General features: G+C 70.7%; 105 protein-coding genes, 1 tRNA gene and 5 pseudogenes (2 of these 111 cut by a window edge). 53 read left to right on the top strand and 58 right to left on the bottom strand.

The window, feature by feature from the left end; translation table 11 throughout:
* On the top strand, window positions 1-238 hold the 3' portion of the coding sequence (locus ACWDAG_RS16350) for an SCO2400 family protein (RefSeq protein ID WP_450696246.1). The gene continues 608 nt to the left of window position 1, outside the view; 238 of the gene's 846 nt are visible here — the last part of the coding sequence; its start codon lies off the left edge, out of view; it ends in the stop codon at window positions 236-238.
* Window positions 239-327: 89 nt separating this feature from the next.
* Here the strand turns inward: ACWDAG_RS16350 and ACWDAG_RS16345 are convergent, their stop codons facing one another.
* Together ACWDAG_RS16345 and ACWDAG_RS16340 are read right to left on the bottom strand one after the other, a co-directional pair.
* Window positions 328-993: a DUF4328 domain-containing protein gene (locus ACWDAG_RS16345; RefSeq protein WP_450696245.1), complete on the bottom strand. Its 666-nt coding sequence runs from the start codon at window positions 991-993 to the stop codon at window positions 328-330.
* Between the two features lie 61 nt (window positions 994-1,054).
* Window positions 1,055-1,741, bottom strand: a complete 687-nt coding sequence (locus ACWDAG_RS16340) for a TetR/AcrR family transcriptional regulator (RefSeq protein WP_450696244.1) — start codon at window positions 1,739-1,741, stop codon at window positions 1,055-1,057.
* Between the two features lie 146 nt (window positions 1,742-1,887).
* On the opposite strand from ACWDAG_RS16340, the gene ACWDAG_RS16335 reads away from it, so the two are divergent.
* The 3 genes from ACWDAG_RS16335 (at window position 1,888) to ACWDAG_RS16325 (ending at window position 5,211) form a co-directional block, all read left to right on the top strand.
* On the top strand, window positions 1,888-2,733 hold the full coding sequence (locus ACWDAG_RS16335; protein ID WP_450696243.1) for a patatin-like phospholipase family protein: 846 nt from the start codon (window positions 1,888-1,890) through the stop codon (window positions 2,731-2,733).
* Window positions 2,734-2,779: 46 nt separating this feature from the next.
* Complete coding sequence (locus ACWDAG_RS16330) at window positions 2,780-3,961, top strand: cytochrome P450 family protein (RefSeq protein ID WP_450696242.1); 1,182 nt, start codon at window positions 2,780-2,782, stop codon at window positions 3,959-3,961.
* 170 nt (window positions 3,962-4,131) lie between these two features.
* Window positions 4,132-5,211: an acyltransferase family protein gene (locus tag ACWDAG_RS16325; protein ID WP_450696241.1), complete on the top strand. Its 1,080-nt coding sequence runs from the start codon at window positions 4,132-4,134 to the stop codon at window positions 5,209-5,211.
* A 9-nt stretch (window positions 5,212-5,220) separates the two neighbouring features.
* Here ACWDAG_RS16325 and ACWDAG_RS16320 read toward each other — a convergent pair whose 3' ends face one another.
* Window positions 5,221-5,895 carry a hypothetical protein gene (locus ACWDAG_RS16320; protein ID WP_450696240.1) on the bottom strand — a complete coding sequence of 225 codons (675 nt, stop codon included), beginning with the start codon at window positions 5,893-5,895 and terminating at the stop codon, window positions 5,221-5,223.
* A 119-nt stretch (window positions 5,896-6,014) separates the two neighbouring features.
* On the opposite strand from ACWDAG_RS16320, the gene ACWDAG_RS16315 reads away from it, so the two are divergent.
* Window positions 6,015-6,389 (top strand): hypothetical protein, encoded by a 375-nt coding sequence (locus tag ACWDAG_RS16315; RefSeq protein ID WP_450696239.1) that lies wholly within the window; start codon window positions 6,015-6,017, stop codon window positions 6,387-6,389.
* A gap of 42 nt (window positions 6,390-6,431) precedes the next feature.
* Here ACWDAG_RS16315 and ACWDAG_RS16310 read toward each other — a convergent pair whose 3' ends face one another.
* The 3 genes from ACWDAG_RS16310 to ACWDAG_RS16300 form a co-directional block, all read right to left on the bottom strand.
* Window positions 6,432-8,387: a YncE family protein gene (locus ACWDAG_RS16310; RefSeq protein WP_450696238.1), complete on the bottom strand. Its 1,956-nt coding sequence runs from the start codon at window positions 8,385-8,387 to the stop codon at window positions 6,432-6,434.
* A 189-nt stretch (window positions 8,388-8,576) separates the two neighbouring features.
* Window positions 8,577-8,981, bottom strand: a complete 405-nt coding sequence (locus ACWDAG_RS16305; RefSeq protein WP_450696237.1) for a luciferase domain-containing protein — start codon at window positions 8,979-8,981, stop codon at window positions 8,577-8,579.
* A 71-nt stretch (window positions 8,982-9,052) separates the two neighbouring features.
* On the bottom strand, window positions 9,053-9,595 hold the full coding sequence (locus ACWDAG_RS16300; protein ID WP_450696236.1) for a GrpB family protein: 543 nt from the start codon (window positions 9,593-9,595) through the stop codon (window positions 9,053-9,055).
* A gap of 82 nt (window positions 9,596-9,677) precedes the next feature.
* Here ACWDAG_RS16300 and ACWDAG_RS16295 point away from each other — a divergent pair, with 82 nt between their 5' ends.
* The gene (locus ACWDAG_RS16295; protein ID WP_450696235.1) at window positions 9,678-10,046 is read left to right on the top strand and encodes a DUF6479 family protein; all 369 of its coding nucleotides are present in this window, start codon (window positions 9,678-9,680) and stop codon (window positions 10,044-10,046) included.
* A 12-nt stretch (window positions 10,047-10,058) separates the two neighbouring features.
* On the opposite strand, the gene ACWDAG_RS16290 is transcribed toward ACWDAG_RS16295, so the two are convergent.
* On the bottom strand, window positions 10,059-10,742 hold the full coding sequence (locus ACWDAG_RS16290; protein ID WP_450696234.1) for a DUF6445 family protein: 684 nt from the start codon (window positions 10,740-10,742) through the stop codon (window positions 10,059-10,061).
* 244 nt (window positions 10,743-10,986) lie between these two features.
* Between ACWDAG_RS16290 and ACWDAG_RS16285 the strand changes: the two genes are divergently transcribed.
* Complete coding sequence (locus ACWDAG_RS16285; protein WP_450696233.1) at window positions 10,987-11,721, top strand: DUF4142 domain-containing protein; 735 nt, start codon at window positions 10,987-10,989, stop codon at window positions 11,719-11,721.
* Window positions 11,722-11,973: 252 nt separating this feature from the next.
* Entirely contained in the window at window positions 11,974-12,879 is a 906-nt protein-coding gene (locus tag ACWDAG_RS16280) for an LAETG motif-containing sortase-dependent surface protein (RefSeq protein WP_450696232.1), read from the top strand.
* A 108-nt stretch (window positions 12,880-12,987) separates the two neighbouring features.
* Here the strand turns inward: ACWDAG_RS16280 and ACWDAG_RS16275 are convergent.
* Window positions 12,988-13,164, bottom strand: a pseudogene (locus ACWDAG_RS16275) (transcriptional regulator); the annotation flags it as partial.
* Window positions 13,165-13,166: 2 nt separating this feature from the next.
* On the opposite strand from ACWDAG_RS16275, the pseudogene ACWDAG_RS16270 reads away from it, so the two are divergent.
* Both ACWDAG_RS16270 and ACWDAG_RS16265 read left to right on the top strand, forming a co-directional pair.
* Window positions 13,167-13,340, top strand: a pseudogene (locus tag ACWDAG_RS16270) (HoxN/HupN/NixA family nickel/cobalt transporter); the annotation flags it as partial.
* A 67-nt stretch (window positions 13,341-13,407) separates the two neighbouring features.
* Window positions 13,408-13,665, top strand: coding sequence for a hypothetical protein (locus ACWDAG_RS16265; protein ID WP_450696231.1), 258 nt, complete (start codon window positions 13,408-13,410; stop codon window positions 13,663-13,665).
* Window positions 13,666-13,675: 10 nt separating this feature from the next.
* On the opposite strand, the gene ACWDAG_RS16260 is transcribed toward ACWDAG_RS16265, so the two are convergent.
* Complete coding sequence (locus tag ACWDAG_RS16260; RefSeq protein ID WP_450696230.1) at window positions 13,676-14,641, bottom strand: nucleoside hydrolase; 966 nt, start codon at window positions 14,639-14,641, stop codon at window positions 13,676-13,678.
* Between the two features lie 44 nt (window positions 14,642-14,685).
* Window positions 14,686-15,906, bottom strand: coding sequence for a threonine--tRNA ligase (gene thrS, locus ACWDAG_RS16255; RefSeq protein ID WP_450696229.1), 1,221 nt, complete (start codon window positions 15,904-15,906; stop codon window positions 14,686-14,688).
* A 289-nt stretch (window positions 15,907-16,195) separates the two neighbouring features.
* On the opposite strand from thrS, the gene ACWDAG_RS16250 reads away from it, so the two are divergent.
* A complete protein-coding gene (locus tag ACWDAG_RS16250) occupies window positions 16,196-16,999 on the top strand; it encodes a hypothetical protein (RefSeq protein WP_450696228.1) in 804 nt (267 codons plus the stop codon).
* A gap of 21 nt (window positions 17,000-17,020) precedes the next feature.
* On the opposite strand, the gene ACWDAG_RS16245 is transcribed toward ACWDAG_RS16250, so the two are convergent.
* From ACWDAG_RS16245 to ACWDAG_RS16235, 3 genes are all read right to left on the bottom strand, one after another.
* Window positions 17,021-17,299 (bottom strand): ribosomal protein L7/L12, encoded by a 279-nt coding sequence (locus tag ACWDAG_RS16245; protein ID WP_450696227.1) that lies wholly within the window; start codon window positions 17,297-17,299, stop codon window positions 17,021-17,023.
* A gap of 58 nt (window positions 17,300-17,357) precedes the next feature.
* A complete protein-coding gene (locus ACWDAG_RS16240) occupies window positions 17,358-18,071 on the bottom strand; it encodes a GAF and ANTAR domain-containing protein (RefSeq protein WP_450696226.1) in 714 nt (237 codons plus the stop codon).
* Window positions 18,072-18,173: 102 nt separating this feature from the next.
* Complete coding sequence (locus tag ACWDAG_RS16235) at window positions 18,174-19,520, bottom strand: tetratricopeptide repeat protein (protein ID WP_450696225.1); 1,347 nt, start codon at window positions 19,518-19,520, stop codon at window positions 18,174-18,176.
* A gap of 108 nt (window positions 19,521-19,628) precedes the next feature.
* Between ACWDAG_RS16235 and ACWDAG_RS16230 the strand changes: the two genes are divergently transcribed.
* Window positions 19,629-19,781, top strand: a complete 153-nt coding sequence (locus ACWDAG_RS16230; RefSeq protein WP_450696224.1) for a hypothetical protein — start codon at window positions 19,629-19,631, stop codon at window positions 19,779-19,781.
* 3 nt (window positions 19,782-19,784) lie between these two features.
* Here ACWDAG_RS16230 and ACWDAG_RS16225 read toward each other — a convergent pair whose 3' ends face one another.
* Entirely contained in the window at window positions 19,785-20,444 is a 660-nt protein-coding gene (locus tag ACWDAG_RS16225) for a hypothetical protein (RefSeq protein WP_450696223.1), read from the bottom strand.
* 127 nt (window positions 20,445-20,571) lie between these two features.
* Window positions 20,572-24,333 carry an nSTAND1 domain-containing NTPase gene (locus ACWDAG_RS16220; RefSeq protein WP_450696222.1) on the bottom strand — a complete coding sequence of 1,254 codons (3,762 nt, stop codon included), beginning with the start codon at window positions 24,331-24,333 and terminating at the stop codon, window positions 20,572-20,574.
* 196 nt (window positions 24,334-24,529) lie between these two features.
* Here ACWDAG_RS16220 and ACWDAG_RS16215 point away from each other — a divergent pair, with 196 nt between their 5' ends.
* The 4 genes from ACWDAG_RS16215 to ACWDAG_RS16200 all read left to right on the top strand — a co-directional run bounded on the left by ACWDAG_RS16215 (window position 24,530) and on the right by ACWDAG_RS16200 (window position 27,353).
* Complete coding sequence (locus tag ACWDAG_RS16215) at window positions 24,530-24,748, top strand: hypothetical protein (protein WP_450696221.1); 219 nt, start codon at window positions 24,530-24,532, stop codon at window positions 24,746-24,748.
* An 85-nt stretch (window positions 24,749-24,833) separates the two neighbouring features.
* Entirely contained in the window at window positions 24,834-25,610 is a 777-nt protein-coding gene (locus ACWDAG_RS16210) for an NPP1 family protein (protein WP_450696220.1), read from the top strand.
* 240 nt (window positions 25,611-25,850) lie between these two features.
* A complete protein-coding gene (locus tag ACWDAG_RS16205; protein ID WP_450696219.1) occupies window positions 25,851-27,086 on the top strand; it encodes an amidohydrolase in 1,236 nt (411 codons plus the stop codon).
* A gap of 42 nt (window positions 27,087-27,128) precedes the next feature.
* Window positions 27,129-27,353: a hypothetical protein gene (locus tag ACWDAG_RS16200; protein ID WP_351473306.1), complete on the top strand. Its 225-nt coding sequence runs from the start codon at window positions 27,129-27,131 to the stop codon at window positions 27,351-27,353.
* A 7-nt stretch (window positions 27,354-27,360) separates the two neighbouring features.
* Here the strand turns inward: ACWDAG_RS16200 and ACWDAG_RS16195 are convergent, their stop codons facing one another.
* The 4 genes from ACWDAG_RS16195 to ACWDAG_RS16180 form a co-directional block, all read right to left on the bottom strand.
* A complete protein-coding gene (locus tag ACWDAG_RS16195; protein ID WP_450696218.1) occupies window positions 27,361-28,527 on the bottom strand; it encodes a hypothetical protein in 1,167 nt (388 codons plus the stop codon).
* A 69-nt stretch (window positions 28,528-28,596) separates the two neighbouring features.
* Window positions 28,597-29,337: a hypothetical protein gene (locus ACWDAG_RS16190; protein ID WP_450696217.1), complete on the bottom strand. Its 741-nt coding sequence runs from the start codon at window positions 29,335-29,337 to the stop codon at window positions 28,597-28,599.
* A 28-nt stretch (window positions 29,338-29,365) separates the two neighbouring features.
* On the bottom strand, window positions 29,366-30,322 hold the full coding sequence (locus ACWDAG_RS16185) for a WXG100 family type VII secretion target (RefSeq protein WP_450696216.1): 957 nt from the start codon (window positions 30,320-30,322) through the stop codon (window positions 29,366-29,368).
* Window positions 30,319-30,633, bottom strand: coding sequence for a hypothetical protein (locus tag ACWDAG_RS16180; protein ID WP_450696215.1), 315 nt, complete (start codon window positions 30,631-30,633; stop codon window positions 30,319-30,321). The genes ACWDAG_RS16185 and ACWDAG_RS16180 overlap by 4 nt, the downstream gene beginning before the upstream one ends.
* Before the next feature lie 237 nt (window positions 30,634-30,870).
* Here ACWDAG_RS16180 and ACWDAG_RS16175 point away from each other — a divergent pair, with 237 nt between their 5' ends.
* Together ACWDAG_RS16175 and ACWDAG_RS16170 are read left to right on the top strand one after the other, a co-directional pair.
* Window positions 30,871-31,341 (top strand): hypothetical protein, encoded by a 471-nt coding sequence (locus tag ACWDAG_RS16175; protein WP_450696214.1) that lies wholly within the window; start codon window positions 30,871-30,873, stop codon window positions 31,339-31,341.
* An 87-nt stretch (window positions 31,342-31,428) separates the two neighbouring features.
* Window positions 31,429-32,382 (top strand): hypothetical protein, encoded by a 954-nt coding sequence (locus ACWDAG_RS16170; protein WP_450696213.1) that lies wholly within the window; start codon window positions 31,429-31,431, stop codon window positions 32,380-32,382.
* On the opposite strand, the gene ACWDAG_RS16165 is transcribed toward ACWDAG_RS16170, so the two are convergent.
* Complete coding sequence (locus ACWDAG_RS16165; RefSeq protein WP_450696212.1) at window positions 32,365-33,702, bottom strand: aminotransferase-like domain-containing protein; 1,338 nt, start codon at window positions 33,700-33,702, stop codon at window positions 32,365-32,367. The genes ACWDAG_RS16170 and ACWDAG_RS16165 overlap by 18 nt on opposite strands.
* A 91-nt stretch (window positions 33,703-33,793) precedes the next feature.
* Here ACWDAG_RS16165 and ACWDAG_RS16160 point away from each other — a divergent pair, with 91 nt between their 5' ends.
* Genes ACWDAG_RS16160 through ACWDAG_RS16150 form a run of 3 tightly spaced genes read left to right on the top strand, consistent with a single transcriptional unit; the run spans window position 33,794 to window position 37,537 of the window.
* Window positions 33,794-34,540, top strand: coding sequence for an alpha/beta fold hydrolase (locus ACWDAG_RS16160; RefSeq protein WP_450696211.1), 747 nt, complete (start codon window positions 33,794-33,796; stop codon window positions 34,538-34,540).
* A gap of 35 nt (window positions 34,541-34,575) precedes the next feature.
* Complete coding sequence (locus ACWDAG_RS16155) at window positions 34,576-35,574, top strand: endonuclease/exonuclease/phosphatase family protein (RefSeq protein ID WP_450696210.1); 999 nt, start codon at window positions 34,576-34,578, stop codon at window positions 35,572-35,574.
* A gap of 28 nt (window positions 35,575-35,602) precedes the next feature.
* Entirely contained in the window at window positions 35,603-37,537 is a 1,935-nt protein-coding gene (locus ACWDAG_RS16150; RefSeq protein WP_450696209.1) for an FUSC family protein, read from the top strand.
* Between the two features lie 71 nt (window positions 37,538-37,608).
* On the opposite strand, the gene snpA is transcribed toward ACWDAG_RS16150, so the two are convergent.
* Window positions 37,609-38,346, bottom strand: coding sequence for a snapalysin (gene snpA / locus ACWDAG_RS16145; RefSeq protein ID WP_450696208.1), 738 nt, complete (start codon window positions 38,344-38,346; stop codon window positions 37,609-37,611).
* A gap of 184 nt (window positions 38,347-38,530) precedes the next feature.
* Here snpA and ACWDAG_RS16140 point away from each other — a divergent pair, with 184 nt between their 5' ends.
* The 6 genes from ACWDAG_RS16140 (at window position 38,531) to ACWDAG_RS16115 (ending at window position 45,905) form a co-directional block, all read left to right on the top strand.
* Window positions 38,531-39,463: a LysR substrate-binding domain-containing protein gene (locus ACWDAG_RS16140; protein ID WP_450696207.1), complete on the top strand. Its 933-nt coding sequence runs from the start codon at window positions 38,531-38,533 to the stop codon at window positions 39,461-39,463.
* Window positions 39,464-39,580: 117 nt separating this feature from the next.
* Window positions 39,581-41,257 (top strand): VWA domain-containing protein, encoded by a 1,677-nt coding sequence (locus tag ACWDAG_RS16135; protein WP_450696206.1) that lies wholly within the window; start codon window positions 39,581-39,583, stop codon window positions 41,255-41,257.
* Between the two features lie 151 nt (window positions 41,258-41,408).
* A complete protein-coding gene (metG, locus tag ACWDAG_RS16130) occupies window positions 41,409-43,124 on the top strand; it encodes a methionine--tRNA ligase (protein ID WP_450696205.1) in 1,716 nt (571 codons plus the stop codon).
* Window positions 43,125-43,252: 128 nt separating this feature from the next.
* Complete coding sequence (locus ACWDAG_RS16125; protein WP_450696204.1) at window positions 43,253-44,704, top strand: AAA family ATPase; 1,452 nt, start codon at window positions 43,253-43,255, stop codon at window positions 44,702-44,704.
* 284 nt (window positions 44,705-44,988) lie between these two features.
* Window positions 44,989-45,243, top strand: coding sequence for a hypothetical protein (locus ACWDAG_RS16120; protein WP_450696203.1), 255 nt, complete (start codon window positions 44,989-44,991; stop codon window positions 45,241-45,243).
* Between the two features lie 185 nt (window positions 45,244-45,428).
* On the top strand, window positions 45,429-45,905 hold the full coding sequence (locus ACWDAG_RS16115; RefSeq protein WP_450696202.1) for a hypothetical protein: 477 nt from the start codon (window positions 45,429-45,431) through the stop codon (window positions 45,903-45,905).
* A 304-nt stretch (window positions 45,906-46,209) separates the two neighbouring features.
* Here ACWDAG_RS16115 and aspS read toward each other — a convergent pair whose 3' ends face one another.
* Window positions 46,210-47,973, bottom strand: a complete 1,764-nt coding sequence (gene aspS, locus ACWDAG_RS16110; RefSeq protein ID WP_450696201.1) for an aspartate--tRNA ligase — start codon at window positions 47,971-47,973, stop codon at window positions 46,210-46,212.
* 157 nt (window positions 47,974-48,130) lie between these two features.
* Here aspS and ACWDAG_RS16105 point away from each other — a divergent pair, with 157 nt between their 5' ends.
* Complete coding sequence (locus tag ACWDAG_RS16105; RefSeq protein WP_450696200.1) at window positions 48,131-50,287, top strand: SpoIIE family protein phosphatase; 2,157 nt, start codon at window positions 48,131-48,133, stop codon at window positions 50,285-50,287.
* On the opposite strand, the gene ACWDAG_RS16100 is transcribed toward ACWDAG_RS16105, so the two are convergent.
* The 3 genes from ACWDAG_RS16100 to ACWDAG_RS16090 form a co-directional block, all read right to left on the bottom strand.
* On the bottom strand, window positions 50,260-51,306 hold the full coding sequence (locus tag ACWDAG_RS16100) for an AI-2E family transporter (protein ID WP_450696199.1): 1,047 nt from the start codon (window positions 51,304-51,306) through the stop codon (window positions 50,260-50,262). The genes ACWDAG_RS16105 and ACWDAG_RS16100 overlap by 28 nt on opposite strands.
* A gap of 87 nt (window positions 51,307-51,393) precedes the next feature.
* Entirely contained in the window at window positions 51,394-52,365 is a 972-nt protein-coding gene (locus ACWDAG_RS16095; protein WP_450696198.1) for a pirin family protein, read from the bottom strand.
* A gap of 105 nt (window positions 52,366-52,470) precedes the next feature.
* Window positions 52,471-52,938: an SseB family protein gene (locus ACWDAG_RS16090; protein ID WP_450696197.1), complete on the bottom strand. Its 468-nt coding sequence runs from the start codon at window positions 52,936-52,938 to the stop codon at window positions 52,471-52,473.
* A 148-nt stretch (window positions 52,939-53,086) separates the two neighbouring features.
* Between ACWDAG_RS16090 and ACWDAG_RS16085 the strand changes: the two genes are divergently transcribed.
* From ACWDAG_RS16085 to ACWDAG_RS16075, 3 genes are all read left to right on the top strand, one after another.
* A complete protein-coding gene (locus ACWDAG_RS16085) occupies window positions 53,087-54,913 on the top strand; it encodes an acyl-CoA dehydrogenase (RefSeq protein WP_450696196.1) in 1,827 nt (608 codons plus the stop codon).
* Window positions 54,914-55,012: 99 nt separating this feature from the next.
* Complete coding sequence (locus ACWDAG_RS16080) at window positions 55,013-56,311, top strand: M18 family aminopeptidase (RefSeq protein ID WP_450696195.1); 1,299 nt, start codon at window positions 55,013-55,015, stop codon at window positions 56,309-56,311.
* Window positions 56,312-56,449: 138 nt separating this feature from the next.
* The gene (locus ACWDAG_RS16075; protein ID WP_450696194.1) at window positions 56,450-56,701 is read left to right on the top strand and encodes a DUF6458 family protein; all 252 of its coding nucleotides are present in this window, start codon (window positions 56,450-56,452) and stop codon (window positions 56,699-56,701) included.
* A 79-nt stretch (window positions 56,702-56,780) separates the two neighbouring features.
* Here the strand turns inward: ACWDAG_RS16075 and ACWDAG_RS16070 are convergent, their stop codons facing one another.
* Window positions 56,781-57,638, bottom strand: coding sequence for a calcium-binding protein (locus tag ACWDAG_RS16070; protein ID WP_450696193.1), 858 nt, complete (start codon window positions 57,636-57,638; stop codon window positions 56,781-56,783).
* 147 nt (window positions 57,639-57,785) lie between these two features.
* A pseudogene (locus ACWDAG_RS16065) lies at window positions 57,786-57,932 on the bottom strand (cupin domain-containing protein); the annotation flags it as partial.
* A gap of 1 nt (window position 57,933) precedes the next feature.
* On the opposite strand from ACWDAG_RS16065, the pseudogene ACWDAG_RS16060 reads away from it, so the two are divergent.
* Both ACWDAG_RS16060 and ACWDAG_RS16055 read left to right on the top strand, forming a co-directional pair.
* Window positions 57,934-58,401, top strand: a pseudogene (locus ACWDAG_RS16060) (helix-turn-helix domain-containing protein); the annotation flags it as partial.
* Window positions 58,398-58,892: an LURP-one-related/scramblase family protein gene (locus ACWDAG_RS16055; protein ID WP_450696192.1), complete on the top strand. Its 495-nt coding sequence runs from the start codon at window positions 58,398-58,400 to the stop codon at window positions 58,890-58,892. The pseudogene ACWDAG_RS16060 and the gene ACWDAG_RS16055, both read left to right, overlap by 4 nt.
* 70 nt (window positions 58,893-58,962) lie before the next feature.
* On the opposite strand, the gene ACWDAG_RS16050 is transcribed toward ACWDAG_RS16055, so the two are convergent.
* Complete coding sequence (locus ACWDAG_RS16050; RefSeq protein ID WP_450696191.1) at window positions 58,963-59,757, bottom strand: carbon-nitrogen family hydrolase; 795 nt, start codon at window positions 59,755-59,757, stop codon at window positions 58,963-58,965.
* Between the two features lie 179 nt (window positions 59,758-59,936).
* Between ACWDAG_RS16050 and ACWDAG_RS16045 the strand changes: the two genes are divergently transcribed.
* Entirely contained in the window at window positions 59,937-60,761 is an 825-nt protein-coding gene (locus ACWDAG_RS16045; RefSeq protein WP_450696190.1) for a maleylpyruvate isomerase family mycothiol-dependent enzyme, read from the top strand.
* A 9-nt stretch (window positions 60,762-60,770) separates the two neighbouring features.
* On the opposite strand, the gene ACWDAG_RS16040 is transcribed toward ACWDAG_RS16045, so the two are convergent.
* The 3 genes from ACWDAG_RS16040 to ACWDAG_RS16030 form a co-directional block, all read right to left on the bottom strand.
* Entirely contained in the window at window positions 60,771-61,523 is a 753-nt protein-coding gene (locus tag ACWDAG_RS16040; RefSeq protein WP_450696189.1) for a hypothetical protein, read from the bottom strand.
* Window positions 61,524-61,709: 186 nt separating this feature from the next.
* Entirely contained in the window at window positions 61,710-63,017 is a 1,308-nt protein-coding gene (locus ACWDAG_RS16035; protein WP_450696188.1) for an MFS transporter, read from the bottom strand.
* Window positions 63,014-63,676, bottom strand: a complete 663-nt coding sequence (locus ACWDAG_RS16030; RefSeq protein WP_450696187.1) for a GntR family transcriptional regulator — start codon at window positions 63,674-63,676, stop codon at window positions 63,014-63,016. Before ACWDAG_RS16030 ends, ACWDAG_RS16035 begins: the two co-directional genes overlap by 4 nt.
* Before the next feature lie 198 nt (window positions 63,677-63,874).
* On the opposite strand from ACWDAG_RS16030, the gene ACWDAG_RS16025 reads away from it, so the two are divergent.
* Together ACWDAG_RS16025 and ACWDAG_RS16020 are read left to right on the top strand one after the other, a co-directional pair.
* The gene (locus ACWDAG_RS16025) at window positions 63,875-64,777 is read left to right on the top strand and encodes a D-alanyl-D-alanine carboxypeptidase family protein (RefSeq protein WP_450696186.1); all 903 of its coding nucleotides are present in this window, start codon (window positions 63,875-63,877) and stop codon (window positions 64,775-64,777) included.
* 86 nt (window positions 64,778-64,863) lie between these two features.
* On the top strand, window positions 64,864-65,517 hold the full coding sequence (locus tag ACWDAG_RS16020) for a class I SAM-dependent methyltransferase (protein WP_450696185.1): 654 nt from the start codon (window positions 64,864-64,866) through the stop codon (window positions 65,515-65,517).
* A gap of 86 nt (window positions 65,518-65,603) precedes the next feature.
* On the opposite strand, the gene ACWDAG_RS16015 is transcribed toward ACWDAG_RS16020, so the two are convergent.
* The 4 genes from ACWDAG_RS16015 to ACWDAG_RS16000 all read right to left on the bottom strand — a co-directional run bounded on the left by ACWDAG_RS16015 (window position 65,604) and on the right by ACWDAG_RS16000 (window position 71,096).
* Complete coding sequence (locus ACWDAG_RS16015) at window positions 65,604-67,010, bottom strand: dihydrolipoamide acetyltransferase family protein (RefSeq protein ID WP_450696184.1); 1,407 nt, start codon at window positions 67,008-67,010, stop codon at window positions 65,604-65,606.
* Window positions 67,011-67,020: 10 nt separating this feature from the next.
* Complete coding sequence (locus tag ACWDAG_RS16010; protein WP_450696183.1) at window positions 67,021-68,013, bottom strand: alpha-ketoacid dehydrogenase subunit beta; 993 nt, start codon at window positions 68,011-68,013, stop codon at window positions 67,021-67,023.
* Between the two features lies 1 nt (window position 68,014).
* The gene (gene pdhA, locus ACWDAG_RS16005) at window positions 68,015-69,193 is read right to left on the bottom strand and encodes a pyruvate dehydrogenase (acetyl-transferring) E1 component subunit alpha (protein ID WP_450696182.1); all 1,179 of its coding nucleotides are present in this window, start codon (window positions 69,191-69,193) and stop codon (window positions 68,015-68,017) included.
* 328 nt (window positions 69,194-69,521) lie between these two features.
* Window positions 69,522-71,096: a protein kinase domain-containing protein gene (locus tag ACWDAG_RS16000; RefSeq protein ID WP_450696181.1), complete on the bottom strand. Its 1,575-nt coding sequence runs from the start codon at window positions 71,094-71,096 to the stop codon at window positions 69,522-69,524.
* A gap of 334 nt (window positions 71,097-71,430) precedes the next feature.
* Here ACWDAG_RS16000 and ACWDAG_RS15995 point away from each other — a divergent pair, with 334 nt between their 5' ends.
* Window positions 71,431-73,071, top strand: a complete 1,641-nt coding sequence (locus tag ACWDAG_RS15995) for a protein kinase domain-containing protein (RefSeq protein ID WP_450696180.1) — start codon at window positions 71,431-71,433, stop codon at window positions 73,069-73,071.
* 91 nt (window positions 73,072-73,162) lie between these two features.
* Here the strand turns inward: ACWDAG_RS15995 and ACWDAG_RS15990 are convergent, their stop codons facing one another.
* Window positions 73,163-73,699: a bacterial proteasome activator family protein gene (locus tag ACWDAG_RS15990; RefSeq protein WP_450696179.1), complete on the bottom strand. Its 537-nt coding sequence runs from the start codon at window positions 73,697-73,699 to the stop codon at window positions 73,163-73,165.
* 110 nt (window positions 73,700-73,809) lie between these two features.
* Window positions 73,810-74,205, bottom strand: a pseudogene (locus ACWDAG_RS15985) (PadR family transcriptional regulator); the annotation flags it as partial.
* Window positions 74,206-74,733: 528 nt separating this feature from the next.
* Between ACWDAG_RS15985 and ACWDAG_RS15980 the strand changes: the two are divergent.
* Window positions 74,734-74,886 (top strand): hypothetical protein, encoded by a 153-nt coding sequence (locus tag ACWDAG_RS15980; RefSeq protein ID WP_450696178.1) that lies wholly within the window; start codon window positions 74,734-74,736, stop codon window positions 74,884-74,886.
* A 12-nt stretch (window positions 74,887-74,898) separates the two neighbouring features.
* Here ACWDAG_RS15980 and ACWDAG_RS15975 read toward each other — a convergent pair whose 3' ends face one another.
* The 7 genes from ACWDAG_RS15975 to pdhA (ACWDAG_RS15945) all read right to left on the bottom strand — a co-directional run bounded on the left by ACWDAG_RS15975 (window position 74,899) and on the right by pdhA (ACWDAG_RS15945) (window position 82,861).
* Window positions 74,899-75,879, bottom strand: coding sequence for an NAD(P)H-quinone oxidoreductase (locus ACWDAG_RS15975; RefSeq protein ID WP_450696177.1), 981 nt, complete (start codon window positions 75,877-75,879; stop codon window positions 74,899-74,901).
* Window positions 75,880-75,921: 42 nt separating this feature from the next.
* Window positions 75,922-77,019: a potassium channel family protein gene (locus ACWDAG_RS15970; RefSeq protein ID WP_450696176.1), complete on the bottom strand. Its 1,098-nt coding sequence runs from the start codon at window positions 77,017-77,019 to the stop codon at window positions 75,922-75,924.
* The gene (locus tag ACWDAG_RS15965) at window positions 77,016-78,398 is read right to left on the bottom strand and encodes a molybdopterin molybdotransferase MoeA (protein WP_450696175.1); all 1,383 of its coding nucleotides are present in this window, start codon (window positions 78,396-78,398) and stop codon (window positions 77,016-77,018) included. The genes ACWDAG_RS15970 and ACWDAG_RS15965 overlap by 4 nt, the downstream gene beginning before the upstream one ends.
* A complete protein-coding gene (locus ACWDAG_RS15960) occupies window positions 78,395-79,345 on the bottom strand; it encodes an NTP transferase domain-containing protein (RefSeq protein ID WP_450696174.1) in 951 nt (316 codons plus the stop codon). The genes ACWDAG_RS15965 and ACWDAG_RS15960 overlap by 4 nt, the downstream gene beginning before the upstream one ends.
* 74 nt (window positions 79,346-79,419) lie before the next feature.
* Window positions 79,420-80,724 (bottom strand): dihydrolipoamide acetyltransferase family protein, encoded by a 1,305-nt coding sequence (locus tag ACWDAG_RS15955; RefSeq protein WP_450696173.1) that lies wholly within the window; start codon window positions 80,722-80,724, stop codon window positions 79,420-79,422.
* On the bottom strand, window positions 80,724-81,728 hold the full coding sequence (locus tag ACWDAG_RS15950; RefSeq protein ID WP_450696172.1) for an alpha-ketoacid dehydrogenase subunit beta: 1,005 nt from the start codon (window positions 81,726-81,728) through the stop codon (window positions 80,724-80,726). Before ACWDAG_RS15950 ends, ACWDAG_RS15955 begins: the two co-directional genes overlap by 1 nt.
* On the bottom strand, window positions 81,728-82,861 hold the full coding sequence (gene pdhA / locus ACWDAG_RS15945) for a pyruvate dehydrogenase (acetyl-transferring) E1 component subunit alpha (RefSeq protein WP_450696171.1): 1,134 nt from the start codon (window positions 82,859-82,861) through the stop codon (window positions 81,728-81,730). The genes ACWDAG_RS15950 and pdhA (ACWDAG_RS15945) overlap by 1 nt, the downstream gene beginning before the upstream one ends.
* 189 nt (window positions 82,862-83,050) lie before the next feature.
* Here pdhA (ACWDAG_RS15945) and ACWDAG_RS15940 point away from each other — a divergent pair, with 189 nt between their 5' ends.
* Complete coding sequence (locus tag ACWDAG_RS15940) at window positions 83,051-83,536, top strand: Lrp/AsnC family transcriptional regulator (RefSeq protein WP_099930135.1); 486 nt, start codon at window positions 83,051-83,053, stop codon at window positions 83,534-83,536.
* 52 nt (window positions 83,537-83,588) lie between these two features.
* Here the strand turns inward: ACWDAG_RS15940 and ACWDAG_RS15935 are convergent, their stop codons facing one another.
* Both ACWDAG_RS15935 and ACWDAG_RS15930 read right to left on the bottom strand, forming a co-directional pair.
* Window positions 83,589-84,179 (bottom strand): TetR/AcrR family transcriptional regulator, encoded by a 591-nt coding sequence (locus tag ACWDAG_RS15935; protein ID WP_450696170.1) that lies wholly within the window; start codon window positions 84,177-84,179, stop codon window positions 83,589-83,591.
* Entirely contained in the window at window positions 84,176-85,693 is a 1,518-nt protein-coding gene (locus ACWDAG_RS15930; RefSeq protein WP_450696169.1) for a 3-hydroxyacyl-CoA dehydrogenase, read from the bottom strand. The genes ACWDAG_RS15935 and ACWDAG_RS15930 overlap by 4 nt, the downstream gene beginning before the upstream one ends.
* 159 nt (window positions 85,694-85,852) lie before the next feature.
* Here ACWDAG_RS15930 and paaN point away from each other — a divergent pair, with 159 nt between their 5' ends.
* Window positions 85,853-87,544 (top strand): phenylacetic acid degradation protein PaaN, encoded by a 1,692-nt coding sequence (gene paaN, locus ACWDAG_RS15925; RefSeq protein ID WP_450696168.1) that lies wholly within the window; start codon window positions 85,853-85,855, stop codon window positions 87,542-87,544.
* Here paaN and ACWDAG_RS15920 read toward each other — a convergent pair.
* From ACWDAG_RS15920 to ACWDAG_RS15910, 3 genes are all read right to left on the bottom strand, one after another.
* Window positions 87,541-88,305, bottom strand: a complete 765-nt coding sequence (locus ACWDAG_RS15920) for a TrmH family RNA methyltransferase (protein WP_450696167.1) — start codon at window positions 88,303-88,305, stop codon at window positions 87,541-87,543. The two genes, paaN and ACWDAG_RS15920, sit on opposite strands and share 4 nt — an antisense overlap.
* A gap of 67 nt (window positions 88,306-88,372) precedes the next feature.
* Window positions 88,373-89,587: an HTTM domain-containing protein gene (locus ACWDAG_RS15915; protein WP_450696166.1), complete on the bottom strand. Its 1,215-nt coding sequence runs from the start codon at window positions 89,585-89,587 to the stop codon at window positions 88,373-88,375.
* Window positions 89,584-90,477 carry a DUF5819 family protein gene (locus ACWDAG_RS15910; protein ID WP_450696165.1) on the bottom strand — a complete coding sequence of 298 codons (894 nt, stop codon included), beginning with the start codon at window positions 90,475-90,477 and terminating at the stop codon, window positions 89,584-89,586. Before ACWDAG_RS15910 ends, ACWDAG_RS15915 begins: the two co-directional genes overlap by 4 nt.
* A 305-nt stretch (window positions 90,478-90,782) precedes the next feature.
* Between ACWDAG_RS15910 and paaA the strand changes: the two genes are divergently transcribed.
* From paaA to ACWDAG_RS15880, 6 genes are all read left to right on the top strand, one after another.
* A complete protein-coding gene (gene paaA, locus ACWDAG_RS15905; RefSeq protein WP_450696164.1) occupies window positions 90,783-91,805 on the top strand; it encodes a 1,2-phenylacetyl-CoA epoxidase subunit PaaA in 1,023 nt (340 codons plus the stop codon).
* Entirely contained in the window at window positions 91,802-92,089 is a 288-nt protein-coding gene (gene paaB / locus ACWDAG_RS15900; RefSeq protein WP_057606276.1) for a 1,2-phenylacetyl-CoA epoxidase subunit PaaB, read from the top strand. The genes paaA and paaB overlap by 4 nt, the downstream gene beginning before the upstream one ends.
* Complete coding sequence (gene paaC / locus ACWDAG_RS15895) at window positions 92,086-92,805, top strand: 1,2-phenylacetyl-CoA epoxidase subunit PaaC (RefSeq protein WP_450696163.1); 720 nt, start codon at window positions 92,086-92,088, stop codon at window positions 92,803-92,805. Before paaB ends, paaC begins: the two co-directional genes overlap by 4 nt.
* Complete coding sequence (paaD, locus tag ACWDAG_RS15890; RefSeq protein ID WP_450696332.1) at window positions 92,802-93,317, top strand: 1,2-phenylacetyl-CoA epoxidase subunit PaaD; 516 nt, start codon at window positions 92,802-92,804, stop codon at window positions 93,315-93,317. Before paaC ends, paaD begins: the two co-directional genes overlap by 4 nt.
* A complete protein-coding gene (locus tag ACWDAG_RS15885) occupies window positions 93,317-94,378 on the top strand; it encodes a 2Fe-2S iron-sulfur cluster-binding protein (protein ID WP_450696162.1) in 1,062 nt (353 codons plus the stop codon). The genes paaD and ACWDAG_RS15885 overlap by 1 nt, the downstream gene beginning before the upstream one ends.
* A gap of 104 nt (window positions 94,379-94,482) precedes the next feature.
* Window positions 94,483-95,616: an acyl-CoA dehydrogenase family protein gene (locus tag ACWDAG_RS15880; RefSeq protein ID WP_450696161.1), complete on the top strand. Its 1,134-nt coding sequence runs from the start codon at window positions 94,483-94,485 to the stop codon at window positions 95,614-95,616.
* A gap of 19 nt (window positions 95,617-95,635) precedes the next feature.
* Here the strand turns inward: ACWDAG_RS15880 and ACWDAG_RS15875 are convergent, their stop codons facing one another.
* The 4 genes from ACWDAG_RS15875 to ACWDAG_RS15860 form a co-directional block, all read right to left on the bottom strand.
* The gene (locus tag ACWDAG_RS15875) at window positions 95,636-95,965 is read right to left on the bottom strand and encodes a rhodanese-like domain-containing protein (RefSeq protein WP_450696331.1); all 330 of its coding nucleotides are present in this window, start codon (window positions 95,963-95,965) and stop codon (window positions 95,636-95,638) included.
* A 74-nt stretch (window positions 95,966-96,039) separates the two neighbouring features.
* The gene (locus tag ACWDAG_RS15870; protein WP_450696160.1) at window positions 96,040-96,891 is read right to left on the bottom strand and encodes a J domain-containing protein; all 852 of its coding nucleotides are present in this window, start codon (window positions 96,889-96,891) and stop codon (window positions 96,040-96,042) included.
* A 146-nt stretch (window positions 96,892-97,037) separates the two neighbouring features.
* Window positions 97,038-98,423 (bottom strand): DUF2252 domain-containing protein, encoded by a 1,386-nt coding sequence (locus tag ACWDAG_RS15865; RefSeq protein WP_450696330.1) that lies wholly within the window; start codon window positions 98,421-98,423, stop codon window positions 97,038-97,040.
* A 252-nt stretch (window positions 98,424-98,675) separates the two neighbouring features.
* Window positions 98,676-98,762 (bottom strand) — tRNA-Leu (locus ACWDAG_RS15860).
* Window positions 98,763-99,314: 552 nt separating this feature from the next.
* Here ACWDAG_RS15860 and ACWDAG_RS15855 point away from each other — a divergent pair.
* From ACWDAG_RS15855 to ACWDAG_RS15825, 7 genes are all read left to right on the top strand, one after another.
* Entirely contained in the window at window positions 99,315-100,178 is an 864-nt protein-coding gene (locus ACWDAG_RS15855) for an FhaA domain-containing protein (RefSeq protein ID WP_450696159.1), read from the top strand.
* 10 nt (window positions 100,179-100,188) lie between these two features.
* Entirely contained in the window at window positions 100,189-100,704 is a 516-nt protein-coding gene (locus ACWDAG_RS15850; RefSeq protein ID WP_450696158.1) for an FHA domain-containing protein FhaB/FipA, read from the top strand.
* A gap of 90 nt (window positions 100,705-100,794) precedes the next feature.
* Window positions 100,795-102,345 (top strand): Stp1/IreP family PP2C-type Ser/Thr phosphatase, encoded by a 1,551-nt coding sequence (locus ACWDAG_RS15845; RefSeq protein ID WP_450696329.1) that lies wholly within the window; start codon window positions 100,795-100,797, stop codon window positions 102,343-102,345.
* Between the two features lie 27 nt (window positions 102,346-102,372).
* Complete coding sequence (locus ACWDAG_RS15840) at window positions 102,373-103,815, top strand: FtsW/RodA/SpoVE family cell cycle protein (protein ID WP_450696157.1); 1,443 nt, start codon at window positions 102,373-102,375, stop codon at window positions 103,813-103,815.
* Entirely contained in the window at window positions 103,812-105,302 is a 1,491-nt protein-coding gene (locus ACWDAG_RS15835; protein WP_450696156.1) for a penicillin-binding transpeptidase domain-containing protein, read from the top strand. Before ACWDAG_RS15840 ends, ACWDAG_RS15835 begins: the two co-directional genes overlap by 4 nt.
* A gap of 168 nt (window positions 105,303-105,470) precedes the next feature.
* Entirely contained in the window at window positions 105,471-107,453 is a 1,983-nt protein-coding gene (pknB, locus tag ACWDAG_RS15830) for a Stk1 family PASTA domain-containing Ser/Thr kinase (RefSeq protein WP_450696155.1), read from the top strand.
* Between the two features lie 405 nt (window positions 107,454-107,858).
* Window positions 107,859-108,401 (top strand): restriction endonuclease, encoded by a 543-nt coding sequence (locus ACWDAG_RS15825; protein WP_450696154.1) that lies wholly within the window; start codon window positions 107,859-107,861, stop codon window positions 108,399-108,401.
* A gap of 57 nt (window positions 108,402-108,458) precedes the next feature.
* Here ACWDAG_RS15825 and ACWDAG_RS15820 read toward each other — a convergent pair whose 3' ends face one another.
* The 5 genes in view from ACWDAG_RS15820 to ACWDAG_RS15800 are tightly spaced (at most 17 nt apart) and all read right to left on the bottom strand, a layout consistent with a single transcriptional unit that may run on beyond the window.
* Window positions 108,459-109,217, bottom strand: a complete 759-nt coding sequence (locus ACWDAG_RS15820; protein WP_450696153.1) for a class E sortase — start codon at window positions 109,215-109,217, stop codon at window positions 108,459-108,461.
* Window positions 109,218-109,223: 6 nt separating this feature from the next.
* Complete coding sequence (locus tag ACWDAG_RS15815; RefSeq protein ID WP_450696152.1) at window positions 109,224-110,444, bottom strand: class E sortase; 1,221 nt, start codon at window positions 110,442-110,444, stop codon at window positions 109,224-109,226.
* Window positions 110,441-111,079, bottom strand: a complete 639-nt coding sequence (locus ACWDAG_RS15810) for an aminodeoxychorismate/anthranilate synthase component II (protein WP_030939022.1) — start codon at window positions 111,077-111,079, stop codon at window positions 110,441-110,443. Before ACWDAG_RS15810 ends, ACWDAG_RS15815 begins: the two co-directional genes overlap by 4 nt.
* Window positions 111,076-111,273 (bottom strand): hypothetical protein, encoded by a 198-nt coding sequence (locus ACWDAG_RS15805; RefSeq protein WP_390669280.1) that lies wholly within the window; start codon window positions 111,271-111,273, stop codon window positions 111,076-111,078. Before ACWDAG_RS15805 ends, ACWDAG_RS15810 begins: the two co-directional genes overlap by 4 nt.
* 17 nt (window positions 111,274-111,290) lie before the next feature.
* Window positions 111,291-111,563: the final stretch of a class E sortase gene (locus ACWDAG_RS15800; RefSeq protein ID WP_450696151.1), read on the bottom strand. It continues 420 nt past the right edge of the window; 273 of the gene's 693 nt are visible here — the last part of the coding sequence; its start codon lies off the right edge, out of view — the gene reads right to left on this strand; it ends in the stop codon at window positions 111,291-111,293.

Below are 111,563 nucleotides of genomic sequence, written 5' to 3'. Positions count from 1 at the left end.
GGCCACCGTGAACACCCCCTCGGTCGACACGCCACCCGTCACCGGCGGCAAGACGACGACCCAGACCCCCTCCGCGACGCCCACGGGCAGCACGGGTTCGGGAACGTCGAGCAACTCCGGCTCCTCCGGAACGTCGGGGTCCTCCACCAGCTCCTCGGGTACGTCCCAGTCGGACAACTCGTCTTCGGCGACCTCACCGTCGGGGATCTGCGTCCTCGGCCTGCTGTGCGTCAGCTGACCTGACCTTCGCTCCACCACCTCGACCCTGGCCCTGACCGGCCAGGGTCGACTGGCTTCAACCGGCTTTCAACCGGCTTTGTTCTCAGGTCAGTTCATTCGCCGCTCTTGTACGGCAGTGACGGCGCGGACGAGGAACACGGCGGCCACGGCCGCGCCGACGACCGCCGCGTCGGACGCCAGGAGCTGCCACACGTCCGTGTAGGCGCGGGCGATGACCTCGTCGGTGGAGTCCTCGTACATGAGGCCGACTCCGCTGAGCATGCCGATCAGCCACAGGCCCCACCACACGTTCAGGGAGATGGGCAGCCGCTCACCGGGGGCGCTGGACCGGTAGGCGTCCGCGATGATGCCGCGGGGGAACCACAGGTTGACGACGGGCACCACCCAGCCGAGGTACACCCACAGCCCGGAGTAGCGCGGCCTGGTCCCGGACAGCTCGCGCCCGTTGTCCCGGACACGGCCCATCCACACGATGAACGCGATCGCGCAGATCGCCGCCGCGAAGCCCGACGCCGTGCTGACGAGATGGTACGAGTCCTCCAGCGAGGTCAGCGGACGGTGCACCCCGTCGCCCTGGTCCGGCGGCCCGGAGGCGGGCTCCCCCGCCGCAGCGAGTCGGATCTGCCACACGGCCCGCGCCGTCCAGCCGAGGCCGGCGAGAGCCAGGGCGGCACTGGCGACGAGGCCTGCCGCACGGACCGGCTGCAGAGCGGGGGCGGGGTCAACTGTGGGGGGTGCTATGTGGTCGTTCACCGGGGCATCCTCGCCGACGGGGGACGACGACCGCTACATCGACATGCCGGGCGGCGGTGCTTCACTCGTCCCGCACTTGCCGCGCGGGCGCACGGTGCGGCCCCAATTCCCGTAGCACGTCGGCGAGCTGGGAGGACGTGAGGGCGGCGTCCGGGAGGGACTCCGGCGCCGGGCGCAGGCTGTCGAGGAGCAGGGCCAGGGGGCGGCGCCAGGTGTCCGGTGCGGTCGCGGCGGTCAGGGCCGGGACGGCGCGCCCCAGCGCGGCCAGCACGAACAGGACGTCCTCCGTGGTGACATCCGCGCGGATCGCACCCTCCTCACGCCCGCGCGCCAGCAGCAGTTCCAGCGTCTCCCGGTTGTGTGCGTGCACGTCGTCCAGTGCCTCGATGCCCTGGACGTGGGTGGTCATGAGGTCGTTGGTGCCGCGGTCGGCGGCCAGGGTGCGGAAGACGGCCTGGAGGTAGGTGCCGAGACCGGTCCAGGCGTCGGGGGCCGTTCGGGCCAGCTCGCCCGCGGCGACCGTGTCGCCGAGCTGGTCGCGGAAGACGGCATCGATGAGAACGGCCCGAGTGGGGAAGTGCCGGTAGAGCGTCGCATTGCCGACCCCCGCCCGGCGGGCGATCACATCCAGCGGCGCCTGCAGCCCCTGCTCGGTGAACACCTCGTGGGCCGCCTCCACCAGGAGTTCCCGGTTGCGCCGCGCGTCACGCCGCCGCGGGGCGGCTGCGTCGCCTGCGCCGATGGCCATCCTCATCCTCCGGTGAGTACCGGGGAGTGCTCCCCGGTACTCATGCTATCGTCGAACCAAGAAACGGGGAGTACTCCCCACTTCAAGGAGCGGTCCCGCTCCACGGGGGAGGGCGGGACCGCTCAGCACTGCCCGAGGGGGACGTTGTGAGCGCAAGCGGCACGGCACTGGTACTCGGCGGCGGAGGTCCCGTCGGCGCCGCGTGGATGACGGGGGTGCTCGCCGGCCTCACGGACGCGGGCATCGACCTCGACCGGGCCGACGTGGTGATCGGCACCTCGGCCGGCGCGATCCACGGCTCCCGGCTGCTCTGGGGTCAGCCCCCGCGCGAGCTGTACGAGCGCCAGCTGTCCGGCGCCGACCGCATCGACCTCGACGTCACCGCCGCCCAGACGCTCCGCTTCCTCTGGGCCGCCCTGGGCTCCCGGGACCCCGAGCGCTCGATACGGCGCCTGGGCCGCGCCGCCCTCGCCGCCCGCACCCCACCTGCGGCCGACGTACTCCATGCCGTACGGGAGTGGCTGTGCGGAGCGACGGACTGGCCCGTGCGGGAGTTGCGGATCACCGCGGTCGACGCGGAGAGCGGGGATGTGGCGGCGTTCGACGCGGACGCGAAGGTGGGGCTCGTCGACGCGGTGGCCGCCAGTTGTGCCGTCCCGCTGGTCCTGCCGCCCGTCGCACTGGTCGGCCGCCACTGGATCGACGGCGGCACCCGCTCCACGGCCAACCTCCAACTGGCCCGCGGATACCGTCGGGTGCTCGCCGTCGTGCCGATCCCGGGCGCGGTCGGCCCCCACCCGAGCGCACGACAGCAGGCAGCCGAACTCACCGCCGACGGAGCCGCCGTATCGCTCCTGTGCCCGGACCGCGACGCGCGCCGGGCAATGGGCCGGAACATGACGGCGAACGCGCGCGTCCCGGACGCGGCCCGCGCGGGACATGCCCAGGCGACGGCGCTGGCGGAGTCGGTGGCGGAGGTGTGGCGGTCGTGACCGGCACGCAGGAGAGGCATCACCTCCCCGCAGGAAGGAGAACGTCATGACCGCCCCCACCCTGCAGCAACTGGCCCCTGCCGGGCACGACTTGGCGACCGATCCGTATCCCGTCTACGCAACCCTCCGCGCCAAGGGCCCCGTACACCGTGTCCTGGTCCCGGGCAGCGGGGAGTGCTGGCTGGTCGTGACGCGGGACGCGGCCCGCGCGGCGCTCACCGACCCGCGTCTCCGCAACGACATCCGGCACTCCTCCTCCTGGCGCACCGACGGCGGCCACGCCCTCGGCCGCAACATGCTCCAGAGCGACCCGCCCGAGCACACCCGTCTGCGCGGACTGGTGGCGGGGCACTTCACCCCCGGCCGGATCGCCGCGCTACGGCCGGAGATCGAGACGATTGCAGCCGAGCTGCTCGCGGCACTGCCCCAGCAGGGAACTGCCGACCTGGTGAGCCAGTACGCCCTGCCGCTGCCCGTCACAGTGATCTGCGACCTGCTGGGCGTCCCGGCAGCCGACCGTGCCGTCTTCCACACCTGGTCGAACGAACTGGTCATGCCGACGTCCCCGGAGGCGGCGGCCACAGCGAGCGCCGAACTGACCGCCTGCCTCACCGACCTGACCGCCCGGAAAGCCGCCGCCCCGGACGACACCCTGCTGAGCGACCTCGCCGCCGCCGAGTCCGGCCTCGGCACCGAGGAGCTCCTCGGCATGGCCTTCCTGCTCCTGGTCGCGGGCCACGAGACGACGGTCGACCTGATCTCGGGGACGGTGCACGCCCTGCTCACCCATCCGGACCAACTCGCGCTGCTGCACTCGGACCCGTCCCTGACCCCCGCCGCCGTGGAGGAGTCGCTGCGCTACAACTCCCCCGTCCACGCAACGGCATTCCGCTTCGCGGCCGAGCCCCTGGACCTCGCGGGCACCCGCGTCGCCGTCGGCGACGCCGTCCAGATCTCCCTCGCAGCAGCCTCCCGCGACCCACTCCACTTCCCCGCCCCCGACCACTTCGACATCACCCGCCGGCCGCAGGGCCACCTGGGCTTCGGCCACGGCCTGCACCACTGCCTCGGCGCCCCACTGGCCCGAGCGGAGGCTGCCATCGCCCTGCGGCTGCTCGTACGGGAGCGCCGGGAGATGGCCTTCGCCACCTCCCCGGCGCAACAGGAGTGGCGGAGCGGCACGCTGCTGCGAGGGCTGGCCGGGCTGCCGGTTTCCTTCGGCCGTTGACGAGCGGGAAGCCGGGCTGAACCTCCTGCCTCCGTGCAACGTACGAGTCACTGTGTGGAGCCATCCCAGGCCCACGAAAAGATCGCGGCGCCGGAAGGAAGGGCCGAACAATTTTATTGGCATCGATCCGTCCCGACAGCAGGAATGCTCATGTGGACGGTACGGGGGAAGTGAACGCAGTCAGTCATGTACCGGGGCTCGACGGGCTTCGTGGGCTGGCCGCGCTGTACGTGGTTCTTTTTCACTGCTGGTTGCTTGCCTTTCCGGGGTTTCCCAGGAATTCGGGTCCGTCCTGGCTGGGCTGGCTGATGTACGGGCGGCTCGCCGTCGTCTTCTTTCTCGTACTGTCCGGGTTCTCACTGGCTCTCTCCCCCGCACGCAACGGCTGGCAGCAAGGGGGAGTTTCCCGGTTTCTGCGGCGGCGTGCCTGGCGGATCCTTCCGCCGTACTGGGCGGCGCTGGTGCTGAGCGTGGCAGTTGCCCACTTTGTGGTGCAGGCCTCCCATCATGGGCCGCCGAATTTCAGGACAGTCGCCGTGTACGGGCTGGTGCTCCAGGACGTGTTCACGGCCCGTACGCCGAACGGCGCGTTCTGGTCGATCGCCGTGGAGGCGGAGCTCTATCTGCTCTTCCCGGTGCTGCTCTTCGTCCGGCGGCGGTTGGGGGCGGCAGTCCTGGTCAGCGGTGTGACACTGCTGGTGGTCGCACGTGGTGTGCTCGCGGGAAATGCCTCCCCGGTGGAAGGTGACAACTGGCTGGCTCCGAATCTCGCGCCCGTGTTCGTCGCCGGTCTGGTCGGCGCGGGAGTCGTTGTCGCGAGGGAGAAGGTCCGGCGGCTGCCCTGGCATTGGCTTGCCGCCCTTGCGATCGTTCCGGTCATGGCGCTCATCGTCGTCAGGGGATCGGCCTGGACGGTGCATCACTACTTCTGGGTGGATCTCGCCGTCGCCCCCGCCATGGCGATGTTCCTCGCGGCGATCGCCACCGGGCGCCCGGCCTTTCTGCTGCGAATCCTTGCCACCCGGCCCATGCGCAGCCTCGGCGACTTCTCGTACAGCCTCTATCTCATCCATCTGCCGATCGTGATGATTGTTGTGCGGAAGATTGCCCCTGATCACGTGTCGGCGGGACTGCCCACCTTCTGCTTCACGGTGGCTCTGGCGCTTCCGGCTTCGGTTCTGTCGGCATGGGTGTTCGCGGAGATCTTTGAGCTGCCCTTCAAGCGGAAACGGAACCCGCGGCCCGAGTGACCTCATCGCTCACTCGTCCTCCGGCGGCTCCCCTTCCAGGAGGCGTTCCGCGATGTCGTCGGCCCAGACCTGTGCCCAACGGCGGAGTTCCGCGATCGCGCCCGCGTCGAGCCCGTAGGCGGCGAACTCGCTGTCGTCCATCAGGTCGGCGCCGGACAGACGCGCCTGCAGGTCGGTGAGGTCGAAGGTGTCCCGGGCGTGGCGGCGGCCGAGTTCTTCGAGTTCGGGGTGGGTCCAGCGGTCCGCGGCGGCTCGTACGTCGATGAGGTCTTGGGGGAGGCCACGGTCGGCCAGGGCCCAGACCCTGGTGCCGACGACGTCGTCGAGGGAGAGGGCCGGGCCGTACTCGGTCTGCACAGGCGGCCGCCACATGACCTCCTTGAGGACGTCCACCTCGCACTCGTCGCCACTGTCCGGGTCGGTGACGATCAGCTGTGCGGAGAGGGGATCCGTCTCCAACACCCTCACCTGCCAACCCCGTTCCTCCAGCCCCGTCCGTACGGCGGCACCGATCCGCGCCATGCTCTCGGGGTTCTCGGTGGCGACGTCGAGGTCCTGGCTGAGGTGCTCGACCAGGCCGTGCGCCTGCGCGGCGCAGTCGCCCGTGAGGACGAGCGGGTAGGCACTGCCCACGGCAAGCACGTCGGTCAGGATGCGACGCTGCAGGTCGGTCAGTGCGGCCATGTCCGGATTATTGCTCGTGGGAGCCGAGCTCAGGCGCGATCAACAGCAGGACCGGGCTGCGTGTTGTCGCTAGGGTGATCTTCATGCGATGGGGGGATCGACCGGTATGGGTCCGGTGCGTGGCGGGGGTGTACGTCCTCGGCTTCCTGGAAGGAACGGGAGCGCACGCGTACTTCCTCGCGACGGGCGGGCTGGACACCTACGGCTACGCGCCGATACCCGTCCAGCTGCTCTTCCACGCACTGTTGCTGCTGGACCCGCTCGTCGCCGTGCTGATCGTCCGGGCCCGCCCGAGTGGGCCGCTGCTCGCTGCCGCGGTCATGGTCCTGGATCTGGCCGGCAACTGGGACGGCGCGTGGCATGCCGTTCTGGCGGATCCGGTGGCTTTTTTGCGTCCCGTCGGGCTGTTGCCCATGACCGTGTTCGGCATTTTCGTCGTGTTCACCGCGCTTCCGCTGCGGCAGGGACTGGCGAACGCCCAAAGCGCCGGGTGATGGCGTTCGCCACCGGCCCGGCGCTTCTCATCCTGCCGTCGGCTAGTTGGTGAAGTACAGGTACTTCCAGTCGCTGTAGGTGTTCGAGTTGACGTTGTCGCCCGACGAGTTGTTGATGTACGCCGCGCGGACGCGGGCCTTGATGCCGGACTCGCCCGGGGCGCCCAGGCTCACCGCGGACTTGCCGTTCGAGCCGAGGGCGAAGTACTCGGGGCTGCCCTCGGTCGCGTACCACTTGCCGTTGTAGTAGACCTCGAGCTCGAGGCGCTGCTTGCGGCCCGGGTAGTACGTCATCGTCGTCGTGACGATCGGCGAGGTGCTCTTGTGGAACCAGTAGTACGTGTGCGAGCCGATCGCGGCCTTCTTGTAGTTCTTGGTGACGGCCGTGGAGACCCTCACCTTCGCGTAGCCCGTGGACTTGACCGTCCTGGGTGCGTAACGGGCGTCGCCCTTGAAGACCGCCGTGACGTCGGTGTCACGGGTCATGTCGACGATCGCGGAGATGTTGCCGCTGGAGTCGACCGTGCCGGTCTTCAGCAGCTTGTTGGGCTTGTCACCGCCGTAGGGGTTGGCCCAGATCTCGACCGTGCGGTTCTTGTACGTCGTACCGAGGTGCGCGGTGAACTTCACGTCGGCGCCGTACGAGTACACCTTGCCGTTGTTGTTCAGGCTCAGCGTGGTCGCGGTGCGGGAGACCGTGACCTTGTCGCTCGCGGTGACCGCCGAGTGGTCGGCGTCGCCCGCGTACGTCGCCTTGTAGGTGACGGTGCCACCGGCCGGCGGGGTGTCGTTGAAGGAGTACGTGCCGTCCGCCTTGACCGTGACGGCGGGCAGCGCCTTGCCGTTCGGGGAGTCCAGGTCGGTACGGGTGACCTTCAGCTGCGCACCGGCCGGCAGCGCGACCGACGCAGAGAGCTTGCCGGTGACGGTGAGCTGCCTGGCGCGGGTCGCCGTCGAGGGGGCGTTGAGCGTGAGGGTCGGGTTGTTCAGCGTCGGGTCGCCGAGGACCTTCAGGTTGTAGCCGCTCCCGGTGTCCGTGCCCACCAGCGCGAAGACCTTGGTGAGGTCCGGGGCCCAGGTGAGGGCGGCCGCGTGGGACGTGCCGAGGTCGTACGAGTGCAGCGGCAGCGTGGCGTTCGGCTGGTACGTGACGACCTTGCTGCCGTTGACCTGGGCGATCAGGCCGTTGGAGGCCACGTCGGCGAGCTGGCCGTCCGGGTAGGAGCCGGCCGCCTTGAACTTGCCGTCCGCGTAGGCGTCCCGGTCCTTGCCGTTGACCAGGACCTGCGTGCCGCCGGGGACCAGGTCGATGTCCCCGATGCCGTTGTTCAGCGTGTAGTCGCCGTTGTGGTACGCGACCAGTGCGGGCTTGCCGCTCGACACGTCGAGGACGGCCATCGAGTCCGTGGACAGGCCGGTCTCGCCGACCGCGAGGATGCCCGGCTGGCTCGGGTCGGTGTCCAGCAGGCCCTGGCCCCAGATGCTGCCCCCGCTCGGGAACTGCGTCAGCGTCACCGGGTCGGTGCCGCTCGCCGGGTCCACCGTCGGGTCGACCGAGCCGAGGTTGCCGTCCCACTGGTCGCCGTACGTGAACCACAGCTTGCCGCCGCTGACGGCGACGTGGCGCGGGCCGTAGTTGGTGGAGACCGTGTAGCGCTTCTTGACGTCGAGGGTGGCCGCGTCGATGGCCCAGATCTCGTGGATCTGCGGAGCTGCCGCGTAGACCGTGGCCCCGTCGTCCGACACCGCGAGGTCGCTGACGCCGGTCACTCCGCCCACCGAACCGAGGACGGCACCGGAGTAGTCCGTGACCGCGACGGTCCCCGCGGAGCTGTCGCCGACGAACACCCGCTTCAAGGGGCCGTCCGCGACGATGCCGCCGAGCGAGGTGACATGGGCCGTCGCCGCCGAGGCGGTGCCCGCCGCGACGACGCTCAGCGCCGCCGAGCTGAAGACGACCGCAAGCGCTGTCGCGGTCGAGATGCTGCGCGTACGCACAGTGTTGTAACCCCCACAAGAAAACCCGGTGTGTGACCGGGGAGATGAGTGCGCCGCGCAGCACCCGGACATGACCGCACTACGGCGGTGACGCGCGGGGCGCGGCTGCTGGGAGCAGCGTATGGCATGGCTGTGACAATTGTGGAGGGGGTTTCCGGTGTGCGGACTTCCGGTGCAGATCCCCTGCTCTCAGCCTTCTCCGGCGTCGGCCTCGTCGGCCTCGTCACGCGCCAGCACCGTCACCCGGTGGAAGTTGCACACGGCCGGCGCCGGCTGTCCCGGGTGGGCGGAGTGGGCCTTGAGGGCGACGCTGACCAGGCTGAGCAGCAGGTCGACGTCGGCCTCGCAGTCGAGATGGACGGTGACCCAGCGGGAGCCCGGCACCAGGCGGATGGCGGTCGACTCCGCGAAGTCGTAGTGGAGCCGCTGGATGGCGCGGGTGGTGAGGTGCAGATCCACGTCCCGGTCGGAGTGGAAGTGCACGATCTCGTCGCGTACGGAACGCAGTGCCCGGCCCGTGCCGCAGCCGGCCTCGCACGGGCTGAGGTCCGGCCACGCGGCCAGCTGGTCCATGGCTCTCTGGGCCGGTGTCATGCGCCCATGGTGCGGCGCTCACCACGCGGACACCAGGGCTTGAGCGATCCGTAACCCGCAGGAGACCTGGCTCACTTCGCCCCCTTCTCCCACACCGGCTCCGGCGGCAGGCCGCGTTCCGCGCGTGCCCGGTCGGTCAGCTCCTGCACGAGCGCGGTCTTCGTACGCGAGTAGTCACGGTCCGGGGTGCCGGCTGCCACGAGGGCCCGTTTGAGTGCGGCGTAGCGGGCCGCCTCCTCGGGGTGGGCGCGCAGGTAGTCCCGCAGGATGCGCTGGTTGCGGGTGAGCCAGCTGTCCTGCGTCACCACGTGCAGGATGTGGCTGCGGAGGCCGACCTCGGCGCGGACGTACAGGAGCCGGTCGGTCATCCCGTTGTCGTGCGGGCGGAAGCCGAGCGCGGCGAGCGCGGGCTCGTGCGGGCCGACGTCGGCGAGGGCCGGTACGGCAGCCATGAGATCGATGACGGGTTTGGCCGCCAGGCCCGGGACGGCGGTGGAGCCGATGTGCTCCAGCGCGACGAACAGCCCGGGGGCCGCCGCGCGCAGGGCGGCCGCCGCGGCGGCCGCCCTGCGGGGCCAGCCGGGGTCGTAGTCGACCACGCGCACGACGTGCATCTACCCGCACCCTCGAAAGGGGCCGTGACCTGCGGAGATACCGAACACTCCGCAATCGCTCCGTTTCGGCGATAATTGGGGCATGAGTACTGCGACGTTTGTTGTTGCGGCCACGTCGAGTGAGGTACTCAACGTGATCGCCGCCTTTGTCGGTGGCCTGATCATCGCTGGTGCACTGATCTGGGCCGTGCAGTTCGGCATGAGGGTCCGGGACCGCGAACTGCCGCGGCCCAACCCGGACGAACAGCCCCACCTCCCCGACGGCGGTCCCGTCCGGGAGACGCGCGAGGTGCGGGAACCCGACGAGGTGCCGCACGCGGAGGGCAAGGAACGGCTCATGCCCTACGAGCTCCATCCATCCGGAACGAAGACAGGGAAGGACCAGCACCGCCGGCGCTGGCTGCCCGGCTCCAGTGGCTCCTTCGGAGGCGGCGGCCTGGGACGCCTCTGACGTCCCTGGGGCTCACGCCATCCAGAAGAACACCGCCGTCATGCGCTTCTCCTCCAGCGTGCTGCCGGAGTAGCCCGTCGCGCTGTGCACCAGGTTGGCGTTGTAGAGGAGCAGGCGGTTGTACTTGTGCGGGACCCGCACGTCCTCCTCGAAGTGGTCCCCCGGGACGAACCGCGTGCCGAGGGCCTCGACGAGGTTGTTGTGCGGGGCCTGCACGATGTTGCCGCCGAGCCGGCCGCCGGGCATGGACTGGCGGTAGAAGGCGGTCCCGCAGTCCTTGCCGACGCCGGGGTTGAGGTACAGCACCGCCGCGTAGCGGCACAGCGCACGGGAGTCGGTGTGCGGGCGCGGCTCGCTCTCGCCCTCGCCGACGACCTGGATGCAGTTGTGGTTGAGGGTGCCGCCGCCGGGGGCCTCCTGCACCCACAGTTCCTTCGCGCCGGTCGCCTTCTTCACCAGGCGTTCCACGCGGGCGAGTTCGGCGGGTTCCAGGCCCGGCATGGTGCGCAGGCCCGGCCAGGTCTCCGAGGTGTACGGGTATCCCTTGACCCAGTCGTCCTTGGCGAGACAGCGCTCCCGTACGGCGTCCACGTCGGGCAGGACGTCGTCGATGACCCAGTAGTCGCGGCCCTTGGTGGGCTTGCGGTAGGGGAGGACGGGAAGGGCTGTCGGGGCTTTCCGGGGCTGTGGGGGCATGGGGCGAATTTAGGTCCGGTCTTTGCCTGGTCTCTCCCGTGGAATGGTCAACATTCCGTCAACCGGCCGGGGCATACCGGCCGTTACCTGCCTCACACCCGCCGGTTTTTACCAAACCAAAAGGTTCCGCACCGGAACCTCATCCGTACTCCCCTCCGTCGACCCCCCGCCGTCCGCCGGCGGGACCCCCGACCGGACAGGAGGCACGGTGCGCTTTTCGCGGAATGCGACGGGAACTCTCTTCGTGGGCGGGGCTCTGAGCTTGACCCTGGCCGCGCTCGCCTATCCCGCGATGCTCGGAGTCAACACCGTGTCGAGCTCGGGGGACCGCGTCATCGCGCAGACCCAGTGGGGGCCGCTGACGGAGTCCGACCGCGACTTCGTGGTCAAGGTGCGCGCGGCCGGGCTGTGGGAGTACCCCGTGGGCCAGATGGGCCTGAAGAAGGGGCAGAGCAAGGCGGTGATCACCGCGAGCAAGCACCTCATCGACGGACACGCCGCGCTGGACGCCAGCTGCCGCAAGATCAGCACGATGCTGAACATCACGATCCCCAACGTGGCCAGCCCCCAGCAGGTCGGCTTCGTCAACACGCTCGCCGCGGACCAGGGCAAGCAGTTCGACACGGACTTCGCCAACATCCTGCGCGTGACGCACGGTTCGATCTTCAACACGATCGCGAAGATCCGCTCGACCACCAAGAACACCGTGGTGCGGACCCTGGCCGACCAGGCCAACGCGACGGTCCTGGACCACATCACGGTCATGGAGCAGACCGGGCTGGTCAACTTCGACCAGGTCCTCTTCCAGCAGACGACCCCGCCGAAGCTGCCCGCCAGTGACCTGACCCCGCCACCCCCGGCCGCGGGCCAGCCGGAGGTCGTCCTCACCCCGCCGGTGGACAGCACCACCCAGCCGCCGATCCTGCCGGGCGAGTCGTCGACCGGCCAGAACGCCGCGCCGAGCCCGACCGTGAGGTGAGATCCGGGCGGCTCCGCGATAGTGGAGCCGCCCGCTCCGTCTGTGGCGAAATTGTAATAGACGATTGAACTACCCGTCGGTTACCGCTGGTTGACAGCGTTCCGCCAACAGATCCACGATGTGATCGCACTGGGGCTCATGTGACCAATGGGCCCGGTGTTCCTCAGACCATTCACCCCCGGTGCGGCCGGGCGCGGCTTGCCGCCCTGCGCCGCCGCGCCGGGGGCTGCACACGCCAAGATGGGGATCCGCATGTCCACAGCCAGCCGTGTCACCGCGCGCCGCCTCCTGGTAGCGGGCGCCGCCTCGCTCGCCCTGTGCGCCGCCACCGTCGCCACGGCCTCCGGCGCCTGGGCCACCGGCACGCCCGGCGGTGACGGCTGGAAGCACGCCGACGGCTACCGGCCGGGCACCGGTGCCGGCACCAAGACGGAGACGGACCGCTGCCAGTTCTCGCTGGACGGCACCGGCTTCTACGACTCGGTCAAGGTCGACGACCAGACCCTGAAGCCCACCGACGACGGCAAGGTCCACATCAAGGTCCGTACCGCGGGCGACGCCACGACCTGCACGGCCTCCCTGGCCTCCTACCTCGCCCACGGCCCGTCCTTCGCCACCTCCGGCGAGCAGGTCTTCGTCGACTTCGACTCGGTGACGGTCAAGCAGGGCCAGACCGACTCCCTCGACATCGCGGTGCCGGACGCGGGCTGCTTCGCGCAGCTCGACCTCTACCGGGGCGCCGTGAAGTTCGACGGCAAGCTGGACGCGAAGGACGGCTTCGAGCACGGCGATCTGCCCAAGGGCCCCGACCACCCGGTCATCAAGGACAAGCTGATCGCGTCCTGGAACGGCGGCACGAAGGACTGCACGAGCACCGAGTCGCAGCCGCCGTCCACCCCGCCCGCCTCGACCCCGCCCGCCGAGGAGAGCCCCACCCCGACCCCGAGCGCCTCCGAGTCGACGCCGAGCGGGACCGACACCCCGGTCGCCTCCGCGTCGACCACCGTCCCCGCGGCCACCCCGAACGGCGGCGGTGGCCTCGCGCAGACGGGCGGTGGCAGCGACTCCGGGATCATCGCCGGCGGCGCCGCGGCACTCCTGGCCGCCGGCGGGGCGATCGTCGTCGTGACCAGGCGCCGCCGTACGGCCCGCCACTGATCCGCCCCCGCCGGACGGACCGGCGGACACCCCGATAGCCACCCCCCATACGAACGCCCCGGAGACCCCCGCTCCGGGGCGTTCGTGCTGCCGTATCCGGGCCTCCGCTCAACTCCCGCCCGCGGCGCAGTGCTTGAGCAGCAGCCGTACCTCGTCGTCGACCACCCGGTAGCGCACCACGCGCCCTTCCTTCTCGCCCGCCACCACACCGGCCGCCCTGAGCAGGCGCAGGGCCTGCGAGACGGCTGGGTCGTTCATGCCGCTCGCGATCGTCAGGTCGGACACGGTCCATCGCCGTCGCCTTCTTCATCGCCACGATGGAACTCTTCGGCCTCGACCTGGCCAACGTCGGCTACATCATCGTCGGTCTGTTCGTGGTCGTGTGGGTGGCGGCGGTGGGGTACTGGAAGGCGGCGCGGGTGGAGCAGCGGTGGGCGGCGCCGGGCGCTGAGGCGGACTGAGGACCGTCTCCTGGATCAGATCGGCCAGGCGTAGTGTCCTGTGCAGGACAACCAGGTGGGGGGTTTCATGGGATACGGCTCATTGTTCTTGTTCAGCCTGGGCCTGGTCGTCACCGTTTCGGTGTGCGTGGGCTCCTTGGGCATGTGTGCCTTCATCCGCAACCGTGTGCCGGGCCGACCGCTGCGCCGCATCGTGCGCAACCCCCGGCTGTGGGGGCTGGGCCTCCTGTTGCAGGTCGCGAGCCTGCTCACCTACTCCTGGACCCTCCTGGTCGTGGGCCTGACCTGCACCGTCTGCGGCCACGCCCTGAAGCCGACCGGGTAGACGACAGGCCCTAACGCTCGACCGTCTCCAGGTACAGCTTCACGAACCGGTCCACGTCGACGTCCAACGCGACGTCCACGAGCGGCTGTTCGCGTGCGCCCTCGTGGATCTCGGACTCTCCGGGGCGGGGGCGGCGGTCGACGATCGTCTGGCCGCGGGTCGGGCCGGGGGCGAGGGAGACCTCGACCGGGAGCAGGCGGGTGGTGATGCCCGCCGGGTCGACGACCGTGCAGACCGCGCCCGCGTCGCCGAGGCCGCCGGCCTCCTCCGCCTCGGGGGCCTCGCCCGGGTGGGCCGGCCGGTGGGCGAGGAGTTCGCCGGCCAGCCGGGTGCCGGGCTCGGTGCTCGCGCGCAGCCGGTGCACATCGGCGCCGGGGACGACGACCTGCGTGAAGACGTCCAGGCCGTACATCGTGATCGGCACCCCGGCGGTGAGCAGGACGGCGGCCGCCTCCGGGTCGTGCCACACGTTGAACTCGGCGACCGCCGTGGCGTTCCCGGTGGCGACCGCGCCGCCCATGAACACGATCCGCTCGATGTTGCGGGTGACTTCGGGGTGGGTGCGCAGCAGCAGGGCGATGTTGGTCAGGGGCGCGGTGGGGACGAGGGTGACCGGGCGCGGCGAGGCGAGGATCTCGCGGCGCAGCAGGGTGACCGCGTCCACGTCGGCGGGGGTGCGGGCGGGCTCGGGCAGGCCGAGGTCGCCCATGCCGTCGGAGCCGTGCACATGCCGCGCCGAGCGCGCCGGCTCGATCAGCGGGCGCTCGGCTCCGCGGCCCACGGGGATGTCGCGGGCGCCGGCCTGCTCCAGCACCGTGAGGGTGTTGCGGACGACGCCGTCCACGTCCGTGTTCCCGGCGACGCAGGTGACCGCGCGCAGGTCGATCCCCGGGTGGCGTACGGCGAACAGCAGGGCCAGGGCGTCGTCGACACCCGTGTCGCAGTCGATGATCACCGGGATGGGCTGACCGGTCACGGCCGGGCTCCTCTCACTGCGCGCCATGGGCTACGACAGTGACCTTACGCAGCCGCCCACAGTTCGGCGCCGCGGGTGTCGACGCACACCCCGATCCGCTCCAGCAGCCGTGCCACCGGTACGGCCCCCGGACGCCGTCCGTCCCGCAGCCGCAGGGCCGCCAGGTCGCCCTCGGCCTCCCGTTCGCCGATCACCGCCTGGTACGGCACCAGGCGCGCCGCCCGGATGCGGGCGCCGAGGCTGCCCTGTTCGGGCCCGGCGAACTCGGCGCGCAGCCCGCGGGCCCGGGCCCGCCGTACGACATCGTGCGCCTGCTCCTCCTGGGCCTGGGAGACCGGCAGCACGACGAGCTGGACGGGGGCGGCCCAGGCCGGGAAGGCCCCGCCGTGCTCCTCGATCATCTGGGCCACCGCGCGCTCCACGCTGCCGATGATGCTGCGGTGGACCATGACCGGCCGGTGTTTCGCGCCGTCGGCGCCGATGTAGTGCAGATCGAAGCGTTCGGGCTGGTGGAAGTCGATCTGGACGGTGGAGAGGGTGGCCTCGCGGCCTGCGGAGTCGACGACCTGGACGTCGATCTTGGGCCCGTAGAACGCGGCCTCGCCCTGAGCCGCCTCGTACTCGACACCGGCGCCCGCCAGGACCTCCTCCAGCAGCCCGGTGGCCCTCTTCCAGAGCGCCGGGTCGGCGACGTACTTGCCGCCCTCCCCCGGCAGGGACAGCCGGTGGCGGGACGCGCGGATGCCGAGGTCGGCGTAGGCGCGGCCGATCAGTTCCAGCGCGTCGCGGGCCTCGTCCACCGCCTGCTCCAGGGTGCAGAAGATATGGGCGTCGTTGAGCTGGATGGACCGTACGCGGGTCAGCCCGCCGAGCACGCCGGACAGCTCGGAGCGGTACATGCCGCCCAACTCGGCGACACGGAGCGGCAGTTCGCGGTAACTGTGCGAGCGGGACCGGTAGATGAGCGCGTGATGGGGGCAGAGGCTCGGTCGCATGACGACCTGTTCGCCGCCCAGCTCCATCGGCGGGAACATGTCGTCGCTGTAGTGGGACCAGTGCCCCGAGATCTCGTACAGCTCGCGCTTGCCGAGGACGGGCGAGTACACGTGCCGGTAGCCGGCCGCGCGTTCCACCTCGCGGATGTACTCCTCCAGGGCGTGCCGCACGATCGCGCCGTCGGGCAGCCAGTACGGCAGCCCCGCGCCCATCAGCGGGTCGGTGTCGAACAGCTCCAGCTCGCGGCCGAGCCGACGGTGGTCGTACATGGTCTCTCTCCTCGCGGTACGGGGCGAGCGACCCACGACGAAGCCCCGGGGCACTCGCCCCGGGGCTTTTGACATCCAGTCCATGGATCAGCGCGCCGGGACACTCTCCGGCGTCGTCGTGAGGAACGACTGGGCGCGCTGCATGGCAGGACGGTAACGCGGGAGCGGGGACGGGGCGACGGGTTTTCTGCGCGGGACGTAACCCGGACGGCCCGGCACGCTCGTGTGGTGTCGTGTCCGGTGGTCCCCTGGAGACGTAACCGATCTTGAGGTGGCCTGGAGGCGTCCGATGACCCGCATCCCGTCCCGTGTCCTCGTCGCCGCCGCGATGTCCGCGGGGGCGTTGGTCGGCGTGAGTGCGTGCGGCCTCATCGTGGGCGTGGGTCCGGAGCCGGATGCGGGGGCGAAGAAGCAGTCGCCCACGGCCTCGCACAGTGCCGCGCACAGCGCGAAGCCGTCCGCCCCCGCCGCACCTGTGCCCCTCACCGAGGCACAGGCTCAGGCCGCGCTGCTGACCCAGGCGGATCTGGGCGCGCCGTGGGCGGCCACGCAGGGGGTCGCGACCTGGCGGGACGGGGTGCTCAAGGCCCACGCCGACGTGCCCGAATGCCGCAAGCTCCTCGACGCGCTGTACACGGACGACCTGTTCGGTGCGGACGCCACCGGCACCCGGGCCGTGACCGGGCTCGACGACGCCATGGACCAGACGCAGCTGCGCTATCAGGTGCTGTCGCCGCCGCCCGCCGACGTGAGCCGGACGCTGACCTGGATGAGGACCCTGCCGAAGACCTGCGCCAGGTTCACGGCGGTGACCGGGCGCGGGGCCGTCCAGAACGTCCGGGTCGACGAGGCCGTACTGCCGGTGGTCGGAGACGACCGGCAGGGGCTGCGGGTCACGGTCACCGGCGCGACGGCAACCGGGGAACAGACCCTGCTCACCCTCGACGTCGCCGTGGTCCGCGTCGGCGACGACACGATCGCCCTCTCCCACGGCGGGACGGGCGACGTGTCCGCCGACACCACGAAGGCCTTCGTACAGGTGGGCGCGCAGCGGCTGGCCGACATCAGGAAGCAGTCGCGGCTCCGCGTCTGACCGACAACCGAGGTCCAGTCCCTAACCGAGCTTCTCCACGGCCTCCTTGGCCTCTTTCAGGCCCGCCCCCGTCGCCTCCCGGTACACCTTGATCGCCTGGATCTTCTTGCCGTCCCGCAGGAGTGCGTTCACCTCGTCCGACCACGGTTCGGGCTCGGTGAGCCCCAGGTGGCCGAGGATCAGGTCGAGTTTGTGCTCGACGCGGGCAACTCGTCTGTCCGCCCGGGAGATCCGGTTCTCGATGCTGCCGATACCGAAGAGCACCAGCAGGATGAGCAGGGAGATACCCAGTATGTCCATGCCGTGATCATAGGGACCGGGGATCCCGGGTCGCCCGGTCGCCCAGTCGTTCGATCCCTCAGTCGCCCTCCAGTCTCTGCCGGTTCGAGACAACGTCGTGCGCCACTTCCAGGGCGGTGCGGCCCTGCGCGAAGGCGCGGGCGCGCAGCCGGGCCGACGCCTCGTCGGCGTCGATGCCGAGCTGTGCCATGACCATGCCGATGGCCTGGTAGACCTCGTCGTGTTCGGTGGCCAGACCGCCCAGCCAGGCCTCCTCGCCGCCGCTGCCGGTCTCCTCCCGCGGCAGGGTGGTCAGGGCCAGCGTCATGACGGCGGCCACGAGCTGCGCACGGCGCAGTTCGTCCTCGGTCAGTACGCCCGGGGTGTCGCGGTAGAGGTCGAGCGTGCCCACGGTCAGGCCGTCGTCGCTGCCCAGCGGCATCGAGTACATGGCCTGGACGCCGACGGCCATGGCCTGGCGGGCGAACAGCGGCCAGCGGCGCATGTCCCGGCCGGCCCTCAGGTCGCAGGCGAGCACCGGGGTGCCGGTCTGGTAGGCGTACAGCCACGGGCCGTCACCGAGCGTGGCCTGGACCTCCGCGAGATACGAGGCCATCGAGTTGCTCGCGGCCAGCCGGATGGACATTCCGCTGCTGCGCAGCGACACGCTCGCACCGACGACCGGCAGCAGCTTCTCCGCCGCCGCGCACAACCGGGCCGGAGTCTCCCCGGGTGTGGCATCTCGCACCACCTCGGCGATCACATCGATGGCCCTTACTGCGTCCACGGCCATCGCCTCCTCCGATCGCAGTAGGGGGCCTGCATCTGGGGGCGCTGCCCGACTACCCGTGCCGTCAGGGGTGAAACGCCGTCCGGATGCCGACCCCGGGACCGGTCACAGAGGAGGCTGTGCGGGTGCGGGACCGAGGGTGGTGGTGCCGGGGGCCGTGCGGTGGCCGAGGCCCGTCCGGTAGGCGTCCAGGGCCGCCTCCACCCGGCCCGTGCGGCGCAGCAGATCTCCGAGCAGCCGGCACAGGTCGGCCAGGTCACCGGCCGCCCCCGCCCGCTCCAGCATGCTCAGGGCGCGGACGTAGTGCTCCTCGGCGGCCTCCGTGTCACCGGCGTCCTCGGCGATGATGCCGAGCAGCCGGTGGGCCGCGGCGGAGTGCAGGGCACCGCGCTCGGGGCCGAGAGCGTCGCTGAGCACGTCGTGCAGGAGGGCAGCGGCCTCGTCGGACTTGCCGCGCCGGTGCAGTACGTCGGCGAGCTCGACGGCGACCTGACTGCTGTAGAGGGCGGCGCGCCCCGCGGAGAGCATGTCGAGGGCCTGCCTCAACTCGCCCTCGGCGCGGTCGAGTTCGCCATTCTGGGCGTACACGTAGCCGCGCATCCAGTGGCAGTTGGCGAGTTCGGTGCGGATCTGGAGGGTGCGGTACAGCTCGGCGGCCTTCGCGAGGGAGGCGTCGGCCTCGGCGATGCGGCCCTCGGCGAGCAGGGTGCGGGCCACCGAGCGGTGCATCCGCGCGACGAGCGCGGGATCCCCGGACTGCGGGGCGAGGGCGAGCGCGAACTCGGCGGCCTGGGCGGCGCGGGCCTGGGCGCCCATGTCCATGTAGGGGCCGATGACACTGGCGTAGAGGAGGAGCAGCGCATCCGGGTCGTGCAGTCCGCTGCGGTTCAGCTCGTCCAGGGCGGACTCCAGCAGGTAGACGGCGTAGCGGAGTTCACCGGCCAGGTAGTGGGAGACCGCGCGACCGCGCAGGGCGGGGACGCGGGCGGGCAGCGGTACGTCGGTGAGTGCGTGCTCGGAGCGCTCGAAGTACTGCCGGGCGGCCGTCAGCTCTCCGGTGTCCAGGGCGCACTCGCCCAGTCCCAGCAGGGCGACCGCCTGGACGTCGACGAGCTCGTGGCTCTCGGCCTCGGCGAGCAGCGCGGTGTACTGCTCCGCCGCCTGCTCGGCCTCGCCGCCCGCGAGTGTGCGCTGCGCCTCGGTCAGTCTGAGGCGCAGATCGGTGGCGAGGCGGGCCGGACGCCCGGTGACCAGCTCGTCGTAGGCGATCCCGAGGCGCTCGGCGATGTGCCGTAACGCCTCCTCGGAGGGGCGGACCCGGCCGGCCTCCAGGGTGGAGATGTAGGCGGGGGTGTAGGCGGGCTCCGCCAACTGCCGTTGGGTGAGCCCGCGTTCGGACCGCAACTGCTGGACTCTGCGACCGATGGTCACCGGATCGTCACGGTCCGACACGACAACTCCCCCTGAACCTCTTGCCGTTGGCCCCTGCCGACCCCTACGTTAAACGGCGTCTTAAGCGCGTTTAATACAACACTGTTGAGACGCTGTTGAGAGGTTGCCGTGCTACGACACATCTCCGAGCGTTACGCCCGCGGCTTCGCCGCGGCCGTCGTCGCCGTGGCCGCCCTGGTCCTGGCGGCCAACGCGGGCCCGGCCAGGGCGGCCGACACGGGGCCGGCCGGCCAGGTGCAGCAGGTTCACCACGGGGGCTAGTGGTCAGCAGTTCCAGGTCGCCCAGTACCAGTTGCCCTTCAGCTCGCCGTTAGAGAGGAAGACCGGGGTCTGGATGTCGATGCCCGGGAGGCCGCCGTTGTTGCCGTAGTACCAGTAGTAGTGGCCGTGGTTGCGCTTGCCGTAGTGGACCTCCAGCCAGCCCTGGGAGTGGTGGACGTACGGCGCGAACCACCAGGCGCCCCGCTGGCCGGCCGGGATGGTCGAGGTGTGGGTCTCGGTCGAGGTGTGGGCACTGCCCACCTTCCAGGTCTCCGACCACGAATCGCTGGCCTTCATCCCGGCCTCGAACGTGTCGCTGAAGCCGGCGGACACCTCCACGGACGTCGACTGCTCGAAGGCGTACTCGGTGCTCGTGGTGTTGCTGTCGGTACGGGTGAGGGTCACGGGCTGGTTGCTGGCGCAGTTGCTGATCACGTTGGAGGCCTGGCGCCGCTTGCCGAGTTCGGTCCAGGCGCCCTGCTCGTGGTATTGGCACAGATCGGCGTTGCCGTTGTTGCAGTCCCAGATCACGTCCGGCGCGTCGTCACCCCAGCCAGGGGTGGTGTTGGCGCTGGCCGTCCCCGAGGCGAAGGGGATCATCAGGAGGGCGAGGGCGGGGGCCAGGGCGGCCAGCTTTCCGCGGCCGGGCTTCTTGAGCTTCATGTGGGGTTTCTCCCGTCGAGGCTGTGTGGGGTGCAGCGACGAGATGATGGTGGGAGCCACGGAATTGTTCAGGCACCCCTGTCATCAGGGCAATCAATCCAATCAATCGCCACTCGATCACCAGGTGTCACTCCCCGCACACCCTCCGGTACGCCACCTGCGGCAGGTACGTCCGCCACTGCGCCCGGGTCAGGCCGCCCCCTCCGGCCCGTGCGCACACCGTCTGCACCGCCCGCGCCGGATCGATGGAGTACCGCTGCAGCGGTACGTGCGCACTGCCCGCGTACACCGTGCCGCCGTCGGCGCTGAAGGCGACGGTGTCGATCTGCTCACCGGACGTCGTCAGGGGGGAGCCCAGCGGCTGCTGCGTGGCGATGTCCCACAGCTGGAGGCTGCCCGCCTCGCCGCCGACCGCGAGGGTGGTGCGGTCGGGGCTGATCGCAAGGGCGGTGACCGCCTCGGAGGTGTCGCCGAAGGCCGCGTCGCCGATGTTCTCGGGGAGGGTGGCGAAGACGCTGGGCAGGAGCCCCGACCGCTGTCGCACTGTGCGGTCCCACAGCGCCACCCGGCCCGCCTGGTCGCCCGCGGCCAGCAGCGAGCCGTCCGCGGCGAAGGCGAGTGCGCCGATGCCCTCGCCCTGGACCAGGTTCCGGCCCGTGACGCGCCCCTCGGGCAGGGTGGCGACCCGGTTGTCACCGGCCAGGACGCTGCCGTCGCCGTTGACTGCGAGGTGGGGGCTGGACAAGGACTTCACCACGGCCGTCCGGTGGTGGTGCACCAGGTCCCAGATCTCGTCGGTGCAGGTGCCGACGCCGGGTGTGCGGGCGGCGTAGAGCGTGCGGGCGTCCCGGCCCAGGGCGATGGTCACCACCGCTCCGGCCGATGCCCCGGTCGCGAGGTCGAGCGTCGTACGGACCCGGCGCCCGGTGAGGTCCCAGAGCGTGAGGCGCTGCGTGGAGACCTCGCTGCCGGGGGCCGCGACGGAGTACGCCAGCGTCCTGCTGTCGGGGGAGAAGGCCAGCAGGGAGAACGTGTACTCCGGGACCACCGGGGAGGAGGGGTCGCGGGAGACGGGGACGGGTGGGGCGGGCAGGGTGCGCAGCAGCCGGCCGTCGGCGGTGTCGCGGAGCCGGACGGTGTAGTGGTCGCCGGTGCGTTCGGCGGTGGCCAGGGTGCGGCCGTCGGGGCTGAGCTGCACGTTGTCCTGCGGGGTGTCCTGCCAGTCGGTGGTGACGGCGGCCGGGATCCACAGCGAGTGCACCGTGCCGCCCTCCAGATAGCGCAGCACGGACTGCTTGTCGTCCCAGGCCAGAGTGCCGTACAGGTGCTGGTTGTTCAGGAAGTGCCGGAAGAGCGGGGCGTCGGTCTCCGGCCGCCACACCCTGACCTCCCGGGTGTCCACGGTCGCCAGGAGCCTGCCGTCCTTGCTGAAGGAGAGGGCCTTCACACCGGTGTCCGCGAGGTCGGCCAGCCGTTTCCCGGACTTCAGGTCCCAGACGCGGACCCCCGCCGAGGTCACCGCGGCGAGCCTCTCGCTTCGCTCGCCGCCGCCCAGGACCAGGTCCGACCGGTCCTCGCCGCAGGCTCCGCTCTCCTTCTCCCAGTGCCCGTGCACGATGCGCCCGCTGATCAGGTCCCGTACCTGCGGTGCCCTGCCGTCGACGGCGCAGACCGCGAGCAGCCGGCCGTCGGGGCTCACCGCGACCACGTTCGCGTTCTCCCTCCGCGTCCGGTACGGCAGGCTGCCGTCCGCGGCCGAGCGCACCTGGACCGTGGAGTCGTCCATGTCGGTCGCGACGTAGTTGCTGCCGCTGAAGTCGACGATGGTGTGCGCCGCCAGCCGGTCGGCGCGCCATCGCCGGGCGGCTGTGTCCCACAGCCGTACTGCGTTGTCCTGGGCGACCGCCAGCAGCCGTCCGTCGGGGCTCGCCGACTGCACGGTGCCGCCCGCGGGCAGCCGTCCGGAGGCGATGCGCCGGTGGTGTGCCACGTCCCAGGTGCGCCAGGTGCGGCCGTCGACGCTGAGCAGCGTACGGCCGGAATCCGTCAGGTGGCGCGACACCCCGTCGCCCGTCGCCGGGTCGCTGAAGGTGTCCGCCTCCGGCTGTCCGAGCGCGCCCAGCAGCGCCCCGCGGGTCTCCGGCAGGCGGGCCATGCGCCAGGCGGCGACGCCGAGCAGCTGGGCGGTGCGCGGGTCGGTCGTCCGCAGACCGTCCGACACGGAGGCGATCCGGCGGGCCGTGTCCTCGATGCTCCGGCGCTCGTTGTCCCGGCTCTGTGTCCACGCGGACAGGCCGGCGACCAGGGCGATGACGAGGACGGCCGAGAGTACGCCGACCGCGGTGCGGGCCCGGCGCGTGGAGCGGGCGGCGGCCCGGCGCTCCGCGTCACGGGCCGCGAACGCGGCGATCAGGAAGTCCCGCTCCGTCGCGGTCAGCGACGGCTCCTGCGCGGGATCCGGGAAGTGCTCCTCGGCCCGGTCGAGTCGGCTGCCCCGGTACAGGGCGCCGGGGTCGCGGTCGTGCTCCAGCCAGGTGCGGGCGTCCTCGGTCAGCGCCCGGTGCCTCAGCAGCCGCTCGCGGTCCTGCTCGATCCAGCACTGCAGCCGCGGCCAGCAGGTGATCAGTGCCTCATGGGCGAGATGGACGCCCTCCTCGTCGGCGGTCAGCAGCCGCGCCCGGGCCAGCCGCTCCACCACCACCGGGATGTCGGGATCGGCCCACTCGTCCAGTTCGGCGAGGGTGAGGGGGCGACGGGTGTCGGCGGTGCCGCGGCCCGGCTCGATCATGCGCAGCAGCAGAAGGCGGGCGGCGCCCTGCTGCGGTGCGGTGAGCTGCCCGTACACCTCCTCGGCGCTCGCCGCGATCGCACCGCGCACCCCGCCGGCCGCCTCGTACGCGGCCAGGGTCAGCATCCGGCCCTTGCGCCGGCGCCAGGTCTCCAGCAGGGCGTGCGAGAGCATCGGCAGGCCGCCGGGCTGGTCGAGGACCTCCTCGACGATCTTCGCGGTCAGTTCCCGCTCCACCAGGTGCCCGACCGCCTGCGCCGGTCTGACCACCGCGTCCCGAAGCTCGTCGGCGGTCATCGGGCCGACCAGGAGTCCGGCGCCGGACAGGGCGTCCGCCAGGTCGCGGTGCTCGGCGCAGCGGGCGTAGAAGTCGGCCCGTACGGCGATGAGGACCTTCAGCCGGCGGTCCGGGTCGCGGGCGGCGAGCAGCAGGTCGAGGAAGCGGGCGCGCTCGGCGCGGTCCCGGCAGAGGGTGAAGACCTCCTCGAACTGGTCCACCACCACCCAGCTCTCCGGGTCGCCCTCGGCGGGCGTGAGCAGATGGCCGTAGGTCTGCGCGGGCCGGTCCCCGGGAGTGAGGACGCGCAGCACCGCAGGCCGGCCGCGATCCGCGATCTCGTCCCTGAGCCGCGGTATCAGACCGGCCCTGAGCAGCGACGACTTGCCACTGCCCGAAGCCCCGAACAGCACCGCGAACCGGTGGTCGCACACCAGCCGGTTCAGCTCGTCGACCAGCCGGTCCCGGCCGAAGAAGAGCTGCCGGTCGTCCGGCTCGAACCGGGTCAGACCGCGGTACGGCGGCGGCACCTCCACGTCCTCCTCGCGCGCCGTCCCCGCCGCCTCGGCCTCGGCCGCCCTCCAGTGGGCCTCCCACTGAGCGGGATCCGCCCCGCACGCGCAGGCGTACCCGCGGACGACGGCGAGCGAGGGCAAGCGCTCTCCGGCCGCGGCCTGGGACAGCGTTGTCGCGGAGAACCCGGCGGTCAGGGCCATCGCCCGGTACGAGGGACTGCCGGCGGTCCTGCGCAGCTCACGGAGTTGATGCGCGAGGCGCTGTACGGGACCGGCCTCGGGATCCAAGGGCCTTTCGGGTCGCCCCACGGCACGCTCCCTCTCTGTACCACTGGCGGTTTCGTAAGGCTTTCATACGCGTTCGGAGGGACGACAACCTAACGTCCTGACAAATAACGCGGAACCGGTTCACCGCAATTGATTGCTGTGACAAAAGCGACGTGCCAATCAACGTTCCGGTTGCGAACCTCGGTCGTGACTTCACCACCGAGGAGAACAGCACCCCGTGTACGCCAGCGTCCTTCGCCATCTCGGCCTGTCGGCGTTCGTCTCGTCCGCCCTGGTGGCAGTGATCGCAGTGCCCGCGCTGTCGTCCCCGCCCGCCGCCACACCCGTTGTGCGGCTTCGCCCCGAACGTGCCGTTCCGTCGGCAAACACTCTCTGCCCGCCGGTGATCCGTTCGGTGAAAATCCGCTCCGAGTTTGACGGAAAGCCCTTCCACTGAACTCTCAACCTGCACCAGTCTTCGTCCCGCACCCGGATGTCATGTCCGGAACGAGTCACGCGTGGACCGTCGACTGGAGCCCCCCATGTCCCCAGCAGTCAGCAGCACCAGGCCCCACCGCCTCGCCAGGGCCGCCGCCATCGCGGGCAGCGCCGCCGTTCTCGCCCTCGCCCTGCCGGGCAGCGCCTTGGCCGGCGTACTGCAGAACCTGCCCGAGAACGCGACCTCGTTCGAGAAGAACTTCGAGCCGGTCTACGACTACGACACGGACAGCTGCTACCCGGCCGCCGCGATCGACCCGAGCGGCAACCTCAACGGCGGTCTGAAGCCGACCGGCCCGATCACGGGCGAGTGCCGCTCCGGCCACCTCGGCCACGCCAACACCTACTCGCGGTCCAAGTGCAACAACGGCTGGTGCGGGATCATCTACGCCAGCTACTTCGAGAAGGACGAAGCCTCCCCGGGCATAGGTCACCGCCACGACTGGGAGTGCATGGTCGTCTGGGTCCAGGACGGAGCGTCCACCCCGGCGTACCTGTCGGCCTCCCGGCACGGCGGCTTCAGCACCCACCCGATCGCCGACGTCCCCATGGACGGCCAGCGCGTCGAGGCCGTCTACCACAAGGACGGCGCGTCCACCCATGCCTTCCGCTTCGCCAAGTGGGGCGAGACAGCGGAGAACGACACCGGTGCCTGGCACCAGGAGAACCTGCTCAGCTGGTCCAGCCTGGGCTCCGCTCTGCGCGACAAGCTGAACGGCTCCGACTGGGGCAGCGCGAACTTCCCGCTCCAGGACTCGAAGTTCGCCGACCACCTGAACAATGCCAAGCCGAGCGGCATCGCCTTCGACCCGTACGCCTGACCGGCGGGCGGCGGGCCCGCGGAACTGATCGTCGCGGAACCGATCGCCGCGGAGTTGATTGCCCCCATGAACAGGGGTGCCGATCAACTCCCCGCCTGCCAGGCTCTTCAGCGGGGCCCCCCAGCCGCGGCCGCCGATGCACACTCCCCCCTGCGCGTCGGCGGCCGCCTCGCGTGCGCGGCCCCGAGCGATGTGGGGCGCCCCGTCCCGTCGGAGCCCCGCGCCGCCTACGCTGCCCCCATGCCGTCTGCCGCCGCCCGCACCGCGCTGGACCTCACCGCCGACCTCCCGGTCTCCGACCTGGAGGACTTCCACCGGGACCTGCACCGCCACCCCGAGCTGTCGCTCCAGGAGCACCGCACGGCCGCCAAGCTGGCCGAGCGGCTCACCAAGGCGGGCTACGAGACCGCCGAGGGCATCGGCGGCACCGGAGTCGCGGGCGTCCTGCGCAACGGCGAGGGCCCGACGGTCCTTCTGCGCGCCGACATGGACGCGCTGCCGGTGCACGAGGAGACGGGCCTGCCGTACGCCTCCGCCACTCCCGGCGTGATGCACGCCTGCGGCCACGACCTGCATGTGACCTGGCTGGCGGGCGCGGCCGCGGCGCTGGCCGCCGGACGCGACACCTGGTCCGGCACCCTGCTGGTGGTGGGCCAGCCCGCCGAGGAGACCGGCGAGGGCGCGCAGGGGATGATCGCCGACGGACTGTACGAGCGCTTCCCGCGCCCGGACGTACTCCTGGGCCAGCACGCGGCGCCCGGCCCCGTCGGCTTCTACGCCCACTCACCCGGCCTGATCATGTCGGCGTCGACGGACATCGACATCGTCCTCCACGGCCGCGGCGGCCACGGCTCCCGCCCCGAGACGACCGTCGACCCCGTCGTCACGGCCGCCTACCTCGTCACCCGTCTCCAGGCGGTCGTCTCCCGGGAGATCGCCGCCCGTGAGTCCGCCGTGCTGACCGTCGGCCGGATCGAGGCGGGCACCCGGCACAACATCATCCCGTCCGAGGCGCGCATCGCCCTCAACCTGCGCACCCAGTCCGACGAGGTGCGCGAGCGGATGATCACCGCCATCCGGCGCATCGCGGCCGGCGAGGCCCTTGCCGCCGGCTGCCCACGCGAGCCGGAGCTCACCGTGGGCGCGACCTTCCCGGTGACCACGAACGACCCCGACACCGACCGCCGGATCGCCGCCGTGCACGAGGAGGTGCTCGGCGCCGGGACGGTGCTGGACTTCGGCCCGGTGATGGGCAGCGAGGACTTCCCGCACCTGGCGCAGGGCGGGATCCCGTACTCCTACTGGTTCGTCACGACCACCCCGGCCGACGTGTGGGACGCGGCGCCCGGCACCGACCTGATGGAGAAGTTCCTGGCGGTGCCGAGCAACCACAGCCCGCACTTCGCACCGGATCCGTCGACGATCGTGCCGGGCGTACGGACGCTCGTGTCGGGCGCGCTCGCGTATCTCACATAGCTCGCCCGCCTCATGTGGTGATCGCGCTCCTACACTCACCGCGTGAACAACTACAAGTGCACCTATTGCGGCACCATCGGCCTGATGGACGGCTTCATCGAGGACGAGGGCCAGGGCACGCACGGTTACGCGCGCTGGATCGAGGGCGCCTTGGAGCGGGGGCCCTTCGGGGGTGCCAGGCGGATGGGCCGGCCCCGGCGGCAGATCGAGGCGTACCGCTGCCCCAAGTGCGGGCACCTGGAGCTGTTCGCCACCGCCGAGGTGTAGGGCCCGGTCAGCCCTGGGTCTGCAACTGCCGCAGCTGGCGCTGCACATGGTCCAGCGCACCCCGCCTGCGCCCCGGCACCCGCGAGCGCAACCCGGCGAGCGCCGCCCCGAGTTCCCGCGCCGCCGCCGCATCCCGGACCTGCCCCCACTGGTGGTGCGCCCGGTCCACGGCCGCCTCCACGGCCGGCGCGTCCGCAGCCTGCCCCGCCGCCAGCCGCGCCGCCGCCACCCCCAGCCAGGTCCGGCAGCTGCGCACCGGATCCTCGGCGAACATCGCCAGATCCGCCCGCACTTCGGCCCAGTGCAGGGCCTCTTCGGACCCCGGCCCGTGCGCACGTACGGCGACTTGCTCGTGGTGCGCGGCGAGAGCATCGGCGTCGGGGTGACGGCCGGACCGGACGGCGGCGGAGATGGCGGAGTGGGGATCAACGTCACTGCTCTGCTGCCGACCGGCGTCCTTCAGCCCGTCCGGCGTTTGAGGACGAGGCCGTTCAGGCCGATACGGGGGTCTGGGGGCGAAGCCCCCAGGTACGGGACCACCCACGCCGGGCGCGCCCAGCACCAGGTCCGCGTACCCCTCCGCACCGAGCCGGGCCAACGCCTGCTGATGCAACTGCTCCACCGGCGGCCGCAGCCCACTGCGCAGAATCGTCGCCACGGCCTTCATGTACGTCGGCACGCCCACCGCCCGACGGGACGGCGGTGGCGGCGCGACACGGCCGTAAACAGCGTTGTTGCGCCCGCAGTCGAGCGGATTGCCCCGCAACCACTCCCAGGCCTCGGCATCCGCATGCAGATCCAGGAAGAGCGTGGTGGAACCGAACGCCCGCAGCCGCAGTTCCTCCCGTATCCAGTGCCACGGCAGCCCGGTGTAGCGCACCGTCGCGGGTGTCGTACGGGCCAGCGCCAGGTGCGGCAGCCGCTGGCGGCGGTCGAGCTGGAGCTGCCCGGTGACGAAGACGGTGAGCGGCCCCGGAGCCCCCGCGGCGGCCCGCAACCGGGTGAGCACGGCCTGCGGTTCCAGTGGGTCGGCGAGTTCGACGACGTTCGCCGTGTCCGTGCCGGCCAGGACGGCGGGCGGGACGGCCGCGAGGACGGGGAGCACGGACGCCGCGTCCACCAGGCACCCCTTGCCCGCCGGGGATGCGGCGAGCAACAGCACGGTTCCGGGCATCGGTCCCTCCCCATCCCCCGTCGATCACTTACGGCAGCACCGTAACCGCTGCGGGTGCAAAGGTGGGTGTCAGGACCGAAAACCGGGCGCCGGGCTGCCCGCCGCGAGGGACTGCCGTACGTCGCCGACCCGGTCCCGGCTGCCGATCGCGAGCGCGACCCAGGAGCCGTCCGGGAAGGCGACGTCCACGCGGTTGCGGTGGCGGGCGGGATGCGGCTCGCTGCGCAGGGCGAGCACCTGCCGCGGATACTCCGCGAGGAGCTCCGGGGTCTCGCGTTCCGGCGAGCGGGGAGAGCTGAGCAGCAGCACTCTGCGGTCGGTGAACGTCAGCAGGAAGTTGTCGTTCTCGTAGAGCCCGCGTCCGTCGGCCGCCCGCACGGCGATCACGAAGCGGCCCGCGTCACTCTGCCAGCCGCCCTGCCACACCCGGCCGCGTACCAGCCGCCGGATGCCGAAGCCCCGCCACATCCACTCCAGCAGCTTGTCGGCCAGGGCCTCCACCGGGGCCATCAGCACGGCACCCGCCGCGGCAAACCAGTAGAAGGGAAGCAGCAGCACCCCCAGGCCCTGGAAGCTCCGGTCCTGCGTCCCGCGCTGCGGCGCACGAGGCGGACGCGGCGGTCGATGGCGGCGCGGAACCCGCTCCGGCGCCAGCGGATCCAGCCGGGCCGGGAAGGCACGGAGCAATTGCTCACCGCCCGCGAGGCACCGGGCGGCGTACTCCTGACGGCGTGCGTCGTCCTCCTGACCACGTGCGTCCCGCTTCGTCATCCGCCGGGGCGGGCCATTCGGCTGGGCATGCTGTGACACGGCTGGCTTCTCCCTACCGACCCGGCGCTCAGCCGAAGTCCTCTTCGATGCTGCGCTTGTTCACCCGGTAGGGCTGGTCGTCGGCGAGCTGCTGGTCCCGCTCCCAGGCCTCCTTCACGGTGTCGCTGTGGAGCGCCTCCTTGACGGGCTCCGCCGGGTCTCCGGTGAGCCCGGGGACCTGCCCGAAGGCGGGCTTGAAGACATGCTCCTTGAGCTGCTTCATCCCTTCGTGGTGCGCGGCCCAGACAAGGCCCTTGTGCGTCCCCTCACCACCCATGCCGCGCCAGCCGGCCATCTTGCGGACACCCTTGGCGGCCTTGCGCACGTCCTTGAAGGTCTTCTCCCCCTTCTTCATGTCCTTCACGGCGTCCATCAGCTCCCGCAGGGCTTTGCCCAGCTTGGAGGAGACCTGTTCCACCCGCTCCACGTAGACGGTGACCTCGGCGTCCACCGCCAGCGCGTCCACGGCCGTGGCGAGTCCGGCCGTCAGCAGGTCGATGACGAGTCCCGCGGCCACCGTCATGGCGATCATCTCGATCGCCTCGCGGATGATGGCGACGACGGTGTCCTCGGCGAGCTTGCACTCCTTCGCGGCACTGTTGAGGATCTCCGCGGTCCGGCCCATGTCCTCGGCGGTCCCGTCGATGGCGTCGACGAACTCGCCCATGCCGCGGCCGAAGGCCTCCGAAGCCTCCCCCTCCCAGTGCTCGGGGAGCTTCGCGGCGCCCATGCGCAGGGTGTCGGCCAGCGACTGGAGCGCCTTCGCCTGGCCGTGCCAGCTCTGCGCCGCTTCATGCAGCTGCGTCGGCATGCCGGTGACCTTCTCCAGCTCGTCGAGCATGCCGGTCGCCTCCAGGACACCCCGGACGAGGTCGTCGATGCCGGCGTCCAGGCCGTGTTCCTGGCTGGGCCCCACGTCCTCCAGCGGCGGGAGCGGAGCGGGTTCCTTCTTCGTCCAGGCGTAGGCGGCTGCGGTGTCGCTCATGCGCCGATGCCGTCCATCCCCTGGCCCAGGTCGTACTCGTTGCTCAGGTACTGACCGCCGACATCCCGAAGCCCCTGGGCCACGTCCGCCAGGACGGAGACGAGGTCCTGCACGTTGTGCTCGGCGGCGGCCGCGTGTTCCAGATAGGCGGAATGCAGCTCGTCGGAGTCCGGGAGCTTGCCGAACGCACCGCCCGGCACGGTGATGTGGGCGAGCGCGGACGCCACCCGTGGCAGGTCGTCGAGGTGTTGCTCGGCCTGTGCCGCGTACTTGAGCAGCATGTCCGGGTCGACGTGGAAGCCGTCCCCCATGAGTCCCCCATCGTTTGCAAGCGCGTGCGTTGCTTCCCGGAGTCTAGGAACGCCCGGTAGCGGCCCCGCCAAGCCGTGGAAAAGGGAAATCCAATCCCGGTCAAGATCACGTAAAGATGTCCCTCGCCCCCTCTTCGCGCGCACCGCACCCGTAACTGCCCCCGCCCACCGACTTGCCAGGCCCTGCCTCCAGGTGTGCTCTGGTAGGCAGGGGCGAGGAGAGAGAGGAGTGCTCTCATGGCTCAAGCGGCACCCACGTCCGGCGGCGGCATGATGGGCAAGGTCAGGCTGAACCGCGCGGCCCGGCCCACTCGCACACCCGACCTGTTCGACGAGCGCGTCCACACTGTGGCGCGGTACGGGATCCCCGTCGTCCTCGGACTCGTCTACGGCTTCTGGTGCGCCGCCAACCGGCGCGGCGGCGGCGAGATCACCGGCTGGAACATCCTGTTCGGCTTCGTCACGGCGGCCGTGTTCATCGTGCTGTGCATCGCCGTCGCGACGTTCGCACCGCTGCTCAAGCGTGAACTGCACTCACTGGTGAAGTCCGGCTTCGCGGGCGCCGCGGTCGGCTTCCTCTACAGCCAGACCGGAGAGTCGGTCTACCGCTCGGTGGCGCTGGGCGTGGTCGTCACGGCGGGCATCTTCCTGGTGTTCTTCTACCGCTACTACACGCGGGAGGACGCCGTCGGCAACCGCATCCGCTGACCGGCACGAGGGTGCGGCACCCCCGGACGCAACCCGTTCGGAGGCGCCCCGCTCGCGCACCCGGCCTCCGGGCCGTTGCCTGGAGAGGTGGCCCCCAAGCGACCCGAGCGCCTGCGGCACGCCCTGTCGGCGGCACTGATCGCCCTCGCGTGTCTGCTGGCGCCGTGCGGCACGCTCGCTGCCTGGGCGGCGTACGACCTGGCCGACACGAGCCGCTATGTCACGGCGATGGCGCCGCTGGCCGGGGACCCCGCCGTGCGGAACGCGGTCGCGGACACCGTCGGCGACGGGATCATGCAGCAGGTCGACGACCGGGGGGACGTACGGCCGCTGCGGGGCACCGTGCGCCCCTTCGTGCACGACGCGGTGCACTCCTTCACCGGTACCGAGGCCTTCCGGCTGGCCTGGGACTCCGGGAACCGGGCGGTCCACGACGCGGTACTGCGCGCCCTGCACGACGAGAGCGAGCGCGACGTCACCGTCGACCTCGCCCCCGTCACCGCCCAGGTCAAGCGTCAACTTGCCGTGGACCACGTCCCGTTCGCGAACCGCATCCCGGTCGAGCACACCGAGGTCTCGGTGCTCCCGGCCCAGGAACTGGACCGCCTCCGGAAGGGATTCCACGTGCTGGAAGTCGCCGGTTTCTGGCTGCCGGTGGCGGCCGTCGTCTTCGCCGTGACCGGGATCGCCGTAGCCGCCTGCCGCCGCCGCGCGGTCACCGCCACCGCCCTCGGCACGGCCCTCGGCGGCGCACTCCTCGCCCTCGCCGTCATGATCGGCCGCCACCTCACCCTCGCCGACCTCCCCGACGAGACCCAGCAACCGGCCGCGGCCGCCGTCTACGACGCCCTGACGGCCACCCTCCGCGAGGCGTGCTGGCTGCTGGTCATCCTGGGCCTGACGGTCGCCCTGGCTGCTTGGCTCATGGGCCGCTTCCGGAGCAGCTCGACCGCGCCCCAAAGGGACGCGCCCCATAGGGGCGCGGGGAACTGCGCGACAAGCCACAACGAACCCGCAGACGACCTACAACGGAGCCCTTAGCGCCACGCCGGCAAGCACCCCCAGAGCCCGCTCCAGATCAGGCAATGCAGCCGAAGCGAGACCAAGCCGGACGGCATCCGGGGTCCGCTTGGGGTCCACCACGAAGGCAGTCCCCGGCGTAACGGCGATCCCGTGCGCCGCCGCGGCGGCCGCAAAGGTATCCGCGCGCCACGGCGCAGCCAACTCCCACCAGGCAAAATAGCCCAGCGGAGCGCCCCGCACCCGAAACCCGCCCAGGTACTCGGCAACCAGCCGCTGCCGCCGCGCCGCATCCTCCCGCTTGGCCGCCACCAGCCGCTCCACCGTCCCGTCCCCGATCCACCGCACCCCCGCCTCCAGCGCGAACCGCCCTGCGCTCCACCCCCCGGACCGCACAGCCGCCGCCACCGCCTCCACACGATGCTCCGGTACGACGAGAAAGCCCGCCGTGAGCCCGGGCGCGACCCGCTTGGAGAGGCCGTCGACGACATGCGTGAGGTGGGGGGCGTGCGCGGCGAGAGGGTCGGCGGCCTCGGCCGGGTCGGCGAGGAAGGACCAGATGCGGTCCTCCACAACGGGGATGTCCAAGTCGGTGACGACTTCGGCGAGTTGGCGCCGTCGCGCCTCACCCGTCGTCACCGATGTGGGGTTGTGCAGGGCCGGCTGGACGTACAGCGCCGACAGGGGAGCGGCCCGGTGGGCGGCCGCGACCGACTCCGGACGCAGCCCGCCCTCGTCGGTGTCCAGCGGGACCAGCCGGACGCCCAGCCTGCCCGCGATCTCCTTGACCAGCGGATACGTCAGCTCCTCGACCCCCACGCGGCCGCCCGGCCGGACGAGGGAGGCGAGGGCCGCGGCGATGGCCTGGCGGGCGTTGCCGGTGAAGAGCAGCCGGTCGGGGGCCGGACGCCAGCCGGGGGTGGCGAGCAGGGCCGCCACCGCCTCGCGGGCCTGCCCGGTCCCGGCGGCGGGAGCAGGGCGCAGTGCCTCGGCGAGGACGTCGGGGCGCAGCATCGGCGCGAGAGCGGGGGCCAGCAGCTCCGACTGGCCGGGCGCGGAGGGGTAGTTGAGCTCCATGTTCACCGGGGCCGCGGTCGCCGGTTCGGTGAGCGCACGCCCGGCAGGTCCGGTCCGGGCGGCCCGTACGAAGGTGCCGCGGCCGACCTCGCCGACGACCAGCCCCCGCCGCACCAGCTCGCCGTACGCCCGCTCCGCCGTCGAGGCCGCGATCCCGTACCGCCTGGCGAACTTCCGCTGCGGAGGCAGCCGTTCGCCCGGCCGGAGCCGTCCGGCGGTGATGTCGTCGGCTATGCGGTCGGCTATCCGCCGGTACGCGTCCACGAGGTCCCCCTGTTTGCTGTCACTGACGGCATTGCACCGAGGGCAAAGATCCTATTGCACCGAGTAGTTGGACCGACCTAGGGTCGAGGTCATGCCGATCCCGCTGGTCCTCGTCCACGGCCACCCCTTCGACCACACCATGTGGAACCCGCAGCTGGAGGCGTTCTCCGACTCCCGCCGGGTGATCGCCCCCGACCTGCGCGGCTACGGCACCTCCCCTTCGGCTCCGGAGGTCACGCGCTTCGAGCAGTTCGCGCAGGACCTCGCCGCACTGCTGGACGGGCTGGGGGTGGAGTCGTGCGTGCTCGCCGGGCTCTCCATGGGCGGCCAGATCGTGATGGACTTCCACCGGCAGTTCCCCGCCCGCGTCCGCGGCCTGGTCCTCGCCGACACCTTCCCGGCCCCGGAGACACCGGAGGGCGTCGAGGTGCGGCACGCCATGGCGGACCGCCTGCTGCGGGAGGGCATGCGCGGGTACGCCGAGGAGGTGCTGGAGAAGATGGTCGCGCCGTACGCCTCCGCCGAGGTCAAGGCGCATGTCCACCGCATGATGACGGCCACCCGTCCCGAGTCCGCCGCGGCGGCCCTGCGCGCCCGCGCCGCCCGCCCCGACTACCGCGAGCTGCTCACCACCGTCACGGTCCCGGCCCTGGTGGTCGTGGGCGCCGACGACACCTACACCCCGGTCGCGGACGCCGAGGCGATGCACGCGGCGCTTCCCGACTCGACCCTCCACGTCATCGAGGGCACGGCCCACATGCCGAACCTGGAGCGGCCGAAGGAGTTCAACGGGGCGCTGGAGAGTTTCCTGGCGCGCATCGACTCCGCCGGGGGATGATTCGGGCATCCCACTCGTGAGCGGAGGGCCCGGACTTGGACACTGCGGCTGCCGAGTGGACCGCTGCCAGCGAGGACGAGCCGGTACGGCGGGGTGGGCGGCGTTTCGCGGCCTGGTGCGCGGGGCTGCTGCTGGCCGCGGTGAGCGTCGTCGTCGGCTGCCGGGCCGCCGACAGCGACGGCTTCACCCCGGTCCCCCAGGTCCTCGCCTTCCTGCCCTGGCTGCTCGCCCCCACCGGACTGGCCCTTCTCCTCGCGCTGCTCGGCCGCTGGCGACTGGGGATGGCGTGGGCGCTCGTCGTACTCGGGCTGCTGGCGTGGTTCATCGAGCCGTACGGGAAGACGGACGAGCCCGGCGGCGCCCCCGTCGCCGAGTTCAAGGTGCTGACCTCGAACGTCGAGTTCGGGCGCGGGACGGGCTCCCTGGTCCCCGAGATCCGGCGCCACAGGCCGGACATCGTGTTCGTGGAGGAGTGCGAGTACACCTGCCAGGCCCGGCTGAAGCGGGACTTCGGCGCCGACTACCCGTACCGGCAGGCTGTGCCGGCCGGGGGCTCCGAGGGCTCGATCATCCTCAGCCGCTTCCCGCTCAAGGGCACGGAGGGCGTGACCGGCACCATGGGCATGCCCGGTGCCGTCGCCGAGGTGCGCGGGCATCCCGTACGGCTTCAGCTGGCGCACCCCATGCCGCCGCTGCCCGGACAGCTCGGCCTCTGGCGCCGGGAGCTCGGGCGGCTGCGGGACGCTGCCGCCGCCGCGCGTACACCCATGATCCTGGCCGGTGACTTCAACGCCTCCCAGGACCACGCCGCCTTCCGCCGCATCCTGGACACCGGTATGCAGGACGCCGCCCGCCTCGCGGGCCACGCCCGCACCCCCAGCTGGCCCGCCCGCACGGCCCCGACCATCGGCGCCCAGATCGACCACATCCTCCTCTCCCCGGACCTCTCCGCGACCAGCGCCCACTTCCTCGACCTGACCGACACCGACCACCGCGCCCTGCTCGCGGATCTCACGCTTCACCAGCACGGATAAGGCCGGAGCGGGTGCTCATAATGGGCCCATGTCCCGAGAGTTCCGCGCCGGCCTCACCCCTCCCGACTGGCTGGTAAGGAACCTCCGGCCCCAGCAGGCCCCGGTGAACTGGGCGGCCGTGGCCCGCGCGGCGGTCGCGATGGCGCTCCCGCTGGCGGTCGGTCTCGCGGCCGGCCGGCCCGCCTACGGTGCGCTGGCCTCCATGGGCGCCCTCTCCGGTGTCATCGGCGACACCGCGGACGCGTACCGCATGCGGATCCTCAACATCGCGATCCCCCAGCTCTTCGGTGCGATCGGGGTGACCCTGGGCTCGCTGGTGTTCGGACACGGCTGGGTCGCGGTCGCCGCGGTCACCGGCATCGCGCTGGTCTCCGGGATGATCTCGACGATCGGGGCGGTCGCCTCCGTCTCGGGGCTGCTGCTGCTCCTCAACTCCGTGGTGGGCGCGGGGCTGCCCATGCCGGGCGACTGGTGGCTGGCGCCGGCCCTGATGTCCGGCGGCGGCCTCCTCGTCCTCCTCCTCGCACTGCTCGCCTGGCCACTGCGGTCCGGGGTGCCGGAGCGGGCGGCGGTCGCGGACACGTACCGGACGGTGGCCGCGCTGATGGCGGCCTGCGGCACTCACGAGTACGACGCCGCACGCCACACCGTCACCCAGTCCCTGAACCAGTCCTACGACCTGGTCCTCGCCCGCCGCACCCGCCACCACGGCCGCAGCCCCGAACTCACCCGCCTGCTGGCCCAGTTGAACGCCATCACCCCGGTCGTGGAGGCCGCCCCCGCCGTCCGGCAGAGCGGTACGCCCCTGCCGCCCGAGGTCCCCGAGGCCGTACGCCATCTCGCGCAGGCCGTGGAGACCGGCTACACGGGACCGATAGGGCTGAAGCTCCCCGCGCCGACGTCGGAGACCGCCCGCGCCGTCGACCACGCCCTGCGGCACGCCGCCGAGGTCGTCACCGCGCCGGACATCGACCCCCGGGGCATCGACGACCGCCTCGGCCGCCCGGCGACCCTGTCGATCCGCGCGGCCCGCGCCGCCCGCAACGTCACCCTCTCCGCCAACTCCTGGCGCTACGGACTGCGCCTCGCACTCTGCATCGGCATCGCGCAGGCCCTGGTGTCGATCGTCCCGGTGCCCCGCTCGTACTGGGTCGCCCTCACCATCACCTTCGTACTCAAGCCCGACTTCGGCTCGGTGTTCTCACGGGCGCTGCTGCGGGCCCTGGGCACGGTCGCGGGACTGGTGATCGCGGCGGCGGTGCTGGCGGCGGTACCGCGCGGATGGTGGGACGTGGTGGCGATGCTGGTACTCGCCCCGCTGATCCCGGCGCTGACGCCCCGCGGCTACGGCTACCAGACGGCAGCGATCACGCCCGTGATCCTGCTCCTCTCCGACATCCTGAACCATCAGGGCACGGCCCTGCTCCTGCCCCGCCTGGTCGACTCCCTCATCGGCTGCGGCATCGCGCTCGTCGCCGGCTATCTGCTGTGGCCGGAGAGCTGGCACACCCGCGTCGGCGACCGGCTCGCGGACGCGGTCGCGAACACCGCGCAGTACGTCGAGTCGGCCTTCGGCGACGGCACCGAACCGGCCGCCCGCGCCCGTATGCGACGCCGCCTCTACCGCGATCTGTCCGTCATCCGTACGGAGTTCCAGCGCGCCCTGACCGAACCGCCGCCGACCGGCCGCCGGGCCGCAGCCTGGTGGCCGCTGGTCGTCGCGGTGGAGCGCATCGTGGACGCCACCACGGCCGCGGCCGTGCGGGTGCGGCACGGGGCGGCCACGCCGGCCGCCGCCGAGGTCCGTCAAGTCGCCATGCAATTGGGGGAGTTGGCGGAGGGTCTGCGGGACACCGAGGTCCTGTACCCGGTCCGTACGGATCTCACCGGGCCGGCGGACAGTGTCCTGGAGCCGCTGCGGCAGGAGGTGGCGGCGGCGCGGGCGATCGCGTCACCGCACTGAGCCCACCCGGAACACAGGTGGGTGCGGCCGCCCTGTGCAGGAGGGCGGCCGCACCGTGTGGGGAGTGGCGACTAACGCGTGCTCTTGTGCAGGGACTTGCCGCTCAGGGACTTGTCGCTGAGGGTTTTGTCGCTGAGGGCCTTGTCCAGCGCGGCCCGGAACCCGTTGGCCCACAGCTGGTCGACCTTGGCGCGCTCATTGGCGTCCGGATCGGAGTTCGTGCAGGACGGACCGGGGCCGCCGCCCGACATCAGCTCACTGCACGGACCCTCGTAGTGGTCGGGCAGCCCGAGGACGTGCCCGGTCTCATGGGCGGTCACGCGCGTCGAGTCGTACTCCTTGTTCTGCGCGTAGTCGAGGAAGACATAGCCGCCTCCGTGACCGTCGGTCGAGGCGTACGAGCCGCGGGAGTCGTTGCCCTCGCGGTAGCTGAAGTCGGCGCCCGAGGACCCCGCCTGGAGCTTCACGTTCGACACCGCACCGTTCCAGATCTGGGCGCTGCGGGCTATCTCGGCACTGAACGTGGGCGCCGCGGAGGCGTCGTAGGTGACCGTGACGGCAGCCGCGCTGTTCGGGTGGGCGGCCCGCTTCTCGGCGACGGACTTGAGGACGGCCTGGAAGAACGCCTTGTCGGCCTTGGCCTCGGCGGACGAGCCGGTGTAGCCGGAGTAGCCCGTGTACGGGGCGGAAGCCGGGGCCGCGGCGGCCGGAACCGTCGTACCCAGGCCGAAGACCGCGAGGCTGAGGCCGACGGCGGCCACCGCCCGGGTGGATATGGGCATGACAGACGCAGAGGTGCGCTTGCGCATCGATGACTCCTAGGTGGGGGGTGAGTCGTCGAAGCTGAGTTTCGGCCCCTGTGGAACGGCTGTGATGATGGCAACCGGCGATAGCGCGCCGCTATCACCACGCACCAAGTCCCCCAATTCATCAATATCGGGAGTGATTTGTGAGGCTGGTGAAACCTTGGGTTCCGCTTTACGCTCCGAGGGCATGGAGCTAGAGGTGAGACACCTCCGCGCGCTGTGCGCGATAGCCGACACCGGCAGTCTGCACCGCGCCGCCCGCCAACTGGGCGTCGCCCAGCCGTCGTTGAGCACCCAACTGCGCCGTATCGAGCAGGAGCTCGGCGGCACGCTGTTCGTCCGCGCCCGCACCGGCTGCCGGCCCACCCCACTGGGCAGCCTGGTGCTCAGCCGCGCCCGTCCCCTGGTGGCCGAAATGCGCTCCTTGGTCAGCGAGGCAAGAGCGGCAGCCACCGGCGGCACCGAACTCCGCGTCGGCTCCACCGCCAGCAAGGCCCTGGCAGGCTGGCTCCGCCGCCTGCGCGCCCACGGCCAGGAACCGACCCTGCACATGAACGTCTCCCCCAACGCCCTTCTCCGCATGGTCGCCGACGGCCAACTGGACGTCGCCTTCGTGCACGAGGTCGAGGGCAGCCCGCTGCGCATCCCCGAGGGCCTGCGCCTGCGCACCCTGGTCGAACGCGAACCCCAGTTCGTGTACGTGTCGGCCGACCACCCGGCAACCGCGCACCCCGTGGTCGACGTCCGCGAACTGGCCGCCGACCGCTGGATGATCGACCCCACGGTGGACGGCGAATGGGACGCGGTCCAGCGCATGTTCCGCACGGCGGGCATCAACCCGCACGTCCTGCACGGCGACTACCACACGGCCGCCGCCCTGGTCGCAACCGGCGAGGTCGTCACCGTCTGCCAGCCGACCGCCCTCTCCCGCCCCGACATGGCGGTACGCCGCCTCCACGGCGACCCCCTGGGCGTACGCCTCCTGCTGGCGGCCCGCACGGAAACCGACCTGGACGGCGCCCTGCCCACACTGGAGGAGGCGTACTGGGAGTCGGCTCGGCAGGCGCCTGCTTATCGGGAGTGGCTGGAACACGAGGCGTCCCCGTTGACGCGTGGTTGACACGAGTGGCCGTACTGTCCCTTGCCCCTGCCCAAGATCGCTATCTGGGGCCGCTAACCTTACGTGTCCGTCCTGGCCAGGGATTGACGGGATCAACTCACGCGAAGGGTTGCGCACATGGGCATTCTCACTCTCCTGCGGAACGCGTTCGGCAGGTCACGCAAGGGGCGTGACGCCGAAGCAGAGGGTGCGGACCTCACCCCTTCGCACACTGCGGAACCAACGGTCCCGGCACCGTCCCCGGAGCCCCAGCCGACGGCATCTGCGCAGGTCCCGGAACCGCGCTCGTCGTCCACGGAGGACCAGGACGAGCACGAACTGGTCTCGGCGGCCTTCGACAACGTCACGGTTCCGAGGCCTTCGGAGCCACTGGACCAGGTGACCGCGGAGCCGACGGTCGACGAGCCCTCCGAGCCGACGGCCCAGACGCAGCCCGAGCCCGACCCCGAGGAGCAGCCGGAACCGGCCACCGAGGCCGCCCCGGAGCCGGCCCTGGCCGCCGAGGTCGAGGCTGAGGAGCCGGAGCAGACCGCTGAGCCGCTGGCGGAGCCCGAGCCGGGGGCGGAGGTCGTTCCCGAGCCGGTCGCAGAGCCCGAGCCGGAGGCGGAGGTGGTTCCCGAGCCGGTCGCGGAGCCCGAGCCGGAGGCGGAGGTCGTTCCCGAGCCGGTCGCAGAGCCGGAGCTGGAGCAGACCCCTGAGCCGGTGGCCGCCGAGGAGCCGGAGCCCACCGCGGCACCGGAGGAGACCGCGGCGCCGGTGGCGGAGGCCGAGCCCGAGCCGGAGCCGGAGCCGGAGACCGAACCCGTGGCGGAGATCGCCCCCGAGCCGGAGCCCGAGCCGGTCGCCGCAGCTGAGGAGCCCGTGGCGGAGGCCGAGGCCGACGAGCCGGAGCAGGCCCCCGTGGCCGAAGGCGAAGCCGAGGCCGAGCCGGAGCAGGCCCCCGAGCCTGTGGCCCCCGCGGCTCAGGCGGACGAGCCCGCGGCCGCCGACGGCGAGGAAGCCCCACAGGGGCCACCCGCAGCCGACGACGAAAGCAGCACGGGCGGTGCGGGTGGGAACACCGAGGCCGAAGGCGAAGCCGAGGCCGAGCCGGAGCAGACCCCCGTGGCCGAGGCGGAGCCCGTGGCCGAGCCCGTGGCCGAGGCCGAGCCCGTCGCCGCCGTGCCGGAGGCCGACGCCCCCGCCGCCGCCCTGGCGAAGGCCGGCCTGACAACCGCCCGCGCCAAGGTCTACCTGGTCCTCGACCGCTCCGCGAGCATGCGCCCGTACTACAAGGACGGCTCCGCCCAGGCCCTGGCCGACCAGACCCTCGCCCTCGCCGAGCACCTGGACCCCGCCGGCAGCGAGAAGACCTCCGTCCACGTCGTCTTCTTCTCCACGGAGGTCGACGGCACCACCGACCTCACCCCGGCCTCCCCCGAGACCGCCATCGACGACGCACACGCCGGCCTCGGCCGCATGGGCCGTACCAGCTACCACGCCGCCGTGGAAGCGGTCCTCGCCCACTACGACGCCAACAACCCCGACGCGAAGACCCCCGCCCTGGTGATCTTCCAGACGGACGGCGCCCCGGATGCGAAGACCCCCGCCACCCAGGCCCTCACCGAGGCCGCGAAGACCCACCCCTCGGTGTTCTTCTCCTTCGTCGCGTTCGGCGACCACGACAACAAGGCCTTCGACTACCTCCGCAAACTGAAGACCGGCAACACGGCCTTCTTCCACGCGGGCCCCACCCCCCTGGAGCTCACGGACGCGGAGCTCTACGACGGCGTACTGATCGACTGGCGCCCGTAGCCCGTAGACCCCGCCGAAAGAACGAAAGATCACCCGGGCCGCCCCTTCCCACCCCATAAAACGGGAAGCGGGCGGCCCACCCATGTCGGCTACGATTTCAAGGTTCGCAAAGAACCAAGAACCCCGAATTCCGACCTGGGAGCAGCCCCCGATGGCTCGACACCTCATCACCAGCGCCCTTCCGTACATCAACGGAATCAAGCACCTGGGCAACATGGTGGGGTCCATGCTCCCGGCGGACGTGTACTCCCGGTACCTCCGCCAGCGCGGCCACGACGTCCTCTACATCTGCGCCACCGACGAGCACGGCACCCCCGCCGAGCTCGCCGCCAAGGAGCAGGGCATCCCGGTCGCGGACTTCTGCGCGCAGGCGCACGACGCCCAGAAAGCGGTCTACGACGGCTTCGCGCTGGCCTTCGACTACTTCGGCCGCAGCTCCTCCCCGCAGAACGTCGAGATCACCCAGCACTTCGCCCGCCGCCTCAACGAGAACGGCTTCATCGAGGAGCGGGCGATCCGCCAGGTCTACAGCCCCGCCGACGGCCGCTTCCTCCCGGACCGCTATGTCGAGGGCACCTGCCCCCACTGCGGCTACGACAAGGCCCGCGGCGACCAGTGCGAGAACTGCACCCGCGTCCTCGACCCGACCGACCTGATCAACCCGCGCTCGGCGATCTCCGGCTCCACGGACCTGGAGGTCCGCGAGACCAAGCACCTCTTCCTCCTCCAGTCCAAGCTGGAGAACGAGGTGCGCGAGTGGGTGGCCCGCCACGACAAGGACTGGCCGCAGCTGGCCTCCTCCATCGCCCACAAGTGGCTGACCGAGGGCCTGCACGACCGCGCGATCACCCGCGACCTGGACTGGGGCGTCCCGGTCCCGGCCGACACCTGGCCGGAGCTGGCGGCCGAGGGCAAGGTCTTCTACGTCTGGTTCGACGCCCCGATCGAGTACATCGGCGCGACGAAGGAGTGGTCGGACCTCGACCCGGAGAACCGCGACTGGAAGTCGTGGTGGTACGACGTCGACAACGACGTCCGCTACACGGAGTTCATGGCCAAGGACAACGTCCCCTTCCACACCGTCATGTTCCCGGCCACCGAACTCGGCGTCCGCGAGCCCTGGAAGAAGGTCGACTACGTCAAGGCCTTCAACTGGCTGACGTACTACGGCGGGAAGTTCTCCACGTCCCAGAAGCGGGGCGTCTTCACCGACCAGGCCCTGGACATCCTGCCGGCGGACTACTGGCGCTACTTCCTGATCGCCAACGCCCCCGAGTCGGACGACTCGTCCTTCACCTGGGAGCACTTCACTGCGACGGTCAACAAGGACCTGGCCGACACCCTCGGCAACTTCGTCAACCGGGTGCTGTCGTTCTCCAAGAAGCGCTTCGGCGAGGACGTCCCCGCGGGCGGCGTGCCGGGTGAGGCGGAGACCAGGCTGGGCGAGCAGATCGCCGAGCTCCTCGCCGAGTACGAGGGTCACCTGGAGACCCTCCAGTTCCGCAAGGCCGCGGCAGCACTCCGCGCCCTGTGGTCCGCGGGCAACTCCTACCTGGAGGAGAAGGCCCCCTGGCTGGAGATCAAGACGGACAAGGACGGCGCGGCCCTCACCCTGCGCACGGCGATGAACCTGATCCACCTCTACGCGGTGGTCTCGGAGCCCTTCATCCCGACGACGTCGGCCGCCATGCGCCAGGCCTTCGACCTCCCCGCCGACACCGCAACCTGGGTCTCCCCGGCCGAGGCGAAGTCCCTCACCGCGGTCCCCGCCGGCACCCCCTTCACCGTCCCGCCGGTCCTGTTCGCCAAGCTGACGGACGAGGACCTGGAGACGTACAAGGAGCGCTTCGGCGGCGAGCCCGCGTAACAACAGAAGACCAGAAGGGCCCGGGACCGAACGGTTCCGGGCCCTTTTCGTCGCGCGACCGAGCAGCCCCGAGGTAAGGTAGAACAGATCTACATAGAAGGAAACTACATAAACTCGGAGACCCGGCGATGCCCTCTAGCTTCGTAGGCCGCGAGACCGAGCTGGCCCTCCTCCGTAAGCGCCTCGATCGCGTCACTGCCGACGGCACCGGTGCCTCGGTCGCCATGAGAGGACGGCGACAGGTGGGGAAGTCGCGGCTCGTGCAGGAGTTCTGCGACCGCTCGGGCCGGCCATACGTCTTCTACACAGCGATCAAAGGGGCATCGCCCTTGGAAGGCATCGCGGACTTCATGGTGGAGCTGCGTGAGTCCTCGCTCCCCGCCGACCCGGAACTCGTGCCCGGGACGGCACCCACCACCTGGCCCGACGCCTTCCGTACCCTCGCCGCACTGCTACCCGACACTCCCAGCATCGTCGTACTCGACGAACTCCCCTGGCTCGCCGAACAGGACCCCGTGTTCGACGGCGCGCTGCAGACCGCCTGGGACCGGTTGCTGTCCAGCCGTCCGGTACTGCTGCTCCTGCTCGGCAGCGACCTGCACATGATGGAACGGTTCACGGCGTACGACCGCCCCTTCTACGGACGTGCCGACAACTTCGTCCTGGAGCCGCTGAATCCGGCGGAGACAGGCAACGCTCTGGGGCTGCACGCGGCCGACGCCATCGACGCACACCTCGTCTCCGGTGGCCTGCCGGGGATTCTGCGTACCTGGCCGCGCGGCACCCCTGCGCTGGACTTCATCAGATCCGAGTGCGCCGACCCGGCCTCGCCTCTGTTCGGCGTGCCGGAGGCGACCCTGCTGGCCGAGTTCCCGGCACCGGACCAGGCTCGCCGAGTCCTGGAGGCGGTCGGCAGCGGCGATCGTACGCACGCCAACATCGCGGCGACAGCCGGGAGCCAGAGCGGGGCGCTGCCCTCCGGGATACTCTCCCCCCTGCTGCGCCGCCTCACCGACGAGAAGCGCGTCCTCGCCTCGGAGCCCCCCCTCTCGACCAAGCCCGGCAAACCCGCCCTCTACCGCGTCGCCGACAGCAACCTGCGCCTCTACCTCGCCGCCCTGCGCTCCGCACACGAGTTGTCCCGACGTGGCCGCCCCGAGGCCGCGTACCGGGTTGTCGAGCGTCGCTGGGCCGCCTGGCGTGGCCGGGCGGTCGAACCCCTGATCCGCCAAGCCCTGGAACTGGCCGCCGCCTCAGGCGACTTCCCCTGGCTCGACACGGACGTCGTCGGCGGCTGGTGGAACCGCCGGTTCGCACCCGAGATCGACCTCGTCGGTGCCGACCGCGCCCCGGTGGCCGGAACCGTCTTCTTCGCGGGCTCCGTGAAGTGGCTCGCCTCCCCCTTCGACCAGCGCGACCTGGCCGCCCTGGTAGAGGGCGCCGCCGAGATCCCCGGCTTCTCCTCGAACGTGGCAAACCTGGCCGTCGTATCCCTGTCCGGTACGACGGCCGCGGTGGTGTCCGAAGGAGTCGGACTGGTGTGGGGGCCACAGGATGTGGTCTCCGCATGGCAGCCGTGACACCTGCCGGCCCGCCAGGGTTGGTGAAACCGCAGCGGGGCAAAGGTGAGTTACCTATGCTGCTGAGTCGGACGGGTGGGGGGCGATGTCGGCACCGGGAGAGGCCAGGCAGGAAACGGCCGCGGTTCGCAATGAGTTCGCGCTGGAGCGGTACCGGTACATCCTGCAGCAGATCAATGCGGTGAACGAGAACGCGCACCGCTTCCTCACCCTTTACCAGACCCTCGCCACGGCACTGGTCAGCGCGGCCCTGCTCCTCTTCGTCGGCTACAAGAAGTGGGACCTTGCACCGGCACACCGCGCGCGGCGGAGTGATCGGGCTACTCGTCCTCGACCACACCACGTTGACTTGGCAGAAGATGTGGTGGCGTATGTCGGGAAGCATTCCCGGATACTTCATGCGCGCGTTGTGCCAGGCCTGGGAGTGCAGCATCCAGTCCCTGCTGGAACCGGTCGCACAACGCAAGTGGTCGGACTCGCTCCACCTGGACGACGAGCGCGTCGGTCCCGTCTCCGGCTACCTGCTGAACCGCCCCTGAACGACCGCAGGATCGTCCGCACCAAGGGTGCAGGAAAGCGGATAGCCGAAGGAGGGCACCGTAGATCACCGGTCCGTTCCGTTCTATGGAGATCGGTCGCCATCTCGTGAATCTTCGGCGAGGCCAATGGTGTTCTCATCGGCGACTGGGGGATATTGCCGCGCCGCATACGTAGGGTGTGCGCCATGGCAGTCCCCGAGGTCATACCGATCTCCTACGAACCGCACGGCCGGGCCGAGGCCATCGGCCGCTACGCGGACGGCCAGTTCCTGGGAACGGTCACGTACGCCTTTCCGCGCGGGTACCGTCCCGACGACGGCTGGGAAAACGAAAAACGCCTCTTCGCAGTGCTCCACACCTTCGACGCCGAGGGCGAGTACCGCGACTCGGAGATCTGGTGTGCCGGCACCTGGGCCGAGCAGCAGCGCAATCCGCACGGCGACGACTCGGTCCTGACCCGCGCCCGTGTCCACCTGGCAAAACTGCTGCGCAGTCTGCCCCGGCGCTCCTACACGGACATCGCGATACGTCCCTTCCAACTCACAGCGGACGGCGTGCTGTTCGGCCTGGTGACCGGCCAGGACGAGGAGGGCGGCTGGGCCGAGCTCTACCCGGACCGCCTGTTCTTCGCCTCGCCCTGGGACGGCTCGTACGACACCTAGGCATCAGGAGAGCGTTCCGGCGCCCGTCGTCGCCAGCCCCGTCAGCAGGTTCCTCGCCTCATACTCGAGGCCCGCGGTCAGCGTCGGCTTCCAGTTTCACCGTCGTCTTCATCTTCTTCTACGAGGCGGCGTTGTACGCGGCGACGGGGTCGGTGGTCACGGCCATACCACCGGCCGCGAGGACCGTACGGCGGGCCGACTCCCGTATTTCTTACCTGCCTTGGGGTTCCTGAGTGCCTGTGCTCAAGCGAAAGGGCTCGAAACCGACGCCGGTTTCGAGCCCTTCGCATCCGCCTGTGGCTTACTACTTCGGCTGCGGCTTGCGCACCGACAGGTGCAGCTCCTTCAGCCGCGCCTCCTCCAGCTCCGTCGGCGCGCCCATCATCAGGTCCTGGGCGTTGCCGTTGAGCGGGAAGGCGATGGTCTCGCGGATGTTCGGCTCGTCGGCCAGCAGCATGACGATGCGGTCGACGCCGGGGGCGATGCCGCCGTGCGGCGGGGCGCCGAAGCGGAAGGCGCGCAGCATGCCCGCGAACTTCTCCTCGACGGTCTCGCGGTCGTAGCCCGCGATCTCGAAGGCCTTGAGCATGATCTCCGGCTCGTGGTTCCGGATCGCGCCGGAGGACAGCTCGACGCCGTTGCAGACGATGTCGTACTGCCAGCCGAGGATGTCCAGCGGGTCCTGGGTCTGAAGGGCCTCCAGGCCGCCCTGCGGCATGGAGAACGGGTTGTGCGAGAAGTCGATCGCGCCGGTGTCCTCGTCCTTCTCGTACATCGGGAAGTCGACGATCCAGCAGAACCGGAAGACGCCCTCCTCGAAGTGCCCGGCGCGCTTGGCGGCCTCGACCCGCACCGCGCCCATGATCTTCGAGACCTCGTCGAACTCGCCCGCGCCGAAGAACACCGCGTGCCCGGCGGCCAGCGACAGACGCTTGGTCAGCTCGGCGACGTTCTCCTCGGTGAGGAACTTCGCGATCGGGCCGGACAGCGAACCGTCCTCGGCCACACGGACCCAGGCCAGGCCCTTCGCGCCCTGCGAGACCGCGAAGTCACCGAGCTGGTCGAAGAACTTCCGCGGCTGCGCGGAGACGTCCGGCACCGGCAGCGCACGCACGTGCTTGCCGGCGAAGGCCTTGAACTCGGAGCCCTCGAAGATGTCGGTGATGTCGACGAGCTCCAGCTGGGCCCGCAGGTCCGGCTTGTCGGAGCCGTACTTCAGCATCGCCTCGCGGAACGGGATCCGCGGGAAGGGGGAGGTGACGTGGCGGCCGCCGCCGAACTCCTCGAACAGCTCGGTCATGAGCTGCTCGATGGGGCGGAAGACGTCCTCCTGCTCGACGAAGCTCATCTCGACGTCGAGCTGGTAGAACTCGCCCGGCGAGCGGTCCGCACGCGCGTCCTCGTCACGGAAGCAGGGCGCGATCTGGAAGTAGCGGTCGAAGCCGGAGATCATCAGCAGCTGCTTGAACTGCTGCGGGGCCTGCGGCAGGGCGTAGAACTTGCCCGGGTTGAGGCGCGAGGGGACCACGAAGTCCCGGGCGCCCTCGGGGGAGGTCGCCGACAGGATCGGCGTCGCCATCTCGTTGAAGCCCAGCGCCGTCATCTTGTGGCGGATCGCCGAGATGACCGACGTACGCAGCAGGATGTTGCGGTGCATGCGCTCGCGGCGCAGGTCCAGGAAGCGGTACTCCAGGCGCCGCTCCTCGTTGACCCCGTCCTCGGTGTTGATCGTGAAGGGGAGCGGGGCGGCCGCGCCGAGCAGCTCGACCTCGCCGACCTCGACCTCGATCTCACCGGTCGGCAGGTCCGGGTTGACGTTCTCGGTGCCCCGGGAGACGACCTTGCCGTCGACGCGGACCGTCGACTCCTTGGTCAGCTTGTCGAGGGCCTCGTAGGCCGGGGTGCCGGGACGGGCGACGAGCTGCGTGATGCCGTAGTGATCGCGCAGATCGATGAAGAGGATGCCGCCCAGGTCGCGCCGATTGTGCAGCCAGCCACTCAGCCGGACGTCGGTGCCGACGTCAGAGGAGCGGAGCTCGCCGCAGGTGTGGGACCTGTACCGATGCATCGTCGTTCATCCAGTCTTCGCGGATCGGGGTCTGTGTCACTCAGGGTGTTTCACGTGAAACAACCCCCAGGGTACCGGGCACCCCAAGATCGGCTCCCCACCATTAAGAGTGGGCAATCGGTGGCACTCCTCGATCACCTCTCCATAAAGTGGGGCAATGCGCACTGGTGAGCCTCTGCCCGCCGTGGGGGAGGTTCTCGCCGCCCTCGCGACCGGCCTGTGGCACTGGGACACCGCCACCGAACTCGTCACGGTCGACGCCGAGGCGGCTCGGCTGCTGGGGCTGCCCGCCGAGCAGACCACCCTCACCGAGGCCAAGGCCCGGGCCCGGCTCCACCCGGTCGACTGGAACGAGATCATCGCCGTCGTCGGGCTCGCCGTCGCCGAGGGCACGCTGGCCGAGGTGCGGATCCGGATCATGGACGAGCACGGCCGGGTGATCCGTGTGGTCCGCTCCCGCTCCAAGCCGTCCTTCGACCCCGAGAAGAAGTCCTTCCAGCTGATCGGCACGCTTCAGGAGGTCACCGAGCCGACCCCGGGCACACCGGCCGGGCGCAGCGCCGTCACGGGCGACTGGCGGCGCTCCCGGGAGGCCTTCCTGCTGGACGCGGGCCGGGCGCTGGCCGAGGCGCGGTCCACGGAGGAGGTGCTGCGGGTCGCGGCGGGTCTGTCGATGCCGGGGTTCACCCCGGACGGGCTCGCGGTGTTCGGGGTATCGGGCGATCGCCTGACGATCATCGGCCACCACGGGCACCAGCCCGGCGACGACGGCCCCTTCTCGCACATGTCCCTGGACACGGACTACCCGGCCGCCGAGGTGGCCCGCACCGGCCGTGCCGTCTACCTCTCCACCCCCGAGCAGTACAAGTCGCGCTACCCGGCCGCCTGGCCGCTCGCCGCCTCCTTCAACCGCCACTCCTGGGCGTTCCTGCCGCTGACCGTGGCGGGTCGCACCATGGGCGCCTGGATGGCGGCCTTCGCCTACCCGGTGACCTTCAATCCGGACGAGCGGTCCGTGCTGACGACGGTGGCCCGCATGCTGGCCCAGGCGCTGTCCCGGGCAGGCACCGCCGAGACCGAGCGCGCGCTGACCGACGGCCTGCAGCGCTCGATGCTGCCGACCCTCGGCCCGCAGATACCGGGCATGAGCGTCGCCGCCCGCTATGTCCCCACCGGCGGCGGCCTCCAGGTCGGCGGCGACTGGTACGACATGATCCCGCTGCCCGGGGGTCCCCCCTCCGGGGGAGGCCGGATCGCCCTGGTCATCGGTGACGTCCAGGGCCATGACGTGCGGGCGGCCGGCCTGATGGGCCAGCTCCGTATCGCCCTGCGCGCGTACGCCTCCGAGGGCCACCGCCCCGACGCGGTGCTCTCCCGCGCCTCCCGCTTCCTGCACGGCCTGTCGGACGGCGCCACCCGGCCCGGCGCCACCCAGGAGGACGCCCTCGCGGACCTGCGCTTCGCGACCTGTCTGTACGTCGAGGTCGACCCGACGACCGGCACCCTCGACATCGCCCGCGCCGGGCACCCGGACCCGGCGATCCGGATGGCGGACGGGACGGTGCTGGCCCGTCCGACGGCGGGCGGTCTGCCGCTCGGCATCGACCCGGACGCCGACTACCCGACCACCCGGATCATCCTCGAACCCGGCGAGACCATGCTGATCTGCACGGACGGTCTGATCGAGACCGGCGGCCACGACCTGGACAGCGGCTGGCAGCGGATCCGCACGATCCTGGAGGAGCACAAGGGCGACCTGGAGGAGCTGGCCGACGCCCTGGTCCAGGGGGTGCACGGCCCCTCCTCCCACCACACCACCGGCCCCCTCGCGGACCGGCGCGAGGACGACATAGCCGTACTGCTGCTGTCCCGTCCGGAGGGCTGCGGCGAGACGGTGCTCGTGCCGCCGAAGGTCCGCCGCACCATGCTGTCCGTCGCGCAGGCGGAACCGGAGCGGGTGGCGGTGGCCCGTCAGCACCTGCGTGAGCTGCTGCACGACTGGCCCTCGGCGGACCAGGTCGACTCGGCGGTGCTGCTGGTCTCCGAGATGCTCACCAACGTCCTCGTGCACACCGACGCCGACGCACTGCTGCTGGCGGAGGTGCGGGGCGAGCCCGGCGGCCGCCGGATGCGTATCGGGGTCACGGACACCAGCGACGCCCTGCCGCACAAGCGCCGCCCCGGCGAACTGGCCTCCTCGGGGCGCGGGTTGATGCTCATCGAGCTGCTCGCGGACGCATGGGGCGTGGACCCGCAGGGCGAGGGCAAGAGCATCTGGTTCGAGCTCTACGAGTCCGACGGCTCGGGTACCTGATACCGCGCCCGCAGTTCGTGTACGACGCCGAAGACGGCGGCGGTGAGCGGCACCGCGAGCAGCATCCCGAGCACCCCGGCGACGGAGGCCCCCGCCGTGATCGCCACCATGACCACGGCCGGGTGCATCTGCACGGTCCGGCTCTGGATCATCGGCGTGAGCACATGCCCCTCCAGCACCTGCACGGCGAGGACGACCCCGAGCACCCACAGCGCGATCACGAACCCACGGTCGGCGAGCGCGACCAGCACGGCGACCGCACCGGAGATGAAGGCGCCGAGGTAGGGGATGAAGGCCCCGACGAAGACGAGCGCGCCGAGCCCGACGGCACCGGGCACATCCAGCACCAGCAGCCCCAGGGTGATGCAGACGGCGTCGATGAGCGCGATGACGCTGGTGCCGCGCATGAAGCCCTCGACGGCCTCGTAGGCCCGGCGGGCCATGGCTTCGAGCGTGTCGCCGCTCTCGCCGGGAGCGATGCCCCGGATCAGGTCGGCGGCCTTGTGCGAGTCCCGCAGGAAGAAGAAGACGAGGAACAGCGCCAGGACGGCCATGGCGATGGTCTCGCCGACGACGCTGACCCCGCTGATGACATTGGAGGCGGCCGTTCCGCCGAACTTGGTGAGGAGATCCTTGGCGTTCGTGGCGAGGTCGTCCAGGGAGGTCCCCGCGGCCCCGAAGTGATCGGCGACGCCCTGGCCCGCGTCCTTCAGTGACGCGACGATCTGGTCACCGGTGTCGATGAGCGCGGCGACGACGATGTACACGGCCCCGCCGACCACGGCCACGACCGCGACACAGGTGAGCCCGGCGGCGACGGAGCGGTTGACCTTGGCCTTGACGAGCCGCCGGTGCAGCGGCCCGAGCAGGGCCGTCCCGAGCAGGGCGAGCAGCACCGGCGTCACGGCCGTACGGAACTGCGAGCACAGCAGGACCCCGACGTACACGACCCCGGCGACCAGCAGGATCACGGCGCACCAGGCGGCGAGCCGCCGGACGGGATCGGGGAGAAGCTGCACCCGTCCAGCGGATCACGCCCGCCCGCGCCGTGTCCTGCGCGGACGACCCACCCGAGTGAGACCCGGGCGGCCCGTCCGCGCGCGGTCCTACAGGCCGCCCTCGGTCATCCCGTGCACGGCCGGGATGGTGCCCAGCCGGCCCTTCTGGAAGTCCTCGAAGGCCTGCTGGAGCTCCTCGCGGGTGTTCATGACGAAGGGACCGTAGTGGGCCATGGGCTCACGGATCGGCTGCCCGCCCAGGAGCACGACCTCCAGGTCCGGGGTGTGCGAGTCCTGCTTCTCGTCCGCCCGGACGGTCAGCGCGGAGCCCGCGCCGAACACGGCGGTCTGGCCCAGCTCGATCGGCCGGCGCTCGGCACCGACCGCGCCCCGGCCCGCGAGGACGTACGCGAGACCGTTGAAGTCCTCGCGCCACGGCAGGGTGATCTCCGCACCCGGCGCCAGCGTCGCATGGATCATCGTGATCGGCGTGTGCGTGATGCCGGGGCCCTGGTGGCCGTCGAGCTCACCGGCGATGACACGCAGGAGCGCGCCGCCGTCCGGGGTCGTCAGCAGCTGAACGTTTCCGCCGCGGATGTCCTGGTACCGCGGGGCCATCATCTTGTCCTTGGCCGGGAGGTTCACCCACAGCTGCAGCCCGTGGAAGAGGCCGCCGGACATGACGAGGGACTCCGGCGGCGCCTCGATGTGCAGCAGGCCGGAGCCCGCGGTCATCCACTGGGTGTCGCCGTTGGTGATGGTGCCGCCACCGCCCTGCGAGTCCTGGTGGTCGAAGATCCCGTCGATGATGTAAGTGACGGTCTCGAAGCCGCGGTGCGGGTGCCAGGGGGTGCCCTTGGGCTCGCCCGGCGCGTACTCCACCTCGCCCATCTGGTCCATCATGATGAACGGGTCGAGGTACTTGTAGTTGATCCCGGCGAACGCCCGGCGCACCGGGAAGCCCTCGCCCTCGAAACCGCTCGGCGCGGTCGTGACGGCGAGCACGGGACGTGCCACGGCGTCGGCCGGTGCGGCCACGCGGGGCAGGGTCAGCGGGTTCTCGACGGTCACTGCAGGCATGTCGGTACCTCCTTGTGCGGCCAGTTTAGTTGAGCATTGAACTTTCTGCCACCCGTAACGGAGAAAGCCCGGAGGACATTCCCTCCGGGCTCCCACAGGCAGGCGTCAGCCGTACATCCGGCGCATCGCGAACTCGACCATCTGCTCCACGGCCTTCGCGTCGAAGACCATGCGGTGCTCGCCCTCCATGTCGAGGACGAAGCCGTAGCCGGTGGGGAGCAGGTCGATGACCTCGGCCCCCGTGATCACGAAGTACTTGGACTCCTTGCCCGCGTACCGGCGCAGCTCCTTGAGCGAGGTGAACATCGGGATCACCGGCTGCTGGGTGTTGTGCAGGGCGAGGAAACCGGGGTTGTCGCCGCGCGGGCAGTAGACCTTCGACGTGGCGAAGACCTGCTGGAAGTCCTCCGCGGACAGCTGGCCGGTGGTGAAGGCCCGTACCGCGTCCGCGAGGGACGGTGGGGACGGCTCGGGATACAGCGGTGCCTGCTGCCCGTAACCGCCGGGGCCCTGCTGCGACTGGGCGTACTGCTGCTGCGCCCCCGCACCCACGTTCTGGTCGTAGCCGTACATGGACGCAAGAGTACTGAGTCACAGAAACCCGTTCGGGGTTGCTTCTTATTACCGACGGGTAGCATCATCGTAGCTACTTGTTGGTACGTGAACTAGTGCGAGGAGCTACACCCGGTGCCTCGCCGATTTCTCTAACGGAGCCGTCGCCATGGGGCACTACAAGTCGAATCTGCGCGACATCGAGTTCAACCTCTTCGAAGTCCTCGGTCGGGACAAGCTGTACGGCACCGGCCCGTTCGAGGAGATGGACGTCGACACCGCCAGGAGCATCCTCGAGGAGCTGACCCGCCTCGCGGAGAACGAGCTGGCGGAGTCCTTCGCGGACGCAGACCGCAACCCGCCGGTCTTCGACCCGGAGACGAACACCGCCCCGGTCCCGGCGTCCTTCAAGAAGAGCTACAAGGCCTTCATGGACTCCGAGTACTGGCGCCTGGGCCTGCCCGAGGAGATCGGCGGCACCACCGCCCCGCGCTCCCTGATCTGGTCGTACGCGGAGCTGCTGCTCGGCTCGAACCCGGCCGTGTGGATGTACGCCTCCGGCCCGGCGTTCGCCGGCATCCTCTTCGACGAGGGCAACGAGGTCCAGAAGCACATAGCCAAGATCGCCGTGGAGAAGACCTGGGGCTCCACCATGGTGCTCACCGAGCCCGACGCGGGTTCGGACGTCGGCGCCGGCCGCACCAAGGCGATCCAGCAGGAGGACGGCTCCTGGCACATCGAGGGCGTGAAGCGCTTCATCACCTCCGGTGAGCACGACATGGAGGAGAACATCCTCCACTACGTCCTCGCCCGTCCCGAGGGCGCGGGCCCCGGCACCAAGGGCCTGTCCCTCTTCCTCGTCCCGAAGTACCTCTTCGACTTCGAGACCGGCGAGCTGGGCGAGCGCAACGGCGTGTACGCGACGAACGTCGAGCACAAGATGGGCCTGAAGGCCTCCAACACCTGCGAGATGACCTTCGGCGACCAGCACCCCGCCAAGGGCTGGCTGATCGGCGACAAGCACGACGGCATCCGCCAGATGTTCCGCATCATCGAGTTCGCCCGCATGATGGTCGGCACGAAGGCGATCTCCACGCTGTCGACGGGCTACCTGAACGCGCTGGAGTACGCCAAGGAGCGCGTCCAGGGCCCCGACCTGGCGAACTTCATGGACAAGACCGCGCCCAAGGTCACCATCACGCACCACCCGGACGTCCGCCGCTCGCTGATGACGCAGAAGGCGTACGCGGAGGGCATGCGCGCCCTGGTGCTCTACACGGCCTCCCTCCAGGACGAGATCCAGGTCAAGGAAGCCGCGGGCGAGGACACCAAGGCGCTGGAGGCCCTGAACGACCTGCTCCTGCCGATCGTCAAGGGCTACGGCTCCGAGAAGGGCTACGAGCAGCTCGCCCAGTCGCTGCAGACCTTCGGCGGCTCCGGCTTCCTGCAGGAGTACCCGATCGAGCAGTACATCCGCGACGCCAAGATCGACACCCTGTACGAGGGCACCACCGCGATCCAGGGCCAGGACTTCTTCTTCCGGAAGATCGTCCGCAACCAGGGCGCGGCGCTGAACTCCCTCGCGGAGGACATCAAGAAGTTCCTGGCGCTCGGCGAGGGCGGCGAGGAGCTGTCCGGCGCCCGCGAGCACCTGGCGAAGGCAGCCGTCGAGCTGGAGGCCATCGTCGGTCTGATGCTGACCGACCTCGCGGCCACCGAGCAGGACACCAAGAACATCTACAAGGTGGGCCTGAACACCACCCGCCTGCTGATGGCCTCCGGTGACGTGGTCGTCGGATACCTGCTGCTCAAGGGTGCCGCTGTGGCCGCCGAGAAGCTGGAGACGGCGTCCGCCAAGGACAAGGCGTTCTACCAGGGCAAGATCGCGGCGGCGAAGTTCTTCGCGGCCAACGTGCTGCCGGGCGTCACCGGTGCCCGCAAGCTCGCCGAGAACGTCGAGCTGGACCTCATGGAGCTGGACGAGGCCGCGTTCTAAGCTCCCCGGTTCTGGGTAGCCAAAATTCCACATCGCCCTCACGAGGGCCCGCTCCCCGTCACGAGGAGCGGGCCCTCGTACGTCGTTAAGGTGAACCCCATGAGCGAACCCCCCCGCTTCGACCGCGGCCACACCGACGACCTCATGTCCTTCCTGACGGCGAGCCCGTCGCCGTACCACGCGGTGGCGAGCGCCGCCGAGCGGCTGGAGAAGGCAGGGTTCAGGCAGGTCGTGGAGACGGACGCCTGGGACGGGACGAGCGGCGGCAAGTACGTACTGCGCGGTGGCGCGATCGTCGCCTGGTACGTCCCCGAGGGCGCGGCGCCCCACACGCCGTTCCGTATCGTCGGCGCGCACACCGACTCCCCGAACCTGCGGGTCAAGCCGCTGCCCGACACCGGGGCGCACGGCTGGCGCCAGGTGGCGGTGGAGATCTACGGCGGGCCGCTGCTCAACTCCTGGCTCGACCGCGACCTGGGCCTGGCCGGCCGGCTGACCCTGCGGAACGGCTCGACGCGGCTGGTGAACGTCGACCGCCCGCTCCTGAGGGTCCCCCAGCTCGCCATCCACCTGGACCGTTCGGTGTCGGCGGAGGGCCTCAAGCTCGACAAGCAGCGCCATCTGACGCCCATCTGGGGCCTGGGCAGCGATGTGCGCGACGGTGATCTGATCGCCTTCCTGGAGGAGACCGCGGGGCTGCCGGCGGGCGAGGTCACCGGCTGGGACCTGATGACGCACTCGGTGGAGCCTCCCGCCTACCTGGGCCGCGACAAGGAGCTGCTCGCGGGACCGCGCATGGACAACCTGCTGTCCGCGCACGCGGCGGTGGCCGCGTTGACGGCGGTGTCCTCCGGCGCCGCGGAGCTGCCCTACATCCCCGTGCTGGCCGCCTTCGACCACGAGGAGAACGGCTCGCAGTCGGACACGGGCGCGGACGGGCCGCTGCTCGGCAGCGTGCTGGAGCGTTCGGTGTTCGCGCGCGGCGGCTCGTTCGAGGACCGGGCGAGAGCCTTCGCGGGCACGGTGTGCCTGTCCTCGGACACCGGTCACGCGGTCCACCCCAACTACGCGGAACGGCACGACCCCACACACCACCCGCGGGTCAACGGCGGGCCGATCCTCAAGGTCAACGTCAACAACCGCTACGCCACGGACGGTTCGGGCCGCGCGGTCTTCGCCGCCGCCTGCGAGAAGGCGAACGTCCCCTTCCAGTCCTTCGTCTCCAACAACTCCATGCCGTGCGGCACGACGATCGGCCCGATCACCGCGGCCCGGCACGGCATCAAGACCGTCGACATCGGCGTCGCGATCCTCTCGATGCACAGCGCCCGCGAGCTGTGCGGCGCGGACGACCCGTATCTGCTGGCGAACGCCCTGGTGGCGTTCCTGGAGGGCTGACGGGAGGACCACTGCGACGGGACGTGAGGCGAGCCACTGCGACATGAACGGTGGCATCCGCATGGGCAACGGGCCTGTGGGTACCCGGAGTCGGCCGGAAGACCGGCAGCTCAGGACCGCACAGGGAGGCGACAACTCATGGGCCTCGGCGGATGCATCATCCTCATCGCCGTGGGAGCCATCCTCACGTTCGCGACCGACTGGCACATGCAGGGGGTCAACCTCGACCTGGTCGGCATCATCCTCATGATCGTCGGACTGATCGGCGTCAGCACCTTCAGCAGCATCGCCCGCCGCCGTCGCGTGGTGGTGCCACCCACAACGCCCGTCGTCGACGAGGAGGGGACCCACCACCGGCGGGACGGCTACAGCGACGGTTACGGCGTCTGATCGTCCCTGCCCGCAAGGACCGAGGGAAGGCGGTCCGTCCCCTCCACTGCGAGGCGGACGGGCACGCCTCCGTCGGCCGTCAGCCCTGGCGGATCACATCCGTGCCGGGGCCGCCGGAGAGGGTGTCGCTGCCCGGGCCGCCGTACAGCCTGTCGTTCCCGCTGTTGCCGTAGAGCTTGTCGTTGCCGCTGTTGCCGTACAGGACGTCGTTGCCCTTGCCGCCGTACAGGGTGTCGGCGTCGGATCCGCCGGTGATCGTGTCGTTGCCGTCGTCGCCGGACAGGTACTGGGCCCCGTTGCCGCCGTGCAGCGTGTCGTCGCCCCTGCCGCCCTGCACGATGTTGTCGCCGCCGCTCGCGGTGATGGTGTCGTTGCCGTCGCCGCCCCAGGCCAGGCCCTCCGCGCCCACACTGATGGTGTCGTTGCCCGCGTCGCCGCCGACGTAGGCGCCGTCGAGGCGGCCGGAGTCGGTCGACCTGTCGTTGCCGGCGCCCAGGGAGATCTGGGCGTAGGTGTAGATCTGGTCGGTGTTGTTGGCGTAGGCGAGCGTGTCGTTGCCGTCGCCGAGGTCCACGACCACACCGGGGTACGGGTCCTGGCTGTCCACGAAGGTGACCGTGCAGGAGACCTTCGTGTGGTCCGAGGCGACGGGGTAGGCGCAGTCGTGGCCCGCGCCGACCGGGACGACGTCGTCGATCACGTAGGTGATGCCCGTGCGGTCTGTGGTGAGCGTCGCGGTGACGGAGGCCTTGTTGGTCTGGCCGGGGGCGGCCCGGTAAGTGAGCTGCCAGTCGTTCTGGTTGACCGCGGCGGTGGCCGGCGCCGTCCCGGCACCGGCGGTGCCCGCCAGGATGAGCGGGACGGCGGCCGTACCGAGGACGACCGTCGCGGCCGAGACGGCGCGTATCACCCGGCGGCGGGCGGGACGAGAGAGCATGGCGGGACCTCCGAGAAGAACGTGCGGCGCGCTGCGCCCTGTGCACGATCCGACTCGGGGACCGGCTGATTGGTTGGTCAACTTCCCTGTACACGCGCGAAGTTCACCTGCGGGACACCTCTCTGCCCGGTGGAGTGCGAGGTCCGGTCAGGTGAGGGCGTGGCCGGTGGTCGCGTCCACGTGGTCCGGCACCTCGTCGTGCCGGTCGCCGACCGGGAGGGTGCCGGTGGGTTCGAAGACCAGGATCTCGCCGGGCATGCGCGCGTGCGGCTTGTGTTCGGTGCCGCGCGGGACGAACGCCGTCTCGCGGCGGCTGGTCTTCGCCGCCCACCGCGACGGCGGGCAGCGGCAGTTCGTGGAGCGGCCGGTGCTTCAGATGCCCGACGAGTCGCTCGGCCCGCTGCCGGCATGGGCGCAGGAGCGGCTGGGGGAGCCGCTGACGGTGGCGGACCTGGCGGCCCGCGCGGCCGTCTCCCCCGCCACGCTGCACCGCCGCTTCCAGGCGAACTCGGTACGACTCCGCCGGCCTGACTGACGGGAGTGGGGTCCCCCCCCACGCCCTCAAGGCAGTGGGGGAGGGCGGCGCTCGCCTGCCGACTGATCGAGCGGGGGGGGGGAGGAGCGGCTGGACGTGGTGGCGGCCAGGAGCCGCCTCGGGACCGCGGCCAAGCTGCGGGCGCTCGTGCGGCGCGAGACCGGACTCAGCCCGTCGGCCTACCGGCGGCGTTTCGGACCGGCCGCCGGGGAAGCGGTGACGGTATGAGATTCCTCGTACGCGACCGGCTCCTCGGCATCGGTGACGACTACTGGATCGAGGACGAACACGGCAGCAAGGTGTTCCTCGTCGACGGCAAGGCCATGCGCCTTCGGGACACCTTCGAGCTGAAGGACACCCAGGGGCGCGTCCTGATCGACATCCACCAGAAGATGTTCGCCCTGCGCGACACGATGGTGATCGAACGGGACGGCCAAGCGCTCGCCCGTATCAAGCGCAAGCGCCTGTCCCTGCTGCGCCACCACTACCGGGTCTCGATGGTCGACGGCACGGAACTGGACGTCAGCGGCAAGATCCTCGACCGCGAGTTCGCCATCGAGTACGACGGCGAACTCCTGGCCGTGATCTCCCGCCGCTGGCTGCACATCCGGGAGACGTACGGTGTCGACGTCGTACGCGAGGACGCGGACCCGGCGCTGCTGATCGCGGTGACGGTCTGCGTGATCCACCTGGCGGAGAAGGAACGGGAGGACGACTGAACCCAGCTGCGGGCAGTCGTGCCGCTGGGGCGGCTCCCGACCCACAGCGGGGCGGCACCCCGACGCCGGGTCACCGCCCAGGCGCCTCCAGCCCCAGCATCCTGTCCTTCAGCGCCGGGAACTGCTCACGCGTAGTCGCCACCTTCCCCGGATCGAACTCCACGGTGAGGACCTCCTCGTGCGCCCCCGCCTCCGCGAGGACCTCGCCCCACGGATCCACCACGATCGAGTGACCCGCCTGCGGAACTCCCGCATGCGTCCCGGCCGTTCCACAGGCAAGCACGAACGCCTGGTTCTCGACCGCCCGCGCCTGGGCCAGCAGCGTCCAGTGCGACCGGCGGCGCTCCGGCCAGCCCGCGGGGACGACCAGGGTCTCGGCGCCGGCGTCGACGAGACCGCGGAAGAGCTCGGGGAAACGGAGGTCGTAGCAGGTGGCAAGGCCCACGGTCGTCTCGGGCAGACGGACCGTCACCAGCTCCCGGCCCGCGCCCATCAGCACGGCCTCGCCCTTGTCGAAGCCGAAGCGGTGGATCTTGCGGTAGGCGGCGGCCAGATCACCGGAGGGGGAGAAGACGAGAGAGGTGTTGTAGAGGGGACCGTCAGGGTCACGTTCGGGGATCGAGCCCGCGTGCAGCCACACGCCCGTGTCGCTCGCGGCCTTCGCCATCGCCTCGTACGTCGGCCCTTCGAGCGGCTCGGCCTCGGTGCCGAACCCCTCGTAGGCGAAGGCGCCGGTCGTCCACAGCTCCGGCAGCACGACCAGATCGGCCCCGGCCTGCTCCCGTACCAGCGAGGCCACCCGCCGCCGACGCGATTCGACCGATTCGCCCTCGTCTACGCCGATCTGGATGAGAGAAGCGCGCACACTACCACCGTCCTGGCATTCGAGCCGTCCACACGGGCCTACGATCGTCACACGAAAGCACTGCCGGGGTGCCTCACAGCAGCGTAACTTAGCGTTTCAAGACACCCGCCGAGTGCAGCCACCTCCCGCTGGCAACGCTGCCACCAACCGCCCGTGTACCGACCGAGGGGTCCCGTTCCGTGAGTCTGCATCCCACCCTCCAGCCCTACGCCGACGCCTGGACCCACTCCATCGAAGCGATATCCGAGCTGGTGGGACCGCTTGTGGAGGGAGAGTGGAACCGGCGGACGCCGTGCCCCGGGTGGTCGGTCCGTGACGTCGTCTCCCATGTCATCGGCCTGGACTGCGAGATGCTCGGCGACCCGCGCCCCATCCACACGCTGCCACGCGACCTCTTCCACGTCACCAACGACCACCAGCGCTACATGGAGATGCAGGTCGACGTCCGCCGTCATCACACGGCGCCGGAGATGACCTCCGAGCTGGAGTACGTGATCATCCGCCGCAACCGCCAGCTGCGGAACGAGTCGCGCGACCCGGGCACCAAGGTGCGCGGCCCCCTCGGCACCGAGCTCACCCTCGAAGAGTCCATGCGCGCCCACGCGTTCAACGTGTGGGTGCACGAACAGGACCTGCGGGCGGCCCTGGGCCGCCCCGGCAACCTCGACTCCCCCGGCGCGCACGTCGCCCGTGACGTGCTTCTCGGCGAGCTGCCCGGGGTCGTGGCCGAGAAGTCGGACGCGCCTCGCAGTTCGGCGATCGTCTTCGACGTGCACGGCCCCGTGGAGTTCCTGCGCACCATCCGCGTCGACATCCAGGGCCGCGGCACCCTCGAGACCGCCCCTGCCCTCGGCCCCGCCGCCACCCTCACCCTCGACTGGGAGACGTATGTACGCCTGGCCTGCGGCCGGGTGACACCGGAGGCGGTCGCGGACCGGGTGAAGGCGGAAGGGGACCCCGAGCTCACGGCGGCGATCCTGCGGAACTTCACCGTGACGTCGTAGGCCGTCGGCTCAGTGGTCCTCGGTGACCGAGGTGGCGATGCCGTTCGCGATGACGACCTTGGCGTCGAGGCCCTTCTTGGCGGCCGCCTCCAGCTGGTCCAGCGTGCAGGTGGACAACGAGGAGGGGCTTCCGCAGATGGTGCCGGCGCCCTTGATGACGGTGCCGTCACTGACGAAGAAGGCCTGCTCGGCGCCCTTCGGGCCGGAGACCGTGAACTTGCCGGGCGCGAGGTAGGAGACCTGGCCGAGCCAGGTGCCGTTGACACCCTTCGTGCCGGTGCCGGTGCCGGTGCCGACACGCTCGCGGACGACGGTGGCGATGCCGTTCTTCAGTGTCACGTCGGCGGTGACGGCCGCCTTCTTGGTGGCCGTCTCCAGCTGGTCGGCGGTGCACTGCCCGCTCGCGCAGATCTTGCCGGCGCCGTGGATCCGGGTGTCGTCGGCGGTGAAGAACGCCTGGTCGGTCCTGCCGGGCACGGAGACGATGTACTTGCCGGGGGCGAGGTAGCTGACCGTGCCGCCGGCGAAGGTGCCGCTGACGCCCTGCTGGGAGCTCGACGTGTTCTGCGCGGCCGTACCCGCCGACTTGGTGTGCTTGGACGTCCCCGTGGTCTTGGACACCGACTTGTGGTCGGAGCTGCTGCTCTTGGGGCTCTGGCCCGACGAGCCGCTGTTCGAGGTGCCGTTCTGACAAGCCGTCATCAGCAGGCCGGCCGTGACCGCGGCGGTGACGAGGGCGGCCTTGCGGAGGTGGCGGTTCATCGAGAAGTTCCCTTCGGAGGCGAGGTCTGCGTACGAACGCGTGCGCTCGGTTCGTGGCGTTCGCTGACTATGAGGGGCCGCAGGTCCCTCGGGTCACGTCCGTCCTCGTTTCACGACACCGCTGTCACACGCCCATGACAGAGCAACACCTGGGCTGTGAACATCCGTCGCAGTGAACCGCCCGCTTCACGCCGGCACGTGCACCGTCTCCACCCTGCTGGCCACCAGCCGTTCCTGCTCCCGCCGGGCGACCCGCCGCCGCAGACGCAGGATCTGGCTGACGCCGAGGGCCTGGAGCACGAACACCGCGGAGAAGGCGACGGTGTAGTCGTCGCCGGTGACGTCCAGCAGCACCCCGATCGCGAACAGCGTCGTCATCGAGGCGACGAAGCCGCCCATGTTGGTGATCCCGGAGGCCGTCCCCTGCCGCTCCGCCGGGTTGGCGGGACGGGCGAAGTCGAAGCCGATCATCGACGCGGGACCGCACGAGCCGAGCACCGTGCACAGCACGATCAGCAGCCACATCGGAGCCCGGTCGGCCGGGTAGGCCAGCGTGGCCGCCCACACCGCGGCCGTGGCGCCCACGGTCCCGAGCGCCAGCGGCAGCCGCGCCGCGTGGTGCCGGGCGATGATCTGGCCGTAGACGAGGCCCACGACCATGTTCGACAGGACGACCAGGGTGAGGAGTTCACCGGCCATGGCCCGCGACAGGCCCTGCGCCTGCACCAGGAAGGGCAGCCCCCACAGCAGCAGGAACACCATCGCCGGGAACTGGGTCGTGAAGTGCACCCACAGCCCGAGCCGCGTCCCCGGCTCGCGCCAGGAGGCCGCGATCTGCCGCCGCACATAAGCGGCGCCCTGGTGCGGCAGCGGCTCCGGTTCGTACCCCTCGGGGTGGTCCTTCAGGAACAGCAGAAGCAGCACGAGGACGACGACTCCGGCCAGCGCGCTGCCCGCGAAGGCGGCCGTCCAGCCGACGCCGTGCAGCAGCCGGGCCAGCACCAGCGTGGAGACCAGGTTGCCCGCCATGCCGACCAGCCCCGCGAACTGCGCGACCAGCGGCCCGCGCCGCGCCGGGAACCAGCGGGTGCCCAGCCGCAGCACGCTGATGAACGTCATCGCGTCACCGCAGCCGAGCAGCGCACGGGAGGCGAGGGCCATGCCGTACGAGGGCGAGAAGGCGAACCCGAGCTGGCCGGCCGTGAAGAGCACGACCCCGATGGTCAGCACCTTCCTGGTGCCGAGCCGGTCCACCAGCAGGCCGACGGGTATCTGCATGCCGGCGTAGACGAGGAGCTGCAGGATCGAGAAGGTCGACAGCGCCGAGGCGTTCACATGGAAGCGGTCGGCGGCGTCGAGGCCGGCGACCCCGAGGGACGTACGGAAGATGACGGCGACGAAGTAGACGGAGACGCCGATGCCCCAGACGGCCATCGCGCGCCGCCCGCCCGGAGGGTCACCCGGCAGGGTGGTCGCGGCGGACGACGACCTCATCGGACCTCACCCCGCGCCAGGTGCGAGAACCAGCTGACGTGCCGGTGCACGACCCCGACCGCCGCCTCCGGGTCCCCGGAGCGCAGCGCCTGAAGGATCTCCTCGTGCTCGGCGAGGGTCTTGGCGACCCGGTCGGGATGGGAGTGCATGATGGCGACGCCCATGCGCAACTGCCGGTCCCTGAGCTGGTCGTAGAGCCGGGAGAGGATCTCGTTGCCCCCGCTGCGGACGATCTCGGCGTGGAAGCAGCGGTCGGTGACGGCGGCCCCGGCGAGGTCCCCTGCGGCCGCCTGCGCCTTCTGCTTCGCCAGCAGTTCCTCCAGCCGCTCGACGAGCCCGGCGGGGGCGGGGACGGCCTTGCGCGCCGCATGCTCCTCGACCAGCAGCCGGGTCTCCACCACGTCCGCGATCTCCTGCGCGGACACGGGCAGGACCAGGGCTCCCTTCTTCGGGTAGAGCTTGATCAGCCCCTCCACCTCCAGCCGCAGCAGCGCCTCGCGCACCGGAGTGCGGGAGACCCCTACGGCCTCGGCGAGTTCGCCCTCGGTGAGGAGGGTCCCACCCTCGTAGCGGCGCTCCAGGACGCCCTGCTTGACGTGGGTGTAGACGCGGTCGGCGGCGGGTGGTTGCTTGGCGGTCAGGGTCCCCGGGCTGCTCATGCGGACAGCATAGATACAACACGTACACATGAGGGATGCCGTCCAGCATCCGGACGCACGGAGCCCAAGGACCACCCCGCCTCATCAACCACACAACCTTCTGTGCTACTTACGTGTCACACATGTGCGGCCCCACTTTCTCTCCCCATCCAACTCGGCCGCATCTCAGGGGCATTCGACGTAATCGGGGTATTTGAGTTGAAAACCGCCATCAAGGGTTTCCGTGTCCGCAGAGCCGCAGCCGTCGCCGTCACGGCCGGCGCAGTGCTCGCCACGGGAGCTCTCACCGCGGCACCGGCGCAGGCTGTCACGACGCCCAGCATCACCGCCCAGGGCGGGTACCTGATGAACAGCGCCACCGGCACGACCCTCTTCAACAAGGCCGCCGACACGAAGCGGCTCACGGCCTCCACGACGAAGGTCATGACCGCGAAGGTCGTGCTCTCGCAGCCGAACCTGAACCTGGACACCAAGGTCACGATCAAGAAGGCCGTCAGCGACTACATGGTCGCCAAGGGCTACCCCTCGTCGGCGCACCTGATCGTCGGCGACAAGCTCACCGTCCGTCAGCTGCTGTACGGGATGCTGCTGCCGTCCGGCTGCGACGCCGCGTTCGCGCTGGCCGACAAGTTCGGTTCCGGCACGACGCCCGCCGCCCGCACCAAGAACTTCATCGGCAAGATGAACACGATGGCCCAGAGCCTCGGCATGACGCACTCGCACTTCGACTCGTTCGACGGCCTCAGCAACGGCAACAACTACTCGACGCCGCGCGACCTGACGAAGGTCGCCCGCAGCGTCATGAAGAACACCGCGTTCAAGGCCGTCGTGAAGACCAAGTCGTACACGGCGAAGACGACCACGAGCTCCGGGTCCACGCGCACGATGAGCCCGTGGACGAACACCAACACCCTGCTCGGCTGGAACGGCACGCTCGGCATCAAGACCGGCTCGGGCCCCGATGCCCACTACTGCCTCGTCTTCGCCGCCACGCTGAACGGCAAGTCGGTCATCGGCGCCGTCATGACCGCCCCCTCCGAGGCCGACCGCACGTCGGACGTGAAGAAGCTCATCAGCTACGGCTACGCGAAGATCGGCTGACGCCGCTCGACCGCACGGCAACCTGCTTCCAGTGAAGGGCTCCTCGCCGTCGGCGAGGGGCCCTTCGCCTCGTCTAGAGTCGCCGGGTGACCGAGCCCTCCTACCTCACCGCGGTCCGGGAGTCGTACGACACCGTCGCCGCCGACTACCTGAAGCAGGTCAAGCGACCGGCCGAACTGGATCCGCTGTCACGGGCGTTGCTGACCGCGTTCGCGGACGCCGTGCGGGAGGGCGACGGCGGACCGGTCGCGGACCTGGGCTGCGGCCCGGGCCTCGTGACGGCGCACCTCGCCGAGCTGGGGCTGTCCGTGTTCGGCGTCGACCTGTCCCCGAGGATGATCGAACTGGCCCGACGGGCCCATCCGGAACTGACCTTCGCGGTGGGCTCCATGACCGCCCTGGACATCGAGGACGGCGCCCTCGCCGGCATCCTCGCCTACTACTCCACCCACCACACCCCGCCGGAACTGCTCCCGCTCGTCTACGGCGAGTTCCACCGGACCCTCAGGCCCGGCGGCCTGCTCATGCTGGCCGGTTATGTGGGAGACGGCGAGCGTGTCCGGCCGAAGCCGGCCTACGGCGGCCATCCGGTCTCGTACGAGTCCCATCGGCTCCCACAGGAACAGCTCGTGGAACTCCTGGAGCGGGCCGGGCTGGTCGTCATGGCGCGGACGGTGCAGGAGCCCGAGGAGGGCAGGACGGCAAGGATCAGCACGCTGCTGTGCCGCCGGCCGCTGTGACCGAGAAAGCCGCGCACCCGGGACGGGTGCGCGGCTCCTCACGGCTGTGCCTGCCGGGGCCTGTCGGCGGATCCGCCGGACAGACCCTAGGCCCAGGTGATCAACTTCTTCGGCTGCTCCAGGATCGCCGCCACGTCCGCCAGCACCTTCGAGCCCAACTCGCCGTCCACCAGGCGGTGGTCGAAGCTCAGCGCCAGCGTCGTGACCTGGCGGGGCTTCACCTTCCCCTTGTGGACCCATGGCTGGAGCCTGATCGCGCCGATGGCGAGGATCGCGGATTCGCCGGGGTTGAGGATGGGCGTGCCCGTGTCGACGCCGAAGACGCCGACGTTGGTGATCGTCACCGTGCCGCCCTGCATGGCCGCCGGGGAGGTCTTGCCCTCCCTCGCCGTCGACACCAGCTCGCCGAGGGCCTCGGCCAGCTGCGGGAGCGTCTTGTCGTGGGCGTCCTTGATGTTCGGGACGATCAGGCCGCGCGGGGTGGCCGCGGCGATGCCCAGGTTGACGTAGTGCTTGAGCACGATCTCCTGGTTCGCCTCGTCCCAGGACGCGTTGATCTCCGGGTTGCGCTTGATGGCGACCAGGAGGGCCTTGGCGATCAGGAGGAGCGGGTTGACGCGCAGCCCCTGCAGGTCCTTGTCCTGCTTGAGCTCCTCGACCAGCTTCATCGTGCGGGTCACGTCGATCGTCACGAACTCGGTGACATGCGGCGCCGTGAACGCCGAGCCCACCATCGCCGCCGCCGTCGCCTTGCGCACGCCCTTGACCGGGACCCGGGTCTCACGGGCCGTTTCGTACGCGGGAACCGGCGCCGGGGGTGCGGAAACAGCGGGAGCCGTCACGGGCTCCGCGGCCGGGGGTGCCACCGCCGCGTGGACGTCCTCACGCGTGATGATGCCGTCCGGCCCGGACGGGACCACGGTCGCGAGGTCGACGCCCAGGTCCTTGGCCAGCTTGCGCACCGGCGGCTTGGCGAGGGGGCGCGGCTTCTCCGCCGTACCCGCCGGGGCGGCCGCGGTGACCGGCCCGTGGCCGTTGAGCTCCTTCTGGACCGCCGTCGAGGCCTCCGAGAGCACGACCTCGGGGCCCTTGCGCGGGCGCCGCTTGGTGGAGGACGCGGCGACGCCGTAGCCCACCAGCACCGGCTGGCGGCCCGAGCCCTCCGGTTTCTTCTCCTCGACGGGGGCGGCGGCAGGAGCAGCGACCTCCGCCGGGGCGGGCGCCGCAGCCCCGCCCGACACGTCCACCGCGATGATCGGCGTGCCCACGTCCACCGTGGAGCCCTCGGGGAAGTGCAGGTCGCGGACCACCCCGTCGTACGGGATGGGCAGCTCCACCGCCGCCTTCGCGGTCTCGACCTCGCACACCACCTGGCCGTCGGTGACCGTGTCGCCGGGCTGGACGTACCACTTGAGGATCTCGGCCTCGGTGAGGCCCTCGCCGACGTCCGGCATCTTGAACTCGCGTACGGACGCTTCCGTCATCGTCGTCACGACCCTCTCCTCAGTACGCCAGGGCGCGGTCGACGGCGTCGAGCACCCGGTCCAGGCCCGGCAGGTACTCCTCCTCCAGGCGGGCCGGCGGGTACGGGGCGTGGTAGCCACCGACCCTGAGGACCGGTGCCTCCAGGTGGTAGAAGCAGCGCTCCGTGATGCGGGCGGCGATCTCCGCGCCCGAGCCGAAGAACACCGGGGCCTCGTGGACCACCACCAGGCGGCGGGTCTTCTCCACCGACGCCTGGATGGCGTCGAAGTCCAGCGGGGACACCGAGCGCAGGTCCAGGACCTCCAGGTTCTTGCCCTCCTCGGCGGCCGCGGCGGCGACCTCCTGGCAGAGCTTCACCATCGGGCCGTACGCGACGAGGGTCAGGTCGGTGCCCTCGCGGACCACCTGGGCCTTGTGCAGCGGGCCGGGGATGGCCTCGGTGTTGACCTCGGCCTTGTCCCAGTAGCGCCGCTTGGGCTCGAAGAAGATCACCGGGTCGTCGCTCTGGATGGCCTGCTGCATCATCCAGTACGCGTCCGACGCGTTGGAGGGGCTGACGATCTTCAGGCCCGCCACGTGCGCGAAGAGGGCCTCGGGGGACTCGGAGTGGTGCTCGACCGCGCCGATGCCGCCGCCGTAGGGGATGCGCACGACGACCGGGAGCTTGACCTTGCCGAGCGAGCGCGCGTGCATCTTCGCGAGCTGCGTGACGATCTGGTCGTAGGCGGGGAAGACGAAGCCGTCGAACTGGATCTCCACGACCGGGCGGTAGCCGCGCAGGGCCAGACCGATGGCCGTACCGACGATTCCGGACTCGGCGAGCGGGGTGTCGATGACCCGGCTCTCGCCGAAGTCCTTCTGCAGGCCGTCCGTCACACGGAAGACTCCGCCCAGCTTGCCGACATCCTCGCCCATGATCAGGACCTTGGGGTCGGACTCCAGGGCGCGGCGCAGCGACTCGTTGATCGCCTTGGCGAGAGCCATGCTTTTGGACGTCACAGTCTCAGCCATCTCAGTTGCCCCCCTCATCCGCGAACGACGCCTGGTAGGCGGCGAACTGGGCTCGCTCCTCGTCGACGAGCGCATGCCCGTCCGCGTACACGTTCTCGAAGATGGCGAAGTGGTCCGGGTCCGGCATGGCGCGGACCGCCTCACGCACTCGTTTGCCCAACGCCTCGCTCTCGGCCTCGAGTTCCGCGAAGAATCCCTCGTCCGCGTGGTTTGAGGCCTCCAGGTACCGGCGAAGGCGCAGGATCGGGTCCTTCGCCTCCCAGGCCTCGCGCTCCTCGTCGGCCCGGTACTTGGTCGGGTCGTCGGAGGTGGTGTGGGCGCCCATGCGGTACGTGTACGCCTCGACGAGGGTGGGGCCCTCACCGCGGCGGGCGCGCTCCAGGGCCCACTTCGTCACCGCGAGGCAGGCCAGTACGTCGTTGCCGTCGACCCGGACACCGGGGAAGCCGAAGCCCTGCGCACGCTGGTACAGCGGTACGCGGGTCTGCTTCTCGGTCGGCTCGGAGATCGCCCACTGGTTGTTCTGGCAGAAGAACACGACCGGGGCGTTGTAGACCGCGGAGAAGGTGAAGGACTCGGCCACGTCGCCCTGGCTGGAGGCGCCGTCGCCGAAGTAGGCGATGACCGCGCTGTCCGCGCCGTCCTTGGCAACGCCCATCGCGTAGCCCGTGGCATGCAGCGTCTGGGAGCCGATGACGATCGTGTAGAGCTGGAAGTTGTTGCTGTTGGGGTCCCAGCCGCCGTTGTTCACGCCGCGGAACATGCCCAGCAGGTTGGTCGGGTCGACCCCGCGGCACCAGGCGACGCCGTGCTCGCGGTAGGTCGGGAAGACGTAGTCGTCCTCGCGGGTGGCCCGCCCCGAGCCGATCTGGGCGGCCTCCTGGCCGAGCAGCGAGGCCCACAGGCCCAGCTCGCCCTGGCGCTGCAGGGAGGTGGCCTCGGCGTCGAAGCGGCGGGTGAGCACCATGTCGCGGTACAGGCCGCGGAGCTCATCGGGGGTGATGCCGGCGACGTACTCGTCGTACTCGGCGTTCTTCACGCGCTCGCCCTCGGGCGTCAGCAGCTGTACGAGCTCAGGGTCCGTGCTCGGCGATTTCCTTGCGGTGGTCGTCTTGCCGGCCGTGCTCTTGGTACCGGCGCTGCGTCGCGGCTTGCGCGCGGCAGTGCTCTCCACGGTCACGTGTGCTCCTCCGTCGGTCCGGCATCCGGGTTCGCCGGGTGCCAGTGCGGCTCACCTGCAGCCCTACGGACGCACAGGGTGGGTGCGGCCCGGTCGGGGACAGGCGTGACAGGTGCCCCGGCGAGCGCCCTGCAAAAAGCACGTTACCCAGTGCTCCACATTTCTGTGAAACCCCTCCTGACCTGCGATTTTGCTTGGATTTCCAAGTAAATCGCGAAAGCCGGGAACATCTCCTGGTCACAGCCTTGCAGGGGGCCGGAACAACGGCACGTTATCCCGGTGACCCACGTCACGGGAAGGCTTCACCTCGGGCGAGCCAGGGCGGCGGTCAGCCGCCGATGCCCGACGTGTCCCCCGTCGGGCCGCCGGGACCCGTTCCCGGGTCCGACGGCGGGTCCGACGGCGGGGTCGACGGGACCGGGTCGTCCGTCGGGTCCGCGGTGGTCGGCTGGTCCGTCGGCTCGGTGCTCGGCCGGCTGCTCGGGGTGTGGGACGGGGTGTACGACGGCGTGTAGGACGGCGTGTAGTTCCCGGTCCCGGAGCTCGTGCCGGTGCCGTTGTGGGTGGACGTGTCCGTCGGCTGGTCGGTCGGCTGGTCGGTCGGCTGGTCGGTGGCCGTGTCGTCCTTGGTGGTCTGCGAGGTGGTCGGGGACTGTGTGGTGTCGCTGCCGCCGCCGCTGCCGTTGCCGGTCTTGTGCAGCGCCAGCGCGACACCCGCCGCGATGGCGATCACCGCGAAGACCGCGAGGATCCACAGCTTGCCGCGGCCGCTGCCCCTGTTGCCGTGCCCCTCGAAGCCGCCGTCGTCCCCGCCGCCGTAGCCGGACGGCAGGATCGGCTGCGGGATCTGCGTCGTACCGGAGGAGTCGCCGGGGTGCGGCAGCACCGTCGTGCTCGCGAAGCCCGCGGCCGGGGTGTGCCGGCCCTCGTGCATGGCGACCGGGCCGGTGTTCCAGGTGCCGGTGTGGCCGCCCTGGTCGTACAGCATCTGCAGCCCGTACTGGACGAGGCCGCGCATCTCCTCGGCGGTCTGGAAGCGGTCGTCCGGCTCCTTGGCGAGCGATCGCATGACGAGGCCGTCGAGCTCCGGCGGCGAGGCGGCGGCGACCTCGGACGGCGGCGTGGGGATGTCCTGGACGTGCTGGTAGACCACCGACAGTGGGGTCTCACCCGTGAACGGGGGCCGCAGCGCGAGGAGTTCGTAGAGGAGGCAGCCCGTCGCGTACAGGTCGGAGCGGTGGTCGACGGCCTTGCCGAGCGCCTGCTCCGGGGAGAGGTACTGCGGCGTGCCCATGACCATGCCGGTCTGGGTCATCGTCGACTGCGCGCCGTGCAGGGCACGGGCGATGCCGAAGTCCATCACCTTCACCGCACCGGTGTGCGTGATGATCACGTTCGCCGGCTTGATGTCGCGGTGCACGATGCCGTGCTGGTGCGAGTAGGCGAGCGCCTCCAGCACACCGGAGACGATGATCAGGGCCTGCTCCGGACCGGGCGCCTCGGCGTTGATCAGCAGGTCGCGGATGGTGCGGCCCTCGACGATCTCCATCACGATGTACGGCACCGAGTGGCCGCCCACATAGTCCTCGCCGGAGTCGTACACGGCGACGATCGCGTGGTGGTTGAGGCCGGCCACCGACTGGGCCTCGCGCGTGAAGCGGGCCTTGGAGACCGGGTCCTCGGCGAGGTCGGCACGGAGCAGCTTGACCGCGACGGTGCGCCCGAGGCGCACGTCCTCCGCGGCGAAAACCTCCGCCATGCCGCCCCGGCCGAGTCTGTGGGTCAGCCGGTACCGGCCGTCCCCGACCAATCCGCCGTTCCCCCACATTTCCGGCGCATCTGACATACCGCCGCCAGTCGCCTCGGGGTCGGACGGGCCCTGGGCGCGCTGCTGCTGTGCCATCAGTCCTCGCCGTCGTTTCTGCCCGCGGTGCGCGCGGTGTTGTTACGGTCTCCGTCGGCCACGCTACAGCCTCAACGCAAGCCGCCGGTCCGAGAAGGGGGCGGGAACCGGCACAGGACGGACCGGCCATCAAACCGTCACCCCGTCAGTGCGTGCAAGTTCTGTGTGCCGCCCGTACAGCCTCTGTAACGCTCCCGCGACGCTTCTATCGCGTACGGTCACGGATCGGGCACCGCGCTTGACGTGTCAGTGCCCTGGGGCAGACTTGGCCGGGAATAGCACTTTCGATCATCGGCAGTCAACGGCGCCTCAAGGCCCACGGGGGAAGCGGAACATGAGCCAGGACGGCGCACAGGGCCGGTATGCGGGGCGGGCGCTCGCCGGCGGCCGCTATCAACTGCGCGACCTGCTCGGCGAGGGCGGCATGGCCTCCGTGCACCTGGCCTACGACTCCGTGCTCGACCGCCAGGTCGCGATCAAGACGCTGCACACCGAGCTCGGCCGCGAGCAGGCCTTCCGCGAGCGCTTCCGCCGCGAGGCCCAGGCCGTGGCGAAGCTCACGCACACCAATATCGTCTCGGTCTTCGACACCGGCGAGGACAGCCTCGACGGATTGACCACTCCGTACATCGTCATGGAGTACGTCGAGGGCCGCCCACTGGGCTCGGTGCTCGACGAGGACGTACGGCAGTTCGGCGCGATGCCCGCCGACAAGGCGCTGAAGATCACCGCCGATGTTCTCGCGGCGCTGGAGATCAGCCACGAGATGGGCCTGGTCCACCGGGACATCAAGCCGGGCAACGTGATGGTCACCAAGCGCGGCGTCGTCAAGGTCATGGACTTCGGCATCGCGCGCGCCATGCAGTCCGGTGTGACGTCCATGACACAGACCGGCATGGTCGTCGGCACCCCGCAGTACCTGTCGCCGGAGCAGGCGCTGGGGCGGGGCGTGGACGCCCGCTCCGATCTGTACTCGGTCGGCATCATGCTGTTCCAACTGGTCACCGGGCGGCTGCCGTTCGAGGCGGACTCGCCGCTGGCGATCGCTTACGCGCATGTGCAGGAGGAGCCGGTGGCTCCTTCGTCGATCAACCGGGCGCTGCCTCCCGCGGTGGACGCGCTGGTCGCCCGCGCGCTGAAGAAGAACCCGAACGAGCGTTTTCCGAGCTCCGAGTCGATGCGCGACGAGTGCCTGCGGGTGGCGGCGTCCGTCCAGGCCGCCCCGCCGAGCATCGTGCCGGGCACGCGCACCCAGAGCGGCACCGGCGTCGGCGCAGCGGTGTTCCCGCCGGTCGGCCAGGCGCCCCAGGCACCGCCGGGCCCCGTCCAGACGCCGTACCAGCCGCCCCAGCCGCCGACCCCGAACCCCAACCCGTACAGCGCGCCGACACCGCCTCCTTCTCCGGCGTACGGCTACCCGCAGCAGGGCGGCTACCGGACGCCGTCCCCGTATGCGCAGCCGCAGACCCCGCCGCCGTACAACCTCACTCCGCAGCAGCGGCCGGCCGGGCCCGCGGGCGGCAGCAAGAACAACAAGTCGGTGGTCATCGGCACGATCGTCGTCTCGATCATCGCCGTCGGCGGCCTGATCGCGGCTTTGGCGCTCAACGGCGGTGGCGGAGGAAGCGGCGGCGACGGGGGCAGCGGCGGCAGCAGCCCGGACCCCACGACGACGCACGCGGCGGACTGGCGCGGGCCGGACACCACCAAGGTGATCGACTCGACGGAGTGCACGGAGCCGCAGGAGTCGTACACCGACGAGAACAAGATCCGCGTGCCCGACTTCCGGTTCAAGTACATCGAGTCGGTCAAGGAGTGCGCGGACGCCGCGGGCTGGTCGCTGGTGGTCAAGGACTACGACGAGAACACCTACGGCGAGGGCGCGGTGATCGACCAGTCCCCCGAGGCCGGCTCGGACGTCGACCCGGACAAGGTCGAGATCACGGTCGACGTCTCGACGGGCAACCCGTCCTGACCCCGGGCAGCCGTTCGCACACATGACGAAGGGCCCGGCGGCCGAAGCCGCCGGGCCCTTTCGCTCATGTCGCTACAGGTCGTGCAGGTGACTACAGGTACGGCCCGCCCGAGCGGCCGGCCGTGGGACCGTCCTCGCCCATGTCGTGGCCGACGCCCGGCGGCAGTGCGCGCCGCATCTGCTCCAGCTGGGCCCGCGCGGCCATCTGCTGGGCGAACAGCGTGGTCTGGATGCCGTGGAAGAGGCCCTCCAGCCAGCCCACCAACTGGGCCTGCGCGATACGCAGTTCGGCGTCACTGGGCGTGCCGTCGTCCGTGAAGGGCAGCGAGAGCCGCTCCAGTTCCTCGACCAGCTCCGGCGCCAGCCCGTCCTCCAGCTCCTTCACCGAGCTGCGGTGGATCTCCTTGAGCCGGACCCGGCTCGCCTCGTCCAGAGGAGCCACGCGCACCTCCTCCAGGAGCTGCTTGATCATGCTGCCGATCCGCATCACCTTGGCCGGCTGCTCGACCTGCTCCGTCACCGGAATCTCGCGGGAGTCGTCGTCCCCACCGCCGATTGCCATGCCGTCCTGGCCCACGACCAGGATCTGGGGGGTCTCCGGCGACCTGTCGTTCCTCGGCATCTCCATGCCGCCATTCTCTCGCACGTGTGCATCTCATCACCGTGGTGCCCCCCGTGGAGGGTGATCCACCGTTTACGGTGCGGGAGTTTCCGTCACGGCGTGTGAGTTTCCGTCCTCAGGCGCAGCAGCCGGGCCTCGCAGGGGTCCAGCCGGCGGATCTCGGCCTCCGTGGGGCAGATGAGCTGCTCCAGCACGACCAGCCGCGCCGGCTCGTCCGGGTTCCCGGGCGTGCGGCCCAGCGCCTGCGCCCGCTGCCGTACGTAGTCGTGCAGCGCCTGAGCCACATGCCGGCGGGGCGGCCCGATGCACGGGACGCGCGAACCAGGCCCGCAGCTCGGCCCGGCCCGTCTCGGTCAGCGTGTAGAGCACGCGCCCGGCCGCGTCCTCGCCGTCCTGGACGACCATCGCGTCCCGTTCCAGCCGGCCGTGCGGGCCTCGAACTCGGTGCGCAGCCGGGAGCCGTAGCGAGGGCCGTCGTCGAGGAGCGCCAGCAGCCCGTGACGAATCGACATACCCGGATTGTGCAGCGGGTTCGGTTTTTTGGCGGAACCCGGAATGCCGGAACTACGGGCGAATGTGACGCTTGGGGCGTGAATCCATGGTTGCGTGCTTTGCAGGGGGCCGGACTGGTGGTGGGGGTGGGGGCGGGCGTACTGGTGTTTCCGTGCGCGGGCGGTGCGTCGTACGGGGCTGTTGCGTCTTACGGCGGTGTGTCGACGCACGGGAGCGTTTCGACGCCCGGGGCCGCACCGGTACACGGGAGCGTCACGGCGCACGACGCTGGTCGCACGGCTGCTGAGGGAGCCCCTGCGGCTGCTTCTCGAACTGCCTCCGCGTCTGCGTCCCCCTCCGCCTCCCCGCAGCCGTCCCGCGCCGGGAGCCGGGCAGGGGAGGGGCGGGAGCGGCCCGGGCGACGGGAGACTGCGGACGAGTCCGCGTCCGCCCCCTCGGACGAGGGGGACGAGGAATCGGCCTCCCAGGAGGGGGAGGCCGATACGGGTCAGGCCGCCTCGGCGTCGCCGCCCGCGGAGGCGGGCCTGGTGCCCTCCAGGCCCGCGCAGCGTCCCGGGGCGCAAGCCGCCGGGCAGCCCACCGAACCCGTCCTGCGGATCCTGCCGCTGGGCAGCGGACTGGTCCTGATCGGGCTCGGCCTGGGACTCGCCTTCATCGGCCTGCGGATGCGGCGGGCCTAGAGAACCCGGGGCTCAGGGCACGACCAGCAGCACCTTGCCCACGTGTCCGCTCTCCTCGACGACCCGGTGGGCCGCCGCCGCGTCGTCCATCGGGAGTTCGCGGTCGACGACGGGGCGGACATGGCCGGCGTCGAGCAGGGGCCACACATGCTCGCGTACGGCCGCGACGATCGCCGCCTTCTCACCGAGCGGGCGGGCCCGCAGCGAGGTCGCGCTGACGGCGGCCCGCTTGTTCAGCAGCGCGGCGATGTTCAGCTCGCCCTTGATGCCGCCCTGCATGCCGATGATCGCGAGACGGCCGTTGACCGCGAGGGTCTGGATGTTGCGGTCCAGGTACTTGGCGCCCATGTTGTCGAGGATGACGTCGGCGCCCGCGCCGTCCGTGGCCTTCTTGACCTCGGCGACGAAGTCCTGCTCCCGGTAGTTGATCAGGATGTCGGCACCCAGTGCGGCGCACTGCCGCAGCTTCTCCTCGGTGCCCGCCGTGACGGCGACCTTGGCGCCGACGGCCTTGGCCAGTTGGATCGCCATGGTGCCGATGCCGCTGGAGCCGCCGTGCACGAGCAGGGTCTCGCCGGGGCGCAGGTGGGAGATCATGAAGACGTTCGACCAGACCGTGCAGACCACCTCGGGCAGCGCGGCGGCCTGCTTGAGGTCGATGCCCTTGGGGACGGGCAGCAGCTGTCCGGCCGGGATCGCGACCTTCTCGGCGTAGCCGCCGCCCGCGAGCAGCGCACACACCTCGTCGCCGACCGCCCAGCCGGAGACTCCGGGGCCGACCGCGGCGATACGGCCGGAGCACTCGAGGCCGGGGTAGGGGGACGACCCGGGCGGCGGGTCGTAGAAGCCCTGCCGCTGCAGGATGTCGGCGCGGTTGACGGCGCCGGCCACCACCTCGACCAGGACCTCGCCCTCACCGGCCACCGGATCCGGGACCTCGTCCCACACCAGCGCCTCGGGCCCACCAGGTTCGGGAATCGTGATCGCATGCATGAGGGGGACGCTACTCCCTCCCCCTCGCCGTTCCGGTAGGTCTCAGTCCTGTCGGAGGGGCCGGACGTCGGGTGCGACCTGTGCGCCCGGCGTCGCCCGCACGATGGTGATCAGCCGGTCCGTCAACTGCAGTGTCCCGACGGCCGGATCATCGTATCCGAGCACCCGGTGCCCGCGTACGACGCTCACGACCAGGTCCTCTGTCTCCCGCGGTGCCTTGCCCACCTCGGCCTTCACGACCGGTCGCTCGATCATGTCGAGCCCGCTGCCCTGCTGGATGAGGTCCTCCATGACCATGGCGGCCGCCGGGCTGAGCACGGACAGGCCGAGCAGACGGCCGGCGGCACTGGCGCTGGTGATGACCGCGTCGGCGCCGGACTGCTGCAGCAGCGGCGCGTTCTCCTCCTCGCGCACCGCGGCCACGATCTTCGCCGCACGGTTGAGCTGCCGGGCCGTCAGCGTGACCAGTACGGCCGTGTCGTCGCGCTGGGTGGCGATGATGATCTGCCGCGCCCGGTGCACCTCGGCCCGCTTGAGCACATCGCTGCGCGTCGCGTCCCCGACCACACCGGCGTAGCCCTCGGCCGTCGCCGCCTCGATCACCTTGGAGCTGGGGTCGACCACCACGACCTGCTCCTTCTTCAGTCCGGTCGCACACACGGTCTTGATCGCCGACCGCCCCTTCGTCCCGAAGCCGACGACGACGGTGTGGTCGCGCAAGGTGGACCTCCAGCGGTTCATTCGCCATTCCTCCCGGGTGCGCTCGGTGAGGACCTCGAGCGTGGTGCCCACCAGGATGATCAGGAAGAGCACGCGCAGCGGCGTGACGACGAAGATGTTGGTGAACCGGGCGGCGTCGCTGACCGGGGTGATGTCGCCGTATCCGGTGGTGGAGAGGGTGACGGTCGCGTAGTAGAAGGCGTCGAGCAGGTCGACCGATCGGTCGGAGTTGTCGTTGTAGCCGTCGTGGTCGGCGTAGACGATCAGGGCGGTCGCGACCAGGACCGCCAGGGCCAGTAACAGCCGTTTGGCGACCTGGCGGATCGGCCGCTCGACCACCTTCCTCGGCAGTCTCACCCGATGGGTCACGAGATGTTCGTCCGCTTGGCGGGCGATCGCGTCATGGCCCGGAAGTTTCACGTGAAACACACCCCGATTCCGGCGGACGCCCAGGGCAGGTCGAGGAGCTCCAGCTCCTGACCCGGGCGGGCGCCGCCCGGTGGGACGACGGCGAGGGCGTCGGCCGCGGCGATGCCGCGCAACATGGCCGGACCGTTGTAGTGCAGCGGCACGGCGATGTCGCCGCGCAGCACGACGGGGATGAGCCGGGTGTCGTACGGATGCCCGTGGGCCCCGTCCTGGAGCGGCAGGGCATACGACTCCGGGGCGGGACGTGCGGCGAGCGTGCGCAGCAGGGGTTCGGCGAGGGTGAGCAGGCCGGAGACGGCGGCGAGCGGGTTGCCGGGCAGGCCGACGAGGTGCTGGTTCTCCTTGGTGCGGGCCAGCAGCATGGGGTGGCCGGGCCGCACCTTCACACCGTCCACGAGGAGTTCGGCGCCGATGCGCTGCAGGGTCGGGTGGACGTGGTCGACGGGGCCGGAGGCGGTGCCGCCGGTGGTGACGATCAGGTCGGCCTCGGAGCCCGTGACGGCCTTGCGCAGGGCCTTCGCGTCGTCGCCGAGCCTTCGTACGGAGGTCACCTCGGCGCCCAGCGCGCGCAGCCAGGGCGGCAGCATAGGGCCGAGGGCGTCCCGGATCAGACCGTCGTGCGGCCGTCCCTCGGTGAGCAGTTCGTCGCCCAGGACGAGGACCTCGACGCGGGGGCGGGGGACGGCGGTGAGGGTGTCGTAGCCGGCGGCCGCGGCGAGGCCGAGTACGGCGGGGGTCACCAGGGCGCCGACGGGCAGGAGCTGGTCGCCGGTGCGGCACTCCTGGCCGCGGGGGCGGATGTCCTGGCCGTGCTGCATGTCGCGGGTGGCGTGCAGACGGCCCTTGTCGTCGGTGCGGCCGTGTTCGCTGCGGATCACGGCGGTGGTGTCCGGGGGGATGCGGGCGCCGGTGGCGATACGTACGGCCTCGCCGTCGCTGAGGGCTTCGGGCTCGGCGTGTCCGGCCAGCACGCCCTCTTCCCGTACGTCCCAGGGGCCGGGTCCCGCGACCGCCCAGCCGTCCATGGCCGAGGTGTCGAAGGAGGGCAGGTCCGTGAGGGCGGTGAGGGGGGCGGCCAGGGTGAGGCCGAGGGCGGCTTCCAGGGGGACCGAGACGAGGGGGCGGCGGGCGCCGGACCGGGCGGCGCGTGCGGCGATCGCGCGGGCTTCGGGCCAGGGGGTGGCCCTGTGGTGGGAGTCGGACTTGTGCGGCGCGGTGTGGTGAGGGTCCTGCGGGGCGGGCGCGGGCACCGAGTCGCCGGGGGTGCGGTGGTCGGGGGTGCGGTGGTCGGGTTCCTTCACCAGGGCGAGCACCTCCTCGACGTCGAGGTCCTCGACGTCCTCGCCGGGCCGTGCGGAGCGGGCGGTCATCGGGCGTCCGGGCGGGTGTCGGCGGCCGCCTCGGGGCCGGTGCCGGACTCGGCACCGGCTGTCTTGTCCGTCTCGTCGGCCTCGTCGGCCCAGCGCAGGGCGAGGGCCACGGCCTTGCGGGCGGCTTCGGCGACGGCTTCGGGGCCGCCGCCGGCCTGGGCGGCCGCGTAGCCGACGAGGAAGGTGGTCAGCGGTGCCGCGGGCCTGGCCACCCCGTGGGCGGCGTCGCGGGCGAGATCGAGCAGGACACCGGTGTCGACGTCGAGGTCGATGCCGAGCTCGTCCTTGGCTGCGGAAATCCATTCATCCAACACGTGCCCATGCTCCCTGATGCGTGCCCTGGCGGCGGCGATGTCGTCCCAGGTGTCGCAGTCGAAGGAGGCGACAGGGTCCGGGACGCGGGTGAGGTGGAGGGCGGCGGTCAGCCGGCGCAGCGGCAGCCCGGTGAGACTGCCGTGCCCGGCGGCGAGCGCGGCCAGTTCGCGGCGCAGCGCGTGCGTGCGGTAGGCGGCCACGAGCGGCTGGTCGCGGCCGTCGGCGTCGGTGAGCAGGACGCCTTCGGCGTCACTCGTGTGCAGTGCGCTCAGCAGCCGCCGCACGGTGGCCGCCCCGAGGAACGGCAGGTCGGCGGAGAGCACCACGGTCTGCTCGGCGGTGGTGTGGTGCAGCCCGGCGCCGAGCGCGGCGAGGGGTCCCCCGCCGGGCGGGTCCTCTCGGGCCCACAGCACCGGCCGGGCGGTGGGCCTGGAGTCGGCGACGACGACGGTCGTGCGGGCGTCGGCGCAGGCGGTCAGCACCCGGTCGAGCAGCGCGCGGCCGCCGACGCGCACGCCGGGCTTGTCGGCGCCGCCGAGCCGCCGGGCGGCGCCCCCGGCGAGCACGACGGCGTCGTACGCGTCGTGTGCCGGGGTGGCGCCGCGGTCGCCGGAGGGCTCGTGCGAGGTCATCCCCCGAGTATGCGTGCCGTCACGATCACAGGGAACGCATGGGCGTCACACGCAACGCGCGGGCGTCCCCACCGTCACAGGGTGCGCAGCAGGACCGCCGGCTGTTCCACGCAGTCCGCCACGTACCGCAGGAAGCCGCCTGCCGTGCCGCCGTCGCACACCCGGTGGTCGAAGGTGAGCGAGAGCTGGACGACCTGCCGCACGGCGAGCTCGCCCTCGTGCACCCATGGCTTGGGGACGATGCGGCCGACGCCGAGCATGGCGGCCTCGGGGTGGTTGATGATCGGCGTGGAGCCGTCGACACCGAAGACGCCGTAGTTGTTCAACGTGAAGGAGCCGCCGGTGAGTTCCCCCGGTGTGAGGCTGCCCGTGCGGGCCGCCTCGGTCAGCCGGGCGAACTCCGCGGTGAGCGCTTCGGCGTCGCGCGCGTGCGCGTCCCGTACGACCGGGACGACGAGGCCCCGCTCGGTCTGCGCGGCGAAGCCGAGGTGCACCTGGTCGAGCTGGACGACCTCCCTGGCCTCCATGTCGACCGTGGAGTTGAGCTCGGGGAACCGGGCGAGGGCGGCCGTGCAGATGCGGGCCAGCAGGGCGAGAAGGGAGATCTTCGGGCCGCCCGCAGCGTTCATCGCGGCACGGGCGCGCATGAGCTCGGTCGCGTCGGCGTCCACCCAGCAGGTCGCGTCCGGTATCTCGCGGCGGCTGCGGGAGAGCTTGTCGGCCACGACGCCCCGGATGCCCTTGAGGGGGATACGGACGCCGGTGCCGGGTGCCGCGGTGGGGGTCGGCGCGGGCGCCTGGGGTTCGGCGACCGGCTCGGCCGTCCGGCCCCGTGCCTCGGCTGCACGCAGCGCGTACTCCACGTCCGCGCGCAGGATCAGCCCGTCGGGGCCGGAGCCCGTCATCTCCTTGAGGTCCAGGCCGTTCTGCCGGGCGAGCCTGCGCACCAGCGGCGAGATCACGGGAACGGGTCCGTCCGCCGCCTCGCGTGCGCCGGGGCTGCCGTTCGCCTCCCGGGGCGCGGCGGGCGCCGGCTGTCCCGGCCGTACCCTCCGGCGTCGTGCTGGTGCCTCCGAAGTGCCGTAGCCCACCAGCACATTGCCCGAGCCCTCGGTTTCGCCCCCTGAAGCCGCCGGTCCGACCGCGACCGTCAACAGCGGTGCGCCGACGGGCAGTTCGGTGCCCTCCTCGCCGAAGCGGGCGGTGACCACACCGCCGTACGGGCAGGGTACGTCGACCAGCGCCTTGGCCGTCTCGACCTCGACGACCGGCTGGTCGACGGCGACGACGTCACCGACCTCCACCAGCCAGCGGACGATCTCCGCCTCGGTGAGCCCCTCCCCGAGGTCGGGGAGCCTGAACTCCAACACCTGTGCCATCAGCTCTCGGCCTCCCACTGCAGACGCCCCACGGCATCCAGGATCCGGTCCACGCCGGGCAGGTGGTAGCGCTCCAGCATCGGCGGCGGATAGGGGATGTCGAAGCCGGCCACGCGCAGCACCGGAGCCTCCAGGTGGTGGAAGCAGCGCTCCGTGACACGGGCCGCGATCTCCCCGCCCGGGCCGCCGAACCCGCCCGACTCGTGCACGACGACCGCGCGCCCGGTCCGCCGTACCGAGGCGCAGACCGTCTCGTCGTCGAACGGCACCAGGGAGCGCAGGTCGACGACTTCGAGGTCCCACCCCTCGGCCCGCGCGGCCTCGGCGGCTTCGAGGCAGACGGGCACCGACGGGCCGTACGTGATGAGCGTGGCGCTCCGGCCCGAGCGCCGCACCACCGCGCGGCCTATCGGTTCAACGTCCGTCGGGTGCTCCGGGTTCCAGGAGTCCTTGGACCAGTACAGGCGCTTGGGTTCGAGGAAGACGACCGGGTCGTCGGAGGCGATGGCGGCGCGCAGCAGGCCGTAGGCGTCGGCGACGGTGGCGGGCGTGACGACATGGAGCCCCGGAGTCGCCATGTAGTACGCCTCGGAGGAGTCGCTGTGGTGCTCGACGCCGCCGATTCCGCCGCCGTAGGGGACACGGATGGTGAGCGGGAGCGGCATGGTGCCGCGGGTGCGGTTGCGCATGCGGGAGACGTGCGAGATCAGCTGCTCGAACGCCGGGTAGGCGAACGCGTCGAACTGCATCTCCACGACCGGGCGCAGGCCGTACATGGCCATGCCGACCGCGGTGCCGAGGATGCCCGCCTCGGCCAGGGGCGTGTCCGTGCAGCGGTCCTCGCCGAACTCCTTGGCGAGGCCGTCGGTGACGCGGAAGACACCGCCGAGGGTGCCGACGTCCTCGCCCATGACGTGCACGGTGGGGTCGGCGGCCATGGCGTCGCGCAGCGCGCGTGTGAGCGCCTGCGCCATGGTGGCCGGCTTGAGGGCGACGGTGGTCATCAGTGGCCGCCTTCCTGCTCCGCGTGCAGCTCCGCCTGCAACTGGGCCCGCTGTTCGCGCAGTTGCCCGGTGGGCTCGGCGTACACCTGGGCGAACAGGTCCATCGGGTCGAGCACCGGGTCCTGGTTCATGCGCTCGCGCAGGTCGGCGGCCATGGTCTCGGCGTCGTCGCGGGCGGCCCGGATGCCGTCGTCGTCGAGCAGGCCGCGCTCGGTCAGTTCGTGCTCCAGGAGCGCGATGGGGTCGTGGGCGCGCCAGGCCTCGACCTCGGTGTCGCCGCGGTAGCGGGTCGCGTCGTCGGCGTTGGTGTGGGCGTCGATGCGGTAGGTGATCGCCTCGATCAGCGTGGGGCCGCGGCCCTCGCGCGCGTGCCGCACGGCGTCGGTGAGGACCTCGTGCACGGCGGCCGCGTCGTTGCCGTCGACCAGGCGGCCGGGCATGCCGTAGCCGACGGCCTTGTGGGCCAGCGACGGGGCCGCGGTCTGCTTGGCGAGTGGTACGGAGATCGCGAAGCCGTTGTTCTGGACCAGGAAGACCACCGGGGCCTGCCAGACGGCGGCGAAGTTCAGTGCCTCGTGGAAGTCGCCCTCGCTGGAGCCGCCGTCGCCGACCAGGGCGAGCGCGACCACGTCGTCGCCCTTGAGGCGGGCGGCGTGCGCGAGGCCCACGGCGTGCGGGAGCTGGGTGGCGAGGGGGGTGCACAGGGGCGCCACGCGGTGCTCGTGCGGGTCGTAGCCGGTGTGCCAGTCGCCACGCAGCAGGGTGAGGGCCTGGACGGGGTCGAGGCCGCGGGCGACGGCGGCGAGGGTGTCGCGGTAGCTGGGGAAGAGCCAGTCGCGGTCTTCAAGGGCGAGCGCGGCGGCGACCTGGCAGGCCTCCTGGCCGGTGCTGGAGGGGTAGACGGCGAGGCGGCCCTGCTTGGTGAGGGCGGTCGCCTGCACGTTGTACCTGCGGCCGCGCACCAGCTCGGCGTACAGGCGGCGCAGCAGGGCCGGGTCGGCCTTCGCGGCGGCCTCCGTGCCGAGGACGCGGTAGGGCTCCGCGTCGGGCAGCAGCGGCGCGGGGTCCGTGCGGGGCTGCCAGGCGGGGGGCGGCGATGGCCGATACCCGCCCCGCTGCTCCATGACCGTCATGACGGCACCTCCTCGTGGGAGCGGCTTCAGGCGCGCCACGGGTGTGATGCGCCTCACCTACCGATTGTTCGGTCGTCGGCACATTTTGGCTACAGGCACCTTCAGGCTGTGGACAAACGGTTCTCCACAACCTGAAATGAACGCAGTACGTCCATGGTAGGGAGGCGGGGGGACATGGCACCTGAACAAATGGCCGAAGGGCCGGAAGGCGGAAGTCCCCTACCGCTGCCGCGTCCCCTCGACGCGATCGATCTGGACATCCTCCAGATGCTCCAGGCGGACGGCCGCGCATCCATACGCTCGGTCGCGGAACGGGTGCACGTCTCACGCGCCAACGCCTACGCGCGGATCAACCGCCTCATCGAGGATGGCGTCATCCGTGGCTTCGGGGCCCGCGTCAACCACGAGCGCGCAGGTCAGGGCACTTCGGCGTACATCACCCTGAAGATCGTCCAGAACTCCTGGCGCACGGTGCGCGAGCAGCTCACACGGCTGCCCGGGGCGTCCCACATCGCCCTGGTGGGCGGCGACTTCGACGTACTGCTGCTGGTGCACACACCGGACAACAAGGCACTGCGCGAGCTGGTGCTCACCCGCCTCCAGGCCATGCCCGAAGTGCTCAGCACCCGCACGCTGCTGGTGTTCGAGGAGGAGGACCTGGAGCCACAGGGCTGAGCCCTGCGGCTCCAGCCCCCTGCGAAGCCGCTCAGGCCCCCTGCGCTGCCGCTCAGGCCTCCTTGCGCAGCCCTCCGAAGACCAACTGCACGACCGCGTCGGCCACTTCGCGCTCGCTCATACCCCGCCCGTCGGGCCGGTACCACTCGACGATCGAGTTGATCATCCCGAAGACGAGCCTGGTGGCGAGCCGCATCTCCACGTCACCGCGTACGTCCCCGTCGGCGGCCGCCGCCTTCAGCAGCTCGGCCACCTGGTGGTCGAAGTCGCGGCGCCGCTCCAGGGCCCACCGCTCGGTGCCCGTGTTGCCCCGCACGCGCAGCAGCAGCGTCACATACGGCAGTTCGCCGATCAGCACCTCGACCATGCGCCGCACGACGTACTCCAGGCGATCGGCGGCGCGCCCCACGCGCGCGTGCTCCTCGTCGAGGATCCCGAAGAGCCCGTCGAGCGCACGGCTGACGGCCCGGCGCAGCAGCTCCTCCTTGCCGGCCACATGGTGGTAGATCGACGACTTGGAGATACCGGCCGCCCTGGAGAGGTGCTCCATGGAGGTGCCGTCGTAGCCGCGCTCGTTGAAGACCTGGACGGCGACGGACAGCAGCGTCTCCGGGGTGTACGTGTCGCGCTTGGCGGTGGTCATGACTGGCTGCCCTCCCGCTTGTCGGAGGCGTACGCATGCCGGTACAGCGCCAGGGACGGCGCATAGCGCCCGGAGGGGTCGCGCAGGTGCAGGTCGTCGAGGAGGGCGTACGCCCAGTTGCGGCCGAGTCTGCGGCTCCACTCGAAGGGCCCGAGCGGGTAGTTGACGCCCAGGCGCATCGCGGTGTCGATGTCCTCCTCGGTGGCCACGCCCTTGGCGACGGCGTCGTGCGCGAGGTCGACGATCCGGGCGACCGTGCGGGCGACGATCATGCCGGGGACATCGCCGATGACGCTGACGTCCTTGCCGAGCGCCTGGAAGAGACCGGTGGCCTCGGCGAGGGTCCCCGGCGAGGTGTCCTGGGAGGCGGACAGGGCGATACGGGTGGCCCGGCGGTAGTCGAGGGCGAGGTCGAAGTAGACGACGTCGCGGAACTCGACGGAGGTCTGGCCGTCGGCGAGCGCCAGCTGCCCGCCGCTCGGCAGCACCAGGCGGGTGCCGTGGTCCTCTTCCTCCTCCCGCACGGCGATGCCCGCCTCGCGGATCAGCGCGAGCAGCTCGGAGGCGGGGCCCAGGTCGCCCTCGACGACGACGTACGCGGGCTGCTGCGCGGGCTCCGCGGTGTGCGGCTCGGGGCGGTCGGCGCCGTCCCCGTACTCGTACCAGCCCTGACCGCTCTTGCGGCCGAGCCGGCCCGACTCGACCAGGCGCCGCTGGGCGAGGGAGGGCGTGAAGCGCACGTCCTGGAAGAAGGAGTGCCACACGGAGTGGGTGACGGACTCGTTGACGTCCTGTCCGATGAGGTCGGTCAGTTCGAAGGCGCCCATCCTGAAGCCGCCCGACTCGCGCAGGACCGCGTCGATGGTGGCGGGGTCGGCGCCCTGGGCCTCGTACACGGCGAAGGCCTCGGCGTAGAAGGGCCGGGCGATGCGGTTGACGATGAAGCCGGGGGTGTCGGCGCAGGCGACCGGTGTCTTGCCCCAGGCGCGCGCCATCTCGTACGCGCGCGTGGCCGACGAGACGTCGGTGGCGAACCCGGAGACGACCTCGACCAGGGGGAGCAGCGGCGCCGGGTTGAAGAAGTGCAGGCCGACGAAGCGCCCGGGGTGACGCAGGGCGCCGCCGATGGCCGTGACGGACAGGGAGGAGGTGTTGGTCGCGAACAGACAGTCCTCGGCGACGATGTCCTCCAGCTCACGGAACAGGGCCTGTTTGGCGTCCAGCTGTTCCAGGACGGCCTCGACGACCAGGGAGCAGTCCGCGAGGTCGGCCAGGCTCCGGGCGGGCAGCAGCCGCTCGCGTGCCGCGTCCCGGTCGGCGGCCGTGAGCCGGCCCTTCTCGACGAGCCGGTCGAGGCGGGCGCCGATCGCCGCGGCCGCTTCCGAGGCGCGCCCGGCAGCGGCGTCGTGGAGCCGTACGCGATGGCCTGCGACCAGCGCGACCTGGGCGATGCCCTGGCCCATGGTGCCGGTGCCGACGACGGCCACGGGGCTGCTGAGGTCGAGTGCTGTCATGTGCGCGATCCTCCCGCACGGGGTTTTCCACAGATGCGGCAGGCCCCCTTGTCCCGACCGATCGTTCGGTTACTCTAACTCTGACCGGCTGTTCCTGCCCATGTTTCTGCCAGGTCATGAGCTCGACGAAGAGTTCTCAAGACGAGGAGTTGGTCCCGCATGGCCGCCGAACTGACCACCCGCGACCTGATCGCCAAGCACCGGCCCACCCTCGACCAGGCGCTGGAAGCGATCCGCACACGCGCGTACTGGTCCCCGCACCCCGAACACCCCAAGGCGTACGGCGAGAACGGCAGCCTGGACGCGGCCGCGGGCAAGGCCGCCTTCGACGCCCTCCTGGGCACCCGCCTCGACCTCGGCCAGCCCGGCACGGACGACTGGGTGGGCGCCGAGGTCTCGCCGTACGGCATCGAGCTGGGCGTGACCTACCCGCACGCGGACGTCGACGAGCTGCTGCCCGCCATGAAGGCCGGACAGCGCGCATGGCGCGACGCCGGCGCGGAGGCGCGCGCGGTGGTGTGTCTGGAGATCCTGGGTCGGATCAGCGACCGGACGCACGAGTTCGCGCACGCGGTCATGCACACCTCCGGCCAGGCCTTCATGATGGCGTTCCAGGCGGGCGGCCCGCACGCCCAGGACCGCGGCCTGGAGGCGGTGGCGTACGCGTACGTGGAACAGGTCCGCACGCCCGACACCGCGGAGTGGACCAAGCCCCAGGGCAAGCGCGACCCGCTCGCGCTCACCAAGCAGTTCACGCCGGTCCCGCGCGGGATCGCTCTGCTGATCGGCTGCAACACCTTCCCGACGTGGAACGGCTATCCAGGCCTGTTCGCGTCCCTCGCCACCGGCAACGCGGTCCTGGTGAAGCCCCACCCGCGCGCGGTGCTGCCGCTCACGCTCACCGTGCAGGTCGCGCGCCAGGTCCTCGCCGAGGCCGGCTTCGACCCGAACCTGGTGGCGCTGGCCGCCGAGCGGCCGGGCGAGGGCATCGCCAAGACGCTGGCCACCCGCCCGGAGATCCAGATCATCGACTACACGGGCTCGACGGCGTTCGGCGACTGGCTGGAGGCCAACGCCCGCCAGGCGCAGGTCTACACGGAGAAGGCCGGCGTCAACACGGTGCTGGTCGACTCCACGGCGAACTACAAGGGCATGCTCTCCAACCTGGCCTTCTCGCTGTCCCTGTACAGCGGCCAGATGTGCACGACCCCGCAGAACCTGCTGATCCCCCGCGACGGCATCCGCACCGACGAGGGCCCCAAGACCTTCGACGAGGTGGTCGCCGACCTCGCCCGCTCCGTCGACGGCCTCCTCGGCGACGACGCGCGCGCGAACGCCCTGCTCGGCGCGATCGTCAACCCGGACGTGAAGGCCCGCCTGGAGGCGGCGGCCGGACTGGGCGAAGTCGCCCTGGCCTCCAGGGAGATCAGCAACCCGGAGTTCCCGGGCGCGGTCGTGCGGACACCCGTGATCGTGAAGCTGGACGGCGCCAAGCCCGACGACGAGGCCGCCTACATGAGCGAGTGCTTCGGCCCGGTCTCCTTCGCCGTCGCGGTCGACTCGGCGGCGGACGGGGCGGAGCTGCTGCGCCGCACCATCCGTGAGAAGGGCGCGATGACGGTCGGGGCGTACACGACCGACGAGGAGGTCGAGCGGACGGTCCAGGAGGTCTGCCTGGAGGAGGCCGCCCAGCTGTCGCTGAACCTCACGGGCGGGGTGTACGTCAACCAGACGGCCGCCTTCTCCGACTTCCACGGGTCCGGGGGCAACCCGGCGGCCAACTCGGCGCTGTGCGACGGGGCGTTCGTCGCGAACCGCTTCCGGGTGGTCGAGGTGCGCCGCGAGGCCTAGGAACTGATCGCGCCCCCGGTGGCGCTCCAGTGGTACAGCGTCATGGCCACACTGGTCGCGAGGTTGTAACTGGAGACCTGGGGGCGCATCGGCAGCGACAGCAAGTGGTCGGTACGCGCGCGTAGTTCGGCGGACAGGCCGCTGCGCTCGGATCCGAACGCGAGGACGGCGTCGTCCGGGAGTTTGACGCCCCGGATGTCGTCGCCCTCGGGGTCCAGGGCGAACACCGGACCTGCCGGCAGCTCCTCGACGGCCAGCCGTTCCACCGCCGTCGCGAAGTGCAGCCCCGCGCCGCCGCGCACCACCGTGGGGTGCCATGGGTCGAGCGTGCCGGTGGTGACCACACCGGTCGCACCGAAACCGGCGGCCAGGCGTATCACGGCGCCCGCGTTGCCGAGGTTGCGTGGGTTGTCGAGGACCACGACGGGGGCGGTGCGCGGCGTGTGCGCGAGCTTCTCCAGATTGGCCGCGCGGGACGGTCGTACGGCCAGGGCGGCGACGGCGGTGGGATGCGGGCGCGGCACCAGACTCCGGTACGTCGGCTCCGGCACCTCGGTGAGAAGGCCGTCCAGCGCGTCCCGCACATCGGGGGCGAGCTCGTCGGCGAGGGCGAGCGCCACCCGCCGGTCGGCGGTGACCGCCACCGGGACCTCGGCTCCGAAACGCACGGCGTGCTTGAGGGCGTGAAAACCGTCGAGCAGCACACAGCTGCCTGCGATCCGGCGCCAGGCAGTCACGGGGTCGGGGGTGGGGTCGGTCATGGCGTGCAGCCTACGTGCGCGGGGGGCCGGGGCTCGCCCCGCGGAGGACGGGCCATGGACGCAGGTCTCACGCCGTGGAGCCCACCTGCGCGGGCTCGGAGCTCTCCGGAGCGCCCGGCCCGGACGACGTCGAACGGCCCACGCGGACAAGGACACGGCCACGCGCGCGTGCCGCCCAACCGCCCAGCCGGTGAAGCAGCGACGTCGGCAGGAAGACCGCGTCCGTCACGATCATCGCCAGCGAGAAGAAGGGCAGGCCGAGTACGACGGCGATCACGGCGTGCTCGGTCATCATGGCCGCCAGCAGGACGTTCTTGACCCGTCGGTTGAACAGCGTGAACGGGAAGGCGACCTGCACGATGACCGTCCCGTACGTCACGAGCATCACCATCGTGCCGCTGGACGACAGCAGGTCGGCGAGCCCGGGCCAGGGCGAGAAGTAGTCGAGGTGGAGGGGGTAGTAGACCGCGGTGCCGTCCTGCCAGCGCGTGCCCTGGATCTTGTACCAGCCGGCCGTCGCGTAGATCAGACAGGCCTCCGTCATGATCACGAAGAGGGCGCCGTTGTGCACGATGTTCGCGACGACGTCCAGCAGGATCCTGGGCTCCCCGCTCTTCGCACGGCGCCCGACCAGCCACCACACGGCCTGCGCGAGCCAGACACCCCACAGGATCACGGGCACGATCAGATCGGCGCCGTCGAACCGACCACCCGCCGTCACCGCGACCAGTGCGAACCCGAACACGGTCCACAGTGCCGGGCCGACCCGGTCGGAAACCTGCTCTCCACGCGCGCGTGCCCGACGCGCACGCTCTGCCCTCCGTGCGTCCAGCGACCAGACCTGGCCGCAGCGCGTGAACACGAGGTACACGGACATCAGGTGCAGGACGTTGTCGCCGCCGTCCCCCATGAAGACGCTGCGGTTCTGCAGCGAGAGCACACCGATCATGAACAGCACGGACATGGTGCGGGTGCGCCAGCCGAGCAGCAGCAGGATGCCCGAGAGGGCTGCGAGCACGTACACGAACTCGAACCAGCCCCGGCCGTCCGACCACATCAGGGCCGTGAAGGCACTGTTGGACGCGATCAGCTGCTGGGCGAGGTCCCAGCTCCACGGGCTGCCGGGGCCGTACAGCTCCTCACGGTGGGGAAACTCGCGGAGCAGGAACAGCAGCCAGGTCGCGCTGAAGCCGATGCGGATCACGGCGGACTGGTAGGGGCCGAGCGCCGATTCGGTGATGCGGGCGATGGCGGAGGAGACCGAGAGGGCGAAGCGGTTCACCGGGCGCCTCCGTCGGTGTCGGCGGCCGTGACCGGCCACCAGGGCAGCACGCGGTCCATGGGTTTGTCGGAGATCTTCTCGGTGCTCCACTTCGGCGGGGGCACGTTGGTGGTGCGGGAGCGGACCTGGACCTGCTCGATGACCCCGCCCGTCCCGGCCGCGTCGTCCCGGCCCAGGCGGAGCACCACTATGCGCCGCAGATACGCCTCGGAGAGGGAGCCGCGAAGCCCCGCCGGACGGTTGTTGCTGTCGTGCGTGGCGACGAAGAAGTCCCAGGCCCGGCGCAGCTCGTTCTGCTCGGTGTGGCTGGGCAGCAGATTGCCGTCGATGGCCTGCCCGTCCTGGGCGGACAGGTCGTACCAGCCGGTGCTCCGCACCTCGCCGTTCTTCTCCTGCACCTCGGCGCGGACCTGGACGGCGATGTTCTGCTGCAGCGGATTCGGCGCGAAGAGCTTCCAGTTCTGCTCGAACTCCGGGTAGATCCAGTCGTCGATCGCCTTGCCGTGCGCCTTGGTCAGCGTGTTCGACGGCGCGACATGCAGAAACACCATCCCGACATGCACACAGACGACGACGGCGACGACGGCGAGCGCCAGCGCGGCGCCGATCTGGTAGCGCAGGGAGAGAGCGGCCACCCCGGTGCGGGGTTCGGCGTACGGGCCGGGGGCGGGAGCGACCGGGAGGGCCGAGGCGCCGGAACCGAGTACGGCGGCGTCCAGTGAGGCGTCCTGCGGATCGTCCGCCGGGTCCGGCCCGGCCGGCTCGGACGGGGTGTCCGGCACAGGCGACCTGTCCGGCACAGGTGGAGCATCCGGCGCGGGCGCACCGCCCGGGCTGGATGGCCCGTCCGGCCCGTGCCGGACCTCCGAGTCTGTGCCGTACGCGTCCATTCCGCCCCGTCTCCCCATCCCAGTCCGTCTTCCGGCCGCCCGGCCGCGGGGCGCCGTACCGCGTGTACGCACCGCGCCACCACGCTCGCACGGGCACGGTACTCAGGCCTGCCCGCGCGGCACAGCCCCTGCCGGGCCGACCTCGTCGCGGCGTACGCGAGGTCACCCCGTTTGTCCACAGGACACGCCCACACGTTATCCACAGCGGTTGACACCTTACGGCGCCAGTCCCACCATGGAATCGCACGAACCGAACGATCGGTCGGGAGCCAGCTCCGGACAGAGCCCAGGTCGAGGGGGACCGCATGGCGACAGCAGCCGCGCACCAGGCGTACGGCACCGCGGAGGACACCGCCGACAGCGGTGCGTACGAGCGCGCCTTCGACGCGGCCGTGGCCGCCGACGAGCGCATCGAGCCGCGCGACTGGATGCCCGACGCCTATCGCGCGACGCTGGTCCGGCAGATGGCCCAGCACGCCCACTCCGAGATCATCGGCATGCAGCCGGAGGCCAACTGGATCACCCGCGCGCCCTCCCTGCGCCGCAAGGCGATCCTGATGGCCAAGGTCCAGGACGAGGCCGGACACGGGCTCTATCTGTACAGCGCGGCCGAGACCCTCGGCACCAGCCGCGACGAGCTGCTCGACAAGCTCCACTCCGGCCGCCAGAAGTACTCCTCGATCTTCAACTACCCGACGCTGACCTGGGCGGACGTCGGCGCGATCGGCTGGCTGGTGGACGGCGCCGCGATCACCAACCAGGTCCCGCTGTGTCGCTGCTCCTACGGCCCGTACGCGCGCGCGATGGTCCGCATCTGCAAGGAGGAGTCCTTCCACCAGCGCCAGGGGTACGAGCTGCTGCTGGCCCTCGGCCGCGGCACCCCCGAGCAGCGGGCGATGGCGCAGGACGCGGTGAACCGCTGGTGGTGGCCGTCCCTGATGATGTTCGGTCCGCCCGACGACGAGTCGGCGCACTCCGCACAGTCGATGACGTGGAAGATCAAGCGGCATTCGAACGACGAGCTGCGCCAGCGCTTCGTCGACATCTGCGTCCCGCAGGCCGAGTCACTGGGCCTCACCCTCCCCGACCCGGACCTGAGGTGGAACGAGGAGCGGGGCCACTACGACTTCGGCCCGATCGACTGGACGGAGTTCAAGGAAGTCCTCAAGGGCAACGGCCCGTGCAACGAGCAGCGGATCACCCAGCGCAGGCGCGCACACGAAGAAGGCGCGTGGGTACGGGAGTCGGCCGCGGCCTACGCGGCCAAGCACACCAGCAGCACCGGTGGGACGAGCAAGCCCGGCGAGACAGGAGCGAAGCGAGCATGACGAACACCGACTGGCCCCTGTGGGAGGTCTTCGTGCGCTCGCGCCGCGGCCTCTCGCACACCCACGCCGGCAGCCTGCACGCGCCGGACGCGGAGTTCGCCCTGCGCAACGCCCGCGACCTGTACACCCGCCGCGGTGAGGGCGTCTCGATCTGGGTCGTCCCGTCGTCCGCGATCACCGCGTCCTCCCCGGACGAGAAGGACCCGTTCTTCGAGCCGGCCGCCGACAAGCCGTACCGGCATCCGACGTTCTACGAGATCCCGGAGGGGGTGAAGCACCTGTGACGACGACAGTCCCCGCGACCGCCGCCCTCGCCCTCGGCGACGACGCCCTGGTGCTCTCGCACCGCCTCGGCGAATGGGCGGGCCATGCCCCCGTCCTGGAGGAGGAGGTCGCCCTCGCCAACATCGCGCTGGACCTGCTCGGTCAGGCCCGCGTGCTGCTGTCGACAGTGGGCGACGAGGACGAGCTGGCGTATCTGCGCGAGGAGCGCGCCTTCCGCAACCTCCAGCTGGTGGAACAGCCGAACGGCGACTTCGCCCACACCATCGCCCGCCAGCTCTACTTCTCCACCTACCAGCACCTGCTGTACGCCGAACTGGCCGCCACGGACGGCCCGTTCGCCGGCCTCGCCGCAAAGGCCGTCAAGGAGGTCGCCTACCACCGCGACCACGCCGAACAGTGGACCCTGCGGCTCGGCGACGGCACACAGACCGGCCACGAACGCATGCAGCGCGCGTGCACGGCCCTGTGGCGGTTCACCGGCGAGATGTTCCAGCCGGTGGACGGCCTGGACGTCGACCCGGCCGGGTTGGAGACGGCCTGGCTGGAGTCCGTCCGGGCCGTGCTGCACCGCGCGACCCTGACGGTCCCCGAGGGACCGCGCGCCGGGGCGTGGACGGCCGGCGCGGGCCGTCAGGGCGTGCACACCGAGTCCTTCGGCCGGATGCTCGCCGAGATGCAGCACCTGCACCGCAGCCACCCGGGGGCGTCATGGTGACGACGACCACCGCCCTGGAGTCCGAACTCCTCGAGATCGCCGGTTCGGTGCCCGACCCCGAACTGCCCGTGCTCACCCTCCAGGAGCTCGGCGTCCTGCGCGCGGTGCATGTGCGCGGCGCGGACGCGGTCGAGGTCGAGCTGACGCCCACCTACACGGGCTGCCCGGCCATCGAGGCGATGTCCCTGGACATAGAGCGAGTGCTGCAGGCGCACGGCATGCGGGACGTCACCGTCCGCACGGTGCTGCGGCCCGCCTGGTCGACGGACGACATCACGGCCGAAGGGCGGCGCAAACTGCGGGAGTTCGGGATAGCTCCCCCGCGTGTGCGCGAGGTTTCCGGTCCCGTCCCCGTGTCGCTGGGCCCCACCCGCACGCTGGAGCCGGTGCACTGCCCGCACTGCGGCAGCGCCGACACCGAACTGCTCAGCCGCTTCTCCTCCACCGCCTGCAAGGCGCTGCGGCGCTGTCTGGCCTGCCGTGAACCCTTCGACCACTTCAAGGAGCTGTGATGGCCCGCTTCCACACGCTCCGGGTGGCGGCGGTCGACCGGCTCACCGACGACTCCGTGGCCCTCACCCTCGCCGTGCCCCGGGAGCTGCGCGAGGAGTACCGGCACGCCCCGGGGCAGCACCTCGCCCTGCGACGCCTGGTCGACGGGGAGGAGATCCGGCGCACGTACTCCATCTGCTCCCCGGCACCGGCACCCGACGCCGAGGGCCCGCGCACCCTGCGGGTCGGCGTGCGCCTGGTCGAGGGCGGAGCCTTCTCGACGTTTGCGCTCAAGGAGATCGGCATCGGCGACGAGCTGGAGGTGATGACCCCGGCCGGCCGCTTCACCCTCGACCCCGCGCCCGGCCTGTACGCGGCGATCGTCGGCGGCAGTGGCATCACGCCGGTGCTGTCGATCGTCTCGACGCTGCTGGCGCGCGAGCCGGAAGCCCGGTTCTGTCTGATACGCAGCGACCGTACGGCCGCCTCGACGATGTTCCTGGACGAGGTCGCCGATCTGAAGGACCGGTATCCGGGGCGGCTGCAGTTGGTGACGGTGCTGTCCCGGGAGGAACAGCAGGCAGGGCTGCCGTCCGGGCGGCTCGACCAGGACCGGCTGACCGGGCTGCTGCCGGCGCTGCTGCCGGTGGAGCAGGTGGCGGGATGGTTCCTGTGCGGGCCGTTCGGGCTGGTCCAAGGCGCCGAGCGGGCCCTGCGCGGGCTCGGTGTCACGCGCACGCGTATCCACGAGGAGATCTTCCACGTGGATGCCGCCGCCCCCGTACCCGCCGCGACGGCCCCCGCGCACAGCACGGTCACCGCCCGGCTCGACGGCCGCGGCGGGACCTGGCCCGTCCAGGACGGCGAGTCCCTGCTGGAGACGGTCCTGCGCAACCGGCCCGACGCGCCCTACGCCTGCAAGGGCGGGGTGTGCGGCACATGCCGGGCCTTCCTGGTCACCGGCGAGGTGCGCATGGACCGCAACTTCGCGCTGGAGCCGGAGGAGACGGAGGCGGGATATGTGCTGGCGTGCCAGTCGCATCCGGTGACGGAGAAGGTGGAGCTGGACTTCGACCGCTGAACCCACGGCCAGGGTTCCGGAGTCGGCGCACCGTTCCCTTCTTCTAGAACCTGTTCTATCTTGACTGTCCGTCAGATCAGCGGACTCTCCGGAGGGACAGGACCGTGGACTTCACCTTCACCGAGGAGCAGCAGGCGGCGGCCGAGGCGGCGCGGGGGGTGTTCGCCGGGGTCGAGCCGGACGCGGTGCCCAGCCCCTCACTCGTCCCCGGCCCCGTCGCCGACGACTTCGACCGCGCACTGTGGACCAGGCTCGCCGAAGCGGACCTGCTGAGCCTGCTGCTCGGCACGGAGTACGGCGGGGCGGGCCTGGACGCCATCGCCCTCTGCCTGGTGCTGCGTGAGTCGGCCAGGGTACTGGCGCGCGTTCCGCTGCTGGAGACCAGCGCGGCCGCAGCAGCCGTACAGGCATACGGCGGCGAGGAGTTGAAGGCGGCGCTGCTCGCCCGCGCGGGGCGGGGCGAGGCCGTGCTGACCGTCGCCGCGAACGGCCGCAGCGGCCACGACCCGGCCGAACTCGCCGTGACCGCACGGCAGGAGGGCGACCAGTGGGTCCTGGACGGGATGCAGACCGCCGTGCCGTGGGCTCACACCGCCGACTTCGTCGTCGTACCCGCCCATACGACCGCCGACCGCACCCTCCTCGCCGTGATCCCCCGCATCCACCCGGGCGTCGAACTCGGCGAGCAGGTCTCCACCACCGGCGAGCGGCTCGGCGAACTGCGTCTGCAGTCCGCACGGATCCCGGAGCGTGACGTCATCGACGCCGACGGCGCCTGGGGGTGGCTGCGCGAACTGCTGACCACCGGGACCTGCGCCCTGGCCCTCGGCCTCGGCGAACGGGTCCTCACGATGACCAGCGAATACACCGGCAAACGGGAGCAGTTCGGACACCCCGTCGCCACGTTCCAGGCCGTCGCGGTGCAGGCCGCCGACCGGTACATCGACCTGCGCGCGATGGAGGCCACGCTGTGGCAGGCCGCGTGGCGGATCGCCTCCGGGGCACCCGGCGTCCTGCCCGCCTCCGGTGACGTCGCCGTCGCCAAGATCTGGGCTTCGGAGGGCGTACGGCGGGTCGTGCAGACGGCACAGCATCTGCACGGCGGGTTCGGGGCGGACGTCGAGTACCCGCTGCACCGCTACCACGCCTGGGCCAAGCACCTGGAGCTGCAGCTCGGCCCGCCGGCGGCGCACGAGGAGGTCCTAGGCGACCTGCTGGCGGCCCACCCGCTGGGCTGACCGCCCCGGCCGCCGCGAGCTACAGGACGAACCCGGGCTGCCCCTCGTCCGTCACGACCGGGCGGCCCACGGCCGCCCACACCTGCATGCCGCCGTCGACGTTCACGGCGTCGATGCCCTGCTGCACGAGGTACATCGCGACCTGCGCCGAGCGGCCGCCCGAACGGCAGATCACGTTGACCCGGCCGTCCTGCGGCGCGGCCTCGGTCAGCTCGCCGTACCGGGCGACGAAATCACTGATGGGAATGTGCAGGGCCCCTTCGGCGTGACCCGCCTGCCACTCGTCGTCCTCGCGGACGTCCAGCAGGAAGTCGCCGTCCTTGAGGTCCGAGACCTCGACCGTGGGCACACCAGCTCCGAAATGCATGCCCAAGACGCTACCCGACGCGGCCGGGCACGGAACCGGCCGCCCGAGCGGCGGGGCTACCCCAGCAGCTCGGCCAGCTCCGCCTCGCGCTGGGACACATCGGCCAGGAGCTTCTCGGCGATCTCCTCCAGGAGCCGGTCGGGATCGTCCGGCGCCAGCCGCAGCATCGCGCCGATCGCGCTCTCCTCCAGCTCCTTCGCGACCAGCGAGAGCAGTTCCTTGCGCTGGGCGAGCCATTCGAGGCGGGCGTAGAGCTCCTCGCTGCGGCTCGGACCGCGCTCCTGGGGCGCCGGGCCCTTGGCCCACTCCTCGGCCAGCTCGCGCAGCAGAAGCTCGTCGCCCCGGGCGTAGGCGGCGTTGACGCGGGTGATGAACTCCTCGCGCCGGGCTCGCTCGGTGTCGTCCTGGGCCAGGTCGGGATGGGCCTTGCGGGCCAGCTCGCGATAAAGCTTGCGGGCCTCGTCGCTGGGGCGCACCCGCTGCGGGGGCCGCACGGGCTGGTCCGTGAGCATCGCCACGGCCTCCGGGAAGAGCCCCTCCCCGTCCATCCAGCCGTGGAACAACTCCTCGACGCCGGGCATCGGCAGCACCCGGGCCCTGGCCTCGTCCGCTTTGCGCCGGTCCTCGGGGTCGCCGGTGCGGGCGGCCCGGGCCTCGGCGATCTGCGCGTCCAGTTCGTCGAGGCGGGCGTACATAGGGCCGAGCTTCTGATGGTGCAGCCGGGAGAAGTTCTCGACCTCCACGCGGAAGGTCTCGACAGCGATCTCGTACTCGATCAGCGCCTGCTCGGCGGCCCGCACGGCCCGCTCCAGCCGCTCCTCGGGACGCGGCGCACCGTCCTCGGGCGTCGCCTGCGCCTCGCCGGCGGCACCGCCAGCCTGCTCATGCTCAGCTTCCGGGCTCGTCACCCGACCCAGCGTAGGCCACTGCGAGGGTGGCCACCGCGGCGCAAGGTCATCGCTTCGGGGCCCCTCCCCCCTCCCTCCCCCTCCGCCCCCCCTGCGAGCACGCCATTCAACGGCCGCCACCCGCAGACACACCTCTCACAAGCCCCTCACACCCCCATCTCCGCAGCGATCCGCCCCGCCCGCACCGCCGCCACCAGATCGGCGTGGTCGGCCTCCGTGCGGTCGGCATAGGCGACACCGAAGTCGGCGATCGCCTCGTCCAGTTCCTCGCTCTTGCCGCAGTACCCGGCGACCAGCCGCGGGTCGGCGCTGTGGGAGTGCGCGCGGGCCAGGAGCGCCCCGGTCATGCGCCCGTAGTCGTCTATCTGGTCGGCGGCCAGCGCCGCCGGGTCGACGCTGCCCTTGCGGTTGCGGAACTGCCGTACCTGGAAGGGCCGTCCCTCCACCGTCGTCCACCCCAGCAGGATGTCGCTGACGACCTGCATGCGCTTCTGCCCGAGAACCACTCGGCGGCCCTCGTGCTCCACCTCCGGCGCCTCGAAGCCCGCGGTCACCAGGTGCGGCACCAGCGTCGAGGGGCGGGCCTCCTTCACCTGGAGGACGAGCGGCTGCCCCCGGTGGTCCAGGAGCAGCACGACGTACGACCGTGTGCCGACGCTGCCCGTGCCGACGACCCGGAAGGCGACGTCGTGCACCGCATGCCGGGCCAGCAGCGGGAGCCGGTCCTCGGAGAGCGTCGTCACGTACTGCTCAAGGGCCGCCGCCACCGCCGCGGCCTCCGCGTCCGGCACCCGCCGCAGCACCGGCAGCGCCTCCACGAAACGCCGCCCGCCGTCCTCGACCTGCTCGGTCGACTTCGCCGCGAAGCGCCCGCTGGTATTGGCCCGCGCCTTCTCGGAGACCCGCTCCAGCGTGCCGAGCAGGTCGTGGGCGTCGGTGTGGGAGACGAGTTCCTCGTCCGCGATGGCGTTCCACGCGTCCAGCACCGGCAGCTTGGCGAGCAGTCGCACGGTGCGGCGGTAGGCGCCGGTCGCGTCGTAGGCCGCCTTGCGGCACTGGTCCTCGTCGGCGCCGGCCTCCCGGCCGGCGAGCACGAGCGAGGCGGCGAGCCGCTTGAGGTCCCACTCCCAGGGGCCGTGGACGGTCTCGTCGAAGTCGTTGAGGTCGATGACCAGGTCACCGCGCGCATCGCCGTACAGGCCGAAGTTGGCGGCATGCGCGTCGCCGCAGATCTGCGCGCGGATCCGGGTCATGGGGGTGCGCGCCAGGTCGTACGCCATGAGGCCGGCGGAGCCGCGCAGGAAGGCGAAGGGCGTGGCCGCCATCCGGCCCGCGCGTATCGGGGTGAGCTCGGCGATCCGGCCGCGGTGGGACTCCTCGACCGCGTCGGCCGCGTGCGGGCGGGAGCCGTCGAGGTCGAGCGCGGAGTGCGCACTGCGCGGCACCCGCTTGCGCAGCGCCTTGCCCTCGTCCTTGGGCGACCCCTCCGCGGGCCACTCGGCGAAGCCCCGCACGCGCGGAAGCCGCCGCATGCCCGACCCCGCCGCTGCCTCTCCGATTCCGGTCACACCAACCGCCTCCCCCGCATACCCACGAACATCAACTCGTGCAGACCGTACAGCCGGTGGCCGACGCGCGTCAGACCCTGTGGACAACTCCGCACCTGTGGAAAACACCGCCCGGGACCGGCTCGGCGGGCCATGTGATTGTCCTCACCGGGTAACGCGCCTCACACCACCCCGGACAACGCGAAAGCCCCAGGTCAAAGACCTGGGGCTTTCGGCTGGTGCGCGAGGGGGGAGTTGAACCCCCACGCCCTTGCGGGCACTGGAACCTGAATCCAGCGCGTCTGCCTATTCCGCCACCCGCGCATTGGGTGTGTCCTCCGGCTTGGGCCCTTTGGGCTGGCGCCTTCCGACACCCAGAACATTAGCACGCGGGCAGGGGTGGGTTCACATCCCTTATCCCTGGGCAGCCGCCCACCAGCACGGACGTGTCGTCCGGTCGTCGACCCGCCGCCCCACGCTCCGTCCCGCCACGCGACCTGCGAACCAACGGCACGCGAACGACCCGCCCGCGAAGCCCTCCGCTCCGTATCAACACGTACCGGTTCACGTATCAACCTCGTACCGGTACTGCCCGTCTCCCCCGGAGCCGGGCAGGGTCCACAGTCAGGTGCGGGACACTGGTCTGCGGCCACCTCTACGATCCTGGGCAGAAGGAGTGCGTGGGAGGAGTTCGAAGGGCAGCTTCGGAGGGAACCTCCGGAGGGAACTTCGTCGGGCGTCGACACCCGTCGACCGGGCCGACAGGGGGAACCAGCTGATTCACCCGCGCGTGGATACGATCAGTAAGCAGTACCAGGCAAGGCAGCGCCCGCCAGCCGGGACACTGGACGGAAGCGACATCGGAGGAGGTGCCTCATGGGAGTCCTGAAGAAGTTCGAGCAGCGTCTCGAAGGTCTGGTCAACGGCACCTTTGCCAAGGTGTTCAAGTCCGAGGTCCAGCCTGTGGAGATCGCCGGAGCGCTCCAGCGTGAGTGCGACAACAACGCGACCATCTGGAACCGCGACCGGACGGTCGTGCCCAACGACTTCATCGTGGAGCTGAGCACCCCGGACTTCGAGCGGCTCAGCCCCTACTCCGGCCAGCTCGGTGACGAGCTCGCCGGCATGGTGCGCGACTACGCCAAGCAGCAGCGCTACACGTTCATGGGACCCATCAAGGTCCACCTGGAGAAGGCGGACGACCTCGACACCGGCCTGTACCGGGTGCGCAGCCGTACGCTCGCCTCCTCCAGCAGCCAGCAGGCTCCCGCACCCGCCGCTCCGCCGGCCGGGTCCGCGGGCCGCCCCGGCGGAGGGTACGGCTACCCGCCGGCCGCCGCACCCGCGGGCGCCCCGCCGATGCCTGCCGCGCCGCCGCCCGGCGCGCGCCCCGGCGCCGCGCCCTACGGCCAGCGTCCCGGCGCGGGCGGCCCGGTCGGCGCACCGCAGCCCGGCTCCCGCACCCGCCACTGGATCGAGATCAACGGCACCCGCCATCAGATCTCCCGCCCGACGCTGGTGCTGGGCCGCAGCACCGAAGCCGACGTGCGGATCGACGACCCCGGCGTCTCCCGCCGGCACTGTGAGATCCGGACCGGAACGCCCTCGACGATCCAGGATCTCGGGTCCACCAACGGCATCGTGGTGGACGGGCAGCACACCACCCGCGCTACGCTCCGCGACGGCTCGCGGATCGTCGTGGGCAGCACCACCATCATTTACCGGCAAGCCGAAGGGTGAAGCGGGGGCAATGTCAGAGCTGACCCTCACGGTCATGCGGCTGGGTTTCCTGGCCGTACTGTGGCTGTTCGTGATCGTGGCCGTGCAGGTCATCCGCAGCGACCTGTTCGGTACGCGCGTCACCCAGCGCGGCTCCAGGCGCGAGGCCGCACGGCCCCAGCAGGCCGCCCGCCAGCAGGCCGCGCCCCCGCAGCAGCGTCAGCAGGCTGCCGGCGGCCGCCAGCGCCGCAACGCCCCCACCAAACTCGTCGTGTCCGAGGGCACCCTCACCGGCACGACCGTCGCGCTCCAGGGCCAGACCATCACTCTGGGCCGGGCGCACGACAGCACGATCGTGCTGGACGACGACTACGCCTCCAGCCGCCATGCCAGGATCTACCCGGACCGCGACGGCCAGTGGATCGTCGAGGACCTGGGCTCCACCAACGGCACATACCTCGACCGGAGCCGGCTGACGACCCCCACGCCGATTCCGCTGGGCGCGCCGATCCGCATCGGCAAGACAGTCATCGAGCTGCGGAAGTAGTACGACAATGAGCGAGCGGAGCGAGCACGCAGCGGCGGCCCCCACCACGGGCTCCGGCGCGCTCCCGACCGGAGGGTGGGCACCGTGCGGATGTACCCGGAGCCGACGGGCGAGGTGCGCATGAGTCTGTCACTGCGCTTTGCCGCCGGATCGCACAAAGGCATGATCCGCGAGGGCAACGAGGACTCCGGATACGCCGGTCCGCGCCTGCTCGCGATCGCCGACGGCATGGGCGGCGCCGCCGCCGGCGAGGTCGCCTCCTCCGAGGCCATCTCCACCATCGTCGCCCTCGACGACGACGTGCCGGGCTCCGACATCCTCACCTCCCTCGGCACCGCCGTACAGCGCGCCAACGACCAGCTGCGCTCCATGGTCGAGGAGGACCCCCAGCTCGAGGGCATGGGCACCACGCTCACCGCCCTCCTGTGGACCGGCCAGCGACTCGGCCTCGTCCACGTCGGCGACTCACGCGCCTACCTGCTCCGCGACGGAGTCCTCACCCAGATCACCCAGGACCACACCTGGGTGCAGCGCCTCGTCGACGAGGGCCGCATCACCGAGGAAGAGGCCACCACCCACCCCCAACGCTCCCTGCTGATGCGGGCGCTCGGCAGCGGCGAACACGTCGAGCCGGACCTCTCCATCCGTGAGGTCCGCGCCGGCGACCGCTATCTGATCTGCTCCGACGGACTGTCCGGCGTCGTCTCCCACCAGACCCTCGAGGAGACCCTCGCCAGCTACCAGGGCCCCCAGGAGACCGTGCAGGAGCTGATCCAGCTCGCGCTGCGCGGCGGCGGCCCCGACAACATCACCGTCATCGTCGCCGACGTACTGGACCTGGACACCGGGGACACCCTCGCCGGGCAGCTCTCCGACACCCCGGTCGTGGTCGGCGCTGTCGCCGAGAACCAGAACCACCTGCACGACCCCGGCTTCATGGAGACCCCGGCAGGCCGCGCCTCCGGCCTCGGCCGCCAGGGTCACGGAGGCGGCGGCGAGTTCGGCCCGCCCGGCTCCGGCGACACCACCGGCTACATCCCCGCGGGCAGCTTCGGCGACTACACCGACGACGACTTCGTCAAACCCCGCAAGGGCCGCAAGTGGGCGAAGAGATCCTTCTACCTCGTGCTCGCCCTCGCCGTCGTCGGCGGCGGCCTGTACGGCGGCTGGCGCTGGACGCAGACCCAGTACTACGTCGGCACCAAGGACGAGCACGTCGCGCTGTACCGGGGCATCAGCCAGGACCTGGCCTGGGTCTCCCTCTCCAAGGTGGAGAGGGACCACCCCGAGATCGAACTCAAGTACCTGCCTCCGTACCAGCAGAAGCAGGTCAAGGCCACGATCGCCGAGGGCAGCCTGACCGGCGCCCAGTCGAAGATCAACGACCTTTCGGTGCAGGCCTCCGCATGCAAGAAGGAGTCCGAGCGTCAGGCGGCCGAGAGCAAGAACAACTCGAAGACCGGCACGGGCCAGGCGGGCGGCACCACGGGAACCACCAAGACCTCCCTCACGTCCAAGGCATCACCGAGCCCCTCGACCTCACCGACCCCGTCCACATCAGCGACCGCACCCACCCCCAGCCCCGGCCCCACCCTCTCGGAGGATGAGCAGAAGGTCGTCTCGCTGTGCGGTAAGCAGTAGGCAAGCCGTGAGAGGCCCTGTCACACGATGAGCAGTACTACCAACACACCGACGCACCATACGTCCACGATCGGCGCGATCGGCGCACCGAGCCGGCGGAACACCGAGCTCGCGCTGCTGCTGTTCGCCGTCGTCATCCCGGTCTTCGCCTACGCCAACGTGGGCCTGGCCATCGACGACAAGGTGCCGGCCGGGCTGCTGAGCTACGGCCTCGGACTCGGCCTCCTGGCGGGCGTCGGCCATCTCGCCGTACGGAAGTTCGCCCCGTACGCCGATCCGCTGCTGCTTCCCCTGGCCACGCTGCTCAACGGACTCGGGCTCGTCGTCATCTGGCGCCTCGACCAGTCCAAGCTGCTGCAGTCGCTGCCCAACTACTTCACGGCCGCGCCCCGCCAGCTGCTGTACACCGCCCTGGGCATCGCCCTGTTCGTCGTCGTGCTGATCTTCCTCAAGGACCACCGCGTCCTGCAGCGCTACACCTACATCTCCATGTTCGGCGCGCTGGTCCTGCTCGTCCTGCCGCTGGTGCCCGGTCTCGGCGCCAACATCTACGGCGCGAAGATCTGGATCCGCGTCCCGGGCCTCGGCTCCCTGCAGCCCGGTGAGTTCGCGAAGATCGCCCTCGCCGTCTTCTTCGCCGGCTACCTGATGGTCAAGCGCGACGCCCTGGCGCTCGCGAGCCGCCGCTTCATGGGCCTGTACCTGCCGCGCGGCCGCGACCTGGGACCCATCCTCGTCGTCTGGCTGATGTCGATCCTCATCCTGGTCTTCGAGACCGACCTCGGTACCTCGCTGCTGTTCTTCGGAATGTTCGTCATCATGCTGTACGTCGCCACCGAGCGGACCAGCTGGATCGTCTTCGGTCTGCTGATGTCCGCGGCCGGCGCGGTCGGCGTGGCCAGCTTCGAACCGCACGTCCAGCAGCGCGTCCAGGCCTGGCTCAACCCGTTGAAGGAGTACAAACTCAGCCAGCAGGGGGTGGCCGGTCACTCCGAGCAGTCGATGCAGGCGCTGTGGGCCTTCGGCTCCGGCGGCACCCTCGGCACCGGCCTCGGCCAGGGCCACTCCGACCTGATCCGCTTCGCCGCCAACTCCGACTTCATCCTCGCCACCTTCGGCGAGGAACTCGGCCTGGCCGGCGTCATGGCGGTCCTGCTCATCTACGGCCTGATCGTGGAGCGCGGCGTACGCACCGCCCTCGCCGCCCGCGACCCGTTCGGCAAGCTCCTCGCCGTCGGCCTGTCCGGCGCCTTCGCCCTCCAGGTCTTCGTCGTCGCGGGCGGTGTCATGGGCCTCATCCCGCTGACCGGTATGACGATGCCGTTCGTGGCGTACGGCGGCTCCTCCGTACTGGCCAACTGGGCCCTGATCGGCATCCTGATCAGGATCAGCGACACCGCCCGCCGCCCGGCGCCCGCGCCCGCCGGCAACCCCGACGCCGAGATGACCCAGGTGGTCCGCCCGTCATGAACAAGCCCCTGCGCCGGATCGCGATCTTCTGCGGCCTGCTCGTCCTCGCCCTGCTCGTCCGCGACAACTGGCTCCAGTACGTCAAGGCCGACAGCCTCAAGGACGACAAGCTGAACCGCCGTGTCACCATCGCCCGCTACTCCACCCCGCGCGGCGACATCGTGGTCGACGGCGAACCCATCACCGGGTCCACCACGACCAGCACCAGCGGCCTCAACGACCTGAAGTACAAGCGCACCTACAAGAACGGTCCCATGTGGGCGCCGGTCACCGGGTTCGCCTCGCAGGCCTTCGGCGCCACCCAGCTGGAGAGCATCGACGACGGCATCCTCTCCGGCACCGACGACCGGCTCTTCTTCCGCAACACCCTCGACATGATCACGGGCAAGGAGAAGGCGGGCGGCAACGTCGTCACCACTCTCAACGCCGCCGCGCAGAAGGCCGCTTACAACGGTCTGAAGTCCCAGGGCGGCAAGGGCGCCGTCGCCGCGCTCGACCCGTCCACCGGCAAGATCCTGGCGCTGGCCTCCTACCCGTCGTACGACCCCTCGTCGTTCGCCGGGAACTCCACGTCGACGGACTCCAAGAACTGGCTCGCGCTGCAGAAGAAGAACAACAAGGCCGACCCGATGCTCAACCGGGCGCTGCGCGAGACCTACCCGCCGGGCTCCACCTTCAAGGTGGTCACGGCCGCGGCCGCGCTGGAGAACGGGCTGTACAACTCCGCCGACCAGGCCACCGACTCGCCGCTGCCCTACATCATGAAGGGCACCACGACGGAGCTGAAGAACGAGGGCAACATCCCCTGCAAGAACGCGACGATGCGGATCGCGCTGCGGTACTCCTGCAACACCGTTTTCGGCAAGATCGGCTCGGACCTCGGCAACGACAAGATGCTCGCCGAGGCGAAGAAGTTCGGTTTTGACGCCGAGCAGTTCACGCCGGTCCGCTCCAGCGCATCGGTGTTCTCCGAGAACATGAACCCCTCGCAGACCGCGCTGTCCTCGATCGGCCAGTACAACACCGCAGCGACCCCGCTGCAGATGGCCATGGTCGCCTCCGCGGTCGCCAACAACGGCAAGCTGATGAAGCCGTACATGGTCGACAAGCTGCAGTCGTCCAACCTGGACACCATCGCGCAGACCGACCCGCAGGAGCTCAGCCAGCCCCTGTCGGCGAAGAACGCGCAGATCCTGCAGTCGATGATGGAGACGGTCGTCAAGGAGGGCACCGGCACCAAGGCCCAGATCGGCGGCGGTGTCACCGTCGGCGGCAAGACCGGTACCGCCCAGCACGGCGTGGAGAACAGCGAGAACCCGTACGCCTGGTTCATCTCCTACGCCAAGCTCCCCGACGACAGCTCACCGGTCGCCGTGGCCGTGGTCATCGAGGACGACAACGCCAACCGTGACGACATCTCCGGCGGCGGCCTCGCGGCCCCGATCGCGAAGAGCGTGATGGAGGCGGTCATCAACTCCAAGAAGTGACCCCGCTCACGTCCCCTTCACAACGGTGCACGTTGCGATACCGGTCCTGTATCGGGTGACGCACTTAGCCAGGTCACACAAAGCTAGCCGGGTACGGTAGGCCCGGACGGCAGCCTCCGGCCGCACGCACGTGTGAGTCGGGACCGACGGAGAGGGCTGGTAGGAGCTATGGAAGAGCCGCGTCGCCTCGGCGGCCGGTACGAACTGGGCCAGGTGCTCGGTCGTGGTGGCATGGCGGAGGTCTACCTCGCGCATGACACCCGCCTCGGGCGCCAGGTGGCGGTGAAGACACTGCGCGCGGACCTCGCACGCGACCCTTCCTTCCAGGCCCGGTTCCGCCGGGAGGCCCAGTCGGCCGCCTCGCTCAACCATCCCGCGATCGTCGCGGTCTACGACACGGGCGAGGACTACATCGACGGGGTCTCGATCCCGTACATCGTGATGGAGTACGTGGACGGCTCCACGCTCCGCGAACTCCTCCACTCCGGCCGCAAGCTCCTGCCCGAGCGCGCGATGGAGATGACCATCGGCATCCTCCAGGGTCTGGAGTACGCCCACCGCAGCGGCATCGTCCACCGCGACATCAAGCCGGCCAACGTCATGCTGACGCGCAACGGCCAGGTCAAGGTCATGGACTTCGGCATCGCCCGCGCCATGGGCGACTCCGGCATGACGATGACGCAGACGGCCGCCGTCATCGGCACCGCGCAGTACCTGTCACCGGAGCAGGCGAAGGGCGAGCAGGTCGACGCCCGGTCCGACCTCTATTCGACCGGCTGCCTGCTCTACGAGCTCCTGACCGTACGACCCCCGTTCGTGGGGGACTCCCCGGTCGCCGTCGCGTACCAGCACGTACGTGAGGAAGCCCAGCCCCCCTCCGTCTTCGACCCCGAGATCACGCCCGAGATGGACGCCATCGTCCTGAGGGCCCTGGTCAAGGACCCGAACTACCGCTACCAGTCCGCCGACGAGATGCGCGCCGACATCGAGGCCTGCCTCGACGGCCAGCCCGTCGCGGCCACGGCGGCCATGGGCTCGGTCGGCTACGGCGGCTACCCCGACGACCAGCCGACCACGGCCCTGCGCGCCACGGACGCCGGCGCCACGTCGATGCTGCCCCCGATGAACCCGGACGACGGCGGCTACGGCTACGACGACCGCTCCCGCCGCCGCCAGAAGAAGTCCAACACGTCGACGATCCTGCTGGTCGTGGCGGGGATTCTGGTGCTGGTGGGCGCGATCCTGATCGGGAAGTACGCGTTCAGCGGGAACGGCGGCGTCGGCAACGACAAGGTGGATGTACCCAACCTGGTCAGTCTGAAGGAGAGCGACGCCAAGAGTCAGCTGGACAACATCGGCCTCAAGGTCGGGACGATCAAGAGGCAGCCCTGCGAGGCCCAGAGCAAGGGCAATGTCTGTGACCAAGACCCGGGCAAGGGCGCCAGCCTCAAGAAGGGGGAGGCGGTCAACCTCGTGGTGTCGACGGGCGCTCCGAAGGTGCTTGTTCCGGATGTCACGCGCCTGCAGTTCGACCAGGCGAAGACCCAGCTCGAGAACAAGGGCTTCCATGTCGATCAGAAGCCCCAGGAGTCCGACCAGACCCCTGGCCTCGTCCTCTCCCAGGACCCGAGGGGCGGCTCGGAGAAGGAGAAGGGCTCCACCATCACCCTCACCATCGCCAAGGCCCCCGAGACCGTCGCTGTGCCCGACGTCACCGGCAAGAGCTGCGACGACGCCAAGTCCGCACTGCAGGCCGTCGGCCTCAACGGCAACTGCGTCAACGCACCCACCACCGACGACAACCAGGTCAACAAGGCCATCTCGACCAACCCGTCGATCGGCACCCCGGTCAAGAAGAACACCGCGGTGCAGATCAACATCGGCCAGAAGCAGAACAACCAGGTCCAGGTGCCGAACAACATCCAGGGCCAGAGGCTGAAGGACGTCAAGAACGCCCTTCAGCAGGCGGGTCTCCAGGTCGGCAACATCAACGGCTCCCAGGACGACAACGCCATCGTCGTCGCCTCGGACCCGCCCCCGGGCAGCACGGTCAACCAGGGCACACCGGTCAACCTGCAGACCATCGGCGGGAACGGCAACAACGGCGGAAACGACGGCGGCACCAACTTCCTCGGCGGCACGAACGGCTGACCCACCGGACCCCGATTTATGGGCCCCTGCCGGGCTTCCCGGCAGGGGCTCGTCTGTCTGCCGCCCGAGCAGGGGACGGGCCCCGTGCAACGTTTGTTCTTGTGTCGATCGTGTCTTCATTTGTACCGACTCGTTGATCGGATGAGGTGGGGTCTCAGAACTCCGCCCAGGCCGCACGGCCACACCACAGGCGGAAGGGCAGAACGTGATCAACGAAACGGTGCTACTGGAATCGAAGTCCCTGCGGGACAGCGTGTTGGAACGCACGGGCGTACTCGACCGAGTCAAGGCGCTGTCGCTGTTGCCGGATGGCATGCATGTGACGACGGCGATGGTGGCAACAACTCCCTCGACGACCGCATCGACCAGCGCATCACCCACATCCTCGGCAAGACCGTCGTGCCGATGTTCAACGCCCTGATCGAAGCATCGGGCGAGCATCGGAAGGAACTGATCGCCCTTCGGGCGGGAGTCCAGCGCATCGAACGACGGCTGCACCAACACCATGCACGGCTGCAGCGTCTCGAAGAAGTACGGGACGACCGCCGCGCCATCGGGGTCATGGCCGCCATGGACGCCATGAACGGCCGCGCCTTCGAGCGCCACATCGCCACACTGCTGACCCGCGACGGATGCACCGACGTCCTAGTGCAGGGCGGACAGGGAGGAGACCGGGGAGTCGACATCATCGGGCTCACGGCCGACGGGCGGCGCCTCGTCGTCCAGTGCAAGAGGTTCGCGCCCTACCTCAGCATCACCAGCCCCGACATCCAGAAGTTCGTCGGATCGGCCAAGGTTCTGTTCAGCGCGGAGGTGGCCCTTTACGTGGCCACATGCCCCTTCACTCGTGAGGCTCTGAGTATCGCCGCCGAAGCTGGCATTACCGCCGTACACCGTGGAGTGCTGGAGGAGTGGGCTGCGAGTGAGCCGCTGAAGATCCTGGAGTAGGCGCCGCCTGATCGACAGAGGCCATGCCAGGTGACTGAGCTCCTTGCGGGAGCTCAGTCAGCGCAGTTCCTTCGGCGGCGTCCTCTCACTGTCCACCTTCTCCACCCGCACCAACTCCCCCCACACCACATACCGATACCGGCTCGTGTACACCGGCGTGCAAGTCGTCAGCGTGATGTAGTGCCCGGCCTTCTTCTTCCCCGACTCCTTCGGGATCTGGGAGATGACCTTCACGTTGAACTTCGAGGTCTCGTCGAGGACGTCGTACACCTTGTAGATGTACCACTTGTCCCTCGTCTCGAAGACGATCGAGTCGCCGACCTTCAGCTTGTCGATGTTGTGGAACTTCGCGCCATGGCCGTCCCGGTGGGCGGCCAGCGTGAAGTTGCCCTTCTTGCCCGTGGTCGGCAGGGTCGCCTTGACCGGGTCCGTGTAGTAGCCGGCCACGCCGTCGTTGAGGACCTCCGTCGACGTGCCCTTCTCCACCAGGACCTCGCCGTTCTTCATGGCGGGGACGTGCAGGAAGCCGATGCCGTTCTTGGTGTCCAACGCGCCGGGGCCCGTGTCCCGGCCCTCGTGGGCCCATGTGTCGCGGACCTTGTCGGCCTGCTTGTCCGCCGCGCGGTCGGCTATGACGTTCGTCCACCAGAGCGAGTAGACGACGAACAGGCCCAGCACCAGGCCCGCCGTGATGAGGAGTTCACCGAAGACGCTCACCGCCGCCGCGATACGGCCCATGCCGCGGCGGCGGCCGGGTGGCGCCGCGGGCGCGTCCATGTCCTCTTGAGTGTCGTCGGTGGTCGCTGCCACGTTCATCTGCCCCTACTCGACGAGCGCATCCGGCTTGCCCTTGCTGCGCGGCCGTTCCTCGACCATCTTGCCCCAGACGATCAACCGGTACTTGCTGGTGAACTCCGGAGTACAGGTCGTCAGCGTGATGTACCGGCCCGGCTTGGTGAAACCCGACTGGGGCGGCACGGGACCGATCACGCTCGTATTGCTCGGTGACGTCACCGGCAGCGTCGACGTCACCTTGTAGACGAAGTACTTGTCCTGCGTCTCGACGACGACCTCGTCGCCCTTCTTCAGCTTGTTGATGTACCGGAAAGGCTCGCCGTGCGTGTTGCGGTGGCCCGCGAGCGCGAAGTTGCCGGTCTTGGCGTCGGGCATCGCCGTCTTCAGCCTGCCCTCGCTGTAGTGGCCGACCATGCCCTTGTCCAGCACCTGCTTGTTGCTGACGCCCTGGGCTATCGGCACGACCACGTCCAGCTCGGGGATGTGGAGGATCGCGAAGCCCTGGCCCGGCTCGAACTCGCCCGGAGCGCGCTTGCCGCTCGCCCAGTCGTTCTGCAGGGTGCTGGTCTCCTTGTCCGCCGAGGCATGTGCCCGGACGTTCGTCCACCACAGCTGGTAGGTGACGAACAGCAGCATCAGCACGCCGGTGGTGATGAACACCTCACCGATCGCCCGGCTCGCGACGACGCCCGGACTGGGCTTGCGTGCGCGCGCCTGCCGACGGGCCTCCACACGCGAAAGCGGAGCCTGGGAAGCATCGGCGGACGTCTCCTCGGCGCCTTCCGCGGCCTCCGAAGCCGTACGAGCGCCCCCATGGCGTCCATGACGGCGCTTGGCGGCCTTCCTACGGGCCGCTCGGCCGCCCGGAGGGGTTCCTGTGGCAGACGTGGCTGTTGAGGCGTCAGAGGGCGATATGGAACCGCCCGACGGGGGTTCCGGTATCCGCAGAGCCACCGTCTCGTCGTCGATGGGCGGGAGATACGGCTCGGGCTCCTCCACCGGCGGCGCTACGTACGGCGCCTCCGCCGGCAGCGCATACGGCTCCTCCGCAGCCGCCGCATACCCCCCGTGCTGCCCCTGCTGCCCCGCCGGAGCGCCGTTCCAGTCATCGAACCCACCGGAGGCCTCGAATGCACCTGCCGCCTCGAACGAACCGGACGCCTCGTACCCCTCGTACGAGGCGTACCCCTCGTACGGCTCCTGACCGTACGAGGCGGCGGACTCGCGCTCGGGGCGCAGCGCGGTCACGCCGTGGCCCTGCCCACCACCGGGGCGAGCCCCGCAGACCTCGCCACGGCCCCCTGGTCGCCGCACTCCACCAGCCAGTTGGCCAGCATCCGGTGACCATGCTCGGTCAGTACCGACTCCGGGTGGAACTGCACACCCTCGACCGGGAGTTCACGGTGCCTGAGGCCCATGATGATCCCGTCGTGCGTACGCGCGGTCACCTCCAGCTCGGCCGGCACCGTCTCCGGCTCCGCGGCCAGCGAGTGGTAGCGCGTCGCCGTGAACGGCGAGGGCAGCCCGGCGAACACACCCCTGCCCTCGTGCTCGACCAGCGAGGTCTTGCCGTGCAGCAACTCGGGTGCACGGTCCACCACACCGCCGTACGCCACCTGCATCGACTGCATGCCCAGGCAGACACCGAACACCGGGACACCGGTCGCCGCGCAGTGCCGCACCATCTCGATACAGACGCCCGCCTCCTCCGGCGTACCCGGACCCGGCGACAGCAGCACACCGTCGAACCCGTCCTGGGCATGCGCCGTCGACACCTCGTCGTTGCGCAGCACCTCGCACTCGGCGCCCAGCTGGTACAGGTACTGCACCAGGTTGAAGACGAAGCTGTCGTAGTTGTCGACGACGAGAATCCGCGCACTCACTGGTTGTCCACCGTCACATCGTTGAAGGGCAGCAGCGGCTCGGCCCACGGGAAGACGTACTGGAACAGGACATAGACCACGGCCAGGACCAGCAGGAGTGAGATCAGCGCCTTCACCCACGCGTTTCCCGGCAGATGCCGCCAGATCCAGCCGTACATGCCGTCCCTTCCGTTCCACCACGGCACCAGACTCACGCCGTACCCGCACCAGACTAACGGCGCAGCGCCTCTGGTTTCCCGGCCTCCACAGGCTGTGTGGAATCCAGGTGCGCCCACACGATCAGCCGATGGCTGTGCCCCCACTCCGGATCGCACGTGGTGAGCGTCAGATAGCGGCCCTCACGCGTATACCCCGACTTACGTGGGACAGGATCGATCACCTCAACGTCCGTCGGCACAGTTTTGTAGGGCCCTTTGTCGATCCGATACGTGAACCAGGTGGTCCCGTCCGTCAGCACCACCGCGTCACCCGGCCTCAGCTCGGG

The sequence above is a fragment of the Streptomyces sp. NPDC001157 genome, assembly GCF_053598255.1.
Note: the sequence above shows the minus strand (reverse complement) of the source record. Positions and strands in the feature narration are given on the sequence as shown.

Excerpts from the sequence above, each read along its gene's own strand:
- ACWDAG_RS16340 (WP_450696244.1), bottom strand. The coding sequence starts at position 1,741 with ATGGCCATCGGCGCAGGCGACGCAGCCGCCCCGCGGCGGCGTGACGCG.
- ACWDAG_RS16330 (WP_450696242.1), top strand. The coding sequence starts at position 2,780 with ATGACCGCCCCCACCCTGCAGCAACTGGCCCCTGCCGGGCACGACTTG.
- ACWDAG_RS16320 (WP_450696240.1), bottom strand. The coding sequence starts at position 5,895 with ATGGCCGCACTGACCGACCTGCAGCGTCGCATCCTGACCGACGTGCTT.
- ACWDAG_RS16305 (WP_450696237.1), bottom strand. The coding sequence starts at position 8,981 with ATGACACCGGCCCAGAGAGCCATGGACCAGCTGGCCGCGTGGCCGGAC.
- ACWDAG_RS16300 (WP_450696236.1), bottom strand. The coding sequence starts at position 9,595 with ATGCACGTCGTGCGCGTGGTCGACTACGACCCCGGCTGGCCCCGCAGG.
- ACWDAG_RS16295 (WP_450696235.1), top strand. The coding sequence starts at position 9,678 with ATGAGTACTGCGACGTTTGTTGTTGCGGCCACGTCGAGTGAGGTACTC.
- ACWDAG_RS16290 (WP_450696234.1), bottom strand. The coding sequence starts at position 10,742 with ATGCCCCCACAGCCCCGGAAAGCCCCGACAGCCCTTCCCGTCCTCCCC.
- ACWDAG_RS16280 (WP_450696232.1), top strand. The coding sequence starts at position 11,974 with ATGTCCACAGCCAGCCGTGTCACCGCGCGCCGCCTCCTGGTAGCGGGC.
- ACWDAG_RS16265 (WP_450696231.1), top strand. The coding sequence starts at position 13,408 with ATGGGATACGGCTCATTGTTCTTGTTCAGCCTGGGCCTGGTCGTCACC.
- thrS (WP_450696229.1), bottom strand. The coding sequence starts at position 15,906 with ATGTACGACCACCGTCGGCTCGGCCGCGAGCTGGAGCTGTTCGACACC.
- ACWDAG_RS16250 (WP_450696228.1), top strand. The coding sequence starts at position 16,196 with ATGACCCGCATCCCGTCCCGTGTCCTCGTCGCCGCCGCGATGTCCGCG.
- ACWDAG_RS16245 (WP_450696227.1), bottom strand. The coding sequence starts at position 17,299 with ATGGACATACTGGGTATCTCCCTGCTCATCCTGCTGGTGCTCTTCGGT.
- ACWDAG_RS16240 (WP_450696226.1), bottom strand. The coding sequence starts at position 18,071 with ATGGCCGTGGACGCAGTAAGGGCCATCGATGTGATCGCCGAGGTGGTG.
- ACWDAG_RS16225 (WP_450696223.1), bottom strand. The coding sequence starts at position 20,444 with ATGAAGCTCAAGAAGCCCGGCCGCGGAAAGCTGGCCGCCCTGGCCCCC.
- ACWDAG_RS16210 (WP_450696220.1), top strand. The coding sequence starts at position 24,834 with ATGTCCCCAGCAGTCAGCAGCACCAGGCCCCACCGCCTCGCCAGGGCC.
- ACWDAG_RS16205 (WP_450696219.1), top strand. The coding sequence starts at position 25,851 with ATGCCGTCTGCCGCCGCCCGCACCGCGCTGGACCTCACCGCCGACCTC.
- ACWDAG_RS16195 (WP_450696218.1), bottom strand. The coding sequence starts at position 28,527 with ATGCCCGGAACCGTGCTGTTGCTCGCCGCATCCCCGGCGGGCAAGGGG.
- ACWDAG_RS16185 (WP_450696216.1), bottom strand. The coding sequence starts at position 30,322 with ATGAGCGACACCGCAGCCGCCTACGCCTGGACGAAGAAGGAACCCGCT.
- ACWDAG_RS16180 (WP_450696215.1), bottom strand. The coding sequence starts at position 30,633 with ATGGGGGACGGCTTCCACGTCGACCCGGACATGCTGCTCAAGTACGCG.
- ACWDAG_RS16175 (WP_450696214.1), top strand. The coding sequence starts at position 30,871 with ATGGCTCAAGCGGCACCCACGTCCGGCGGCGGCATGATGGGCAAGGTC.
- ACWDAG_RS16160 (WP_450696211.1), top strand. The coding sequence starts at position 33,794 with ATGCCGATCCCGCTGGTCCTCGTCCACGGCCACCCCTTCGACCACACC.
- ACWDAG_RS16150 (WP_450696209.1), top strand. The coding sequence starts at position 35,603 with ATGTCCCGAGAGTTCCGCGCCGGCCTCACCCCTCCCGACTGGCTGGTA.
- snpA (WP_450696208.1), bottom strand. The coding sequence starts at position 38,346 with ATGCGCAAGCGCACCTCTGCGTCTGTCATGCCCATATCCACCCGGGCG.
- ACWDAG_RS16140 (WP_450696207.1), top strand. The coding sequence starts at position 38,531 with ATGGAGCTAGAGGTGAGACACCTCCGCGCGCTGTGCGCGATAGCCGAC.
- ACWDAG_RS16135 (WP_450696206.1), top strand. The coding sequence starts at position 39,581 with ATGGGCATTCTCACTCTCCTGCGGAACGCGTTCGGCAGGTCACGCAAG.
- metG (WP_450696205.1), top strand. The coding sequence starts at position 41,409 with ATGGCTCGACACCTCATCACCAGCGCCCTTCCGTACATCAACGGAATC.
- ACWDAG_RS16125 (WP_450696204.1), top strand. The coding sequence starts at position 43,253 with ATGCCCTCTAGCTTCGTAGGCCGCGAGACCGAGCTGGCCCTCCTCCGT.
- ACWDAG_RS16115 (WP_450696202.1), top strand. The coding sequence starts at position 45,429 with ATGGCAGTCCCCGAGGTCATACCGATCTCCTACGAACCGCACGGCCGG.
- aspS (WP_450696201.1), bottom strand. The coding sequence starts at position 47,973 with ATGCATCGGTACAGGTCCCACACCTGCGGCGAGCTCCGCTCCTCTGAC.
- ACWDAG_RS16105 (WP_450696200.1), top strand. The coding sequence starts at position 48,131 with ATGCGCACTGGTGAGCCTCTGCCCGCCGTGGGGGAGGTTCTCGCCGCC.
- ACWDAG_RS16095 (WP_450696198.1), bottom strand. The coding sequence starts at position 52,365 with ATGCCTGCAGTGACCGTCGAGAACCCGCTGACCCTGCCCCGCGTGGCC.
- ACWDAG_RS16090 (WP_450696197.1), bottom strand. The coding sequence starts at position 52,938 with ATGTACGGCTACGACCAGAACGTGGGTGCGGGGGCGCAGCAGCAGTAC.
- ACWDAG_RS16085 (WP_450696196.1), top strand. The coding sequence starts at position 53,087 with ATGGGGCACTACAAGTCGAATCTGCGCGACATCGAGTTCAACCTCTTC.
- ACWDAG_RS16080 (WP_450696195.1), top strand. The coding sequence starts at position 55,013 with ATGAGCGAACCCCCCCGCTTCGACCGCGGCCACACCGACGACCTCATG.
- ACWDAG_RS16075 (WP_450696194.1), top strand. The coding sequence starts at position 56,450 with ATGGGCCTCGGCGGATGCATCATCCTCATCGCCGTGGGAGCCATCCTC.
- ACWDAG_RS16070 (WP_450696193.1), bottom strand. The coding sequence starts at position 57,638 with ATGCTCTCTCGTCCCGCCCGCCGCCGGGTGATACGCGCCGTCTCGGCC.
- ACWDAG_RS16055 (WP_450696192.1), top strand. The coding sequence starts at position 58,398 with ATGAGATTCCTCGTACGCGACCGGCTCCTCGGCATCGGTGACGACTAC.
- ACWDAG_RS16040 (WP_450696189.1), bottom strand. The coding sequence starts at position 61,523 with ATGAACCGCCACCTCCGCAAGGCCGCCCTCGTCACCGCCGCGGTCACG.
- ACWDAG_RS16035 (WP_450696188.1), bottom strand. The coding sequence starts at position 63,017 with ATGAGGTCGTCGTCCGCCGCGACCACCCTGCCGGGTGACCCTCCGGGC.
- ACWDAG_RS16030 (WP_450696187.1), bottom strand. The coding sequence starts at position 63,676 with ATGAGCAGCCCGGGGACCCTGACCGCCAAGCAACCACCCGCCGCCGAC.
- ACWDAG_RS16010 (WP_450696183.1), bottom strand. The coding sequence starts at position 68,013 with ATGGCTGAGACTGTGACGTCCAAAAGCATGGCTCTCGCCAAGGCGATC.
- ACWDAG_RS16000 (WP_450696181.1), bottom strand. The coding sequence starts at position 71,096 with ATGGCACAGCAGCAGCGCGCCCAGGGCCCGTCCGACCCCGAGGCGACT.
- ACWDAG_RS15995 (WP_450696180.1), top strand. The coding sequence starts at position 71,431 with ATGAGCCAGGACGGCGCACAGGGCCGGTATGCGGGGCGGGCGCTCGCC.
- ACWDAG_RS15990 (WP_450696179.1), bottom strand. The coding sequence starts at position 73,699 with ATGGAGATGCCGAGGAACGACAGGTCGCCGGAGACCCCCCAGATCCTG.
- ACWDAG_RS15975 (WP_450696177.1), bottom strand. The coding sequence starts at position 75,879 with ATGCATGCGATCACGATTCCCGAACCTGGTGGGCCCGAGGCGCTGGTG.
- ACWDAG_RS15965 (WP_450696175.1), bottom strand. The coding sequence starts at position 78,398 with ATGACCGCCCGCTCCGCACGGCCCGGCGAGGACGTCGAGGACCTCGAC.
- ACWDAG_RS15960 (WP_450696174.1), bottom strand. The coding sequence starts at position 79,345 with ATGACCTCGCACGAGCCCTCCGGCGACCGCGGCGCCACCCCGGCACAC.
- ACWDAG_RS15955 (WP_450696173.1), bottom strand. The coding sequence starts at position 80,724 with ATGGCACAGGTGTTGGAGTTCAGGCTCCCCGACCTCGGGGAGGGGCTC.
- ACWDAG_RS15950 (WP_450696172.1), bottom strand. The coding sequence starts at position 81,728 with ATGACCACCGTCGCCCTCAAGCCGGCCACCATGGCGCAGGCGCTCACA.
- pdhA (WP_450696171.1), bottom strand. The coding sequence starts at position 82,861 with ATGACGGTCATGGAGCAGCGGGGCGGGTATCGGCCATCGCCGCCCCCC.
- ACWDAG_RS15940 (WP_099930135.1), top strand. The coding sequence starts at position 83,051 with ATGGCCGAAGGGCCGGAAGGCGGAAGTCCCCTACCGCTGCCGCGTCCC.
- ACWDAG_RS15935 (WP_450696170.1), bottom strand. The coding sequence starts at position 84,179 with ATGACCACCGCCAAGCGCGACACGTACACCCCGGAGACGCTGCTGTCC.
- ACWDAG_RS15930 (WP_450696169.1), bottom strand. The coding sequence starts at position 85,693 with ATGACAGCACTCGACCTCAGCAGCCCCGTGGCCGTCGTCGGCACCGGC.
- paaN (WP_450696168.1), top strand. The coding sequence starts at position 85,853 with ATGGCCGCCGAACTGACCACCCGCGACCTGATCGCCAAGCACCGGCCC.
- ACWDAG_RS15920 (WP_450696167.1), bottom strand. The coding sequence starts at position 88,305 with ATGACCGACCCCACCCCCGACCCCGTGACTGCCTGGCGCCGGATCGCA.
- ACWDAG_RS15910 (WP_450696165.1), bottom strand. The coding sequence starts at position 90,477 with ATGGACGCGTACGGCACAGACTCGGAGGTCCGGCACGGGCCGGACGGG.
- paaA (WP_450696164.1), top strand. The coding sequence starts at position 90,783 with ATGGCGACAGCAGCCGCGCACCAGGCGTACGGCACCGCGGAGGACACC.
- paaB (WP_057606276.1), top strand. The coding sequence starts at position 91,802 with ATGACGAACACCGACTGGCCCCTGTGGGAGGTCTTCGTGCGCTCGCGC.
- ACWDAG_RS15885 (WP_450696162.1), top strand. The coding sequence starts at position 93,317 with ATGGCCCGCTTCCACACGCTCCGGGTGGCGGCGGTCGACCGGCTCACC.
- ACWDAG_RS15865 (WP_450696330.1), bottom strand. The coding sequence starts at position 98,423 with ATGCGGCGGCTTCCGCGCGTGCGGGGCTTCGCCGAGTGGCCCGCGGAG.
- ACWDAG_RS15855 (WP_450696159.1), top strand. The coding sequence starts at position 99,315 with ATGGGAGTCCTGAAGAAGTTCGAGCAGCGTCTCGAAGGTCTGGTCAAC.
- ACWDAG_RS15850 (WP_450696158.1), top strand. The coding sequence starts at position 100,189 with ATGTCAGAGCTGACCCTCACGGTCATGCGGCTGGGTTTCCTGGCCGTA.
- ACWDAG_RS15845 (WP_450696329.1), top strand. The coding sequence starts at position 100,795 with ATGTACCCGGAGCCGACGGGCGAGGTGCGCATGAGTCTGTCACTGCGC.
- ACWDAG_RS15840 (WP_450696157.1), top strand. The coding sequence starts at position 102,373 with ATGAGCAGTACTACCAACACACCGACGCACCATACGTCCACGATCGGC.
- ACWDAG_RS15835 (WP_450696156.1), top strand. The coding sequence starts at position 103,812 with ATGAACAAGCCCCTGCGCCGGATCGCGATCTTCTGCGGCCTGCTCGTC.
- pknB (WP_450696155.1), top strand. The coding sequence starts at position 105,471 with ATGGAAGAGCCGCGTCGCCTCGGCGGCCGGTACGAACTGGGCCAGGTG.
- ACWDAG_RS15825 (WP_450696154.1), top strand. The coding sequence starts at position 107,859 with ATGTTCAACGCCCTGATCGAAGCATCGGGCGAGCATCGGAAGGAACTG.
- ACWDAG_RS15820 (WP_450696153.1), bottom strand. The coding sequence starts at position 109,217 with ATGAACGTGGCAGCGACCACCGACGACACTCAAGAGGACATGGACGCG.